The sequence below is a fragment of the Microbacterium trichothecenolyticum genome (assembly GCF_000956465.1).
GTDB classification, from domain to species: domain Bacteria; phylum Actinomycetota; class Actinomycetes; order Actinomycetales; family Microbacteriaceae; genus Microbacterium; species Microbacterium trichothecenolyticum.
Genome location: NZ_JYJA01000030.1, coordinates 1 through 114917, shown reverse-complemented (window position 1 = coordinate 114917; position 114917 = coordinate 1). Strand labels below are relative to the sequence as shown.

Annotated in this window: 105 protein-coding genes, 1 tRNA gene and 2 pseudogenes (1 of these 108 running past the window's edge); 63 read left to right on the top strand and 45 right to left on the bottom strand. The window is 69.8% G+C overall.

Annotated elements, in window-relative coordinates:
• Positions 1-737, top strand: the final stretch of a protein-coding gene (locus RS82_RS06710; protein ID WP_084695496.1) for a family 43 glycosylhydrolase. Its footprint begins 2602 nt before the window's first position; only the last 737 of its 3339 coding nucleotides appear in the window; its start codon lies off the left edge, out of view; its stop codon occupies positions 735-737.
• Positions 738-840: 103 nt separating this feature from the next.
• On the opposite strand, the gene RS82_RS06705 is transcribed toward RS82_RS06710, so the two are convergent.
• Both RS82_RS06705 and RS82_RS06700 read right to left on the bottom strand, forming a co-directional pair.
• Positions 841-1473, bottom strand: a complete 633-nt coding sequence (locus RS82_RS06705; protein ID WP_045297816.1) for a DnaJ family domain-containing protein — start codon at positions 1471-1473, stop codon at positions 841-843.
• 65 nt (positions 1474-1538) lie between these two features.
• Positions 1539-2387 (bottom strand): NAD-dependent epimerase/dehydratase family protein, encoded by an 849-nt coding sequence (locus RS82_RS06700; protein WP_045297815.1) that lies wholly within the window; start codon positions 2385-2387, stop codon positions 1539-1541.
• Between the two features lie 324 nt (positions 2388-2711).
• Here RS82_RS06700 and RS82_RS06695 point away from each other — a divergent pair, with 324 nt between their 5' ends.
• Positions 2712-7355, top strand: a complete 4644-nt coding sequence (locus RS82_RS06695) for a galactose-binding domain-containing protein (RefSeq protein WP_245619534.1) — start codon at positions 2712-2714, stop codon at positions 7353-7355.
• A gap of 384 nt (positions 7356-7739) precedes the next feature.
• On the opposite strand, the gene RS82_RS06690 is transcribed toward RS82_RS06695, so the two are convergent.
• Both RS82_RS06690 and RS82_RS06685 read right to left on the bottom strand, forming a co-directional pair.
• Complete coding sequence (locus RS82_RS06690) at positions 7740-8123, bottom strand: twin-arginine translocase TatA/TatE family subunit (protein WP_052676731.1); 384 nt, start codon at positions 8121-8123, stop codon at positions 7740-7742.
• Positions 8124-8133: 10 nt separating this feature from the next.
• On the bottom strand, positions 8134-8364 hold the full coding sequence (locus tag RS82_RS06685; protein ID WP_045297813.1) for a twin-arginine translocase TatA/TatE family subunit: 231 nt from the start codon (positions 8362-8364) through the stop codon (positions 8134-8136).
• A 217-nt stretch (positions 8365-8581) separates the two neighbouring features.
• Here RS82_RS06685 and RS82_RS06680 point away from each other — a divergent pair, with 217 nt between their 5' ends.
• Together RS82_RS06680 and RS82_RS06675 are read left to right on the top strand one after the other, a co-directional pair.
• Complete coding sequence (locus RS82_RS06680) at positions 8582-10882, top strand: glycoside hydrolase family 127 protein (RefSeq protein ID WP_045297812.1); 2301 nt, start codon at positions 8582-8584, stop codon at positions 10880-10882.
• A gap of 25 nt (positions 10883-10907) precedes the next feature.
• Positions 10908-12884, top strand: coding sequence for an Ig-like domain-containing protein (locus RS82_RS06675; RefSeq protein ID WP_169748681.1), 1977 nt, complete (start codon positions 10908-10910; stop codon positions 12882-12884).
• A gap of 387 nt (positions 12885-13271) precedes the next feature.
• On the opposite strand, the gene RS82_RS06670 is transcribed toward RS82_RS06675, so the two are convergent.
• Positions 13272-16148, bottom strand: a complete 2877-nt coding sequence (locus RS82_RS06670) for an immunoglobulin-like domain-containing protein (protein WP_052676730.1) — start codon at positions 16146-16148, stop codon at positions 13272-13274.
• A 356-nt stretch (positions 16149-16504) separates the two neighbouring features.
• On the opposite strand from RS82_RS06670, the gene RS82_RS20650 reads away from it, so the two are divergent.
• Positions 16505-20020, top strand: coding sequence for a family 43 glycosylhydrolase (locus tag RS82_RS20650; RefSeq protein WP_052676729.1), 3516 nt, complete (start codon positions 16505-16507; stop codon positions 20018-20020).
• Between the two features lie 426 nt (positions 20021-20446).
• Here RS82_RS20650 and RS82_RS21005 read toward each other — a convergent pair whose 3' ends face one another.
• On the bottom strand, positions 20447-23152 hold the full coding sequence (locus RS82_RS21005) for a LamG-like jellyroll fold domain-containing protein (RefSeq protein ID WP_169748680.1): 2706 nt from the start codon (positions 23150-23152) through the stop codon (positions 20447-20449).
• 218 nt (positions 23153-23370) lie between these two features.
• Between RS82_RS21005 and RS82_RS06650 the strand changes: the two genes are divergently transcribed.
• From RS82_RS06650 to RS82_RS06585, 14 genes are all read left to right on the top strand, one after another.
• The gene (locus RS82_RS06650) at positions 23371-27561 is read left to right on the top strand and encodes a beta-L-arabinofuranosidase domain-containing protein (protein WP_052676728.1); all 4191 of its coding nucleotides are present in this window, start codon (positions 23371-23373) and stop codon (positions 27559-27561) included.
• Between the two features lie 434 nt (positions 27562-27995).
• Positions 27996-28610: a hypothetical protein gene (locus RS82_RS06645; protein WP_045297809.1), complete on the top strand. Its 615-nt coding sequence runs from the start codon at positions 27996-27998 to the stop codon at positions 28608-28610.
• 132 nt (positions 28611-28742) lie between these two features.
• Positions 28743-29795 (top strand): hypothetical protein, encoded by a 1053-nt coding sequence (locus tag RS82_RS06640; protein WP_211255876.1) that lies wholly within the window; start codon positions 28743-28745, stop codon positions 29793-29795.
• Entirely contained in the window at positions 29792-30217 is a 426-nt protein-coding gene (locus tag RS82_RS06635; RefSeq protein WP_157005441.1) for a hypothetical protein, read from the top strand. The genes RS82_RS06640 and RS82_RS06635 overlap by 4 nt, the downstream gene beginning before the upstream one ends.
• Positions 30214-31230: a LacI family DNA-binding transcriptional regulator gene (locus RS82_RS06630; RefSeq protein WP_045297806.1), complete on the top strand. Its 1017-nt coding sequence runs from the start codon at positions 30214-30216 to the stop codon at positions 31228-31230. The genes RS82_RS06635 and RS82_RS06630 overlap by 4 nt, the downstream gene beginning before the upstream one ends.
• Before the next feature lie 246 nt (positions 31231-31476).
• On the top strand, positions 31477-32484 hold the full coding sequence (locus tag RS82_RS06625; RefSeq protein ID WP_045297805.1) for a substrate-binding domain-containing protein: 1008 nt from the start codon (positions 31477-31479) through the stop codon (positions 32482-32484).
• Positions 32485-32607: 123 nt separating this feature from the next.
• The gene (locus tag RS82_RS06620; protein WP_045297804.1) at positions 32608-34215 is read left to right on the top strand and encodes a sugar ABC transporter ATP-binding protein; all 1608 of its coding nucleotides are present in this window, start codon (positions 32608-32610) and stop codon (positions 34213-34215) included.
• On the top strand, positions 34212-35294 hold the full coding sequence (locus RS82_RS06615) for an ABC transporter permease (RefSeq protein ID WP_045297803.1): 1083 nt from the start codon (positions 34212-34214) through the stop codon (positions 35292-35294). The genes RS82_RS06620 and RS82_RS06615 overlap by 4 nt, the downstream gene beginning before the upstream one ends.
• Positions 35291-36361, top strand: coding sequence for an ABC transporter permease (locus RS82_RS06610; RefSeq protein WP_084695491.1), 1071 nt, complete (start codon positions 35291-35293; stop codon positions 36359-36361). Before RS82_RS06615 ends, RS82_RS06610 begins: the two co-directional genes overlap by 4 nt.
• Positions 36361-37080, top strand: coding sequence for an L-ribulose-5-phosphate 4-epimerase (locus tag RS82_RS06605; RefSeq protein ID WP_045297802.1), 720 nt, complete (start codon positions 36361-36363; stop codon positions 37078-37080). Before RS82_RS06610 ends, RS82_RS06605 begins: the two co-directional genes overlap by 1 nt.
• Positions 37080-38678, top strand: a complete 1599-nt coding sequence (locus RS82_RS06600) for a xylulokinase (RefSeq protein ID WP_045297801.1) — start codon at positions 37080-37082, stop codon at positions 38676-38678. The genes RS82_RS06605 and RS82_RS06600 overlap by 1 nt, the downstream gene beginning before the upstream one ends.
• A 37-nt stretch (positions 38679-38715) precedes the next feature.
• On the top strand, positions 38716-40227 hold the full coding sequence (gene araA, locus RS82_RS06595; protein WP_045297800.1) for an L-arabinose isomerase: 1512 nt from the start codon (positions 38716-38718) through the stop codon (positions 40225-40227).
• A 138-nt stretch (positions 40228-40365) separates the two neighbouring features.
• Complete coding sequence (locus tag RS82_RS06590) at positions 40366-43344, top strand: immunoglobulin-like domain-containing protein (protein ID WP_084695490.1); 2979 nt, start codon at positions 40366-40368, stop codon at positions 43342-43344.
• 133 nt (positions 43345-43477) lie between these two features.
• A complete protein-coding gene (locus RS82_RS06585; RefSeq protein WP_045297799.1) occupies positions 43478-44422 on the top strand; it encodes an aldose 1-epimerase family protein in 945 nt (314 codons plus the stop codon).
• Between the two features lie 71 nt (positions 44423-44493).
• On the opposite strand, the gene RS82_RS06580 is transcribed toward RS82_RS06585, so the two are convergent.
• Complete coding sequence (locus RS82_RS06580) at positions 44494-44694, bottom strand: hypothetical protein (protein WP_045297798.1); 201 nt, start codon at positions 44692-44694, stop codon at positions 44494-44496.
• Between the two features lie 181 nt (positions 44695-44875).
• A complete protein-coding gene (locus tag RS82_RS06575; RefSeq protein ID WP_045297797.1) occupies positions 44876-45724 on the bottom strand; it encodes an SDR family NAD(P)-dependent oxidoreductase in 849 nt (282 codons plus the stop codon).
• Positions 45725-45825: 101 nt separating this feature from the next.
• Here RS82_RS06575 and RS82_RS06570 point away from each other — a divergent pair, with 101 nt between their 5' ends.
• The 5 genes and pseudogenes from RS82_RS06570 to RS82_RS21770 all read left to right on the top strand — a co-directional run bounded on the left by RS82_RS06570 (position 45826) and on the right by RS82_RS21770 (position 48510).
• Positions 45826-46455 (top strand): hypothetical protein, encoded by a 630-nt coding sequence (locus RS82_RS06570; protein ID WP_045297796.1) that lies wholly within the window; start codon positions 45826-45828, stop codon positions 46453-46455.
• 31 nt (positions 46456-46486) lie between these two features.
• Entirely contained in the window at positions 46487-46879 is a 393-nt protein-coding gene (locus RS82_RS06565; protein WP_245619533.1) for an MmcQ/YjbR family DNA-binding protein, read from the top strand.
• 113 nt (positions 46880-46992) lie between these two features.
• Positions 46993-47065: transfer RNA gene (locus RS82_RS06560), tRNA-Arg, on the top strand.
• 945 nt (positions 47066-48010) lie between these two features.
• Complete coding sequence (locus tag RS82_RS06555) at positions 48011-48274, top strand: ribbon-helix-helix domain-containing protein (RefSeq protein WP_045297794.1); 264 nt, start codon at positions 48011-48013, stop codon at positions 48272-48274.
• A pseudogene (locus RS82_RS21770) lies at positions 48271-48510 on the top strand (toxin). The gene RS82_RS06555 and the pseudogene RS82_RS21770 overlap by 4 nt, the downstream one beginning before the upstream one ends.
• 267 nt (positions 48511-48777) lie before the next feature.
• Here the strand turns inward: RS82_RS21770 and RS82_RS06545 are convergent.
• The 3 genes from RS82_RS06545 to RS82_RS06535 all read right to left on the bottom strand — a co-directional run bounded on the left by RS82_RS06545 (position 48778) and on the right by RS82_RS06535 (position 51362).
• Complete coding sequence (locus RS82_RS06545) at positions 48778-49110, bottom strand: GNAT family N-acetyltransferase (protein WP_245619532.1); 333 nt, start codon at positions 49108-49110, stop codon at positions 48778-48780.
• A 198-nt stretch (positions 49111-49308) separates the two neighbouring features.
• Positions 49309-49950, bottom strand: a complete 642-nt coding sequence (locus RS82_RS06540; protein ID WP_045297793.1) for a nitroreductase family protein — start codon at positions 49948-49950, stop codon at positions 49309-49311.
• Positions 49951-50309: 359 nt separating this feature from the next.
• A complete protein-coding gene (locus tag RS82_RS06535; protein WP_045297792.1) occupies positions 50310-51362 on the bottom strand; it encodes a hypothetical protein in 1053 nt (350 codons plus the stop codon).
• Positions 51363-51832: 470 nt separating this feature from the next.
• Between RS82_RS06535 and RS82_RS06530 the strand changes: the two genes are divergently transcribed.
• Positions 51833-52207 (top strand): hypothetical protein, encoded by a 375-nt coding sequence (locus RS82_RS06530; protein ID WP_045297791.1) that lies wholly within the window; start codon positions 51833-51835, stop codon positions 52205-52207.
• Positions 52208-52301: 94 nt separating this feature from the next.
• Here RS82_RS06530 and RS82_RS06525 read toward each other — a convergent pair whose 3' ends face one another.
• Complete coding sequence (locus RS82_RS06525) at positions 52302-52652, bottom strand: metallopeptidase family protein (protein ID WP_045297790.1); 351 nt, start codon at positions 52650-52652, stop codon at positions 52302-52304.
• Between the two features lie 63 nt (positions 52653-52715).
• Complete coding sequence (locus RS82_RS06520; RefSeq protein WP_045297789.1) at positions 52716-52955, bottom strand: hypothetical protein; 240 nt, start codon at positions 52953-52955, stop codon at positions 52716-52718.
• Between the two features lie 154 nt (positions 52956-53109).
• On the opposite strand from RS82_RS06520, the gene RS82_RS06515 reads away from it, so the two are divergent.
• The 4 genes from RS82_RS06515 to RS82_RS06500 all read left to right on the top strand — a co-directional run bounded on the left by RS82_RS06515 (position 53110) and on the right by RS82_RS06500 (position 57384).
• Complete coding sequence (locus tag RS82_RS06515) at positions 53110-53511, top strand: hypothetical protein (protein ID WP_157005437.1); 402 nt, start codon at positions 53110-53112, stop codon at positions 53509-53511.
• Between the two features lie 70 nt (positions 53512-53581).
• On the top strand, positions 53582-54334 hold the full coding sequence (locus RS82_RS06510; protein WP_045297787.1) for an SDR family NAD(P)-dependent oxidoreductase: 753 nt from the start codon (positions 53582-53584) through the stop codon (positions 54332-54334).
• A 199-nt stretch (positions 54335-54533) separates the two neighbouring features.
• On the top strand, positions 54534-55259 hold the full coding sequence (locus RS82_RS06505) for a Type 1 glutamine amidotransferase-like domain-containing protein (protein WP_045297786.1): 726 nt from the start codon (positions 54534-54536) through the stop codon (positions 55257-55259).
• Between the two features lie 118 nt (positions 55260-55377).
• Positions 55378-57384 (top strand): ATP-dependent helicase, encoded by a 2007-nt coding sequence (locus tag RS82_RS06500; protein ID WP_169748679.1) that lies wholly within the window; start codon positions 55378-55380, stop codon positions 57382-57384.
• Between the two features lie 150 nt (positions 57385-57534).
• Here RS82_RS06500 and RS82_RS06495 read toward each other — a convergent pair whose 3' ends face one another.
• Entirely contained in the window at positions 57535-58176 is a 642-nt protein-coding gene (locus tag RS82_RS06495; RefSeq protein WP_045297784.1) for an LON peptidase substrate-binding domain-containing protein, read from the bottom strand.
• Between the two features lie 175 nt (positions 58177-58351).
• Between RS82_RS06495 and RS82_RS06490 the strand changes: the two genes are divergently transcribed.
• From RS82_RS06490 to RS82_RS06470, 5 genes are all read left to right on the top strand, one after another.
• Complete coding sequence (locus RS82_RS06490; protein ID WP_045297783.1) at positions 58352-58567, top strand: hypothetical protein; 216 nt, start codon at positions 58352-58354, stop codon at positions 58565-58567.
• A gap of 77 nt (positions 58568-58644) precedes the next feature.
• Positions 58645-58872: a hypothetical protein gene (locus RS82_RS06485; protein ID WP_045297782.1), complete on the top strand. Its 228-nt coding sequence runs from the start codon at positions 58645-58647 to the stop codon at positions 58870-58872.
• 34 nt (positions 58873-58906) lie between these two features.
• On the top strand, positions 58907-59275 hold the full coding sequence (locus RS82_RS06480; RefSeq protein WP_052676726.1) for an SdpI family protein: 369 nt from the start codon (positions 58907-58909) through the stop codon (positions 59273-59275).
• Positions 59272-59871: an NYN domain-containing protein gene (locus RS82_RS06475; RefSeq protein ID WP_045297780.1), complete on the top strand. Its 600-nt coding sequence runs from the start codon at positions 59272-59274 to the stop codon at positions 59869-59871. Before RS82_RS06480 ends, RS82_RS06475 begins: the two co-directional genes overlap by 4 nt.
• A gap of 92 nt (positions 59872-59963) precedes the next feature.
• Complete coding sequence (locus tag RS82_RS06470; protein WP_045297779.1) at positions 59964-60233, top strand: hypothetical protein; 270 nt, start codon at positions 59964-59966, stop codon at positions 60231-60233.
• 45 nt (positions 60234-60278) lie between these two features.
• Here the strand turns inward: RS82_RS06470 and RS82_RS06465 are convergent, their stop codons facing one another.
• From RS82_RS06465 to RS82_RS06455, 3 genes are read right to left on the bottom strand one after another with little or no spacing between them, the layout of a single operon-like run.
• Positions 60279-60740, bottom strand: coding sequence for an SRPBCC domain-containing protein (locus RS82_RS06465; protein ID WP_045297777.1), 462 nt, complete (start codon positions 60738-60740; stop codon positions 60279-60281).
• A gap of 10 nt (positions 60741-60750) precedes the next feature.
• Positions 60751-61398: a dihydrofolate reductase family protein gene (locus tag RS82_RS06460; protein ID WP_045297776.1), complete on the bottom strand. Its 648-nt coding sequence runs from the start codon at positions 61396-61398 to the stop codon at positions 60751-60753.
• 1 nt (position 61399) lies between these two features.
• Complete coding sequence (locus RS82_RS06455) at positions 61400-61738, bottom strand: ArsR/SmtB family transcription factor (protein ID WP_045297775.1); 339 nt, start codon at positions 61736-61738, stop codon at positions 61400-61402.
• Positions 61739-61951: 213 nt separating this feature from the next.
• On the opposite strand from RS82_RS06455, the gene RS82_RS06450 reads away from it, so the two are divergent.
• Complete coding sequence (locus RS82_RS06450) at positions 61952-62479, top strand: DUF1269 domain-containing protein (protein ID WP_045297774.1); 528 nt, start codon at positions 61952-61954, stop codon at positions 62477-62479.
• A gap of 74 nt (positions 62480-62553) precedes the next feature.
• Here RS82_RS06450 and RS82_RS06445 read toward each other — a convergent pair whose 3' ends face one another.
• Positions 62554-64245 carry a vWA domain-containing protein gene (locus tag RS82_RS06445; protein WP_045297773.1) on the bottom strand — a complete coding sequence of 564 codons (1692 nt, stop codon included), beginning with the start codon at positions 64243-64245 and terminating at the stop codon, positions 62554-62556.
• 215 nt (positions 64246-64460) lie between these two features.
• On the opposite strand from RS82_RS06445, the gene RS82_RS06440 reads away from it, so the two are divergent.
• From RS82_RS06440 to RS82_RS06430, 3 genes are all read left to right on the top strand, one after another.
• Positions 64461-65528, top strand: coding sequence for a winged helix DNA-binding domain-containing protein (locus tag RS82_RS06440; RefSeq protein WP_045297772.1), 1068 nt, complete (start codon positions 64461-64463; stop codon positions 65526-65528).
• 72 nt (positions 65529-65600) lie between these two features.
• Positions 65601-66632 (top strand): alpha/beta fold hydrolase, encoded by a 1032-nt coding sequence (locus RS82_RS06435; RefSeq protein ID WP_045297771.1) that lies wholly within the window; start codon positions 65601-65603, stop codon positions 66630-66632.
• Between the two features lie 75 nt (positions 66633-66707).
• Positions 66708-67379, top strand: a complete 672-nt coding sequence (locus RS82_RS06430; RefSeq protein WP_045297769.1) for a class I SAM-dependent methyltransferase — start codon at positions 66708-66710, stop codon at positions 67377-67379.
• A gap of 37 nt (positions 67380-67416) precedes the next feature.
• Here the strand turns inward: RS82_RS06430 and RS82_RS06425 are convergent, their stop codons facing one another.
• Positions 67417-68148, bottom strand: coding sequence for an alpha/beta fold hydrolase (locus RS82_RS06425; RefSeq protein ID WP_045297768.1), 732 nt, complete (start codon positions 68146-68148; stop codon positions 67417-67419).
• 225 nt (positions 68149-68373) lie between these two features.
• Here RS82_RS06425 and RS82_RS06420 point away from each other — a divergent pair, with 225 nt between their 5' ends.
• Both RS82_RS06420 and RS82_RS06415 read left to right on the top strand, forming a co-directional pair.
• Positions 68374-69099, top strand: coding sequence for a histidine phosphatase family protein (locus tag RS82_RS06420; RefSeq protein WP_045297767.1), 726 nt, complete (start codon positions 68374-68376; stop codon positions 69097-69099).
• A gap of 4 nt (positions 69100-69103) precedes the next feature.
• Entirely contained in the window at positions 69104-69922 is an 819-nt protein-coding gene (locus RS82_RS06415) for an ADP-dependent NAD(P)H-hydrate dehydratase (RefSeq protein WP_396653138.1), read from the top strand.
• Between the two features lie 51 nt (positions 69923-69973).
• Here RS82_RS06415 and RS82_RS06410 read toward each other — a convergent pair whose 3' ends face one another.
• Both RS82_RS06410 and RS82_RS21330 read right to left on the bottom strand, forming a co-directional pair.
• Positions 69974-70384 (bottom strand): GreA/GreB family elongation factor, encoded by a 411-nt coding sequence (locus tag RS82_RS06410; protein ID WP_045297764.1) that lies wholly within the window; start codon positions 70382-70384, stop codon positions 69974-69976.
• Between the two features lie 97 nt (positions 70385-70481).
• Entirely contained in the window at positions 70482-70652 is a 171-nt protein-coding gene (locus RS82_RS21330) for a hypothetical protein (RefSeq protein ID WP_157005434.1), read from the bottom strand.
• A 104-nt stretch (positions 70653-70756) separates the two neighbouring features.
• Here RS82_RS21330 and RS82_RS06405 point away from each other — a divergent pair, with 104 nt between their 5' ends.
• The 3 genes from RS82_RS06405 to RS82_RS06395 all read left to right on the top strand — a co-directional run bounded on the left by RS82_RS06405 (position 70757) and on the right by RS82_RS06395 (position 73433).
• Complete coding sequence (locus RS82_RS06405; RefSeq protein ID WP_045297763.1) at positions 70757-71128, top strand: VOC family protein; 372 nt, start codon at positions 70757-70759, stop codon at positions 71126-71128.
• A 107-nt stretch (positions 71129-71235) separates the two neighbouring features.
• Positions 71236-72837, top strand: coding sequence for an L-serine ammonia-lyase, iron-sulfur-dependent, subunit alpha (locus RS82_RS06400; RefSeq protein WP_045297762.1), 1602 nt, complete (start codon positions 71236-71238; stop codon positions 72835-72837).
• Between the two features lie 143 nt (positions 72838-72980).
• The gene (locus RS82_RS06395; RefSeq protein ID WP_045297761.1) at positions 72981-73433 is read left to right on the top strand and encodes an Hsp20/alpha crystallin family protein; all 453 of its coding nucleotides are present in this window, start codon (positions 72981-72983) and stop codon (positions 73431-73433) included.
• A 59-nt stretch (positions 73434-73492) separates the two neighbouring features.
• On the opposite strand, the gene RS82_RS06390 is transcribed toward RS82_RS06395, so the two are convergent.
• Both RS82_RS06390 and RS82_RS21325 read right to left on the bottom strand, forming a co-directional pair.
• The gene (locus RS82_RS06390; protein ID WP_045297760.1) at positions 73493-74077 is read right to left on the bottom strand and encodes a thymidine kinase; all 585 of its coding nucleotides are present in this window, start codon (positions 74075-74077) and stop codon (positions 73493-73495) included.
• Positions 74078-74167: 90 nt separating this feature from the next.
• The gene (locus tag RS82_RS21325; protein WP_169748678.1) at positions 74168-75292 is read right to left on the bottom strand and encodes a low temperature requirement protein A; all 1125 of its coding nucleotides are present in this window, start codon (positions 75290-75292) and stop codon (positions 74168-74170) included.
• Between RS82_RS21325 and RS82_RS21500 the strand changes: the two genes are divergently transcribed.
• Genes RS82_RS21500 through RS82_RS06375 form a run of 3 tightly spaced genes read left to right on the top strand, consistent with a single transcriptional unit; the run spans position 75282 to position 77037 of the window.
• Positions 75282-75440, top strand: a complete 159-nt coding sequence (locus RS82_RS21500; RefSeq protein WP_169748677.1) for a hypothetical protein — start codon at positions 75282-75284, stop codon at positions 75438-75440. The two genes, RS82_RS21325 and RS82_RS21500, sit on opposite strands and share 11 nt — an antisense overlap.
• On the top strand, positions 75437-76306 hold the full coding sequence (locus tag RS82_RS21320; RefSeq protein WP_211255875.1) for an ABC transporter ATP-binding protein: 870 nt from the start codon (positions 75437-75439) through the stop codon (positions 76304-76306). Before RS82_RS21500 ends, RS82_RS21320 begins: the two co-directional genes overlap by 4 nt.
• Positions 76303-77037 carry an ABC transporter permease gene (locus RS82_RS06375; protein ID WP_045297759.1) on the top strand — a complete coding sequence of 245 codons (735 nt, stop codon included), beginning with the start codon at positions 76303-76305 and terminating at the stop codon, positions 77035-77037. The genes RS82_RS21320 and RS82_RS06375 overlap by 4 nt, the downstream gene beginning before the upstream one ends.
• A gap of 9 nt (positions 77038-77046) precedes the next feature.
• Here RS82_RS06375 and RS82_RS06370 read toward each other — a convergent pair whose 3' ends face one another.
• A complete protein-coding gene (locus tag RS82_RS06370; protein ID WP_045297758.1) occupies positions 77047-77487 on the bottom strand; it encodes a MarR family winged helix-turn-helix transcriptional regulator in 441 nt (146 codons plus the stop codon).
• 42 nt (positions 77488-77529) lie between these two features.
• On the opposite strand from RS82_RS06370, the gene RS82_RS06365 reads away from it, so the two are divergent.
• Positions 77530-79329, top strand: a complete 1800-nt coding sequence (locus RS82_RS06365; RefSeq protein WP_045297757.1) for a DUF2207 domain-containing protein — start codon at positions 77530-77532, stop codon at positions 79327-79329.
• A gap of 34 nt (positions 79330-79363) precedes the next feature.
• Here the strand turns inward: RS82_RS06365 and RS82_RS06360 are convergent, their stop codons facing one another.
• The 4 genes from RS82_RS06360 to RS82_RS06345 are packed head-to-tail and all read right to left on the bottom strand — an operon-like array spanning position 79364 to position 83230.
• Positions 79364-80845 carry a sodium/solute symporter gene (locus tag RS82_RS06360; protein WP_045297755.1) on the bottom strand — a complete coding sequence of 494 codons (1482 nt, stop codon included), beginning with the start codon at positions 80843-80845 and terminating at the stop codon, positions 79364-79366.
• Positions 80842-81255 (bottom strand): DUF485 domain-containing protein, encoded by a 414-nt coding sequence (locus tag RS82_RS06355; protein WP_045297754.1) that lies wholly within the window; start codon positions 81253-81255, stop codon positions 80842-80844. The genes RS82_RS06360 and RS82_RS06355 overlap by 4 nt, the downstream gene beginning before the upstream one ends.
• Positions 81252-81995 carry a LytR/AlgR family response regulator transcription factor gene (locus RS82_RS06350; RefSeq protein WP_045297753.1) on the bottom strand — a complete coding sequence of 248 codons (744 nt, stop codon included), beginning with the start codon at positions 81993-81995 and terminating at the stop codon, positions 81252-81254. Before RS82_RS06350 ends, RS82_RS06355 begins: the two co-directional genes overlap by 4 nt.
• A complete protein-coding gene (locus tag RS82_RS06345) occupies positions 81992-83230 on the bottom strand; it encodes a sensor histidine kinase (protein WP_045297751.1) in 1239 nt (412 codons plus the stop codon). Before RS82_RS06345 ends, RS82_RS06350 begins: the two co-directional genes overlap by 4 nt.
• 181 nt (positions 83231-83411) lie before the next feature.
• Here RS82_RS06345 and RS82_RS06340 point away from each other — a divergent pair, with 181 nt between their 5' ends.
• The 3 genes from RS82_RS06340 (at position 83412) to RS82_RS06330 (ending at position 86638) form a co-directional block, all read left to right on the top strand.
• On the top strand, positions 83412-83780 hold the full coding sequence (locus RS82_RS06340) for a DUF485 domain-containing protein (RefSeq protein WP_045297750.1): 369 nt from the start codon (positions 83412-83414) through the stop codon (positions 83778-83780).
• Positions 83780-85396 (top strand): solute symporter family protein, encoded by a 1617-nt coding sequence (locus RS82_RS06335; RefSeq protein WP_045297749.1) that lies wholly within the window; start codon positions 83780-83782, stop codon positions 85394-85396. Before RS82_RS06340 ends, RS82_RS06335 begins: the two co-directional genes overlap by 1 nt.
• A 534-nt stretch (positions 85397-85930) precedes the next feature.
• Positions 85931-86638, top strand: coding sequence for a DUF899 domain-containing protein (locus tag RS82_RS06330; protein ID WP_045297748.1), 708 nt, complete (start codon positions 85931-85933; stop codon positions 86636-86638).
• A 63-nt stretch (positions 86639-86701) separates the two neighbouring features.
• Here RS82_RS06330 and RS82_RS06325 read toward each other — a convergent pair whose 3' ends face one another.
• Positions 86702-87595 (bottom strand): aggregation-promoting factor C-terminal-like domain-containing protein, encoded by an 894-nt coding sequence (locus RS82_RS06325; RefSeq protein ID WP_045297747.1) that lies wholly within the window; start codon positions 87593-87595, stop codon positions 86702-86704.
• Positions 87596-87899: 304 nt separating this feature from the next.
• Here RS82_RS06325 and RS82_RS06320 point away from each other — a divergent pair, with 304 nt between their 5' ends.
• Both RS82_RS06320 and RS82_RS20995 read left to right on the top strand, forming a co-directional pair.
• Complete coding sequence (locus tag RS82_RS06320) at positions 87900-89855, top strand: GMC family oxidoreductase N-terminal domain-containing protein (protein ID WP_045297845.1); 1956 nt, start codon at positions 87900-87902, stop codon at positions 89853-89855.
• Between the two features lie 53 nt (positions 89856-89908).
• Positions 89909-90235 (top strand): annotated as a pseudogene (locus RS82_RS20995) (PTS transporter subunit EIIC); the annotation flags it as partial.
• Between the two features lie 152 nt (positions 90236-90387).
• Here RS82_RS20995 and pgi read toward each other — a convergent pair.
• A complete protein-coding gene (gene pgi, locus RS82_RS06310; RefSeq protein ID WP_045297744.1) occupies positions 90388-92067 on the bottom strand; it encodes a glucose-6-phosphate isomerase in 1680 nt (559 codons plus the stop codon).
• A gap of 122 nt (positions 92068-92189) precedes the next feature.
• Here pgi and RS82_RS06305 point away from each other — a divergent pair, with 122 nt between their 5' ends.
• Genes RS82_RS06305 through RS82_RS06295 form a run of 3 tightly spaced genes read left to right on the top strand, consistent with a single transcriptional unit; the run spans position 92190 to position 93880 of the window.
• Positions 92190-93020, top strand: a complete 831-nt coding sequence (locus tag RS82_RS06305) for a Cof-type HAD-IIB family hydrolase (RefSeq protein ID WP_045297743.1) — start codon at positions 92190-92192, stop codon at positions 93018-93020.
• 21 nt (positions 93021-93041) lie between these two features.
• Positions 93042-93410, top strand: coding sequence for an HNH endonuclease (locus RS82_RS06300; protein ID WP_045297742.1), 369 nt, complete (start codon positions 93042-93044; stop codon positions 93408-93410).
• Positions 93407-93880, top strand: a complete 474-nt coding sequence (locus RS82_RS06295; protein WP_045297740.1) for a GNAT family N-acetyltransferase — start codon at positions 93407-93409, stop codon at positions 93878-93880. Before RS82_RS06300 ends, RS82_RS06295 begins: the two co-directional genes overlap by 4 nt.
• A gap of 72 nt (positions 93881-93952) precedes the next feature.
• On the opposite strand, the gene RS82_RS06290 is transcribed toward RS82_RS06295, so the two are convergent.
• Positions 93953-94708: an SDR family NAD(P)-dependent oxidoreductase gene (locus RS82_RS06290; RefSeq protein ID WP_045297739.1), complete on the bottom strand. Its 756-nt coding sequence runs from the start codon at positions 94706-94708 to the stop codon at positions 93953-93955.
• A gap of 107 nt (positions 94709-94815) precedes the next feature.
• Here RS82_RS06290 and RS82_RS06285 point away from each other — a divergent pair, with 107 nt between their 5' ends.
• The gene (locus RS82_RS06285) at positions 94816-95397 is read left to right on the top strand and encodes a TetR/AcrR family transcriptional regulator (RefSeq protein ID WP_045297738.1); all 582 of its coding nucleotides are present in this window, start codon (positions 94816-94818) and stop codon (positions 95395-95397) included.
• Between the two features lie 5 nt (positions 95398-95402).
• Here RS82_RS06285 and RS82_RS06280 read toward each other — a convergent pair whose 3' ends face one another.
• From RS82_RS06280 to RS82_RS06270, 3 genes are all read right to left on the bottom strand, one after another.
• Positions 95403-96245: an esterase/lipase family protein gene (locus tag RS82_RS06280; protein ID WP_045297737.1), complete on the bottom strand. Its 843-nt coding sequence runs from the start codon at positions 96243-96245 to the stop codon at positions 95403-95405.
• Positions 96246-96298: 53 nt separating this feature from the next.
• Entirely contained in the window at positions 96299-96703 is a 405-nt protein-coding gene (locus RS82_RS06275; protein WP_045297844.1) for a DUF6855 family protein, read from the bottom strand.
• A gap of 61 nt (positions 96704-96764) precedes the next feature.
• Positions 96765-97418 (bottom strand): TetR/AcrR family transcriptional regulator, encoded by a 654-nt coding sequence (locus RS82_RS06270; protein WP_045297735.1) that lies wholly within the window; start codon positions 97416-97418, stop codon positions 96765-96767.
• A gap of 115 nt (positions 97419-97533) precedes the next feature.
• Between RS82_RS06270 and RS82_RS06265 the strand changes: the two genes are divergently transcribed.
• Positions 97534-99009 carry an MFS transporter gene (locus RS82_RS06265; protein WP_045297734.1) on the top strand — a complete coding sequence of 492 codons (1476 nt, stop codon included), beginning with the start codon at positions 97534-97536 and terminating at the stop codon, positions 99007-99009.
• Between the two features lie 9 nt (positions 99010-99018).
• Here RS82_RS06265 and RS82_RS06260 read toward each other — a convergent pair whose 3' ends face one another.
• The 3 genes from RS82_RS06260 to RS82_RS06250 form a co-directional block, all read right to left on the bottom strand.
• Positions 99019-100092, bottom strand: coding sequence for a C45 family autoproteolytic acyltransferase/hydrolase (locus tag RS82_RS06260; RefSeq protein WP_045297733.1), 1074 nt, complete (start codon positions 100090-100092; stop codon positions 99019-99021).
• A gap of 6 nt (positions 100093-100098) precedes the next feature.
• Complete coding sequence (locus RS82_RS06255; protein ID WP_045297731.1) at positions 100099-101820, bottom strand: amidase; 1722 nt, start codon at positions 101818-101820, stop codon at positions 100099-100101.
• Positions 101821-101932: 112 nt separating this feature from the next.
• Entirely contained in the window at positions 101933-102970 is a 1038-nt protein-coding gene (locus tag RS82_RS06250) for an agmatine deiminase family protein (RefSeq protein ID WP_045297730.1), read from the bottom strand.
• Positions 102971-103071: 101 nt separating this feature from the next.
• Here RS82_RS06250 and RS82_RS06245 point away from each other — a divergent pair, with 101 nt between their 5' ends.
• From RS82_RS06245 to RS82_RS06235, 3 genes are all read left to right on the top strand, one after another.
• On the top strand, positions 103072-103701 hold the full coding sequence (locus RS82_RS06245; protein ID WP_045297728.1) for a TetR/AcrR family transcriptional regulator: 630 nt from the start codon (positions 103072-103074) through the stop codon (positions 103699-103701).
• Positions 103698-104633, top strand: coding sequence for an aminoglycoside phosphotransferase family protein (locus RS82_RS06240; RefSeq protein WP_045297727.1), 936 nt, complete (start codon positions 103698-103700; stop codon positions 104631-104633). Before RS82_RS06245 ends, RS82_RS06240 begins: the two co-directional genes overlap by 4 nt.
• Positions 104634-104707: 74 nt before the next feature.
• Positions 104708-105541: an aldo/keto reductase gene (locus RS82_RS06235; RefSeq protein ID WP_045297725.1), complete on the top strand. Its 834-nt coding sequence runs from the start codon at positions 104708-104710 to the stop codon at positions 105539-105541.
• Between the two features lie 55 nt (positions 105542-105596).
• On the opposite strand, the gene RS82_RS06230 is transcribed toward RS82_RS06235, so the two are convergent.
• Entirely contained in the window at positions 105597-106343 is a 747-nt protein-coding gene (locus RS82_RS06230; RefSeq protein WP_045297724.1) for an SDR family oxidoreductase, read from the bottom strand.
• 183 nt (positions 106344-106526) lie between these two features.
• Entirely contained in the window at positions 106527-107270 is a 744-nt protein-coding gene (locus tag RS82_RS06225) for an SDR family oxidoreductase (RefSeq protein ID WP_045297723.1), read from the bottom strand.
• Between the two features lie 124 nt (positions 107271-107394).
• Between RS82_RS06225 and sigJ the strand changes: the two genes are divergently transcribed.
• Positions 107395-108276 carry an RNA polymerase sigma factor SigJ gene (gene sigJ / locus RS82_RS06220; RefSeq protein ID WP_045297843.1) on the top strand — a complete coding sequence of 294 codons (882 nt, stop codon included), beginning with the start codon at positions 107395-107397 and terminating at the stop codon, positions 108274-108276.
• A gap of 47 nt (positions 108277-108323) precedes the next feature.
• Positions 108324-110468: a S9 family peptidase gene (locus RS82_RS06215; RefSeq protein ID WP_045297842.1), complete on the top strand. Its 2145-nt coding sequence runs from the start codon at positions 108324-108326 to the stop codon at positions 110466-110468.
• A gap of 103 nt (positions 110469-110571) precedes the next feature.
• Here the strand turns inward: RS82_RS06215 and RS82_RS06210 are convergent, their stop codons facing one another.
• Positions 110572-110757 carry a DUF1918 domain-containing protein gene (locus tag RS82_RS06210; protein ID WP_045297722.1) on the bottom strand — a complete coding sequence of 62 codons (186 nt, stop codon included), beginning with the start codon at positions 110755-110757 and terminating at the stop codon, positions 110572-110574.
• Between the two features lie 71 nt (positions 110758-110828).
• Positions 110829-111053: a hypothetical protein gene (locus tag RS82_RS06205; RefSeq protein WP_045297720.1), complete on the bottom strand. Its 225-nt coding sequence runs from the start codon at positions 111051-111053 to the stop codon at positions 110829-110831.
• A gap of 96 nt (positions 111054-111149) precedes the next feature.
• On the opposite strand from RS82_RS06205, the gene RS82_RS06200 reads away from it, so the two are divergent.
• Positions 111150-112067, top strand: coding sequence for an aldo/keto reductase (locus tag RS82_RS06200; RefSeq protein WP_045297719.1), 918 nt, complete (start codon positions 111150-111152; stop codon positions 112065-112067).
• Between the two features lie 63 nt (positions 112068-112130).
• Here RS82_RS06200 and RS82_RS06195 read toward each other — a convergent pair whose 3' ends face one another.
• From RS82_RS06195 to RS82_RS06180, 4 genes are all read right to left on the bottom strand, one after another.
• Complete coding sequence (locus RS82_RS06195; RefSeq protein WP_045297718.1) at positions 112131-112547, bottom strand: VOC family protein; 417 nt, start codon at positions 112545-112547, stop codon at positions 112131-112133.
• Positions 112548-112641: 94 nt separating this feature from the next.
• On the bottom strand, positions 112642-113019 hold the full coding sequence (locus tag RS82_RS06190; protein WP_045297717.1) for a SpoIIAA family protein: 378 nt from the start codon (positions 113017-113019) through the stop codon (positions 112642-112644).
• Positions 113020-113070: 51 nt separating this feature from the next.
• Entirely contained in the window at positions 113071-114078 is a 1008-nt protein-coding gene (locus tag RS82_RS06185) for a DNA-3-methyladenine glycosylase family protein (RefSeq protein WP_045297716.1), read from the bottom strand.
• A 99-nt stretch (positions 114079-114177) separates the two neighbouring features.
• Entirely contained in the window at positions 114178-114861 is a 684-nt protein-coding gene (locus RS82_RS06180; protein ID WP_045297715.1) for a winged helix-turn-helix domain-containing protein, read from the bottom strand.
• Positions 114862-114917: the final 56 nt, after the last annotated feature.

Below are 114917 nucleotides of genomic sequence, written 5' to 3'. Positions count from 1 at the left end.
ACGGCACGACGTGGCGCGACGTCGCTCTGGACGCCGGGCAGTCGTACGGTCGCACCGGCACCGGATTCGACCGCGTCGACTTCGCCCCGGTGAAGACGACGTCGCTGCGGATCGTCTCGCAGTCCTGGGGTGCCGCGGAGGGCGGCGGATCGACCGGCATCCGCGAGTGGCAGGTCATCGCCGCGGCCCCGGCCGCGACGCCCGCGATCGAGGTGCCGGCCACCGCCGTCACGGCGGGCTCGCAGTTCCCGGTGTCCCTGACCGGTGGCGCGGCCGACGCCGACTACGCGGTCACGCTCGAGCCGGGGACGGCAGCCCTCGGCACGATCCACACCGATGGCAGCGGTGCGGGCTCCCTCACGGCCACGGCAGGCGCCGGCCTCGCCGCGGGCGAGTACACGGTGCGCGTCGTCCGCGGCGACGTCGTGCTCGAGAAGAAGATCACGGTCGCGCTGCCTGCGCTGCAGCTCGAGGCCACCGCGACCTCTCGCTGTGTCGCCGGCAAGGTGCAGCTGGTGACCGTGGTGAAGAACGTCAGCGGCACGGCACTCGAAGTGGACGTGTCTTCGGCCTATGGATCGAAGTCGCTCGCCGTGCAGCCGGGCAAGTCGGCTTCGGTCGCCTTCGCCACGCGTTCCGCGTCGGTCGTCGGCGGCACGATCGCCGTCGCCGCCGCTGCGGAAGATGGACGCACGGCGCAGGCGGAGGCGGCCTTCTCGGCCACCGCTTGTCAGTGAGGGCTCGCGCTGAGCGCGTGAGCTCGTGAAGGGTGTGGCGTCCCAGACTCGGAGGATCCGGGTCTGGGACGCCACGTCCGGTGTTCGAGAGGGGATCCGCCCATCAGAGGACCGTCTCGCGAGGCTCGTCCTCGTCCGTCGTGATCTCCTCCGATCCAGCGCGGCGGGGGCGCCGCCACCAGGGGTGGCGGCGCGGGGGCGCGACATCCGTCTGCGCTACGGCGGCGGGTGCCGCGCGGCGGGCGCGCCATGCGACGATCTCGGCGTCGACGTCGCGGGTCGGCGTCACGACCGGCGGCCCGCCGAGCAACTGCCGCCGCGCTTCGATGACTCGCCGGTTGAAGTCCTCGAGTGCCTCGCGCACGTCGGCCTCGCGCGAGAGCTCGTCGAGCCTCGCGTCGAGCTCGGCGTTCTCGACGCGCAGCGTGAGCGCCGGCGGGCCTAGGCCGGTGAGCTGCTCGGTCTCGATCTTGCGGCGGATCCACCAGTCCGGATCGTGCGTCTCGCCGAGGCCCGGGATCGGCTTGCCCGCGCCGGGCAGGTCGTCGAATTCGCCCCTGCGGATCGCCTGCTGGATCGCCATCTCGACGACCGCCGCGCGATCGGCCGCCGAGTACGCCTGAGCTGCCCGCGATGGCGGCGAGGCAGCATCCGCCCGCTCAGCGTCGTCGTGGCGCTCGCCGTCGTCGTGCTCGGCGCGATAGCGCGCGGCGGCGAGGCGTGGGTCTTCGGACATCGGCGACCTCCTCGCGTACCGGGGTCCGCGTCGAGCTTACGTCGCCATGGTGCGCGTCGCCCTGCTCAGCGCACCTCGTCGCGCCAGGAGTGCTGCGGGTCGTAGCCCAAGAGGCGCCGGGCCTTGTCGATCGACAGCAGCGTCTCGTGCTCGCCGAACTCGCGAGCCAGCGGCACGCCGGGGAACACCTCGGCGACGAGCTCCGCGTTCGGGCGCGACATCACGGTGTCGGCGGCGGCGATGATGTAGGTCTCGAAGCCCGGGGGAGCGACCTCGAGCGCGCGCTCGACAGCATGCGCGCCGTCCCGCGCGTCGATGTACCCCCACAGGTTCCACTTGCGCTGCAGCGCGTCGGCGTCGTACGACGGGAACGCCTCGTAGTCCTCCGGCACCATCACGTTCGAGAACCGCAGGCCCGTGATCGACAGGTCGGGGTGCCAGCGCACGAGTTCGACGGCCATGCGCTCCTCGAGCGTCTTCACGAGCGAGTACACGGACTCGGGCCGCGGCGGGTACTCCTCGTCGACCGGGATGTACGGCGGCGGCACGTCGAACGGCAGCCCCAGCACGGTCTCGCTCGACGCGTAGACGATGCGACGGATGCCGAGCCTCACGGCCGCCCAGAACACATTGAACGTCGCCGTCATGTTGTTGTGGAACGTCGCGACATCGGATCGGATGCCGGGGGCCGGGATCGCACCGAGGTGCACGACGGCGTCGAACCCGTCGTGCCGGTCGTTCACAGCGGCGAGGGCGTCGACGACCTGACCGTAGTCGGTGAGGTCGACCTGGACGAAGTCCGGGCCGCGGGTGCCGACGACGTCGATGCCGATGACATCGTGACCGGCCGCGCGAAGTTCGCGGGCGGCGACGGTGCCGAGTTTGCCGGACGAACCGGTGAGGGCGATGCGCATGGGTCCAGCTTGCCAGTCCTGGCCGGCACCGGGGCCGCTCGCGCAGCTCCTGGCCGCTCGGACGAGCCCTCCACGAGCCGCAAGGCTTTTCGCCTTGAAGCAGGGTGAATAGATACCGGTAACACGAAAACTCCGAAAAGCATTGCGCTCCGGCTTTCGTCACTGCTTTACTGGCGCGGACCCGGTTCGCCCCGACCGTCCACGCGCGGCGTCGCCGAGTCATCCGTTCCCCGATGGAGAGGATGGGCGATGTCGCCTACAACCAGGAGAAGAACGGCTGCCGCAGCGACGATCTGCGCGCTGACGGCAGCCACACTCGCGTTCGTGCCGACGAACGCATTCGGAGCCCCTGTGCCGGGCAACGAATCCGATGTCGGCGTCTACACGGACGGCCAGACCGACACGATGGACATCGGCGACCCGACGTACACCAACCTCGCGGAGGTCGAGCAGAAGCTCGTTCCCGGCGTGGACTGGACGGCGGAGAGCATGCATGGCGCGATCTTCGAGAAGGATCTCGCCGCAGGAGGCACCGACTACTACCTCGACCGCATCCTCGGAGTGACGGGCACGGCGAACAACGCCGTGCTCCAGACCCGCGGTCGCTCGCTGTACCTGCGCGGCGGCAGCACGTGGGGCGTCATGGGCTTCGCGGGCTCGACCTACGTCGGCGGACCGAACAACCTCGGATCCTTCTACTCGGTCATCGTGCCCGGGCAGACCATCACCGAGGTGGGCGCCCAGCGATTCAACGCGCCCAGCCACGCGAAGTCGCGGTACAACATCGGCACCACGGGCGTGGTGGCCGACATGAAGAAGTTCATCACGTACGACAACGTCGCCGTCACCACGATCGCGTTCCAGAACCCGGGCGGCGCCGCACAGACCTTCACCGTTCGCGCCGCATCGCCGCTGGCGACCGGTGCCGGTGACGCAGGCGACGAACTCGTCGGCACGCGCACCATCACCAGCGGTTCCAACAACGGCCTCAACGACACGGCGTGGTCGCAGGTCGACATCGCGCTCAAGGCGCCCGGCTTCACGCGGTCAGGCTCGAACCTCGACCGCGAGATCACGGTTCCGGCCGGCGGCACGGTCGAGATCTCCGTCGTCGGAGCGCTCTCCAGCGACGGCATGCCCGCCGGAGCGGAGCAGCTGCAGACGTACGCCGGTCTCGCCCCGGCGGAAGCGTTCCGCACGGGCGTCACCGAGTTCAACAAGCGCTGGGCCGAGGACATCCCCTACATCGATGTGCCCGACGCGGCGATCGAGAAGGCGATCGTCTACCGGTGGTGGGGTGAGCGCTACAACGCGCTCGACACGAACGAGTCGGGCTACGTCTACCAGTACCCGACGACGGTCGAGGGCTCGAACCTCTACCAGAACGCGGTCGTGCTGACGCAGCCGATGCACCTGCAGGACACCAAGTGGATCCGCAACCCGTACCTCGCGTACGGCCAGATCCTCAACGTGGGAGAGCTGTCGGGATCGTCGGCGTTCCTGGACAGCCCCGGACACACGAGCTGGAACAACCACTACTCCCAGTACATCGGCACCGCGGGCCTCGAGGCGTACAACGTCTACGGCGGCGGCCCGGCGATCGCGGAGAAGTTCGCGTCGTACTTCGAGGGCGACGGCGTCGGTCAGCTCGAGCACTACGACGGCAACGACGACATGCTCATCGCGTACGACACCAACTACATGCCCGGCAACGACTCCGACGCCATCACCTTCGGCTACCCGAAGACGAACGCCTCGGCGGCGGGGGCTCGCACGATCGAGCGCCCGGAATCCGCGTATGTGTGGGGCGCCTTCGACGCGGCCGCACAGCTCTACGAGCAGGCAGGCGCGGATCCGGCGAAGGTCGCCGAGATGCGCACCGCCGCCGACGGGATCCAGAGCGAGGTCCTTGACCGGCTGTGGAGCGAAGAGATGCGGATGTTCCTCGCGGGCACCTCGCACGGAGCCCAGGCGGCCGCATCCTCCAACGGCGGGGCCAACCCGCTGAGCGCCGCGGAGCGGGATCTGATCCCGGCCAAGGAGTCGAACCTCTACGACATCTACTCGGAGGGGCTCATTCCGAAGGAGGACGCCGAGAAGTACGTCGACGGCTACCGGTTCCTCCGGTACGGCGACAACTTCCCGATCTTCCCCTTCTACACGGCCAACCAGTACGACCGGGCGAAGTTTGGGATCGGCGGGTCGAACAACTTCTCGAACATCAACTTCACCGTGCAGTACCGCGCGGTGCGGGCGGCGCTGCGCGACTACGACCCGGAGCAGAAGTACATCACCCCGGAGTACGCCGAGCGCCTGCTGCAGTGGATGGCGTGGAGCATCTACCCCAACGGTGATGCCCGCGTGGCCAACCAGTCCGAGTACTACTCGAACTGGAACCCCGCCACGAAGACGTACAACCGAAACAACCCGAACCACGTGATGCTCGGCAACATGAACTACATCTACGTGGAGGACATGGGCGGCATCCGTCCCCGCGCGGACGACAAGATCGAGCTCTGGCCGATCGACCTCGGCTATGGGAACTTCATGGTGAACAACCTGAACTACCACGGCAAGGACCTGACGATCGTCTGGGATGAGGACGGCTCGAAGTACGGCCTGGGTGCCGGCTACAGCCTGTTCGTCGACGGCGAGCGCAAGGCGACCGCCGACGATCTCGGCCGGTTCGTCTACGACCCGGCGACGAACGAGATCGCCGAGGCGGACGCCGGACTGGATGTGGAGGTGGTCGCCGAGGACGGTGCCGACGTGCCGACGGCCGTCGACACCCCGATCCAGGACGAGCGTGTCGTGTCGTACCTCAAGACCGCGGGCATCGACCTCGAGGAGGACGCGGCCAACCTGGCCGCCGGAGCCACGCTGTCGTCGTCGGCGACCCAGCAGGGTGCGCGTCCCGCCGCGTGGCGCAACTTCCACACGCCGGGCTTCTCGACGGGGTCGATGAACTACACGCCGGGCGCCATCAAGGAGACCGAGCGGCCGGTGTCGCTGAACGCCGTCACCGACGGCATCACCGCGAACGAGCCCTACTGGGGCAACTACGGCACCGGTGAGGCCGGCGGCTACGTCGACCTCGACTTCGGCGCGCCGAAGACGTTCGACAACGTCAAGGTGTGGTTCGTCAGCGACCGTCAGTCCGGGGGCTACCACGAGCCGCAGGGCTACGCGATCCAGGTGCAGAACGGGGCGGGCGAGTGGGTCACCGTGCCCGACGCCTTCAAGGCTCCGAAGATCCCGGGGCCGAAGTTCAACGAGGCGCTGTTCGAGACCGTCACCGCGAGCAAGGTGCGCGTCGCGTTCACGAACACCCCGTCGTTCTCCACCGCGATCTCGGAGATCCAGGTCTTCGACTCGGGCCGCGAGGTCCCGGCGGTCGTCAACGACGCACCGGTGGTCACCGCGACCGCCGACCGCTCCCGCGACGGCAACCTCTCGACGACGCTCGTCGGGACAGCGACGGACGACGGCATCCCGGAGTCGGGCACGCTGACATACAGCTGGTCGACAGTGTCGGCCCCTGCCGGTGCCGGCGTCATCTTCTCGGACCAGAACGCACTGCGCACCACGGTGACGGGCACCGTCGCCGGCGCGTACGTGTTCCGCCTCCAGGCGAGCGACGGCGCGCTCACGACGCAGCGAGAGGTGTCGCTCAACCTCACCGAGAAGGCCACGTCGGCCGAGTACGGCGCGGTCGCGACGATCACCTCGAGCGGGGTGGCGTCCTGGGAGAACCAGAACCGCGTCAACGAGGCGACCACGCCGGCCAGCTCGAACCCCGGAGCGGGCAACGGCTGGGGCACCTGGGGTCAGACGGCCAACGGCACTTCGGCGGCCAACGCCGCCTGGCTGCGGTACACGTGGCAGTCGCCGGTGCGGATCAGCTCCACGGAGCTCTACTGGTACGACGACAACGGCGGAACGCGGGCACCGCGGGCCGACACGTACGTCATCGAGTCCTCCAACGACGGCACAAACTGGACCCCGGTGACGCTCACCAACGGCTCCACCTACGCGGCGGGTCTCAAGCTGGACGCCTTCAACCGCTTCGAGTTCGAGGCGATCGAGGCGAGCCAGCTGCGCGTCCGCATCACGGGCGTGCAGACCGGCGGCGCGGGCACCGGCGTGCTGCGCTGGCGGGTCAACGGCGAGACTGTCGCGTCTGTGGATGCGCCCGTCGTGGTCCGCACGGTCGTGGGTGAGATCCCGCAGCTGCCGGGTGAGCTGGATGTGGTCTTCGCCAGCGGCGCGCGTGGCTCGGTGCCCTTCACCTGGCAGCCGATCACCGCGGAGCAGGTCGCCGAGACCAACGTCGAGCCGTTCACGGTCTTCGGCACCAACACGGCGTACGGGCTCATCGCCCAGGCGCAGGTGTACGTGCGACCGGAGAACTCGCAGGGCGGCATCTCGATCCAGGGAGCGCAGCAGTTCGAGCAGACCGTCGAGGTCGGCGAGCTGCCGTGGCTGCCGGAGCGGGTCGCGGTGTCGTACAACGACGGCTCACGTGACAACCGGGCGATCGGCGTCGAGTGGGACTTCGACGAGTCGATCGTGCAGACGCCTGGCGTCTACGAGGTCCGCGGTCAGCTGATCCTGCCGTCGTACGTCAGCACCGCCGGCACCACGTCGACGACGCTGACTCTGACGGTGGGCGACGGCGTCGCACCCGGACCGAAGGTGTCGGCGACCGTCGACACCCGCTGCGTGGCGGGCAAGATCCAGCTGGTCGTGAAGGCGACCAACGAGCACGACGAACCCGTCACGCTCGCGCTGGCATCCGACTACGGCACCAAGCAGGTCACGGGTGTCGGGGCCGGCAAGGCGGTCAGCAACGCCTTCGCGGTGCGCGCCGCGTCGGTGACCGCCGGCGAGGTGTCGGTGACCGCCACCGCAGCCGACGGCTCCACCACCACGGTGAAGGCGCCGTATACGGCGAAGTCCTGCGGCTGATCCACAGTCCGGAGGCGGCGACGGTCATCCGTCGCCGCCTCCGCAAAACCGACGCACCGCTGCCGGGTCCCGAAGGGGGCCCGGCAGCGGTGTTCCATGTGCCGCCGCACGCGATGGTGGATGTCATCTCGCGTGTCGCGCGGCAAGGGCTCGTGTGGGGCAGCACGCGGGCTCGCAGGTGTCACTCGGGTGTCGTCCGACCGGAACGGGCTGCACCGCGCCGGGGGATGGCGAGCGGAGTGAGCAGAGCGGATGCTGCCACCCCGGCGGGTGCGGCGCTCAGCGCGGTCGGCTCCGGACTCCGGAGGGTCGTCGGGGCGTCGGTCGGGCGGCCGACGCCCGGGCGATCGACGGGCGGGTGGCCGACGGTCGGGCGGTCGACGGTCAGACGGCCGACGGCGCGGAAGGCGCGCCCCGTGACGCGGAGGCGGGCTCGGAGGGCACCGCATCGAGGGCCGCGGCTGCGTCCTCGGCCGCGGGCAGCGGGGGCGGCAGCGGCTGGAATGATGAGACCGGCTCGAGCAGAGCCTCGCGGACGATCCGGCGAGGGTCGTACTGCCGAGGATCCAGCTTCTGCCAGTCGACCTCGTCGAACTCCGGCCCCATCTCGTCGCGCACGCGCGCGGTCGTGCGCGCCAGTGCGGCCTTCGCCGCCCGCACACCGTGGGCGAGCCTGCGCGACAGTTCCGGTAAGCGTTCGGGCCCGAGCAGGACTGCCCCGACCACACCGATCAAGAAAACCTTTTCGACGGTGAGGCCGAAGAACACCGCGCGCGCCTCAACTCGATGAGCGGGTGTCCGCTGTACGTGCCGCCGGCGCATCGTCGGCGATCGCGGGGGAGTCCGCTTCATCGCCTGCGGTCTTGGGGGCGTGGCGCATCTCGCCCTTCAGGATCCGCGCCGATTGCCCGACGCTCCTGGCCAAAGCAGGGAGACGGGCCGCCCCGAACAGGAGCAGGATCACCGCCAGCACGATCAGCAGATGCCAGCCGTTGAGGTTCGCGAGCACGTCGTGGTCTCCTTTGATCGACGGGCGCCGTGAGCACTGACACCACGCGGGAGTGCTCAGTATGGCCCGTCCCCCGACGCACGGTCAAGCGGACTTCCGAAAACTTTCGAAAGGCTTGTTAGCGCTCACTGGTACCGCTAACGTGCAAAGCGGGCCAGCCGTGATCTTCCGTGCTCGGGTGCGCCCAAGGTCCGAAGAAGAACCGAAAGGATCAGTGATGATCGGAGAGAACCCGTCAGGGCTCACTCGGCGCAGGGTGCTCGGCGGCGGACTCGCCATCGCGGGTGCCGTCGCGGCGACCAGCCTCCTCGACGCGGGCGGCGCGCAGGCTGCGGCGCCGGCACCCGGGGCGGCGTTGCGCACCGCGGGGGCGGCGTACCCCACGCGCATGGTGCGCGCCGCGCAGACACTCGTGTACCCCCAGTCGTGGAGCGTCCGGCCGTTCCCGCTCACCTCTGTCACGCTCGGGCAGAGTGTCTTCACCCGTGCGCTCAACCAGCACCTCGTGCTGTACCGCGCCTACTCGGTCGACAAGGTGCTCGCGGTCTTCCGCCGCAACGCCGGACTCCCGACGAACGGCGCCACACCTCCCGGCGGCTGGGAGGAGTTCGGCCCGAACCCCGACCTCCAGCGCTGGGGGCCACGCGAGTACGTGCGCGGCCAGAACACGGCGGGCGCGGGCGGATGCCTGCGCGGCCACTATGGCGGCCACTTCCTGAGCGGCATCTCGATGGCCTACGCCTCCACCGGCGAGGTGGCCCTTCTCAACAAGGTCAACGCGATCGTCGACGGCCTCGAGGAGTGCCGCGCGGCACTCGCGGCCCAGGAGTATCAGGGCGCTCCGCGCTACTCGCACCCCGGCTTCCTCTCGGCCTACGGCGAGTGGCAGTTCTCGGCGCTGGAGGAGTTCGCACCCTACGGCGAGATCTGGGCGCCGTACTACACGCTGCACAAGATCCTCGCGGGCCTCCTCGACGCGCACGCCCTGGCAGGCAGCACGAAGGCCCTCGCACTCGCCGAGGGCATCGGCCACTGGGTGTACAGCCGGCTGTCGAAGTGCACGTCCGCACAGCTCGCCCGCATGTGGGGCTCGTACATCGCGGGTGAGTACGGCGGCATGAACGAGGTGCTGGTCGAGCTCTACTGGCGTTCGAACGATGCGGCAAAGAGCGAGTTCCTCGATGCCGCGCACCTGTTCACGCTGCACACGCTCGTCGACGCGTGCGCCGCGGGCACCGACACGCTCAACGGCAAGCACGCCAATCAGCACATCCCGCAGTTCCCCGGCTACATCAAGCTCGCCGCGCAGACCGGCGACGACCACTTTCTGGATGCTTCGAAGGGCTTCTACGACATGGTGGTGCCCGGGCGCTCGTACGCGCACGGCGGCACGGGCGAAGGCGAGCTGTGGGGACCGGCGAACACCGTCGCGGGCGACATCGGTCCCCGCAACGCCGAATCGTGCGCCGCCTACAACATGCTCAAGGTCGCCAGCTACCTGTTCTTCAACGAGCAGGACCCGAAGTACATGGACTACTTCGAGCGCACCGTGCTGAACCACATCCTGGGCGGTCGACGCAACCAGGAGTCGACCTCCGGCCCCGAGAACCTCTACATGTTCCCGGTGCAGCCTGGGGCCCGCAAGGAATACGGCAACGGCAACATCGGCACGTGCTGCGGTGGGACCGGGCTCGAGAGTCACGTGAAGTACCAGGAGGGCATCTACTTCCGCTCCGCCGATCAGAGCGAGCTCTACGTCAACCTCTACATCGCGTCGACCCTGGAGTGGGAGGAGACCGGGCTGGTGCTCGAGCAGGTGTCGTCGTACCCCGAGGGCGAGACATCCACTCTCACGGTCAAGACCGCCCCGTCGGGCCCGCTGACGGTGCACCTGCGCATCCCTGGCTGGTCGTCGGGCGCCGAGGTCCAGGTCAACGGCGCGCCGGCGGGAGTCGACGCCGTGCCCGGCACCTACGCGCGCATCTCCCGCGCATGGGCGGCCGGCGACACGATCACTGTGCGCATCCCGCTCACGGTGCGGGTGGAGGCCGCGATCGACCGGCCCGACATCCAGGCGCTCATGTACGGACCCGTGGTGCTGACGGCGACGAGCTCGTCGACCAGCTACCTGAAGGTGTCGCTCGCCGACCGGCTGGACCTGTCGGGTGACGTCACCCGCGGCATCTCGAAGACCGCGGCGAACGTCTTCACGATCGGGTCGCAGTCGTACGAGCCCGCCTACAACGGGCGCGACGTTGCCTACCACATGTACTTCCAGCGCAATGAGCCGTCGGTCACGTTCGCCGGTCAGGACGCGGGAGTCGCCAACCCGAAGCGGTCGAACAAGACCCTGCTCGACGAGGTGTGGGAGCGGGCGCCGTTCGCCGACCGGTCCGCATTCCTGGGCGCTGTCGGCGAGGTCTCGGCGGCGTACGTCGCGGCCGGGCTGCTCACCGCCCGCAACCGCCAGAGGATCCTCCTCGCCGCAGGCCGTGCGCCGATCGACGGGGGCAACTGACATGTCGATCACAGAGAGGACACCGATGCACACGCGTGCCCGCAGAGCCGGAGTGAAGAGGGCCGCGATCGCGCTGGTCGCGGCCGTGGCGCTCATCGCCGGGGGAGCAGCGGTGGCTGTGCCGGCGGGTGCCGTCGACGAGCCGATCAACCTCGCCCTGGCCTCGGGTGAGAACGCGCCGGTCACCGAGGTCAGCTACGTCCCCAGCTGGAACTCCGCCGCCGCGCTCAACAACGGCGTCGTCGGCCCCACGAACACGCTCTCCGCCATGTGGGGAACGTGGGGTGCGCCCGGCAGCCCGACCCAGGACACCGCCACATACACGTGGGAGCGTCCCGTCACGGTGAGCTCGTCGAAGCTGTACCTGTGGCAGAACCACCTCACCTCGGGCGGCGATTCGGGCGTGATGATCCCGGCATCGTGGAAGGTCGAGTACCGCACCAGCGCAGGGGAGTGGGCCCCGGTCACCGGCTCGGGCCTCACCTACCCGGTACCGGTCCTGAACACGGCCGCCCCTGTCGCGTCCCAGCCGGTCGTGCAGGCGGACTTCGACGCCGTCACCACCACCGCGGTGCGGCTCGTTCTCGACCGGCAGCTGTTCCAGAGCCAGCGCAAGGCGACGAGCGTGATCGAGTGGGAGGTCTGGGGCGTCAATGCGCCGGTCGTCGAGCCGGAGCCCGAGAACCCCGACGCCTTCATCGACGCGCAGTCCGTGGCGGTTCGCACCGTCACCGGCACGGCGCCGACGCTGCCCGACACCGTCTGGGTGATCGGCGAGAACGGTCCGCTGCGCTACGTGGACGTCGAGTGGGCAGGCGTCGCGGCGTCGAGCTATGCCTCGCCGGGGCAGTTCGAGGTGGTGGGCGACCCCGCCGGGTACGACGGGCAGACGGTGAGCGGCACGGTGTACGTGGCGAACAGCCTGTCCGACGAGATCGAGAGCGTCGACTATTCGGCGACCATCACGACCGCCGGCGTCGAGCCGGTGCTGCCGGCGACGGTGCGCGCGACCTACGAGGACGGCACCGCCTCCAGCGGAGTCGACGTCGAGTGGGACTCGATCGAGCCCGCTGCGTACGCCGAAGTCGACGCGATCTTCGACGTCGAGGGCGCGGTGGACGGCTACGCTCCCGGCGCGATCGCGACGGTGTTCGTGGTCGAGCCGGTCGACCAGAACGAGCCGATCGTGGCGCTGTCGTTCGACGCGGCACCGCAGGGCAGCGGCTGGTACACCACCGCTCCGACCGTGACGATCACGGCCGAGGAGACCGCGAGCCCCGTGGAGAGCATCGAGTACAGCCTCGACGGCGAGACGTGGACCGCCTACACGGCGCCCTTCGCGGTCTCGGCGCAGGGCGAGGTCACGGTGAGCGCACGCGCGACAAGTGAGGACGGCGCCGTGGGCGAGGCATCCGAGACGGTCAAGGTCGACACGGTCGCCCCCGTCACCGGAGTCGATTGGATCGTCGTCGACGGCACGTCGGCCACCTTCACCCTGGTGCCGAGTGACGCCGCGCCCGGCTCGGGCGTGACGCGCACGGTGTGGTCCGACGGGCCCGACTCGTCGCCGACCGGCGAGCTGAACAACATGTACGCGACGTACGAAGAGCCCTTCTCGGTGCAGCTCACCGAGGAGCCCCGCTACGTGCACGTGCAGGCTCAGGACGCGGCGGGCAACATCGAGGACTACGTCACGATCGAGCTGCCCACGCTCGCGGCGAACGCGCTCGATCTGCAGCCGACGGTCACCCAGCGGTGCGTGGCCGGAAAGGCGTACCTCGCGGTGTCGGTGAAGAACGCCGACGATGTCGCGGCGGACGTCCAGATCGCCACCGCGTACGGCTCGAAGACCCTCACCGGTCTCAAGGCCGGCGCGACGGTGACGAGCACGTTCAACTCGCGACTGACGGCCGCGCCCGACGGTGAGATCGAGGTGACCGGCACGGCCGGCGACCTCACCTTCACCGGCACGGTGGAGTACTCCGCGCACAGCTGCGGCTGACGCGGCACGCACGAGGGAACGGCCCGCGGTCTTCGGACCGCGGGCCGTTCGTTCTCCCCTCCCCGCACTCGAGTCGCCACAACACGCCGGGCGCGACACTGGCCGTCAGGCGTGTCTTGGCGACTCGCGCGCGACTTCCGCCCGCGGTCCTGGCCCGGGCGCCTGGGCGCGTGCGGCGCGTCGTCGAGTCCGCCCCGGAGGTGCTCGCGGGCCGGGTTTCTGGTGGGCTCGACACGCTGATGGGGGACGGATGCCGTGTGCCACAACCCGTCAGCCGGGACATGGTCCGATCGGTCACCGTACGCGACACGACGAAGGCCCCGGCGGAACGGATCCGCCGGGGCCTCGGGTCGGCCGCGGGACTCAGGCCCGCGGCATCCGTTCATCTCAGCCGCACGAACGCGCGGTGTAGGCCGCCGCGACGGTGCCGGTCGCACCTGCCTGGGTCACCTCGACGGCGACCTCTCCCTGTGCGACCGACGCGGCGCGCGTGGTGAACGAGTAGGACGCGGACTTGCCGGCGGCGATCGTCGCCGACTTCGTGCCGTAGCCTGTCTCGATCTCGACGGTCGCGGCGGCGTCACCCGTGTTCGCGACCTTCGCCGTCAGCACGACCTTGCCGGCGACGCAGCGCGTCTCGGCGGTCACCTCGACGTCGATGGCCGCCTCGACGGTCACCGTCGCCTCGACGGGCATGCGCGAGGCATCCTGCGCGATGCCCGACACTGTGAACGTGCCAGGCGTGGCATAGTCGGCGGCGTCCACTGCGGCCCACTGCACCGCGACGGTCTCGCTCGAGCCGTCGGCCTTGGTGAGCTGCGCCTGCGGGAGAACGGGCGCGACACCGGTCAGGGTGTTCACATCGACCGCGCCGACCGAGGCCACCGCGAGGTTCGGCTGGTACGCCTCGAGCACCTTCTGGTACTCGGCGCGCGTGACCGGGATCACGGTGCCGTGACGCGGCTTGCCGCCGTCGGAGTTCTGCGGCAGGTTGGCGCGCAGCTTTGCGCCGAGCGGCTGCCACGAGTCGCCGTTGGTGATGTCGTTCGAGCCGAACGGGATGTAATAGTTCGGGCCGCCGTGGTAATTCGGCTGGTCGATGAACAGGAACCAGTCGAGGTTGTTCACATCGCCCTCGTTAGCGGGGAAGATGCTCGGACCCTCGCCGCTCGAGTACGTGCCGCCCGGCTCGCCGTTCGGCAGGCCCGAGGCGACGCGCTCCTTGATCAGCGTCCACTGGTTCGCCGAGCCCGTGGTTCCGGGGAGCGCACCCGAGATGGTCGCGAGCAGGTCGGTCGACTTCTCCTGACGGATGGTCATGGATGCCTCGTCCTTGGTGAACCGGTAGTAGGTGTCGTCCACCTTGGCGACGGTCGAGTCGATGAGCCCCAGGCCGGTGCCACGACGCACGTCGCTCCACACCTTCGCCTCGGAGAACGTCACGAAGTCGTCCGTGGTCGCATACATCATCCGGTTGTAGGTGACGGCGGTGCGGTCGGCCGCGTTCGTGGTCGGGTAGATGTTCGAGGCCCAGAAGACGACGAACGTGTCGAGCTCCTCGTCCCAGTACGCCTCCGGCGCCCAGGTGTTGCCCGCGTAGTCCGACGACACCTTGACGTGACGCTGGTTCGACCAGTTGACGAGGTCGTCCGACTCCCACACCTCGATGTAGCGCGAACCCGAGATCTGCGCGGTGGTGAAGCCGCCGGCGAGCCCGTCGATCTTGAGGTCGGTCGCGAGCATGTAGAACCGGTCGCCCTCCGGCGCGCGGATGATGAACGGGTCGCGGAGCCCGGCAGTGCCCTGGGTGGACGTGAACAGCGGCTGGCCGTTGTTCAGGGTGTTCCACGCGAGCGCGTCGTTGCCCTTCGAGGCCGCGAGGCTGACCTTCTCGGCGCCCGCGCCCTCACCGGTGAAGAAGGCCCACACGTAGGCCTCGGTCTTGCTGTCTCCGCCGGGCATAGGCTGCACCTTCACGCGGTACTCGCGGGTGCGTTCGGCCGAGCCGTTGCGGGCCGTCGCCGTGAGCACGACCTCGGCGGCAGCGCTTCCGGCGGCGGGGCGCTGGACCACCACGGTGCGCGAGCCGGCGGTGACGCCGTCGCGCAGCGACGCGTTCCCGCCGCCCGAGGCGACCGCCCACTCGACGGTCGACCCCTGGGGGCCGGAAGCCGGCACCGAGAAGTTGGTGCGGATGTTGTCGGCGCCGCGGATGGCGATCGCGTCGAGGTCGGCGTCGGCCTTCACGTCGTCGGCGAGGTCCTCGGGCACGACCACGTCGTACGTCTGGGTGCGCGACTCTGCGCCGACGGTGAAGGTCGCGGTGAGGGTCACTGTGGCGTCGCCGGAGCCCGCGGCGGGACGGGTCACACTGGCGGTGCCGCCGGTCACGGCGATCGCGGCGTCGTCGGACGTCCACGACACCGTTGCGCCGTAGCTGGTGGTGGGGACGGTGAAGTTCGCCGTCGCGCTGCCGGGCACCGAGACGGAGGCGACGGCGCGGTCGAGCGCCTCACCGGCGAACAGTGCCTGCACGTCGCCGTCGCCGAGCGCCTGGCCGTAGACGGCGAAGTCGTCGACCTGTCCGTTCCAGTTGGCGTCGTTGTAGGTGGAGCGGCCGATGTACGACACGAGCGACGAACCGAACGACGACACGTTGCGCGCGATCGCGGTCTGCGAGATGCGGGAGCCGTTGACGTAGACGCGCAGCTGGCCGGTGGTGCCGTCGATGACGGTCGTGTAGAGCGACATCCCCGACGGAGTGCGCGCACCGGTGGTCGCGGCGTTGGTCGCGCCGGCGCCGACCTCGGTGCCCCACGGAGCGCTCGCGCTGACGGTGTTGGTGACCACGGACTTCACGTAGCCGCTCGGGTTGGTCGGGTTGAGCAGCCAGTATGCCGACGAGTACGACGCGCCCGAAGCGACGGGCGCGCCGATGAAGGCGGCCGCGACGTTGGCGGGACCGGTGCGGTTGGACATCCACGTGGAGATCGTCAGGTTCGTCTTGCCGACGAGGGCCGTCGTCGGGACCTCGACGTAGGCGGTCGTCGCGCGGGCGCCGCCGGGGAGATCCAGGATGCCGTTGCTGACGGAGCCGCCCGATTGGCGCAGCGTCGCGTTGTGGCCGTTGCCTGAGACGTCGGGGATCGTCGCGCCCGAGGTGGAGTCGAACGTGTAGTGGATGATCGGCTGGGCGTCGATCGCCGCCTGCGCGGCGGTGGGCGCGAGAGCGCCGGTGAGCGCGAGGGCAACCGCCGTCGTCACCGCCGCGCTTCTGGATAGGACTCGGGACCTCGTGCGCGTTCTCATGCGCGGTTTCCTCGCTCTCGTCGATCGCGGCGAGGCGTCCCTCCGCTCCGACGTTCGGTCGGGCGGACAGCTGTGCGTCATCGCGCAATCTTCTGACCGCTCGGGGGCGGCCCACGGACATGGTGTTACCGGGAACATTCCGGGTTCGGATCACGCTAGGGCCCCGCGCGCGGCTCTGTCAAGAAGGGGTGCGGCCCAAAGCGTTATCGGTAACAGGATGTCGGTCCGAAAAGTTGCGCATCCCGCGCGAGACGCTAATGTGAGCGATAACAGCCTGTTCGACGAAGTTCAGTCACTTGATGGAGAGTGGAATGCGACTGTCCCTGCACCACCGCCGAGCCGCTATCGGGATCGCCGCCGTCGGCGCCATGATCCTCGGCCTCGGCGCCGCCACGACCGCGGCCGCCGCCGTCCCTGAGGACGGCTTGGTGGCGTCCTACGAGTTCGACCTCGCGAGCGGATCGTCGGTGCCCAACGAGGTCGCCGGCTCCGCGTTCGGAGACGCCACGGTCCGCAATGTCCAGGCCGCCGACTGGACCGGCTCGGCGCTCACCCTCCGCGGCGGCGCCAAGACGTCCACCGGTAACTGGGTGGAGCTGCCCGACAGCCTCCTCGCCGGCAAGGCCTCGGCCACCGTCGTGGCCGAGGTGAAGGCCTCGCAGGCGATGCTCAACGGCTTCCACTTCCTGTGGAACATCGGCAACGAGTCCTCGGCGACAGAGTACTTCTTCGCCTCGCTCAACTGCGCCTCCGGCCGCGCGCCTCTCGTGGGCATCAAGTCCGCCGGCGTCGAGCGGCTCGTGCAGTCGAACTCGTGCGGCGTGACTGCGAACCAGTGGGTGAACGTGACGTCGGTCGTCGACGGCGCATCGGGCACGGCGTCCCTCTACATCGACGGCGTCCGCGTCGCGAACGGCGGCGTCGATCGCACGCCGGCGAACATCGTCGACCAGTCGCTCAACACCATCGGCCGCGCCCCGTGGCCCGACCCGCTCTTCCAGGGCGCGATCTCGTCGTTCCGCGTGTACGACCGCGCGCTCTCAGCCGTCGAGGTCGCCGCGGGATCGGACGCCGACGCCCAGGCTCACGCGACCGAGCTGCAGGCGCAGGCCCAGGCGATCCTCACCGCGCTCGCGCTCGCCGACCGGGAGACCTCGAGCGACATCGACCTGCCGACGTCGGGCGGCAAGGTCACCTGGAGCTCGAGCAATCCCGCGGTCGTCGCGGCGGACGGCTCGGTCGCCGCACCGCTCGCCGGCCAGCCGGCCGTCGACGTGGAGCTCACCGCGACCGCGGCCATCCGCGGCATCACCGCCACGCAGTCCATCACGGTCACGGTGCTGCCGTCGTCCGAGACCGCCGAGCAGCGCGCGACCCGGCTGGCCGAGCTCTTCGTCATCCCCGCCGTCGTCGAGTCCGGCACGGCGCTGCCCGCAGCCCCCGCGGGCACCGAGGTCGACGTCACCTCGACGAGCGAGGGCATCACGGTCGATGAGACGATCGTGGCCGCAGGTGATGACGCCGTCGAGGGGCAGGTCGCGGTCGAGGTGACTGATGCCGCGACCGGGGTTGCGGCATCCCGCATCTTCGATGTCACCGTGCTCCCCGCCGACACCACCACGCGGCTGCTCGCCTACAGCCGCGTGCCCACGACAGTGGCGCAGGCGAACAACGCAGACGTCGCGCTCAGCATGCACCTCGCCCTCGAAGACGGCGACGGGTGGGGTCCGCTCAACGAGAACTACGGCATCTTCTTCGCGAAGACCTCGGTCGCGGTTCCCGCGAACGGCACGAGCGACAGCATCATCCGGAGTCTCCGCGACCCGCACCTGTTCACACTCGAAGACGGCGGCTACGGCCTGGTCGCGACCCGAACCGCTCGCGGTGGCGGTGCCGACGGCACGCAGAGCTCCAGCGTGCTCTTCGCCCGCAGCAGCGATCTGCGCAGCTACGACGAGGTCGGCATGGTGAACCTCGGCGTGACGAGCGGCGTCAACGAGCCGGCGGCCGTGTACGACTCTGCCTCCGACCGCTACGTCGTGACGTGGACATCGGATGCCGGGGCCTCGATGTACACCACGTTCACCGATCTCGCCGACCCGGCCACCCGGGGGGAGGTGCGCCGCGGGGCGGTGTCGGCGACCGCCGGCGCGGCCGGTGACGGCGTCCCGAACTACGACTCCGGCAACACGCTTCCCATCGACGCGCAGACCGTCGAGGCGCTCGAGGGGCGGTTCGGCCGCATCGCGAACACCGGCGTCGGCGAACTCGACGGCGTCGAGATCGAGCAGGGCGAGGAGCTGGATGCCGCGGCTCTGCCGAAGCGCGCGGAGCTGTCTTACGACGACGGCTCGAGCTCTTCGCGCGTGATCGCATGGGATGCGGACTCCCTCGCCGCGGTCGACACGGCGACCCCCGGTACCTACGAGGTCACAGGCTCGCTCAAGACCACCGAGTACGCGACGCCGTTCGCGGATGAGCGCGCCGACCCGTCGGTGTTCCGCTACGACTGGAACGGCCAGGAGAAGTTCCTGATGATCGCGACCGAGGACATCTACGGCGGCAACATCAACCCGCAGGGCGGCGCGCACATGCCGATCCGCATCGCGGACAGCATCGAGGACCTCTCCGATGAGGCCGTCGACGCCGGGCGCAACGTCGAGATCGACCTGCTGCGCAGGGGCGACACCGACGCCGACGGCGGCGTCATGACCGGCTGCTTCTGGGCACCGGAGTATCACGTGATCGGCGGGAAGCTGTCGATCCTGTTCATGCCCTGCTACAACGGCACGAACGGCCAGCCCGACATGTGGACGGGCCGCGCGAGCATCATCCAGCTGAAGCAGGACGCCCAGGGCAACGACCTCGACCCGGCGGTGCCCGCGAACTGGACGAAGGCGCAGAAGGTGCTGCGCTCCGATGGCGGCATCCTCAATCCGTCGCAGAACATCTCGCTCGACATGACGTACCTCGAGGACTCGGGCCAGTCGTACTACATCTGGCAGCAGCTCGGGGCCCTCTTCATCGCGAAGATGGACCCGGCGAACCCGACCCGCCTGACCTCCGAACCGGTGCGCATCCTCGTGCCGGAGTACGCGTGGGACAACACGATCGCCGAGGGCCCGAACGTGTACGCCCGTGACGGCGTGCTGTACCTGATCTATTCGGGTTCGACGGTCGGCGACACGTACACCACCGGTCTCGCGACCGCGACGGCGGGGGAGGGCGTGGACCTCACCTCGCCCGCCGCGTGGAGCAAGCTCAACTACCCGATCCAGAAGTCCGGCGTCTTCAACGGCGACTGGCAGCTCGGCACCGGTCACGGTATGTGGTCGCACGACGAGGACGACAACCTGCTCTACGTCTTCCACGCGCGCACCGACAACAACGGCCTGAGCGGCCGCGACATGTTCGTCCGCCGCGTGCACTGGGCGGCTGACGGCCTGCCGGTCTTCGACATGGAGGCGGATGAGGAGGTCACGCCCGACAACCGCACGGTGTCGACCACGGTCACTGTCACGGCCGTCGCCGCCCCCGAGCTCGATGTGACCGGCAAGATCACTGTGCGCTGCGTGGCCGGCAAGGTCGTCCAGGTCCTCACGGTGACCAACGGTGAGGGCGTCCCGGTGACGGTCTCGGCGTCCGGCGCCTACGGGTCGAAATCGTTCGGCGCCGTGGCCGCCGGCAAGAGCACGTCGACGTCGTTCACGACCCGGCAGATCTCGATCGCGGACGGATCCGTGACTCTCACCGCCGCCGCGACGGTCGGCGGCACACCGGTCACGGTGACGACCGCGGTGACGTATCCCGCGGCGAACTGCGGCTGAAAGACCCGGAACCGGGCGGCGCGAGCGCCGCCCGGTTCCGTACCACGTCCGCGCGCCACGACGGCAGCCTCATCCTCGACATGACGGATGCCGAGTGGCTCGCCGCCGCGAACCGCACGGTGACCGCGAAGGTCACGGTCGCTGAGTCCGCGGATCTCGACGTGACGGCCGCCATGGCCTCGCGATGCGTGGCGGGCAAGGTCGTACAGGTGGTCACCGTGACCAACGGCGAAGACGTGCCGTTGCCGCCGCCCTTCGTCGTGCCCACGCCGCGCGTCCGCTGCCGGTTCAGATGGGCGACGCGCCGCTTCGCGCGACGGATGCCGCGTGCTGCGCCCCCCGAATCCCATAGGGGCCGCGGTCCCCAGTGCAGTCGAGCGCCCCGCCGGCCGAAGCCGACGGGGCGCTCGAGGGACGCGGAGGCGGTCAGCCGCAGGAGGCCGCGGCGAAGGGCGCCGACTCCTCGGCGGAGTCGCCGCCGGCCGAGACGGCGACAGCCGCCGACCCGGACGGGATCGCCGCGAGCCGCGTCGTGAACGCGGCCGACGTGGTCTTGCCCGGCTGCACGGCCGCCACCGTCTTGGAGCCGTGCGCCGTCGTGATCGCGAGGGCGACGGGCGCATCGCCGTCGTTCGCGGTCGTCACCGTCAGCACGACCTTTCCGGCGACGCAGCGCGTGGCGGTGGTCACCGTCACCGGGAGCGGTGCCGCAGCGACGACGACCTCGGCCGTCACCGTGATCGCGGTGGAGCTGAACAGCTTCCGGTCAGGGGCGTTGTACGCCGTCGAGCCGCCCGCACCGACCCACTGGTTGAGGTTCGCGCCGATCGTCTGCACGACGCCGGTGACCTCGTAGGTGCCCGCGACGTCGGTGTCGACATCCGCCACGTCCCAGGCGACCGGCTGCGACGCGGTGCCGCGGCCGTACGCAAGCGTGACCTCGGCTTCGCCCGGCAGCGCCGTGCGTACTGCATCGGCCGTCGCGCCGGACTCGACGTCGACGCTGCCCAGATCGGACGCGACGGCACCCGTGGCGTCGGCCTCGCGGATCGTCTCGTACTGGCCGGACGTCAGCGGCACGATCCCGCCGTGCTTGGTGCTCGGCGCCATCGAGAAGCTGCTCGAGACGAGCTGCGCCCAACCGGCATCCAGATCCGTCGCCTGCATGGGCCGGTAGCCGGTCGAGGGGATGACGTCGACGTAGAGGTACCACTTGTCCTCGCCGTGCCGCTGGAACACCGCCGGTCCTTCGACGCCCCCGGCGTTTCCGCCCGACCACACCGCGCCGATGCGGGTCTGGATCTGCGTCCAGGTCGCGGTGGGCGCCCACCAATCCGCCGCGGGAGTGGATTCCATGTAGATGCCCTTGCCGGCGGAGTTGTCCTTGGTGATCCGGTACGTCTTGCCGTCGTCCTGGATGATCGTGGTGTCGATCGTGTTGCCGCCCGCGTCGATGAAGACCCCGCCGTACTCGTAGGTGTCCTGCGTGAAATCGGTCGTCGCGCCCCAGAGGATGCGCGAGTACGTCGAGCCCGTGTGGCCGGCGTTCGCGTACACGTTCGACGACCAGTAGACGACGAACGCGCCGCTGCCGTCCTCGTTGTACCCGGGGACCCATGTGGCCTCGGGCGCCCATGCCATGCCGAGCTCGGCGACCTCGGTGCCCGCGGGGGACTGGGCGACGTCGAACTGACGCAGGTCGCTCCACGTGACGAGGTCCTTCGACTCCCACACGTTGAGCTTCGTGCTGCCCTGCGACGACCAGTAGCACCACTCGGTGCAGCCGGTCACCCCGCGGTCGCCGCCGAAGACGCGCAGGTCGGTCGCGATGATGTAGTACGTCCCGTTCTCGGGGTTGTACGTCAGGTAAGGATCGCGGATGCCGGTGGTCCCCAGCTGCGACGCCAGGATCGGCTTCCCGCCGTTCAGGGGGTCCCAATGCTCGGGGTTGTCGCCCCGCGACACGTCGAGGTAGATCTTCTCGGCGTAGCCGGCGGAGTCCTCGATGAAGTGCACCATCGCGTAGCCGAACGCGTCGTCTTCGCCCGGGAGGGGCTTGATCGTCACCGGCAGGGACTTCGACACGCTCGCACCGCGCACCGTGGCGGTCGCGGTGAGGGCGGTGGTCACGGGGGCGGAGCCCGTGGCGGGCTGGGTCGCCGAGACGGTCACGCCATCCGCCGCCACCTCGAGTGCGGGGTCGGCGGAGGTCCACGCCACGCGCCCGCCGTAGTCGGGCAGCGTCGTCCGCTGCTCGTCGATCGTCACCGGCGTGACGCCGTCGAGCACGGTCTGCGCGGCCTGCTCAAACGAGGAGGCATGGACGGAGGCATCCGCATCGGACACCTGGTCGACCTCGGCCGCGGTGAGTGCGCGGTCGTACACGCGGAACGTCGACACCTCGCCCTTGTACATCGGGTCGGGGTACGGGGCGCGGCCGATCGCGTTGAGCGTCTGGTCGGTGATGGATGCCGGTGTCAACGCCGTCGCGGTACGCGCGACCTGTTCGCCGTCGACGTAGAAGGTGATCGTGCCGGCCGCGCCGTCGATGACCGACGTCAGGCTGTACCAGCGGTCAGCCGACAGTGCGGTTCCGGAGCGGGCGTTGACCTCGCCGCCGCCCCCGCCCGTCGTGATCGTCGTGCGCGGGTTGTCGCGCACCGAGGCGAAGTAGTACTGCGTGGTGGAGTCGCTGCCGATGTTCCACAGGAAGTTCCAGTTGTTCTTCATCGAGGCGTCGAGCTTCGTCTCGATGGTGACCGTGGCCGAGGTCTTGCCGGCCAGCAGGTTGTCGGGCAGGCGCACCCAGCTCGCGGTGGGACTGGTCTTGGCGCCGCCGGTGAAGACCAGGGACGAACCGGTCCACAGGCTGTCGCTGCCGTTCATCACGGTGGCGGCGCCGATCGGTCCGACCGCGGAGTTCGGCACCGAGGAGCCGGCCGTCTCGTCGAAGACGTACTCGGCGAGGAGTCCACTGGTGGGCGCGGTGACCTGCCCTACGGCCGGAGCGGCCGCCAGCGGTGCCAGGGCGCCGAGGATCAGTCCGGCGCCTGCTGCCGACGCGATCAGCGCGCGGACGCGCCGTGGGGGAGAGATGGGCTTCGTGCGTGTCGAGGATCGTGCCGGGTTCACTCCAGCTCCTTTGCTCAGTCGAGTCTGTTCGTGCACGAGACGGGACGGCGAAGCGCGCGACTGAATGTTAGCGCTCACGTCACCGACGGGCAACGGTGCGAAAGAGGCCTTCATCTCCTCTTGACATCCCGGGAGTTCGCGCTAACATCGGACCCACAGCATCTGATAGCGCTAACAAGTGCGCATATCGCTCGACAGGACAAGGGAGCCCTGCAGCCTTGGCGAAGACGACTGACAGCATCCGCGGCACGAGGCAGCCGCATCCGCTCATCCGCCGCGCGCTCGCGCTCGGCACGACCGTCGCCCTCGGCGTCGGCGCGCTGGCGTTCGGGCTGCCGTCGGCCGCCGTCGCCGCAGACTCGATCTCGATCGCCTCAGCGAAGGTGCTCGACCTCAGGTTCGACGGCGACCTCGCCGACGCCAGCGCCAACGCCGCGGCGGTGACGATGCAGAAGGGCACCGCCGCGTACGGCGCGGGCGTCCGCGGGCAGGCTTTCAACCTCGACGGCTCCAACGCCATCCGCCTCGGTACCGCCGCCTACCTGCAGCCCGCGGACCTCACGGTGTCGTTCTGGTACAAGCCGAACGCCGCGATGTCGGGCGAGCAGGTGTTCGCCTGGAGCAAGTCGGTGTACAACTCCGACGGCTGGTACCTGACGTCGGAGGGCAACGGCACGCCGCTCGCCCTCTCGATCGGCCCGTCCTCGGGCCAGCCCTACAAGGTCGCCGTCGACGGCGCCCGCGCCGACTTCTTCCCCACCGGTCAGTGGACCCACGTCGTCGCGACGTACGACAAGGCGACCAAGAGCGTCGCGTTCTACCGCAACGGCGTGCGCCAGATCTCGACCGTGAAGTACGCCGCCACAGGTGCGGCCACCGGCGTCCTGGGCTCCGAGAGCACGACGGTGAAGACCCTCGGCTACAACGGGCCCTCTTACAACGGAGCCCACGCCAACGGCCTCCTCGATGATTACACCCTGTACAACGGCGTCGCCACGATCGCGGATGTCGTCGCGCTGACGAAGGAGAACAACCCGGCGTTCGATCCCGCCGCGGTGGCGCAGTCGGCGCTGGACGCCCTGAGCGTGCCGGCAACCGCGTCTGTGGACTTCGGCCTGCCCGTGACCACCACGAGCGGCGCCGAGGTGTCGTGGTCGTCCTCCGACGACGACGTGATCTCGATCGACGGCGCCGCAGCATCCGTCACCCGCCCGGCCGGCTCCGACGCGACGGTCACGCTCACGGCCACGGCGGTCTACGGCGGCAGCGCGCCCGTGACGAGGACCTTCACCGTGACCGTGCCGAAGGACGGGGCATCCACGTCCATCTATGTCGAGGAGACCGACTTGAGCGAGGTGCTGCTCGAGGACCCGTACCTGGTCAACGGCAACCAGAAGATGGTCCAGTACCTGCTGAGCCTCGACCCGGAGCGCTTCCTGTACTCCTTCTATACGCAGGCGGGCCTGCCCACGACCGTCCAGCCCTACGGGGGCTGGGAACGCGCCACCGGCACGAGGTTCCAGGGGCACTTCTTCGGCCACTACGTCTCGGCGCTGTCGCAGGCGTACGCGACGGAGAGCGACCCCACCACCAAGGCTGCGCTCCTCGCCAAGCTCACGACGGCCGTCGACGGTCTCGACCGCGCTCAGCGGGCGTACGCCGTCGTCGACCCGAGCAACGCCGGCTACGTCTCGCCGTTCTCCACCTCGGTGCTGCCGAGCGGCGGCGGCGGGCTGCTCGTTCCCTTCTACAACCTGCACAAGGTACTCGCGGGCCTCCTCGACGCGCACCAGTACGCACCCGAAGCGGTCTCGGACAAGGCGCTCACCGTCGCGAGCGGGTTCGGCACCTGGGTGCGCACCTGGGCCGCGCGCCAGGCGAACCCGGCGTCGATCCTCAACACCGAGTACGGCGGCATGAACGAGGCCCTGTACGAGCTGTTCAGCATCACGGCCGACCCGGCGCACAAGCGCGCGGCGGAGTACTTCGACGAGGTCACCCTGTTCCAGCAGCTGGCCGCCGGCCAGGACGTGCTCGACGGCAAGCACGCCAACACGACCATCCCGAAGCTGATCGGCGCGCTCAAGCGCTACACGGTGTTCACCGACAACCCGCACCTCTACGAGATGCTGACCCCCGCCGAGAAGAGCAGCCTCGGCATGTACCGCACCGCAGCCGAGAACTTCTGGCAGATCGTGGTCGACGACCACACCTATGCGAACGGCGGCAACAGCCAGTCCGAGCACTTCCACGGTGCGGGCGAGCTCTACGAGCACGCGACCAACGGCACCACATCGGGCTACGGCGAGAACTCGACATCCGAGATCTGCAACGAGTACAACATGCTCAAGCTGACCAAGGCGCTGTTCCAGGTGAGCCCGGAGGTCAAGTACCCCGACTTCTACGAGCACACCTACATCAACGCGATCCTCGCGCAGCAGAACCCCGAGACGGGCATGATGACGTACTTTCAGCCGATGCAGGCCGGGTACGCGAAGGTGTTCGGCAACCCGGTGGACGAGTTCTGGTGCGACCACGGAACGGCGACCGAGAGCTTCACCAAGCTGGGCGACTCGATCTACTTCCGCAAGGGATCGTCGGTCTACGTGAACATGTTCCGCTCGTCGGTGTACACCGACGAGGCGCGCAACCTGCGGCTGACGCAGACAGCCGACGTGCCGGCCGACGAGACGGTGACCTACTCCGTCGACGCCATCGACGGCGGCGAGCTCGCCGAGGGCACCACGCTGCGCCTGCGCATCCCGAGCTGGGTGGCGCAGGCGCCGACCCTGACGCTCAACGGTGCGGTCCAGGATGTCGCCGCCCTCACGCAGGACGGCTACGTCGTGCTCGAGGTCGAGGCCGGCGACGAGCTCACGTATGTGCTGCCCGCCGAGGTGCGCGTGGACGACAGCACCGAGAACCCCGACTGGGTCGCGTTCACCTACGGTCCGGTGCTGCTGGCGACCGAGCTCAACCGCACGAACGTCGGCGCGACGTACGTCGCCGGTGTGCTGGTGCGCATGAGCGTCGCCGACAAGTCGGTCAGCAACGACGTCGTCGTCGACGACGCCGCGGCGTTCAAGGCGGGCATCGCCGACAACCTCGTGCGCATCGAGGATGGGGAGAATCTCAACGGCATCGACACCATGCGCTTCAAGCTGCGCAATGCGGATGCCGCCTCCGAGGCGCTGACCTTCGAGCCCTGGTACAGCCTGTACAACGCCCGCTACGCGATCTACATGGATCTGATCGAGCCCGACTCCCCGCAGGCTCAGGCGCTGATCCTCAAGAACAAGCAGCAGCTGCGCATCGCGGAGACGACGATCGACTCGCTCACGTCGTTCGATGACAACAACAGCGAGGCCGACAAGAACTACAAGTACAACAAGTCGGGAGTCGGGGTGTGGCTCGGCGAGGGCTACCGCGACGGCCAGATGGCGACGGATGCGTACTTCCAGTACGACATGATCGTCGACCCGACGCTGCCCAAGAACTACCTGGGCGTGCGATACTTCGGCGGCGACAACGGGCGCACGTTCAACGTGTACGTCAACGACGTGCTGCTGAAGAACGAGCGCATCACCAACGCCGCGGGCGCGAACACCTGGTACGTCCAGTACGACGAGATCCCGGCATCCGTGCTCGCGGGCATCCAGGCGAAGGACAGCTACAAGCGCAACCAGGCGGGGCAGTACGTGCTCGATGCCGACGGCCACAAGATCCCGATCGTGACCGTGCGCTTCCAGGGCAACGGCACCAGCTACGTGGGCGGCGTCTACGGCGTCTACACCGCTTCGAAGACGACCTTCGGGAAGGATGCCGATCTCTCGGGCCTCTCGTTCGACGACGGTGGGCTCTCCCCGGCGCTGAAGAACGGCGTGTACTCCTATACGGCCACCGTCCCGGCGGATGCGACGACGGCGACCTTCGACGCGGACCCGGCAGTGCCGAGCGGGCTGGTATACGCCGGCGACGTGCTGATCGACGACACGCAGCCGCGGACGGTGGCGCTCGCGGCGGAGGGACCCACGGTCCTCACGCTGCGCACGACCGCGCAAGACCACACCGCATCGGCCACGTACACGATCTCGATCGTGCGGGCCGAACCCGAACCCGCGCTGCAGGTGACCGCGACGACCACCGCGCGCTGCGTGGCGGGCAAGGTCGTGTTCACCGTGCAGGCCGTGAACGGCTCCGAGGTGCCGGTAGCGCTCTCGATCGCCACGCCGTTCGGCTCCAAGCAGGTGGTGAGCCTCGCCCCGGGCAAGGCGACGACAGCCGCGTTCACGACGCGCCTCACGCAGATCGAGGCGGGCTCCGCCACGGTCACTGCGACGGGGTCTGCGGGCGGCGAACAGGCCACGCAGACGGTGCCGGTGGCATTCCCGGCCTTCGTCTGCGGCTGACACTTCCCGGGGGGATGCCTGGACGGAGGCATCCTCTCGGGGGACCAACCCGAAAACCGCGAAAAGGTTATCGAAAAGGTTGTTCTCGCTAACCGTTATCGCTAACATCAATTCGAGCCCGAAGATCCACAGCCGGATCCAGAGCAAAGGTGCATGATGCTCACTCTCACGAACCGCCCCCGCCGGGCAGCGACGACGCCTTCGCGGGCGCGACTCGCCACGGCGCCGGCGGTCGAGCAGCACGCAGTTCGCCCAGGAGCCTGTGTTTCGCAGGCCGGGGGAGCGGATCCGGCGTCGGCGACGGGCGCAAACGACGTGCACTGGGGGACTCGCGGCGAACGCCGGGATTCCCGCGAGACCCGACGATCGGACGGACCGATCGCTCGCGAGTTCGGCGCGGCAGAGATGCCGGCCGGGAATGGAGACAGAGGCAAATGAACAAGAAGAGCTTCATCGCTCGCGCCGCAGTCGGCGTGGTCGGCGGCGCGCTGCTCCTCGGCGGCGCCGGCGCGGCGATCGCCGACGAGATCGACAACGGCGAGGTCGACGTCAACGTGAACATCGAGGCGCTGCCTCCGGTGGGCGCGCTGACGCTGAGCGTTGCGTCCGGATCCGCCACCCTGGCCGAGGTCGACTCGGGCGACGATGACGTCCGTCAGTTCAACGGCACGCTGCCGACGGTCACGGTGTCCGATGACCGCGAAGAGGTTCCGGTCGGGCAGTTCTGGTACGTCGTCGGTCAGTCCAGCGCGCTGACCTCGGGTGCGAACTCGATCGCCGCCGGCAACCTCGGCTGGACGCCGCGCCTGCTCACCGCCGAGGGCGACGGAGAGGTCGCCGAGGGCGGCCAGGTCGGCACTGTGCTCGACGGCGACATCGGTCTGAGCACCGGTGAGGACGTGCTCGCGTTGGCGCTCGACTCGGGTGACGCGGCGACCGTCGGCACCTGGTCGGCCAACGCCGATCTGTTCCTCAAGACGCCCAAGACCGTCGCACCCGGCGCGTACTCGGGCACGATCACCCTCTCGCTGTGGGAAGACGCGTACTGAACTTGATCGCGTTCTACGCCCACTCGTGTTGAAATCGGGTCGGGGTCGTCGACGGCGACCCCGACCCTGACATATCTGGATCCCACCGTGCATCATCTCCTCCGCGGTCCCGTCCCGACCGTCCGAACCGTCGTGGCACTCCTCGCCGCGCTGACGATCCTCGCCATGTCTGCCCTCTGGCCGACGGCCGCACGTGCGGCCACCGACGAGGACTCCGAAGTGCGGTGGTCGGTCGTGCCGGCCGATGCGTCCGGGCCCGACGGCAGAAGGGCGGTCGAGATCGAGATGGACCCCGGCGAGACGATCGAGGATCGCTTCGCCGTCCGCAACATCGGCGACGCAGAGGTGGTCTTCGCCCTCACCGCCGCCGACGGCTTCTACACGCGCAGCGGCCGGTTCGACATCCTCGCCGCCGACAAGGAATCGGTCGGCGCCGGCACGTGGATCTCGCTTCCCGAGACCGTGACGGTACCCGGCGGCGGAACGGTCATCGTGCCGTTCTCGATCTCCGTGCCCGACCGGGCCGAGCCGGGCGACCATGCCGCCGGAATCACCGCGTCGATTCTGTCGGTGAAACAGGCCGACGACGGCACGAGTGTCGGCGTCGAGAGCCGCGTCGGATTCCGCGTCCTCACGCGCGTGTCCGGCGAGATCACCCCCGCTGCCTCGCTCGCCTCGCTGGCCGGCGGATACACCACGTCGTGGAACCCCCTGCGCCCTGGGGAGGCGACGGTCACCTTCGACGTCGTCAACGAGGGCAACACCCGTCTGCTCGCCGAGGGCTCGGTCTCGGCGGGCGGGCGCACCGTCTTCTTCCCTGGCGTCGGCGAGTCGCCCCAGGAGCTCCTGCCGGGTGACACCCGCACGATCACGGTCGTCGTGGACGACGTGTGGCCGCTGTTCGTCGTGCCGGCGACGGTCACCCTGGCGCCGACCGTCGTGACCATGTCGGACTCGTCAGATACTCTCGACCCCGTCACCGCCGGTGCCGTCATCTGGGCCATGCCCTGGCCGCAGCTGCTGCTCCTCGCCGGTATCGCGCTCATCGTTTGGGCGATCCTGTGGGGGCGCCTGCGCTCCCGCCGGCGGCTCGCCGCCATGCTCGACGGAGCACGGGCGCAGGCTCTCGAAGAGGGACGCGAACAGGGCCGCAGTGAAGCGAAGACCCCGGCGGGCATCGCGTGAGGCACAGGTACGGCCACCTGGCCTCCGGCGTGCTCGCCGTGATCTCGGCATCCGTTCTCCTCGCGACGCCCGCGAGCGCCGACGAGGTCGGCATCGAGGGCGGCACGGTCTCGGTCACGGTGCAGATCGACCCCCTCGAATGCGTGACCGGCTGCGGCGGAGGTTCCCTGCCCGGCACCGATCTTCCCGCCACCGGCATGGTGGGCATCGAGCCTCTGCTTTGGATCGCCATCGCGCTGCTCGTCGCCGGAGCGGTGTTCGCGCTCAAGGCGAGGACGGCGCGTCAGGGCCGGGCCCTCGCACCGTCGGCGTCGTCGACCGCCTACGCTGTGGACAGTGGCGAACGCGCTCCCATGGGGGAGGATCCGTCGGCCGACGAGCCGTCCGTGCGCCGCCGGAGCGAACGAGGTGACCGAGCATGACCGAAGCGACGCGGGGCTGGCAGCGTCCCAGCATCTACGACGTCGCCAAGCATGCCGGCGTCTCGCACATGACCGTGTCGCGCGTCCTCAACGGTCACCCGAACATCCGCGAGTCCACGCGCGAGCGGGTGCTCAAGGCGATCGACGAGATGAACTACACGCGCAGCTCGATCGCGCGGGCGCTCGCCACGCGCCGCGCCATGCGCATCGGCGTGCTGGTCGACAGCCCTGTGCAGTACGGCCCCAACAGCACGCTGCGGGCGCTCGAGAGCGCCGCGCGCGATGTGGGCTATGCGATCAGCGCCTTCTCCATCTCGGAAGACGACGAGCTGCAGATCGACACGGGCGTGGTCGAGCTGGTCACACAGGGCGTCGATGCGCTGTGCGTCATCGCGCCACGGGCGTCGTCGCTCGACCTGCTGCGCCAGCAGAGCACGGGTCTGCCCACCATCGTCATCAGGGCTGAACCGGATGCCACGTGGCACACGGCCGCGGTCGATCAGCGCTTCGGGGCGACGCTGGCCGTCAAACATCTGATCGACCTCGGGCATCGGTCGATCGCTCATCTCGCCGGACCCCTCGACTGGTACGACGCACGCGAGCGGGAACAGGGCTGGCTGGATGCCCTCGCTGACGCGGGTCTGCCCGCGGTGCCCGCGATCAACGGCGACTGGACATCGGACTACGGCTACGAGTTCGGCCGCACTTTCGAGTTCGGCGACATCACGGCCGTCTTCGCCTCGAACGATCAGATGGCGCTCGGACTCGTTCACGGGCTCGCCGAACGTGGAATCCGTGTGCCCGACGACATCAGCGTCGTGGGTTTCGACGACCTGCCCGACTCGCGTCACTTCCTGCCCCCGCTCACGACCATCCGGCAGGATTTCGCCGCACTCGGGTCGCTGGCCCTCCAGCTGGTCATCGACGCGATCGAGGGGGAGGACGGCGCTCAGCACGACATGATCGCGCCGACCCTGATCGTGCGATCGTCGACGTCGGCACCGCGCGTCTGAACGCCGGTCGGGCCTTTTCCGGCGTCTCCGGACGGCCTGCCGCGCGCGGTGCGTCCGAGCTTCGTCACGCCCTGATGTTCTGCGGAATGTTCGCGGTAACGGAAAAGTAACGAAATCCCGGAACGGAGTTGCGCCAGAGGATTGTTAGCGCGCACAATGGGGTCACACACCTAAGGGTGTCCCGCTGGGGGACACATGGATTTCTCTCGGACGAAGAGCGTCGGGGAGTCTCAAGGAGGAGAAGAGATGGCAACCAAGAAGCGCATGCTGAGCGTTCTGGGCTTCGTGGGCGCGGGCGTGCTCGCGCTCGGCCTCGCCGGCTGCTCGGGCGGCGACGCCGGCGACGGCGGCGACAGCGGCGACAGCGGCAGCGACCTCACCACCGTCGGCTTCGTGGCGGTCGGCCCCGAGGGCGGCTGGCGCAACGCGAACGAGCAGGCCATCAAGGACGCGTTCACGGAGGAGGCCGGCTTCGACCTGAAGTACGCCCCCGCCGCGAGCCCGACCGACCAGAAGTCGCAGCTCGACGCGTTCGCGACGTTCGTGAACGACGAGGTCGACGTGATCCTGCTCACCGCCACCGAGGCGTCGGGCTGGGAGGACTCGCTCGAGCTGGCCCAGGAGGCCGAGATCCCCGTGATCCTGCTCGACCGCGGTGTCGACGCCAGCGACGACCTCTACGTCACCCGCATCGCCCCCGACAACGTGAAGGTCGCCGGCACCGTCGGCGACTGGGCCGTCGAGACCTTCCCGGAGGGCGCGAACTACTACGTGCTCGAGGGCGTCCCCGGCCTGTCGGTCGTGAACGAGCGCAACGAGGGCTTCGACGCGGCGATCGAGGGCCAGGACGGCTGGAACAAGATCGGCGCGCAGACCGCCAACTGGACCGCTGACGAGGGCAAGTCGGTCATCGAGACCGTGCTGAAGGAGAACCCCGACCTGCAGTTCGTGTTCGCGCAGAACGACGAGATGGGCATCGGCGCCGCCGCGGCCGTGACCGCTGCCGGTCTGGTTCCGGGCACCGACGTCAAGATCGCCACGATCGACGGCACCACCCCGGCGCTGGAGGCCCTCGCTGCCGGCGACCTGAGCTTCGTCGCCCAGTACAACCCGTTCTTCGGCGACCTGGCTGTGGACGCGGTCAACGACGCGCTCGCGGGCAAGACCGTCGAGAAGACGATCGTCGTCTCGGGCGAGACCTTCGACTCGCCCGAGGCCGCTCAGGCCGCGATCGACGCGGGCAAGGGCTTCTGATCCGACACTGCGTCGGCTAGGAGTAGAGCAGTGCGAGCGGGGGTTGCCGTTCTCGGCGGCCCCCGCTCGTCTTCGCCTGTCGTCCCGTAAGTCTGCACTGCAGCAATAAGGAGTCACCCAGCGATGATTGAACCGATCGCGATCGTCGAGGTACGCAACGCCTCGATCACCTTCCCCGGGGTCAAGGCGCTCGACGACGTCAGCTTCCGGCTGCTTCCCGGCGAGGTCCACACCCTGATGGGTGAGAACGGTGCCGGCAAGTCCACGCTCATCAAGGCGCTGACCGGGGTCTATCAGATCGACTCGGGCGAGATCGTCGTCGCCGGCCAGGTGCGCCACTTCACCGGCACCGCCTCGGCGCAGGCCGCGGGGATCTCCACGGTCTACCAGGAAGTCAACCTCTGCACGAACCTCACCATCGGTGAGAACGTCATGCTCGGCCACGAGGTGCGAGGCATCGCCGGCGTCAACTGGCGCAAGACGCACGCGCTCGCCCGCGAGGCCCTCGCTCGCATGGGCCTCGGCGACCTCGACCCGCGCGCGCCCCTCTCGTCCCTCTCGATCGCGATGCAGCAGCTGGTGGCCATCAGCCGCGCGATGGTCACCGACTCGAAGGTGCTCATCCTCGACGAGCCGACCTCGAGCCTCGACGCGAACGAGGTCGAGGTGCTGTTCGGCGTCATCCGGCGCCTGCGCGACCAGGGCGTCGCCATCCTCTTCGTCTCGCACTTCCTCGACCAGGTGTACGCGATCAGCGACCGCATCACGGTGCTGCGCAACGGCCAGTTCGTCGGCGAATACCTCAAGCGCGACCTGGACCGCACTCAGCTCATCTCGAAGATGATCGGCAAGGACTTCGAGTCCCTGCGCGCGCTGGGCTCCAATCGGCAGACCGAGGTGCGCGACCGCACCCAGACCCCGCTCTTCGCCGCCGAGGCGCTCGGGCGCAAGGGCGCCATCGAGCCCACCGACGTCGAGATCCACGCCGGCGAGGTCGTCGGCTTCGCCGGGCTCCTCGGTGCCGGACGCACCGAGCTCGCCCGGCTCATCGCCGGCGCCGACAAGGCCGACTCGGGCGCGGTGCGCATCCGTGGCAAGAAGGTCTCGCTGAATTCTCCGGTCGCCGGCCTCTCGCAGGGCATCGCCTACTCGACGGAGAGTCGTCGCGACGACGGCATCGTGGGCGACCTCAGCGTCCGCGAGAACATCATGCTCGCCGTCCAGGCTCGCCGCGGCTGGTTCCGCCGTGTGCCCGCCCGCGAGGTCGACCAGCTGGTCACCACGTACATGGAGCGCTTCAGCGTGCGCCCCAACGACCCCGACCGGCCTATCCGGCTGCTCTCCGGCGGCAACCAGCAGAAGGTGCTCCTCGGCCGCTGGCTCGCGACGAACCCCGACCTGCTGCTGCTGGACGAGCCGACCCGAGGCATCGATGTCGGCGCCAAGGCCGACATCCAGGAGACCGTGGCCGAGCTCGCCGAAGGCGGGATGGGTGTGGTGTTCATCTCGTCCGAACTGGAAGAGGTCGTCCGCCTCTCCGAGCGGATCGTCATTCTCAAGGACCACCAGAAGGTGGGCGAGGTCGTGAACGGTCCCGAGGTGACCGCGGAGAGCATCGTGTCGGTCATCGCGACCGAGACGGGGGACGAGGCCGAAGAGCAGGCCGATGCCCTCGCCGAAGAGGTCGCCGCCGGCGACGAGCCCACTGGAGTTGAAGGGAGCGCGTCATGAGCCGCGTGAAGTCCGCGTTCCGCACGCCCTGGTTCTGGGCGATCATCGGGATCGCCCTGCTGTTGCTGGTCAACACGATCAAGAACCCCGCCTACCTGGCGGTGAGCGTCAACCCGACGACGGGCCTGCTCACCGGCAACGTGCTCGACATCCTGCGCATCTCGGCGCCGATCATCATGATCGCGCTGGGCATGACGTTCGTCATCGCGACGGAAGGCATCGACCTCTCCGTGGGGTCGATGATGGCCGTCGGCGGCGCCGTCGCCATGCAGACGCTGTCCACGCTCGACTCGAACTCGGTGGGCGCGATGTTCACCGCGATCGGTCTCGCGCTGCTGCTGGCGATCGTGCTGGGTGCGATCAACGGCATCCTGGTGGCGGTGGTGGGCCTGCAACCCTTCATCAGCACCCTGATCATGATGCTCGCCGCGCGTGGCATCGCCCGCGTGATCACCGACGGCCAGAACACGAACGCGACCAACGAACCGTTCCGCCAGCTCGCGAACGGCCAGATCCTCGGGCTGCCGACCAGCTTCGTGCTCGCCATCGCGATCGTCGTCCTCATCGCGCTGACCATGCGACGCACCGCGCTCGGTCTCATGATCGAGTCGATCGGCATCAACCCGAAGGCGAGCCGTCTCGCCGGCATCCGTCCTCGTCCGATCCTGATCGGCGTCTACGTCCTGTCCGCGGCGCTCGCTGCGGTCGGCGGCCTCTTCAGCGTCTCCGAGGTGATGACGGTGAGCGTGGGGGGCACCGGAAACCTGATGGAGCTCGACGCCATCCTCGCCGTCGTCATCGGAGGCACCTCCCTGGCGGGAGGCAAGTTCTCGATCCTGGGCTCCACCATCGGCGCCCTGCTCATCGCGACCTTGAACAAGACCGTGCTGTTCCTCGGCATCCCCGCCGCGGCGACGCCGGCGTTCAAGGCGCTCGTCATCATCGCCCTGGTGCTGCTGCAGTCGGAGCGCGTCCGCTCGTTCGCGTTCTCACGCACGAAATCCTCCGGCACCCCGACCGGACCGGCGACGCCGGCCGCCACGGAGAGCACCCCCGTTTCGAAGGAGGTCGTGGCATGAGCACTTCACGCACGCTCGCTGAAGCCGTCCCGCCCGTCGCCGATCTGCCCGAGAGCAAGAATGCGGAGAACGTCACGCGCCTGTCGCGGCTGTGGGAGCGCAGTCAGACGCTCATCCCCACGCTGACGGCGCTGGTGCTGCTGTTCGGCATGCTCATCTACGCGGAGATCGCGTACGGCCGCGTGTTCCACGCGGGAACGATGTCGAGCCTGCTGGTCAGCTTCGCGCCGACCATCATCCTCGCGGTCGGCATGACCATCGTGATCGTCTCGGGAGGCATCGACCTCTCGGTCGGCGCCGTCGTCGCGTTCAGTTCGGTCGCCGGCGTGATGCTGATGAACATCGGCGTCAACGGCTGGCTGTCGATGCTGCTGATGATCGTGTTCGGCGCGGTCTTCGGGCTCATCGCCGGCGTCATGATCCAGTACTTCAACGTGCAGCCGTTCATCGCGACACTCGCGATGATGTTCCTCGCGCGCGGACTCGCGTCGATCCTCTCGACCACCCCGGTGATCGCGCCCGAGGACTCGCCCATCCTGCTCCTCGCCACCGACTGGAAGCTCATCGACGGTCCGAAGGTCAACGACTTCACGATCACTCCGGGTCTGCTCATCGCGGTCCTGGTGGTGCTCGGCGGACTGTTCTTCATGCACCGCACCCGCATGGGCCGCACCGTCTATGCGATCGGCGGCAACGAGTCTTCAGCCCAGCTGATGGGCCTTCCCGTCTCGCGGACCCGCGTCTGGATCTACATCGTCTCGGGTGCCCTGTCGGGGCTCGCGGCGATCGTGTACACCGCCGAGGTCGGCGGCAAGGCGCAGAACGTCACCGGCATCGGATGGGAGCTCGACGCCATCGCGGCCGTCGTCATCGGCGGCACCCTGCTGACCGGCGGCTACGGCTACATCCTCGGGTCGATCGTCGGCGTGTTCGTGATCGCGGCGCTGCGTCTCATCATCACCAAGGACGGCACCATCAACCCCGAATACCTGACGATCATCACCGGAGCCGTGCTGCTCGCCTTCGTGCTGCTGCAGCGGGTGCTGACGCGAAGGAGGTCGAGCTGATGTCGAACGAGAACCTTCAGGCGTCGATCGATGCCGTCCGCGCCGATGTCGCGAAGCTGCACGCGGAGCTGGTGCGCTACAACCTGATCGTGTGGACGGGTGGGAACGTGTCCGGTCGTGTGCCGGGTGCCGACCTGTTCGTGATCAAGCCGTCGGGCGTCTCGTACGACGACCTGACGCCCGAGAACATGATCCTGTGCGACCTGGACGGCAATGTGGTGCCCGGCACGCCGGGCAGCGACCGCAGCCCGTCGAGCGACACCGCGGCGCACGCGTACGTGTACCGCAACATACCGGAGGTCGGGGGAGTGGTGCACACCCACTCGACGTTCGCGGTGGCGTGGGCGGCGCGCGGCGAGGAGATCCCGTGTGTGATCACGGCGATGGCCGACGAGTTCGGCGGTCCGATCCCGGTCGGTCCGTTCGCGATCATCGGCGACGACTCGATCGGCCGGGGCATCGTCGAGACGTTGACCGGGCACCGCTCGCGTGCGGTGCTGATGCAGAACCACGGGCCGTTCACGATCGGCACGTCGGCCAAGGATGCGGTCAAGGCCGCGGTCATGGTCGAGGACGTCGCCCGCACCGTGCACTATGCGCGTGAGGCCGGCCCCCTCATCCCCATCCCGCAGGATGCGATCGACCGCCTGTACGACCGCTACCAGAACGTGTACGGCCAGTCCTCGGACGAGCGCCGGGACGCGGAGGGCGAGCGATGATGACGGATGCCGCGGCTCAGGCGATCCGCGCGGGTCGCACAGCGCTCGGCGTCGAGTTCGGCTCGACGCGCATCAAGGCGTGCCTGATCGACCTCGACGACCCGTCTCGCGTCTACGCGACCGGATCGCACGCGTGGGAGAACCGCCTGCAGGACCGCAACTGGACGTACGCGCTCGACGACGTCTGGTCGGGGCTGCAGGCCGCGTACGCCGCGCTCGTGGATGAGGTCCGCGGCACCTACGGTGTGGTGCCTGAGACGTTCGGGGCGATAGGTGTCTCGGCGATGATGCACGGGTACCTCGCGTTCGACGCCGAGGGTGAGCTGCTCACGCCGTTCCGCACCTGGCGCAACACCTCGACCGAGCGCGCCGCGGCGGTGCTGTCCGAGCTGTTCGGCACCAATATCCCGCTGCGCTGGTCGATCGCGCACCTGTACCAGGCCGTCCTGAACGAAGAGGACCATGTCGCCGACATCCGGTTCCTCAACACCCTGGCCGGCTACGTGCACTGGAAGCTCACCGGCCGTGCGGTGCTGGGCATCGGCGACGCGTCGGGCATGTTCCCGATCGACGCGGCGACCCGCGGGTACGACGCGGGCATGCTCCAGAAGTTCGACCGGCTCGTCTCGGACCGCGCGCCCGGTCTCGACGTCTCCGCCCTCCTGCCCGAGGTGCTCGTCGCGGGCCGGCCCGCGGGCGAGCTGAGCGCCGAGGGTGCGCGACTTCTGGATCCGTCGGGCGCGCTGCGCCCCGGCATCCCTTTCTGCCCGCCCGAAGGCGATGCCGGCACCGGGATGGTCGCGACCAATTCGGTCGCCCCGCGCACGGGCAATGTCAGTGCGGGCACGAGCATCTTCGCGATGGTGGTGCTGGAGCGCCCGCTGCGCGAAGCGCACGACGAGCTCGACCTCGTGATGACGCCCGCCGGCGACCCGGTCGCGATGGTGCACTGCAACAACGGCGCGAGCGAGCTCGCGGCCTGGGTCGGATTGTTCGAGCAGTTCGCCACGATCGCCGGCGGTGGCCTGGACGCGGACGAGGTCTTCGAGGTGCTGTTCCGCGAGGCGCTCGACGGCGACCCCGACGCCGGGGGACTGCTGGCATACAACCACCTCTCCGGTGAACCGATCGCCGGGCTGCCGGAGGGCCGCCCGCTGTTCGTCCGCACGCCCGACAGCCGTTTCACCCTTGCGAACTTCATGCGCGCGCAGCTGTACGGCGTGTTCGGCACGCTCGCACTGGGCATGCGCGTGCTCGAAGCGGAGGGAGTCGCTCTGGACCGGATGTACGCCCATGGCGGCGTCTTCCGCACGGCAGGAGTCGCCCAGCGATTCCTCGCCGGCGCGCTCGGCGCGCCGGTCGCGGTGGCCGACACCGCTTCCGAGGGCGGTGCCTGGGGCATCGCCGTCCTCGCCGCGTTCGCCGTCGACACGGCGGACTCGGACCTCGATGTGTTCCTCACGGAGCGCGTCTTCGCGCACGCCGGGTTCGATTCCCTCGAGCCCGATGCGGAGGATGTGCCCGGCTTCGCCGCGTACCTCTCCCGCTACCGTGCAGGCCTGTCGATCGAGCGCGCCGCGATCGCGGCGAAGCTGTGACGCCGGTCACCACCCCTGCCAGATCTGAAGGAAGACCATGACCCGCTCGCCCCTCTCCACCACGCTCGATTCGTATGAGGTGTGGTTCGTCACCGGCAGTCAGAACCTGTACGGCGAGGAGACGCTCCGCCAGGTCGCGGAGCAGTCCCAGGCCGTCGTCGACGGCCTCGGCGGTCTGCCGGTGAAGGTGGTGTGGAAGCCGGTCCTGAAGGATTCGGATTCGATCCGCCGTCTCGCCCTCGAGGTCAACGGCCGTGACGATGTGATCGGTGTGATCTCGTGGATGCACACCTTCAGCCCGGCGAAGATGTGGATCTCGGGGCTGGACGCGCTGGCGAAGCCGCTGCTGCACCTGCACACGCAGGCGAACGTCGAGCTGCCGTGGGCCGACATCGACTTCGACTTCATGAACCTGAACCAGGCTGCGCACGGCGACCGCGAGTTCGGCTACATCCAGACCCGTCTCGGGGTGGCCCGCAAGACCGTCGTCGGTCACGTGTCCAACCCGGCGGTCCGGCAGCAGATCGAGGACTGGCAGCGCGCCGCCGCCGGCTGGGCCGCCGCGCGCACCCTGAAGCTCGCCCGCTTCGGTGACAACATGCGCTACGTCGCCGTCACCGAGGGCGACAAGACCGAGGCCGAGCTGCGGTTCGGGGTGCAGGTGAACACGTGGGGTGTGAACGAGCTGGTGGAGGCCGTCGATGCCGCGTCCGACGCCGACATCGATGCGCTGGTGCAGGTGTACCTCGACGAGTACGACGTCGCCGACGAGCTCAAGCCGGGCGCGGAGCGGCACCAGTCGCTGCGTGACGGCGCGGCGATCGAGCTCGGGCTGCGCTCGTTCCTGGAGGAGGGCGGGTTCGGTGCCTTCACCACGAGCTTCGAGGACCTCGGCGGTCTGAAGCAGCTTCCCGGTCTCGGGGTGCAGCGCCTCATGGCCGACGGGTACGGGTTCGGCGCCGAGGGCGACTGGAAGACCGCGATCTTGGTGCGTGTCGCCAATGTGATGGGCGCGGGCCTTCCCGGCGGCGCGTCGCTGATGGAGGACTACACGTACGACCTGGTCGCGGGGGATGAGAAGATCCTCGGCGCCCACATGCTCGAGGTCTCTCCGACGCTGAGCTCCGCGAAGGCGCGTCTGGAGATCCACGCGCTCGGCATCGGCGGCAAGGACGACCCGGTGCGGCTGGTGTTCACCGCCGACCCCGGCCCCGCCGTGGTGGTGGCGATGAGCGACATGCGCGACCGGTTCCGGCTCGTCGCGAACGTGGTCACCAACGTCGAGGCCCCCGACCTGCCGAACCTTCCCGTGGGGCGCGCCGTGTGGAAGCCGCAGCCCGACTTCGCAACCAGTGCCGCGTGCTGGCTGGAGGCCGGCGCCGCGCACCACACCGTGATGTCGACCGCGGTCGGCATCGAGGTGTTCCGCGACTTCGCCGAGATCGCGAAGACCGAGCTCGTCGTCATCGACGAGGACACCACCGTCCGCGGCTTCCGGCGCGAGCTGCGCTGGAACCAGGCCTACTACCGCCTCGCCCAAGGCCTCTGATCCACCTGCCGCGGGGCGTCCGGATCCGGTCCGAGCGCCCCGCGGCATCCCCGTTCCACCACCGCACAACCGAACACCGCACCCGAACTGACGCGCCCCGTCCGGCGACGTCGCCACCCGAACGAACAGGAAAGCTCGATGAAGAGACATCGCTCCACCCTCCCTCGGAACGGAACACGGCGGCCCACCGCACGGCGCACCATCGCGGCATCCGTGGTCGGCGCGCTGGCCGTGACGACGATCGGCCTCTCGGCTCCGGTCGCGGCGTACGCGGCCGACGTGCCGGCGCCCTCCGCCCACTACGACATGACGCACTCCGGCACGAGCCTGATCGACGTGTCGGGCAACGGCCGCAACGCGACGCTCACCAACCTCACCGACGCGTCGTTCGTCGACGCCGGCGGCGACGACGTGCTGCGCTTCAAGGCCGACGGCTACGCGTCGCTGCCGAAGGGTCTCGTGACGGGCACCGACAACAACTTCACCGTCGAGTACACGGTCTCGACCCAGACATCGGCGAACCACTTCGGCTGGGTCATCGGCGACGGCGTCGGACCGTGGAACACGACCCAACTCGGCAACCACATCTTCCTCAGCCCCCGCTCGTCGCAGGGTGGTTACACCAACCAGGTGCTGTCGGCCATCCGCGTGAAGTCGGGCACCGACAACGGCGAGAGCCGGCTTCCGGCGGGCGGCGGCCTCAACCCCGGCTTCACCACGCTCACCATGGTGGGCTCGGGCAACACGCTGACGCTGTACCGCGACGGTGCGGTCATCTCGACGCTCGCCCACACCCGTGCGATGAGCTCGATCATCCCGAGCGGCGACGTGCTGGGCTACCTGGGCCGGTCGCTCTACCAGGGCGACCCGCTGCTGCGCGCCGACGTCTCCGACGTCAAGTTCTGGGATGTGGCGCTCACGGCCGAGGAGGTGTCGTCGAGCATGCCGACTGCTGCGGAGAAGACCGCTGCGACCTCGGCCCTGCTGCGCGGAGACGTGCTCGCGACGATGCTCGGGGCGAACTCATCGCTCGACGGCGTCTCGAGCAACCTGATTCTGCCGTCGACGGTCAACGGCGTGGCGCTCTCGTGGGCGTCGTCTGCGCCGTCGATCGTCTCGACGGCCGGAGTCGTCTCGCGCTCGATCATCGAGAACACCCCCGTCACACTCACCGCGACGACGTCGCTGGGGGCCCTGACGTTCGATGTCATCGTGCTGGCGCCGTCGGTGTCGGCAGACCTCGATGCCATCTCGCTCGCGACGCGCACGACCGAGAACCTGCCGCTGGCGACGAAGGGCGCGATCAACGGCGCCGCGATCACCTGGACGTCGTCCGACGACGCCCTCGTGACCGAGACGGATGCCGCGTACGCGGCGCCCGCCGTCGGTGCAGCAGACCCGTACGCGGGTGGCGGCATCGTAACGCGTCCCGCGTACGGCGAGGGCGACCGCGAGGTCACCCTCACCGCTCGCGCGACGCTCAACGGCCAGACGGCGGAGCGCACCTTCGGGGTGACCGTGGCGGAGAAGGGCCGCTGGGCTCCCGACGCCGGCTACGCGGCGGCCTACTTCAAGTCGGACGGCGACGAGAAGATCTACCAGGCGGCGACGTCGGGCAACGACTTCTTCACGTTCTCGCCGGTCAACGGCGGCAACGCCGTGATCACGTCGACGGCCGACACGAAGGGGCTCCGCGACCCCTACATCCTGCGTTCCAAGGACGGCGACAAGTACTACATGGTCGCCACCGACCTCTGCATCAGCTGCGGAACAGGCTGGGGTCCGGCCCAGTCTGAGGGCAGCCTCAAGATCGAGGTGTGGGAGTCCACCGACCTGGTGGACTGGAAGCGCACCAACGGCGAGAACACGGGCATCACGATCAACCAGCCCGCGGCCGGCATGACCTGGGCGCCTGAGGCGTACTGGGACGACGAGCTGCAGTCCTATGTGGTGTTCTTCGCCTCGCGCCTGTACTCGGACGCGACCCACACGAACTCCGACAAGCTGTACGCCCGCATGTTCTACGTCCTGACGCGCGACTTCAAGACGTACACGTACCCGCCGGCGAGCTGGCAGGACACCGGTTACGCCCGGATCGACTCGACCGTCACGAAGATCGGCGACTACTACTACCGGTTCACCAAGAACGAGGAGGGTGGTGCCGCAGGCCCTCTCGAGGCAGGCAAGGACATCTTCCTCGAGCGCTCGAAGGTGCTCACCGCGCCGACGACGCAGTCCAGCTGGACGGCCGACCCGAACTCGACGTGGCAGCTCACCGACACCCGCATGACGAGCCTCGAGACCGGCCAGGCCGGTGAAGGTCCCGAGATCATCAAGCTCAACGAGGGCGACCCGAACAACGCCGGCGACGGGTACGTGTTCCTCGTCGACAACTACAGCGCGGGTGGATACCGGGCGTTCCTGACGACCGGCGCGGCGATCGCGTCGAGCCAGCAGTCCGATCGGCTCTCCCAGCGTGCCGCATGGAACGTCCGCCCCGTCGGCGGACTGCCCGCCAGCCCTCGCCACGGAGCGTTCGTCAGCGTCACGCAGTCGGTGCTCACCGCGATGCACGAGTGGTCCGGCGTGAAGGCCGTCGCCTCGACGACCTCGCTCTCGGCTTCGGGCAGCACGCTGACGGCCGAGGTCGAGGCGGCGGACGGCGGCGACGTCGTCGGCACCGTGACCTTCTCGGGTGGTTCGTGGAGCAAGACGGTCGACCTGGAGGATGCCTCGGCGTCCGTCACGGCTCCCGCAGGAGTCGGCAGCGTCACCGCGCACTACGACGGCTACGCAGACGGGCTCGTGAAGACCTCGACGTCGGCGGCGGTGTCGATCGCCCTCGACATCACAGCGACCGGCACCACGCGGTGCGTCGCCGGAAAGGTGACCGAGGTCCTGACCGTCACCAACCGCGACGATGTCGCAGCCACGATCGTGATCGCAGGCGCCTACGGCTCGAAGACGGTCACCGTCGCCGCGGGCAAGAGCGCCTCCGCCACGTTCACCACGCGCCTGGCCTCGATCGCCGCAGACACCGTGTCGATCACCGCCCAGTCCGCGGACGGCCGGAGCCACGCGTCCACCGTCACGGTCGCCGCAGCCGGCTGCAACTAGCGCACTCGTGAGGGGTTCGCGTCTTCGGACGCGAGCCCCTCACCACGCGTGGCGCCTCGGCCGATTGGCCCGCCACGTGCCGCGCGAACTACTGTGACAACGTCCCCGCTCCCGTGAAGAGGATCGAAAACCCATGGCACGTCCCCCCGCATCCGGAACCCAGCACGCCCTGCGCGCCGGCGACTACGAAGCCGTCGTGGCGAGCGTCGGAGCGACGCTCCGCTCGCTCACGTATCGCGGCCGCGACCTCGTCGTGCCGTTCGAGGCCGACGAGGTGCGTCCCGCGCACCGCGGCGCGACCCTCGCCCCCTGGCCGAACCGCGTGGTCGACGGACGCTACTCGTTCGGCGGCCGCGACTTCCAGCTTCCGCTCACCGAGCCCGCGCGTTCGCACGCGCTGCACGGCCTCGCCACCTGGCTCGACTTCGAGGCGATCGACAAGGGCCCCGACCACGTGACGCTGACGGCCGTCATCCAGCCGCAGACGTTCTTCCCGTGGCGCCTCGTGGTCACCACGACGTTCTCGCTCGGCCCCGACGGCCTCACGCAGTCGGTGACGGCGCACAACGAGAGCGACGAGTCCGCCCCGTGGGGCACCGGCCCGCACCCGTACCTCGTCGCCGGTGACGGCCGCGTCGACGGCTGGACGCTCGAGCTGCCCGCCGCTCAGGTGCTCGCGGTCACGCCTGATCGCCTCATCCCGACCGACCTCGTCGCCGTCGACGCCGACGACCCGCAGCGCTTCGACTTCCGCTCCGCCCGCGAGATCGGCGCGGCCGAGATCGACCACGCGTACTCGGGACTCATCCGCGACTCCGATGGCACCGCCACGGTGCGCGTGACGGATGCCGCGGGCTCGGGTGTCGAGATGTCATGGGATGCGGCGTGCCCGTGGGTCCAGATCCACACGGCCGACAAGCCCGACCCCGCACAGAGTCGCCTCGGTCTCGCCGTCGAGCCCATGACGTGCGCGCCCGACGCGTTCAACGCCGGGTCGTACGACTACGACGCGGGGCTGATCGTCATAGAGCCCGAGGCATCCGTCACCGCTTCGTGGCGCATCGCCGCGATCGACTGAGTCTCCCGCACGCGCGACACAGCGAAAGCGGAGCCGGCCCCCCGGTCGGCTCCGCTTTCATCGTCTGCGGATCAGGTGCTGTCCCGCAGGTCTTCCTTGATGTCGTTGCGCGTTTTCACCGAGTCGCGCTCCGCTTCGGCCTTCTTGACGTTGGCATCAGCCTTCATCTCGTCGACCTTGTCCCCGACTCGATCGGTGGTGTCTTCCCACGCGTCTTTGATCTTCTCGCCGACGGCCTCGGCCGTCTCCTTCGCGTCTTCCATGAATCCCATCGATCTCTCCTCTCATGAGGGATGACACCGACGCTACGCGTGAGGCGCAGGGCGGGGCAGGGGCTTGATTCGGCGCCTGGCGCTTGATACACGGATGGATGCTGCCGCCCTGGGTGGCGCCGCACGGCCGCGGTGGCCGGCGCGCTCTGCCGGCGGGGTGCTTGCGCGGGCGGGTGAGGCGTCAGCCGATCGGCGTCGTGGTGTCGATCGCGTCGCGCAGCGGCCGGCGCATCGGCGCCCAGTAGTGGGTCGGCGTGACGCGTGCCAGCACGTCGACCAGTCGAGCCTCGCGGCCGATCATCGTGCGCGGGCGCCGGCGGATCGTGGCGTCGACGATGCGCGCCGCCGCGTCTGCGGGCTCGGTGTGGTACATCGCGGCCTGCGCGGCCGCCGCGCGCTGGGCGACCGCGGGGTCGATCGCCGCGGCGTACCGGCCGTGCAGGATGATGCCCGTCTTCACGCCCGCAGGGTAGACCGCGCCGACCGTGATCGTGGAGCGCTCGAGTTCGTGCCGCAACGACTCGGTGAACCCGCGCACCGCGAACTTGCTCATCGCATAGGGGATGCGCCCCGCCGGAGCCGCGAGCCCGTAGATCGAGACCAGGTGCGTGATGTGGGCGGCCGGCTCGCGCCGCAGCGCGGGCAGCAGCGCCTGCGTGACGTTGACGGTGCCCCACAGATTCACGTCCATGAGCCAGCGCATCTCGGCCATCGCCAGTTGGTCGATGTCGCCGAGCATCGACGATCCGGCGCACGTCACGAGCGCCTGGATCCGCGGATGGGATGCCTCGACCTCCGCCACGACGGCGGTGACCTCGGCGTCGTCGGTGAGGTCGATCGCGTGCGTGGTGTGCCCGGTTCCGTCGAGGCTCGCGGCGACCGCGGCGAGGCCGTCGACGTTGCGGTCGAGCAGGGCGAGGCGCGCTCCGCGCGCGGCCAGCTGCCGTGCGACGTCGGCGCCCATGCCAGCGGCCGCGCCGGTGATGACGGTGGTGCGCCCGCGCACGTCCAGGGGTCGCTGCTTCGCCATGTGATGCCTCTCGGTCCGGTCGTCGCCGTCGACGACCCGCGCCTACGATTCTCGCTGACTCGGGATGGCCCCGCGGACGCTAGCCTTTGAGGGGAGGTGCGATGGGCAAGACCGCAGAGGCGATCGCCGAAGGGGTGTCCATCGCGTCCGCCGCCGCGCGGCTCGCGATCCGCAACCGCATCCTCGTCGAGACGATCGCGCACGATGAGCAGTTCGACGTGGTCGCGTTCACGCCGTTCGCACGCGAGACCCTGCTGGGCCTCGCGGCGGAGCAGGACGAAGCGGCCGCTCTCGTCAGACGCCAGCGCAAGAAGGCGTGGGGCAAGTTCACCGACCCCGACGGAACCCACGACTACCGCGACCGTGACACGCGCAACCTCCGTAAGCGTGGCCGGCAGTACGCGGGTGTCGCGAAGGCCCTGCGCGCGATGGCCGACGACCCGCACGTCGTGCGCACCTTCATCGAGCAGTCGCGCGACGCCGCGTGGGGGGATGTCGAGGCCAACCTCCAACGGCGATTGCGCGTCGAGGGCATGCGCCCCGAGCTCGACCCCGACTACGACCGCATGCGCGCCGCCCGCATGCAGTCGATCCGCCTCGTCGACCTCCCGCGCCTCGCGGCTCACAAGCGCCATCAGGACGATCCCGAGACGGATGCTGCGCCACCGGCCGAGCCCGCGGCACACTCGCCCCGCATCTCCGGCATCGATGTCAGCGAGCTCGAGTCCTGACGTCACCGGACGCGGCGCGTAACCTCGACCCGTGATCGACGACGCGCCACCACCTCCGATGCGCTTCCCGATGGATCATCCGCTGACCCGGCGGGTGCGTGAGATCTGCCTGCCGTTCCCGGAAGCCACCGAGGTCCTCGCGCACGGGCGTTCCACGTTCCGCGCCGGCAAGCGCCAGTTCGCGATCGTCGGTGCCGCCCACGACGACGTCGGCGCGGTCGAGTTCATCCCCGACGAACTGGAGCGTCCCGCGCTTCTCGAGCGCGACGACGTTTTCGTGCCGCCGTACGAGGGGGCGTACGGCTGGCTCGCGCTGCGTGTGGAACCGGATGCCGGTGACTGGGTGCTCCTCGCCGAGCTCATCGACACGTCCTACCGGCAGGTCGCGCTGCAACGACAGCTGCGTGCTCTCGACGGTGGCTAGGGGAGCGCTGGTGTGCGCGGACACGCCCGGGCGACCAGCATCCGACCGCCGATTCGCGCGCCGCGCATCCGTCAGGTATTGTTGACGACGTTGTGCGCGAGAGCGAGCAACATGCGCCCGTAGCTCAATGGATAGAGCATCTGACTACGGATCAGAAGGTTAGGGGTTCGAGTCCCTTCGGGCGCGCACTGTGTTGAGACAGTAAGCATTGAAAACCCGCGGACTGCCGCGGGTTTTCGTGTTTCGTGGGTGGCTCACTTCCTTCTGATTCCGCGGGCGTGCCGTCGGACCGCGAATCAGCATGGTCGGACGGACGAGCCCTGATTTTCCCCGGATGCCGTGAGCGACATCGTTGGAATCAGACGGGGTGCCGTTCGCATGTGTGCACCTGTGTGTGCACTAGAAGGTGGCCGCTGTGCAGTGGTCGTGGTCGATGCTTCGAGGGAGTGCTCGGGACCCTCTGGGGCGCGGCACGTGCCGTCGGTACGGAACCGCGCGTCGGCCAGCGTTCGGATGCCGGTCGACGCGAGGGCGGTGCGCGCTTGAGGCGCGTGGCGTGCCGGTCGGACTGCATTCGGTTGGGGCTCCGGCAGCGAGCGGCGCCCAAGGTGTGGCCGGGTTTCCTGGCTCTACGCCAGATTGCGCCCCTGGTTGATCGCGTGCGTGAATCGCACGGCAACCTCATCGGATCGGTCCTGCATGCTGACGAGCGCGGTTTCGAGTCCTGATCCATTCGGGACGTCGAAGAATCTGAAGGGGACGTCGAGGAGTAGCCGCCCTCGTCTTTATGGGTGCGACCTGGATCTGGTTTCGCGCGCTTCGCCGACGGGATGCGCGAGCGTCTCACGCCAATCGGAGCGAGTAGGCCTCCGTCCCGACCGCGCCCCCGGCCACCGCAACGGAACCACTGCTCGCATGAGGGTCCATCGGCGGGCCTCGGGGTGAGCCGCAGGGGAGTCTCGCTCCACGTGATGGTGGATGAGGTCGCCGCTAACGGTCATGCACCCATGACCGGGACGCTGAGATGTCCGATCACGGACGGCCTTGCGAACGCTCACTGCCCGGCGTCCGGGCGCGCGATTTCGCCGTTCGCGTCTGGCCTGTTCCTGATTTTCGTATTACGCTTCTTGCATGAGCGCGGGCGAAACGATCAATGGCGTGCCGGTCACCGAGCAGCAGGTCTCGGAGTGGGCGGCGGAGGCCGAAGCCGGCTACGACGTTGACGCGCTGAAGAAGCGCGGACGAGGCCGCCCCGGGCGCGGCGCAGAGCCGTCGCAGGTCGTCGCACTGCGGCTGACGAGCGAGGAGCTTGCCGAGCTGGACGCACGTGCAGCGCGAGCGCACAAGACGCGATCCGAGCTGATCCGAGACGCGCTCGCCGCCTACGCCGCGTGAACATCCACGGCTCAGCGCTCAAACACGGCATCTCGGAAGACGACGCGAGGCAGGCGGCATCCTGGCCTCTCTGGATTGAGGACCTCGACGAGGATTAACCGTCCCGCCAGCTGAGGCTCGGGTTCGACACCCAGGGGCGGCTGCTCGAGACCGTCGTGCTTGTCTTCGACAGTGGCAACGAGCTCGTCATCCACGCCATGAAGGCGCGTCCGCGGATGCTCGACCTGCTCCCCTGAGGCCGATAGCGATGTGTGCACGCATGTGTGCACAAGGGCTCGAAATTCGCGGAATCACGCGGAGGTTCGCCGCGTCCCGCTTGACTACGGATCAGAAGGTTAGGGTTCGAGTCCCTTCGGGCGCGCACTGTGTTGAGACAGTAGCTATCGAAAGCCCGCGGATCTCCGCGGGTTTTCGTGTTTCCTGGGGTGGGTTGAGTCCCTTGTGATCAGCAAGCTGTCGGCGGATCGCCGCCATGAACCGACGGCATGAACAGTGACCAACGGTCAGCTCGGTCGGTCGTCTGGTGCAAGCTCCCGTCGCATGACCCAGCGCTGTGCGCCGCCGGAGTGGGCGTCCGTCGCCTGTATCCGGACGAAGCCGTGGGCCTCGAACAGGTGAACTGTTCCGACGTAGCCGCTGATCTGATCGACCCGTTCGCCGGTATCTACCGGATACCCCTCGACGATCGTCGCGCCGCCCGTCCGCGCATCTTCTATCGCACCGGCCAGCAGGTCGTGCCTGAGCCCGCGCTTGCGAAACCCGCCCCGGACAACGAAACAGACGATCGACCAGGGTTCGCGTTCCTCATCCAAGTAGGGGATCGTGCGCGAGTTCATGAGTCGCCGGTACGTGGATTTCGGAGCCACCGAACACCAGCCCGCGACGTGGTGGAATGGGACGGGACGGCAGTGTGGACATGGGAAGCTCCTTCGTTCGTCTGCTCACGTTGCCCGACAATCAGCACAGCGCCGGTCCTCGGTTCCCACCAGGAGGACCGGCATCGGTCGGCGCGTTCGGGGATGACGTCCCGACCGTCACCAGGCGTTGATGTGCAGGACGTCGTCGAGCGGCGCGCGATGCGCGGCTCGGAAGTCGGTTCCCACGGTGTACGCGACGGGAAGCAGCACGCCTTGGCGCACGGTCGACGGGATGCCGAGCAGCTCTGCGATCTCGCGCTCGTACGCGAGGTGCAACGTCGTCCAGGCGCTGCCGAGGCCGCGAGCCCGCAGCGCGAGCTGCAGACTCCAGGCGGCAGGGAGGAGCGACCCCCACAGACCGGCCTGGCTTCCCGGCTCGAACTCCTCGGCCCCCGTGAAGATGGCACCGATCACGAGGACCGGGACTTCCCCCATGTGCTCAGCCAGGTAGTCGGCGCTCGATGACACCCGCTGCTGAACCGCTTGGCGCGTCGGGTCGGCGTAAGTCCGGGAACCGGATGCGCGATAGCGGGCAAACGAGCGCGCGTACAATCTGGCGATGGCCTGGCGCTTCTCCACGTCGGTGACGATGATCCAGTGCCATGTCTGGGCGTTGCTCCCTGTCGGCGCCTGCAGCGCCACCTCGAGTGCTTCCCTCACGATCTCGACAGGGACGGGACGTCGAAGGTCGAGCCGTCGTCGCACGGATCGGGTCGTCGTCAGTAGCTCGTCGGGGCTCAACGGAAGGCGGTCGCTCATAGCCCGACGGTAGCTGCCGCCGGAATTCGTCGACCCTCTGCTCTGCCTCGAGATGTCATCCGGCGTCGCAGAGAGGGACCCGGCTTCGATCCGTAAGCCGAAGCGTCGCGTCCGGTGGGCCTGCGGCCTGTCGCGCTGACTCGCAGATCGCACACACAAAGAAGAAGCCCCGACCGTTACCACACGGCCGGGGCGAGACGAATGAGAAGTTCGCCTATCCCCATCACCGTACCTTGCGCACCTGGGAGGTCGCTCGGCGCCGGACCGGTCTGGCTGGGACCGCAATCGAACTCAGTTGGCGTGCGCTCGACGACTGGTCTGAGTGCGCCCGATCGCCGTGCCGAGGGTGGTGAACGTCGCTACGCAGCGGTCGCCAGGTCCTGGCGAAGTTGCGCTGCGGCAGCAGTCCCCGGTTCCGGAAGCGTGGTGATGCGCTCGTTCCATCGCTGTCGCGTCTGCATGGCCCAGAAGACGGCGAACAGGGTCAGCCCCACCGCCTCGCCGAACAGCACCTCCGGGAAGCCAGGGATCGCGTCTTCGATGCCGAACTGCGCCACAACGGCCAGCCCGACAAGGAAGAGGATGTCGGCGGCCATCGCTATCGCCAGGATCTTGTACCAGAGCTTCTGGGTGTCAGTCGCCGGGGTGCGGTCCTCCGGGTCGTTGTCGCGGATGCCGCGGATCCAGACCACCGTGGCGAACGCGGCGAAGAACAGGAACGTGGCGATGTAGTGGATGCTGAAGCTCCACGGGCCGATTCGGAAGTACGGGAACGCGCCGTTCGCCACGAAGGTGAAGAGGAAGAGGGCGACGGCGGTGACGGCGGCGGTCACGGGGACAACGAGTGCGAACCGCTTCCGCTTCTCCTTGCGCTGCACGATCAGCATCACCACGACGACCACCACGAGGGTGAGGATGTAGGTGAGGACCGCGTTCTGCACCTCGGGAAATGCGGCCTTCGGCAGGCAGCTCTGCTCCTCGCCCTCGCAGGTGAACGTGGTCAGACCCTGCTCAGTGGCCTTCACGTCAGTGGGCACGATCGCGATGAGCGGTCCGAAGATCGCAGCGAAATCGAGCAGCGTCGAGGGGCTGGGGAGTGTGAGGGTCCGCCTTCCCAGCGGGATCTTCGCCGCACCTCCTCGGCCGTTGAGGGCGAGCATCGCGAGGGATGCCGCGATCAGGACGCCGACGAACACGTTCCGTGCCGGGGTCCAGTAGTAGTAGCTGATCGACCCCTTCACGTAGCCGCCGGCCACCGAGGCGATGATCACGCCGATGAAGAGGGCTGCGACGGCGAAGACGAACGATAGTCGCAGATAGCGGTGGGTCTTCAAGGCCGCCGTGATGAAGTCCGGCTGCTCATCCTGGGCTTGCCGTTGGTGGGCGAGCTTTCCATTCGTCGTGTCCGTCATCACTGCTCCAAATGCAGAGAAAATGACTCGCCGCGACGCGTTGTGAGTCTGATTGCCGCTGTCGCGACTTGCGCTCTCCCCCAGCGGAGCGCCTGCGCGTCATGGTACCGCTCCCGGTATGGCGACGGCAGTCCCGGCAAACTGTGATTCCTCCTTTCGAGGAGTTGGGACCGGAGTGCTGGATCCTGGTGTGGACGAACCAGCGTGTGCCGGACAGGTACGGAGTAGAACCACTTCCCGTCTGGAGGCGCCATGACCCCCGATCCCCTGGACGCTCGGCTCGAGCGGTCCGCGCCCGCCGTCCGCGCGGCTGATCCTATCGACCTGCAGGCGATGATCGCCTCCGCGGCGCAGGAGGCGAAACACCCGCGGCGCCGGCGCATCGGCATCGCCGCGGCGCTCCTCTCGCTCCTGCTCGTGGGCGGCGCGGGGATCGCGACCGCGTCCTCGCCGTGGCTGTGGGCGCGGGGATGGAGTCGAACCGCAGCTACACGTACACCTCGCCGACCTGGGGCCAGTGCGAACTGCGGCAGGGCAACTTCGTCGCCGCAAACCCCTTCCGACAATTCGAACTCGATCGGGTCATCGACGAATGGTTCGCGAAGGCCGACCTGTCGGCAGAGGTCGAGCCGCTGATGGGGAAGTACCTCGACGTGATCGAAGACTCACAGGCGAAGGAACCGGAACCCATCACAGATCCGCGCTTGCCCGATCTCAACTACTGGAGTGCCGTCGACCTGGCCGTGAGCGAGGCGCTGTACGTGGAGCTCCGCGCGCGCGGGTTCGGCCAAGGAAGCGTCACGAACAGCAGCAGCCAGGTGCACTGCGAGGGCGAGCAGTGGTGACGCGTGCCCTCGAGACCGCCTTGGCCGCGGCATCCCCGTGCCTCCTCCCTCAGCTGCAGACCGGAGCGCGCCAGACGGCGGGCGCGTCCGCGTTCTAGGCCCACCCGAGTTCGCGCAGGCGTGCGTCATCCAGCCCGAAGTAGTGTCCGATCTCGTGCACGAGGGTGATCCGAACACGCGCCCGAAGGGCATCGAGATCCGGACTGTGCTCCTGCATGTTGTTCTTGAAAAGGGTGATCCGGTCGGGGAGCTCCCCGTAGCCGTACACGCCACGTGTCTTCAGCGGGCGCCCGCTGTAGAGCCCGAACAGCCGCGGCCGCTCGCCCGCGGGCTGGTTCGCGATGAGGATCGCCACGTTCTCGAGACCTCTCACCATGTCTTCGGGCAGAGCGTCGTACTCTTCGGCGACCATCGCCTGGAAGTCCGCGTCGGAGATCTCGACCATGGGACCTATTGTGCGCGGCTTGCCGCAGGTGCACGTGCGAGGCCCGTCTCAGCACCCGCCAGCTCACGATCTGGTGTCGTGCCAGACGCCGAACTCCCGTTTCACGTCGGCGAAGTCCTGGACCTCTTCCTCAAGGCGACGGGCGAGCCACTCTCCGTCGCGCAACCACTTCTGCAGGTTCGCGTCGCTGTCCCACCCGTCGAACGGGTCGGCGTGCTGCTCGAAGAAGGCCTGCCATCCGGCGAGGTCCTGACCGAGCTCGTGACTGAGTCCATAGGTCGCGGGCGTGGTGGCGTAGCCCACGTCCGAACAACGAGTCGACGAACCTCACCGCTCGAAGATAGCCGCGCTTCCCTCGGATTGCGGCGGCGTGCTCGCTCGCAGAGCGACCGCGCAAGGGGCCCGGGACGCAGCGGTCCGCCTCGCCGGTGCCGATGAGCCGCTGTATGGTGCGGAGATGCGATCGCGAGCAACGGCCGTGCTGGCCCTTTTCTCCACCTTGGTTCTCGCGGGTTGCTCGCCTACGACGCTTCCCGAGTTCGAAGCGGTGCAGACAGATCGCGACCTCCTGGTCGGCGCTGCCTCGCAGGATGTCGACGCCGATAGCACCCGCTACGTCGGCGAGGTCGAAGGCGCGGATATCTACCTTGCTCGCGGCACTGACGACACCCTGTGCCTGATCCACATCCGCGATGGAGAGTGGGAGCACACGGGATGTGGGGCGGGCTTGGGTATCGGAAGCACACTTGAGACAGGCACTCGCATCGAAGCAGGGACGTTCACGTTCCCCGATGACGAGGTCGCAGGCGGGAAGCGCACGCGGCTCAGCGACAGTGTGACGGTGATCTCTTACCGCTGACGACCACGCCATCACCGGTGCGCGTCGCGCACTCGAGGACAGGCTTCGGAGGGAATGACTGAGGAGCGACATGGAGTACTTCGGACTGACCGGCCGGCGAGCGCTGGTCACCGGCGGCAACCGCGGTCTGGGTCTTGCGATCGCGCACGCGCTCGCGGCCGCAGGCGCCCACGTGGTGCTGGGGGTCCGCAATCCGGAAAGCGCGGATCAGCCGCTCCGGGCGATTCGGGCTGAGGGCGGTTCCGCATCCTCGATCGCCCTCGATGTCACGCGGCTCGATGAGGCCCGAGCAGCGGTCGACGCCGCATCGGAGGGTGGCGCGTTCGACATCCTGGTGAACAACGCCGGCGGCGGGATCAACGCGCCGGCGATCGACGTCACGGAGGCGGACTTCGATGCGGTGTGGTCGCTGAACGTCCGTTCGGCGCTGTTCCTCTCGCAGCACGTCGCGCGCTCGATGCCGTCCGGGGGCGCGATCGTGAATGTCGCATCGCAAGCAGGCATCGTGGCGCTGCCCGGCGAGTCGTCGTACTGCGTGGCAAAGGCAGCGATGCTGCATATGACTCGCTGCCATGCGCTCGAGTGGGGTGACCGGGGCATCCGCGTCAATGCGGTCGCCCCCACGTTCATCGAAACCGACGGCACGGCCGACGCACTGTCTGACCCCGCGTTCCGCGCCGACGTCATCGACCGGATCGCGGCGCTGCATCGGATCGGCAAGCCCACAGAGGTGGCAGGAGCGGTCTTGTTCCTCTGCTCTCCCGCGGCGTCGCTCGTCACCGGCCAGACACTGGTCGTCGACGGCGGGTGGACCATCCGCTGAGGGACCGGCCGCTTCCGATCGGTGATCGGCGTGCATGCACGTGTTCGCGGGTCCCCGGGCTCGACCCCCGGCCCGCGTAGGCTCTCCGGATGACCTTCGATGCGAACGACGCGGGCACCGGCGTCGACGGAATCCTCAGTCGGGACCAGCTCGGCGATGCGGCACCATCGCTTGCCACCGCAGCTGGGAGTGGTGTCGCGTGAGCGTGCACCTCATCGGCGGCGGCGCGACCACGGCTGCGGATGCCCCGCTCTATGCGCCGTTCGTCGCTGAAGCGGTGGCGCGAGCGGCCGACGCGGGCCGCTCGCTGCCGCGCATCGCGGTGATCTCCCTGCACCCCGAGGCAGCGGAGAAGGCGGTGGCACTCGGCGAGCTTCTGGCCGAGGCCGCAACGGGATCCGCGATCGACGTGCACCTGACCGCGGGGCGCCACGGCGAGCCGATCGGGCCCGGCGCGATCGCCGACGTCGACGGCATTGCGGTGGGTGGCGGCGTCGTCGAGGACGTGCGCGCCGGGCTCGAGCCGGTGTTCAGCGAGTTGCGTCGGCTGGTTGCCGGCGGTGTGCCGTACCTCGGTGTCTCGGCCGGTGCGATGATCGTGGCGGAGGGCTCGCTCGGAGGCGGTTCGCGCATCGGCGGCGTGGTCGTCTCACCGGAGGACCCCGACGAAGCGGGGGACGAGCTGGAGATCGAGGCCGGCATCGGCCTCGTCGACGTGGCCATCGAGGTGCACGTCGCCCAGCGCGGCATGCTGTCCCGTTTGGTCGCCGCCGTCGAGTCGGGGATGGTCGCGGGTGGGCTCGGCATCGACGAGCGCACAGCCCTGATCGTGGGTGACAGCACGCTCCGGGTCGAAGGAGAAGGCAGCGTTTGGCGGGTGCTGCCGACCGACGGCGGCGTGCTGGTCTCCACCATCGGTACCTGAGGGCGTTCCGGCGTCCCTCGCCTCTGCGAGATCTCCCACTCTTCGCGGACTTCGACAGGCCACGCCGGGCTGGCGGCCGCTGGCTGAAATGTCCGGGGTTCTCGTTACCGTCACCTGCGTGGCAGTAAGCGATGCGCTTGCCGGGCTGGATCCGGCACAGCTTCAGGCAGTCGAGCACGGTGAGGGGCCGCTGGTGGTCGCCGCAGGGGCGGGCACCGGGAAGACACGCGTGCTCACCGCTCGGGTGGCGCGGCTGCTCGAGGCCGGGGTCGTGCCGGAACGCGTCCTCCTGTTGACGTTCACCCGGCGCGCGGCGGCCGCGATGCTCTCTCGCGCTGCGGTGATGTGCGGCGACGCGCAGGCTGCGCAGCGTATCGCCGGTGGCACGTTCCATGCCGTCGCGCACCGCATGGTCGCCGAGCACGCACAGCACCTGGGGCCGGAGGACATGACGGTGATCGATCCCGACGACGTCATCGACCTCATCGACCTGCTGCGCGCCGAGCACGGGCTCGACGGCACCGAGGTTCGCCTGCCCACGACCCGCACCATCGCAGACATCGCCTCTCGCACGATCAACACTGCGACCCCGGCCCGCACCGTCATCGAAGACCAGTTCCCGTGGGCGCTCGAGCAGGCCGACGCGATCGCCGGCCTGCTGCGTCACTACCGCGCCCGCAAACGCGAGCGCGGCTTGCTCGACCTGGATGATCTGCTCATCGCCTGGCGGGCGCTGGTCGCCGATCCCGACGTCGGGGCACGGCTGCGCGCGCGGTGGGACTGGGTGCTGGTCGACGAGTACCAGGACGTCAATCAGCTTCAGGTCGACATCGTGCGCGGGCTGAGTCCCGACGGCCGCGGGCTCACGGTCGTCGGCGACGACGCACAGGCGATCTACGCCTTCCGGGGCGCGAGCGCCGGGCACCTGCTCGAGCTCGTCGATGCCTACCCCGACGCCACGCTGGTGCGCCTCGAACGCAACTTCCGTTCCACGCAACCGATCCTCGACCTCGCGAACCAGGTGCGGCCGGGCGAGCTGAGGTTGCAGCTGGTCGCCGACCGTGCGCAGCCGGGCGGCCGGCCGACGCTGGTCACGTGCCGCAACGCCGACGACGAGGCCCGCACGATCGCTGACCGCATCCTCGCCGCTCACGTCGATGGCACGCCCCTGCGTTCGCAGGCCGTGCTGATGCGCACCGGCTCCCACAGCGCGCAGCTCGAGGTCGAGCTCAAGGTGCGGGGGATCCCGTTTCACAAGTTCGGCGGGATCGGCTACCTCGAGACGTCGCACGTGCGCGACCTGCTGGCGAGTTTCCGAGTGGTGCTCAATCCGGCGGACGAGGTGTCCTGGTATCGCCTGCTCACCCGGCACCGCGCGATCGGCAAGGCGAGTGCGCGGGGACTGGCGAAGATCCTTGCGGACGGGGGCGTCGACCGCGCGGCGGACGCAGTCGCGGCGGCACCGGCGAAGGCGCGCACAGGGCTCGCGTCGACCCTGTCGCTGCTTGGCTCGGTCGACTCCACGACCGCCGTGCCGGAGCTGGTCGAGGCGTGCCGAGGCGCGGTGGACCCGTTGCTGCGCGCGCACTACCCAGACTGGCACCGTCGGGTGACCGAAGCCGACGGCATCGCGCAGGCCGCCGCCAGGCAGAGCGATCTCCGCATGTTCGTGAGCGAGCAGGCGATCGACCCGGTGAACGTCGCGGGCGACTGGGCGAAGCAGCCACACCTCGACGAGGACTGGCTGACCCTGTCGACGATCCACTCCGCCAAGGGCCTGGAATGGGACACGGTGCACCTCATGCGGGCGAACGATGGCGCGATGCCCTCGGACATGGCACTCACCTCGCGCGCCGGCCTCGCCGAGGAGCAGCGGCTCTTCTACGTTGCGCTCACCCGCGCACGGGACACCCTCGACGTGTACGTGCCCTCGCAGCTGCCCACGCACCCCACTGCGTTCCTGGCCAAGCATGTCGCCGCCAAGCCCAGCAGATTCCTGACCGAGACCGCACGCGCTCTCATGGAGCCGGTCAGCACCGCCGCCGTCACCCCCGAGCCGGCGCTCAGGCGGGCCGTCGCGGCTCCGCGTGTGCGTACGGACGCGTTCGACGAACTGTTCGCCTGATCTCCGTCGGCAGTCGCGCACCGAGCGTGTGGACCGGCTCCGCCGGAAGCCGCCGCGGCGTCTCTGTCGGCCGCCGTGGGCTCCTCCGCATCCGGAGCAAGGATGCGGGCGACACGTGCAGTTTCGTGTCGCTCTCCTGCGCCGCCTTGGTCAGGGGTTGCCGGCACCCGAGTCGCGCGCATCGGCGACGCGCGCGATGAGCGCTGGCTCCTCCTCGAGGCACAGGTCGAGGATGCCGCGCAGCAGGCCGCCGAGGCTGGTCGAGTTCAGCAGTCGGAACCGGTCGTACTCGCCCAGCGGAGCGATCGCGGCGAGCTGCCAGGACGACTCCACCGGGTCTTCCGAAAGGTCCGTCCCGGGATCCCATCGAGCCTCATCGAGGACGGAGGCGAGCGTCGCGAGGCGGCGCACGACCTGCTCGGCCTCGCGGTGGAGTGGTGTGAGCGCCTCGTCCCACACGAGCGGGGCCATCGTCGACACGTCGGCCACCGGGTGCGGGTCTTCTTCACCCCATCGGTCGACGATGATCCGCTCCCCGCCGACGGCGACCACATACAGGTCCGCGGCGCCCGCCTCGATCTGCAGGATCCGCGCCATAGTGCCGACGGAGGAGCGCTGATCCCCCCCGCCTGCCTCGAGACCCCGCTCGATGAGGACAACCCCGAACTCCGGATCCTCCACGTCGAGCAGGCGCCCGATCATGGTGAGGTATCGCGGTTCGAACACCCTCAGCACCAGCGGTGTGTACGGCAACAGGACACTGCCCAGCGGGAACATCGCGATGGCGTCCATAGGCACCAGTCAATCAGGCGGACGCGTTGTCGGAGCGGGCGCCGTGTGCGATCGCAGTTCGCTGTGAGGCAAATCGGCGCACGAGGAGGCTCGCGTGAACGTCGTCTCCGACCGTCGCCTCATCGGCAGACGCGTTCCATCCACGATGGCGCGTGACGTCGATAGAGTCCGTTGCATGGCATCGGACGTGACGCTGTACATCGGGCCGGAGACGGCTTACAGGAAGTTCCGCTTCACGGACGTGAGCGAGTGGGAGACGGTTCGTTCCCAAATCGTCGCGGCGATGGAGGCGGGCAGGGGGTTGATCGAAATCCCTTGGAAGGGCGACACCGTCGTGTTCGTCTACAGTCCGTATCTCATGGTGACCTGGGTGGAGAAGCGTCCCGAATAGGCACTGTGCGTGAGGGCGGCCACCCTTGGACAGGGGCTCCTCTTATGCTGGCAGCCGTGAAGTGAAACCCTACCGTCGTGGAGGGTATCGAGTGGTGGAAGTCCCTGGACGCGGGGACGAGAGACTGGCTGATCGCGCATAATGGCGAGGCGCTGCCTGCCGATGTCGTTGCCAAGGTGGTTGCGGCCGGCGGGAACGTGGCGTCCGACGCATGGTGGGTCGGTGAGGAAGGTCCCGACGGCTTGTACTTGTCGGACGAAGCGGTGGACTGGATCGAAGCAGTGGGGAACGCCGAAGCGACGTAGGGCGGCTGATCGGGCGCGGGATAGCGTCGAAGCTGTGGAGAACGAGTGGGTGGCGAGGCTGGTCTTGTTCGTCGTCATGGTGGGCGCCGGCGTCCTCTTGATCCGGATGGCGAATGCGGCGGCGTCCGGGCGTCTCAAACGGAATCGACTCGCCGGGATCCGGATTCCCAGCACGATGGCGAGCGAGGAAGCCTGGCTGGCCGCGCATGTACGAGCGCGACGCGCGACGGTCTGCTCGGGAGTTGTGAGTGTCCTCGGTGGCGTATTCGCTCTGATCCCCGTTCCCATGCCCGTGGTGAGTCTCGGGGTGCTGGTCGCCGCTGTCGGCATGCTCGGATTCGTCGCCTACGCGGCTCGAGTCGGCAGCGTGGCCGCGAAGGCCGCGTCCTTGCGCCACATATGATTCGCTCTGAACTGCTCACGAAGGAGACGGATTTGTCAGCGGCAGACTCTCGAACAACATGGGTGCTCGTGGACGGCGAGAACATCGACGCGACTCTCGGAACTTCGATTCTCAACCGGCGGCCGCAGCCGGACGAGCGGCCGCGATGGGATCGACTCCTCGCATTCGCAGGGAGAGAGTGGGCCCAGTCGGCGCGGGGCGTCTTCTTCCTCAACGCGTCATCGGGTATCCCGATGGCGTTCGTCCAGGCGCTCAAGGCGATGGACTACATCGTCGTCCCGCTGTCCGGCGAGCCAGACGAGAAGGTCGTCGACATCGCCATCCAGCGCACACTGCGCGCACTCGACAGTCGTTCTGCCGACGTGATGCTCGTCAGCCACGACGGCGACTTCATCGAAGACATCGCGGGCCTGATCGGTCCACCACGGCGGGTCGGCGTCGTCTCATTCGCAGAGTTCCGAAACGTCGGCTTCAACTCGCTCGCCGGTCTGGAGAAGTTCGACCTCGAGTATGACGCGCGGGTCTTCGACGCTCCGCTGTCCCGGATCCGGGTGATCCCGATCGGCGAATTCGACCCGACCACGTTCCTGGATTGAGAACCGCCCCGGCGGCTCGCTGGGCGACCGGCACGCGCATTCGCGGTGAGCCGCGTGCCTCCGGTGGTTCCCCTGCACGCGATGATGGAACCATGTCTTCCTCCGTCGAACGCCGTTCCAACCCGACGGCCTGGGCCGCGTTCTGGTTCGCGCTGGCCGGCCTCGTGCTCATGCCCATCCCGCTGTTCATCGGGCTGATACTGGGCGGCGGCCTTTCCATCGTCGCTGCCGTCCTCGCGGTGATCGGCCTTCTCAAGGGCCTCGCACGCGGCGGTACGGGTATTGCGCCGGTCGTGTTCGCGGCCATCTTCATCGCACTCACGTGGGGCGGGATCTCGATCGGCGGCGGCACCGTCTGGTAGGTCTGGTCCGAAGACGCGAGGGCGCGGCATCCCGCCGCCCGGACGCTAGTCGAGGTGACGGGCGAGGGCTTCGAGCAGGCCTCGGGTGCCTTCTTCGCGGTTCAGGCCGTCCGCCCAGAACCTGTCGAAGAAGACGCCGTGTTCGACATGCGTGAGCCTGGTGCCCTCGTCCGTCTGCTCGAATTCGAACGACGCCACCGACGTGGACATGTGCGTGCCGTCGAGCCACATGTCGTAGGTCGTGACGATGCGGACGTGGTCGACGATGTCGGTGTAGACGGCCTCGTACCGTGAGAGCGGTCCGCCGTGGAACCTCGCCTCGTCGATGTCGCGTCCGCCGACGCGGAAGTCGAACGTCCATTCGCCAGGCTCGAACGCGTCCCCGTCGCTGAGCCAGCGACGCTTCTGCTCCCCGTCGGCGAACGCCTGCCAGACCCTGCTGACAGGTACGGGGTAGTCGCGGGTGAGAGTGAAACCGGAGTGGGCGAGGCGTCGGTCGGTCGTCATCGGGGTTGTCCTAGCGAGTGAAGGTGACGTGGATCGTGCCGCTCTCGGCGACCTGGGTCTGCACCCTGTGGGTCGATTCGAGGCCTCGGAGGTCGTCCCATACGGGGGCTCCCCGGCCGAGCACGATCGGCGCGATCGCGACGTGGAGGTCGTCGACGAGTCCCGCGCGGAGGAATTCGCGCGCCGTCCGCACCCCGCCCCCGACACGAACGTCGAGACCGCCCGCGGCGATGGTCGCCTCGGCGAGCACGTCCTCGATCGCGCCGGTGCGGAATTCGAACGTCGTCCCGCCGGCCATCGGGATCGACGGCCGCGGCGCGGAGTGCGTGAGCACGTAGACGGGGTACCCGAACGGCGGCTGGTCGCCCCACCAGCCCTTCCAGTCGGGGTCATCGGGATACGCGTGCAGACCGAACATGGCCGCGCCCATGATCTCGGCGCCCACGCCCGTGAAGAACGAGGCGGCGAACGACTCATCGAGCCCCGTCGTCCCCGCGCCGCTCGTGTCGCCGAAGACCTTCTGTCGGAAGGTGCGCGTGGCCGCGTAGGCCGCGGTGAGTGGCCCCCAGTCCTCGCCCATGGGGTTGTCGGCCTCGGGATCAGGCGCAGCGGTGTAGCCGTCGAGTGACGAGAACAGGTCGACGCGAACGCGGGTCATTTCAGATCTCCTTCGGGGTGGTGCGGGCCAGGTGGATGCCGAGGCGGTCCGCCTGGCGTTCCGCAGAGGTTCGTTGCTCGCCGAGCCAGAGATGCAGGACGTCGAGCGCGCCCGGTCTCAGGCTCACCGTCCGGACGCGTCCTTGCTTGCTCGAGGTGACGACTCTGGCGTCCTCGAGGATCCGCAGGTGCTGAAGCAGCGACGGGAGCGCCATCGAGAACGGGGCCATCAGGTCGGATACGACGGCCGGGGATTTCGCCAGACGTTCCACGACGGCGCGGCGTGTGGGGTCCGCGAGAGCTCGGAGCACAGCATCCAGCTCTCCCGAATAGTTAGGCATATGCCTAACTATTCCTCACGGGTCGGTGCCCGTCAACCTCCCGCCGATCGAGCGTGCAGGTCGTGGAACGGAATCGACGCACAAGACGGCGAGAATTCACCCGCCTGAGCCTCGCCGGCGCGCACTGCCCGCAATAGGATCGCAGCACCCTGATGACCCAGAGTCCGGAAGTGGCCGGCCGGTCGCCTCCGAGTGCAACCGAAGGAGAGATCGATGGGTACGGAGAACCTCGCACTGGTGGTCGGTTCGTACGACGACACCGCGGCCGCGTCGGACGACTACAAGGCCCTCCGAAACGGCCAGGACGCCGGCGGCTACGAGATCATCGGCGCGGTCGTCCTTGTCCGCGACAAGGACGGCAAGGTCCAGGTCAAGGAGCACGGCGACAGATCTGTCGGCAAGGGCGCCGCGTGGGGTGCCGGTGCCGGCGTTGTCGTCGGCCTGTTCGCACCGCCGCTGCTGGCGGCCACCGCGGTCGGCGCCGGCATCGGCGCGATCCTCGGGAAGATCAAGAAGAACCGCGAGGAGAAGCAGTTCGGCGTCGACGTCGACGAGTACCTGGCACCGGGAACCTCGGCGGTCGTGGCCGTCGTCGATGATCGCTGGGCCGACAATGTCGAGAAGGCGCTCCAGCGGTCGGACAAGCGCATCAGCAAGGCGATCGACGCGGACGACTACGAGAAGCTGCGCAAGGCCATCGAGGATTCGGCGGACGACGTCGTCGAGCAGATCAACTCCTAGACGAAACCCACTTCACCGCCGCGGCGCTCCGCCCGGCACAGCGCTAGCGACTGCCGCCGCCCGGAATGCGGACCTCAGCCGCAGTTCGGGCGGCAGCCGCGCTGGGTGACCGCATCGATCAGCACGGTGCCGATGTCGGTCGGCTGGAAGGCTTGATACGCCGCGCCGTCGGTGGCGGCCGCGATCTGCTCCAGAGCGGCCTGGTCGGTGTCGGGTCCGTAGCCGATCGCGATGACGGCGACGGGTTTGGCCGGATCCCGCAGAGTCTCGAGCTGCGCAAGCAGTCCCGGCAGGTCCAGGCCCTCATCATCCTCGTTGACCCCGTCGGTGTTGAGGAGCACCAGATGCACCTGCCCGGGGACATAGGTGTCGCGCATGTACTGCACCGCGGCGAGCACGCTGTCGTACAGGCCCGTGCCGCCGCCCACGAGGCTGTCGAGCCCGTAGGCCGTGTCGATCGTGCGCTGCTTGTGCGCCGGATCGCCGAGCGGGCCGAACGGGACGATCTCCTGCCAGTCCTGTCCGCCGATCCGTCGGCTCGAGAACACCCAGGTGGCGAGAGACGAGTCGTCCGACAGCGAGTTGACGGCGCGCACGGCGGCCTGCTCGAACAGGTCGATCCGCCGCATGTCGGCGGTCGCCGGCTGGAGCATGGAACCCGAGACGTCGTTGAGGGAGAGCATCCTCGACGGCGCGGTCAGCATCTGCCAGGTACGCAGCGCTTCGGCTTGGTTGGCGCTGTCGGTGGGCTCGGCGACGACGGCGGCGTCGTCAGAGTCCGCAAGCGAGTCGGGCGCATTCCCCGCCGCGTCGCGCAGTCCGTGCTCGGCGAGGTGGTCGCTTCCGCTCGCGACGGCGGCGGCGAACATCTCGACGGCGTCGAGAGTGTCGGCCGAAGTGTCTGCGAGAGTCACGAGGGGCACGCCGAGCACAGGCTTCACGTCGGCCGGATAGATCGGCACGAGCGCGGTCTGCGCTTCGCGGCCGTACTCCAGCAGCGCCTGCTCCGTGGTCACGGCGATCGTCGGCGTCGCCGCTGCAGATACTGCCGCGAGCGCATCGGCGGCGGTCGGGACGACGCCGGTGTCGAGGCCGAGCACGAGCGCCGTGAATGCACGAGCATCCCCGCCGACGGCCGTCTGCAGCGCGAGCAGCGCGGCGGAGCTCGCCGCGACCGCCGCCGGATCCGGCAGCACGGCCGCTACCGCGCGCCCCGCGATGCTCGAGAACCCCGCGCCCGCGGACTCGAGCGCAGCCGCCGTGGGCTCCGTCGCCGCGAACACGACCGGGGTGCTGGCCACGGGGGCACTGACCGCCAGCTCCGCCGCGTCGACGCCGGTGAGCTCGGCCTGGCGGGTCGCTCGCTCGGGCCACATCGCGGAGTCTGGCACCCAGACGTCGAAGTCCGGCGCGGACCCGGCAGCCAGCGCCGCCGCTGTGGCGGAGCTGTCTTCGGCGACGATGGTCACATCGAGGCAGTCGGCGCGGGTGTCGGGCAGATCGGCGACGATCGCCTCGAGCGCTTCCGCGAGCGCCGGATCCGCGGTGACGCGCAAGCTCGAAGGCACGCACCCGCCCGTCGAGGCCGGTTCGTCGTCGGGCTCGGTGCCGGTCCCGCCCGTGAGGAAGATGCCGAGGACGACCGCGATCGCCACGACGAGGACGAGGATGACACCGAGAAGCAGCAGCGAGCGCCGCCGCCGCTGTGCGGCCCGGACTGCCGCGCGCGTGGGGGCATCACTGCTGACGGGCGTGTTCGGCTGCATTCGAACCACATGCACTCCGATGGACGGCGGGTGGGGCCCGCTTCGGGGATACGTCGACGTATCTGAGGAATACGGCGTCGTATTTGGGGGGATACTTCAGTGGAGTATAGGGGACGGGCAGTCTCGATGCCCCGGTCACGTGGGCTGCCCCCGCATCGCCCTGGGCTCGCCGAGGCGCCGTCGACCGGGGCGCGTCCGCCGCCTACGCTCGTCGTGTGCTCACCGATCGCGACATCGCACGCTGGCGATTGCAGTCTCAGCATCTGGCGGCAACCGTCGACGGTGCGGAGGACGTCGTGCGGTCGCTCCTCGCCGTGCAGGCGGAGAATCCGTCGCAGTCGGCGTGGGCCGTTGCCACCCGCACGCGTGACCCGCAACAGTCGGACCTCTCCGGGCTCCTGGAGAGCGGGCGGGTGCTCAGGACGCACGTCCTGCGTCCGACCTGGCACTACGTCCATGCCGATGACGTGCGGTGGCTCCTCGAGCTGACGCGCGATCGGGTGCTGCCCACGGTGGATCAGCAACTCGTCCCGCTCGGCGATCGTGTGCGGGTCGTCGCCGACGCGGTGCTCGAGACCCTCGCCGAATCGCCCGATCGCACCCGCGCCGACCTCGCCGACGCCTTGGCGCAGCGCGGACACGAGCTGACGGGCATGCAGCTCATGCTCCTGGCGGCCCACCTGGAGCTGCACGCCGTGATCTGCAGCGGCGTTCCGCGCGACGGCGAGCACACCTACGCGCTGTTCTCCGACCGGGTCGACGCACCTCGGCAGCTGGATCGCGAGGAGGCGCTCGTCGAGCTCGCGCTGCGCTACTTCACCTCTCATGGCCCCGCCACCGCGCGCGATCTCGCCTACTGGGCGACACTCACCCTCTCCGATGCCCGCCGCGGGCTCGCGGGTGCCGCCGACCGACTCGAGTCGTTCGATCACGACGACCGGACCTACTGGCACGCCCCCGGCCGGCCCGCAGCATCCGTATCGCCGAAAGGCCACCTGCTGCAGGTGCTCGACGAGATGTACCGCGGCTATCAGGACTCTCGCTGGGTGCTCGATGCCGACGGGCTGCTGTCGCGGGGTCGCGAGACGGCGATCGGCATGGCGCTCGTCGACGGGCAGGTGGTCGCCGGGATGAAGCGCACGCTCACGAGGCGGGCGGTGACCTTCGAGATCCGCAGGCTGCGGCGCCTCGCTTGCGACGAGGAGGACGCGATCCAGGATGCTGCGGCCCGCTGCGCCCGCTACCTCGGACTCGAGCCTCGCCTGGCGTGGCAGGAACCGTAGAGCCTCGATCCGCGGTGGTGCGGCGCGCTCGGTGCCGGTGCGGCGGCGAGGGCTCGTCGCCATAATGGGCGTGTGCAGCAACGCATCGGTCGGGTGTCGACGGCTGATGGCACCGAGATCGCGTACGCCTCGGTCGGGGAGGGGCGCCCGCTCGTGTATGTCGGCGGGTGGCTCAGCCATCTGCAGCTGAGCTGGGAGATGCCGCAGGAGCGAGCCTTCTACGAGAGCCTCGCCGAAGGCGGCCGGCTCGTGCGTTACGACCGCGCCGGGTGCGGCCTGTCCGCGTCTTCCGATCGCCCGCCCTCGCTGGCCTACGAGCTGGAGCAGTTGGCTGCGGTGGCGGATCTCATCGGCCCGGAGCCTTTCGACGTCGTCGGGACATCGATGGGCGCGCTCGTCGCGGTCGCGTGGGCAGCGGCCCACCCGGAGACCGTGCGGCGGCTCGTGCTGTACGGCGGATGGGTCTCGGGCGCGAACATCTCGCCGCCCGACGCGCGCGATCACGTGCTGGGCCTGGTGGAGTCGCACTGGGGCCTCGGCGCCGACGTGCTCACCGACATCTTCGCGCCGGACGCGACGTCGGCGATGCGACAGGGTTTCGGCCGGTATCAGCGCGCCTCGTCCTCCGCTGCGACCGCGCGTTCCCTCCTCGCGCTGAGCTACGACCTCGATATCAGCGACCTCCTCTCGCAGGTCCGCGCCCCGACGCTGGTCGTCCATCGGGCCGAGGACCGCGCCGCCCCCGTGGCGGAGGCCGCGGCATTGGCCGACGGCATCCCCGGCGCGACACTGGTGGTGCTGCCCGGTCGTTCGCACCTGCCCTACATCGGGGATGCGAACGCCGTCGTGGCGCCGATCCGCAGGTTCCTCGGAAAGCGCGGCCTGCGGCGCTCGCCGCGGGATCTGACTCCGCGCCAGGCGCAGGTCGCGGGCTTGATCAGCGAGGGGCGCACCAACCGCGAGATCGCGCAGACGCTGGGCATCGACGAACGGTCCGCCGAGGGGCACGTCGAAAGGATTCGGTTGCGCCTCGGCTTCACCTCGCGAGCGCAGATCGCCGCCTGGTTCGTCGCACGGCGTGAAGGCCCCGAGCCGTCGAAGTGAGGTAGTTCCACGCCTGCCGGCGCGGGCGTGGCCGCGCAGGCTGGTCTCATGCGAAGCCAGACCCCAGGAGGAGACATGGCCGACACCACGACCGCTGACGACCGCACGACCGCTTTCGAGTTCTCGCAGCACACCGCGCGCGGCGCGTTCAACGCGACGTTCTTCCGCGTGATGGATCCCTACATCGAGCACAACCTGCGCCGGCACAAGCAGCGCGTCTTCGCGGACCTTCCCGCCGAGGTGGTCGAGATCGGTCCTGGCGTGGGCGCCAACCTGCGATACCTCGCGGCCGGCAGCACCCTCGTGGCCGTCGAGCCCAATCGATCCATGCACGGCCCGCTGCGAGACGCGGCTCAGCGGTATGGGGTGGGCCTCGATCTGCGCGAACGCATGGCCGAAGCGACGGGGCTCCCTGACCGCAGCGCCGACAGCGTGATCTCCTCGCTGGTGCTGTGCTCGGTGCAGGATCCCGCCGTCGTGCTCGCCGAGATCCGGCGCATCCTCCGCCCGGGAGGAACGTTCCGCTTCCTCGAACACGTCGCGGCCCCGGAGGGCACGACGACCCGCGCCGCGCAGCGGATTCTGCGCCGCCCGTGGGCGTGGACGTTCGAGGGCTGCTCGTGCGAACGGGATCTGGAGCAGGCCGTCCGAACCGCCGGGTTCGAGAGCCTGACGATCGAGCGCTACCGGATCCGGACCCCGTTCCTCCCGTTCAACACCCACATCGCCGGTGTCGCACGGGCGTAACCGCGTGCGGCACCGGCGATGCGCGTGGCGAGGAGGATCAGCTGATCGAGGCCGCCGCCGCGCGGATCGCGTCGAGCGTCGCCTGCGGCTGCGACACCATCGAGACGTGCGACGCATCCACCTCGGTGATCGTGGCGCCGGCCCGTTGCGCCATGCGGCGCTGCGTGTCGATCGGGATGACGCGGTCGTCGGTGCCGAGGACGGCCCAGCTGGGGATCGACTTCCATGCGGGTGCGGCCGACGGCGTCACGTTCGCGACGAACGACGCCGGACGCTGAGTCGCGACGATCGTCCATCGGTCGGCCTCGGGGAGGTCCTGTGCGAACGCGTCATGCACGGTCTGCGGCTTGAGGAATGCCTCGGCCGCGCCCTCCGGAGCACCCGGGTAGCCCGCGACGTCGAGGACCGTGGTCGGATCCGCGACCGCGAGCGCGGAGCCCGATCCCTCGAGGATGCCGACGACGGTCTCGCCCTCGTCGGGGATGAACGCGTCGACGTACACCAGCGCCTTCACGTCTCCGCCGTGTGCGCCGGCGTTCGTGATGACCGCGCCCCCGTACGAGTGGCCGACGAGCACGACCGGCCCGGTCGTCCGCTGCGCGAGGAACGACGCGATGTACGCCGCGTCGGACGTCAGCCCGCGCAGCTCGTTCGGCGGGGCGAGGACGGTGTACCCCTCCGCCTGGAGCGGAACGCTCACGGCGTTCCAGCTGGATGCGTCGGCCCACGCGCCGTGCACGAGGACGATCGTCGGCTTGCTCTCTGACATTCGACTTCCCATCTGTTGCGCCGCCCCAGGCGGCTGCGGATGATCAAAGTCGCGTCGTGTGCTGTCCTGGACGCGCTGTCCGACACCTTAGGGCCGCACGCCGCGTCGGCGCCAGCGTCGCCGGCTGATGCGCCGTGAACGATTGCCGAAGCCCTTGTGCGACACCGCCCGTCGCCGGCTGTCAATGGGGATCCGCGACCTGGCCGACGTCCCTAGCCTGGGGCGATGGCAGTGAGAGAGCTGTGGCTGATCCGGCACGGTGAGAGCATCGGCAACGTCGCGGCCACCCGCGCCGAGATCGAGGGCCTCGACGCCATCCCGCTCGACGTGCGGGACGCCGATGTCCCGCTGTCGCCCACCGGGCAGGAGCAGGCCGCCGCGCTCGGCGGATGGCTCTCCCACCACCTCGACGACATCGACCTGTACGGGGTGTCGCCCTATGTCCGGGCCAGGGAGACGCTCGCGATCGCCCTGGGGGAGGGCTCGGCGGGCCGGACGATCTTCGTCGACGAGCGGCTGCGCGACCGCGAGCTCGGGATCCTGGATCTGCTCACGAGGCAGGGCGTCGCCCGGTTGCACCCCGAAGAGTTCTCCCGGCGTCGCCACCTCGGCAAGTTCTACCATCGGCCGCCGGGCGGAGAGTCGTGGGCGGACGTCGCGCTGCGGCTCCGGTCGTTCCTCCGTGAGACGCTCGAGGGCGGTCCCGAGACGGCAATGCTCGTCGTGCACGACGCGGTGGTGATGCTGTTGCTCTACATCCTGCTGCCGCTGGGGGAGGGTGAGCTGCTGGGCTTCGCCGACGACCACACCGTCCTGAACGCCTCGATCACCCACCTGATCAGGACTGAGGCCGGCTGGGAGCTCGCGGCCTTCTCGGATGTCGCCCACCTCGAGCGCGAGGGTGCCGACGTCACGGCTCATCCCGGGGATCCCGATGTCCAGCCACGTTGAGGCGGTGACCGAATCGCTCCTTCGGGAGTGGGGCCTGCCCGACCCGGGCGAGTCGAAGAAGTCCCGCGGCGATGTGGTGGTCGTCGGCGGCTCGCGCAGCTCACCGGGTGCCGTGCTCCTCGCGGGCGAGTCGGCGCTGCGCGTCGGCGCGGGGCGCGTCGCGCTCGCGGTGCCGCAGTCGATCGACGCCCAGGTCGGCATCGCCCTTCCGGAAGCGGGCATCCTCGCGCTCCCCGACGATGCCGAGGCGCCGCTGAGCGCAGAGCTGGGAGAGAAGGTCGCGGCCGCCGACGCCGTGCTGGTCGGACCCGGCTTCAGCGACGCCGACGAGACGCGGGCGACGCTGCTCGCCGTCGCTGCGACGGGTCCGCGCCTGATCGTGCTCGATGCGTTCGCCCTCGGGGTGCTTCCCGAGATCGATCGGGGCGGCCTCCCCGATGAGGTCATCCTCAACCCGAACAGGGACGAGGCGAGGATCCTGCTCGGCCGCGAGCTCGCCGACGACGTCGCCGACGTCTGCGAGATCGCCCGGAGGTTCGATGCCGTCGTCAACTGCTACGGCGTGGTGGCGCGCGCCGACGGGCGCACGTGGCGGATCGACGAGGGCGACGGCGGATTGGGAACGTCGGGGAGCGGCGATGTGCTCGCCGGCGCGATCGCGGGAATCGCCGCGCGCGGCGTGGACCCTGCCCGAGCGGCCGTGTGGGGTTCGTGGGCGCACGCCCGGGCGGGCGTCAGGCTCGGCGAGCGCATCGGTCTCGGCTACCTGGCGCGTGATCTCGCGAGCGAGTTGACCCTGGCCGTGCACAGCCTCAGCCGGTGACGAGGGCAGCCAGACCGCCCCTGCGATCGCCGGGACTGTGTGCAGCGATGCTCAGCTGTGCGGGACCGCGTCCACCACTGCGCCCGCGATCGTCGCACCGCTCGGCGCGGCGTACGAGAAGCGGTCGCCGGGGAGCAGGCCCGCGATCGCCTGGCCGAGCGGCGAATCGGGGGAGTAGACGGCGAAGTCGGAATCCGCGCCGAGGAGGGTGCGCGAGCCGAGCAGGAACGTCTCCCGCGATCGGTCCGCGTCGAAGTCGACTGTCACGCGCATGCCGGGCTCGACGATGCCGTCGTCCGGGCGCTCGCCGACCTGGGCGCGGCGGATGATGCCGCGCAGCTCCAGCGCGCGGACCTGGGTCTGCTCGTCCTCGGCGCCCTCGCGCACGAGCAGTTCGAGCTCCTCCTGCAGCTGACGCAGAGCGTCCTGCGTGAGCCAGATCGGCTCCTCCACAACAGACACGGCAAACCTCCACAGCCGGGACAGATGAAGTTCCCGAGCCTAGCGGTTCGCGTCGTGGGGTGCACGGCGAGCAGGCGAGCCGCCCACTCGCGCTCGCCTACCTGCGTTGTTCGAAGGCTCCCGCGGTGACGGGAATCGCGACGGCCGCCACGATGCAGAGCAGGCCCACGACGAACACCAGCGCGGGCAGGACCGGTGACGCGAACGACAGCCCCAGGATCACCATCCCGCCGACCATGAGGATCAGATAGAGCACGAAGAGCAGCATCGCCAACCTCCAGGATCGCCTTCCTCATTGATACTCCTCACCGGCCCGTCGCGGGAGGGGCGCCGTCCCTGGCATCGGACTCGGGTGGGCGCGAGAATGACGCCATGAGACTTGTGCAGGTTGCTCAGCACGCCGATGACCTCGATCGCGCCGCAGGCTTCTACAGCTCTCTCCTCGGCGCCGACGCGACGGCGGTGTTCGATCCGCCGGGCCTGCTGTTCTTCGACCTCGACGGCGTGCGGCTGCTGCTGGACCGCAACGCCCCGACCGCGCTGCTGTACCTGCACGTCGACGACGTGGCCGCCGCCCTGGAGCGGATCGGCGATCGGGCCGAGGTCGTCTCGGCGCCGCACGTGATCTTCACCCACGAGGACGACACCCTCGGACCGGCAGGTCACGACGAGTGGCAGGCATTCGTCGAGGACTCCGAAGGCAACACCGTCGGCCTCATCTCGTTCCGGCCCGTCGCCTCCTGAGGGGCGCCATGGTGCACGACGGATGGCCGTGAGATGAGGCATCCTGCTCGTATCGAGTCGGTAACGGGAGTCAGAGTGCACGCTCCTGTCGCGTTAGCCTGGTCGCGATGAGCGCCTACGTCTCGGCGTTCGAGCTGTTCTCCATCGGCGTAGGACCCTCGAGCTCCCACACGGTCGGTCCCATGCGGGCCGCCCACGATTTCGTCGTCCGCCTGCGCGAAGGAGGGGTTCTGCCGCAGGTCGGCCGCGTCACCTGCACGCTGCACGGCTCACTCGGAGCCACGGGCATCGGCCACGGCACGCCCGACGCCGTCGTCGCGGGGTTGCAGGGTCTCGAACCCGAGACGGTGGATCCGGATGCTGTGCGCTCCGCGTGGAGCGCCTGGCCCGACGATCGCGCGCTCGAGCTCGCCGGCACGCACGCGGTCCCGTTCCGGCGCGGCGACGTCGTGTTCGCGCCGCGCACCAGGCTGCCCGGCCACCCCAACGCCATGACCCTCCAAGCGTGGACCTCGCCCGGCGACGGACCTGCGCGTGCGCTCTCCGCGCCCGGAGTGCGCGAGACGGGCTCGTCTGCGGCTCTCGAACCCGCGGCGGCGACGGATGCCGGACTCCTCGTCCGCGAGACCTACTACTCCGTCGGCGGCGGCTTCATCCGCCGCGAAGGTGACGCTGCGCCCGGCTCAGCGGCCGCAGGGGAGCCCGCACACGCGTTCCCCCTGGACTTCTCCAGCGCCAAGGAGCTGCTCGCCGTGTGCGACGAGCGGGGCATCACGATCGCCGAGGCCGCGCGCATCAACGAGGAATCGCTGCGCCCCGACGAGGACATCGCCGAGGGGCTGGACGCGATCTGGGACGCGATGGCCGCGTGCGTCGAGGCGGGTCTGCGGGCCGGGGGCCTCCTCCCCGGGATGCTGGGCGTCAAGCGCCGCGCCGCGTCGATCCGCGCGCAGCTCGAGGCGGCCGAGGCCGACGGCCGCCGGGAACTCCCAGGCGAGTGGCTCGGCGCCTTCGCGCTCGCGGTGAACGAGGAGAACGCGGCCGGCGGCCGTGTCGTGACGGCGCCGACGAACGGCGCCGCCGGCATCGTCCCCGCCGTCGCGATGTACTGGTGGCGCTTCCTGGCGGACTCCGGTCTCGGCGCCGGCAATGCGGTGACACCGTACGGCGAGCTGGTCGGCAGCGCCCTGCTCGGGTATCACGGGCACGCTGCGACCGCCGAGGAGGCCGCAGGCTGGGACGACGAGCAGGTGGCGGAGGCGAACCGTCGCCGAGGCATCCGTCGATTCCTCCTCACCGCCACCGCGCTGGGCTCTCTGTTCAAGGCCAACGCGTCGATCTCGGGCGCCGAGGGCGGGTGTCAGGCCGAGGTGGGATCGGCGTGCGCGATGGCCGCGGGCGGCCTCACCGCCGTGATGGGCGGCACGAACCGGCAGATCGAGAACGCCGCCGAGATCGCCATGGAGCACCACCTCGGCCTCACCTGCGACCCGGTGGGCGGACTCGTGCAGATCCCGTGCATCGAGCGCAACGCGATCGCCGCGTCGACAGCCGTCACAGCCGCGCGCCTCGCCCTGCGCGGCGACGGCTCGCACTACGTCTCGCTCGACGCGGTGGTCGAGACCATGCGCCAGACCGGCATCGACATGTCGCACAAGTACAAGGAGACGAGCGAAGGCGGTCTCGCGGTCAACGTCATCGAGTGCTGAAGCCGAGTGCTGGCCTCCGAAGGCCGGCGGTGGTCTCGTTCGTTCACGGCGAACGCTCCACGGCTTAGCACTCGCATGTCGAGAGTGCTAATCTGGTCCCAGTTGAGCCGGTACGGCTCAACTTTCGACGAGAGGAGATAATCATGGCCACCAACGACCCGTTCCGGGACCTCGACCGCCTTGCTGCCGGTCTCTTCGACACGCGCCGCGGCCCCCGCCGCATGCCGATGGACCTGTACCGCGACGGCGACCACTACATCCTGACGGCCGACCTTCCGGGCATCGACCCGGGTTCGGTCGACATCGACGTCGACGGACAGCTGCTGACCATCCGCGCGGAGCGCACGCTGACGAGCGGCGACGACGTCAAGTGGATCACGCGCGAACGAGAGGCGGCGAGCTTCCTGCGCCAGCTCAACCTGGGCCAGGGCATCGACACCGAGCGCATCTCCGCGAGCTACAACAACGGCGTGCTGAGCGTGACGATCCCGGTCAGCGAGAAGGCGAAGCCGCGCAAGATCGAGGTGATGTCCGAGGGCGGCGCGCCGACGATCACGGCGCATGAGTCCGACGCGCCCCAGCCGATCGAGCAGTAGGACCATCCCAGAACGGATGCCTCCCCGCCGACGCGGCGGCGAGGCATCCGTTCTGTCGTCTACGCTCGTGCGGTTCCGGTGAAGTGCCTGCGGCACCGGGCCTGGTAGGACTCGATCCCTCCGACGTGCGCCGGCGCCGGCACGCCGGCATCGCCGGTGGGAGCCTCGGCGATTCGCTGGTGGAACGCGGCGTCTTCGCCGCAGACCGCGCACACGGCGGTGAGCTTTACGACGTCCTCGGCGATCGCCATCAGCGCCGGCAGCGGCTCGAACGGCCGGCCGTCGAACATGACGCACAGCCCTGACACCACCACGGTCACGCCATCGGCGACCAGCCCGTCGACGGCGGGGACGAGGTCGGACCCGAAGAACTGCGCCTCGTCGATGGCGACGAGGTCGAGCCCGCGGCCTTCGACGCCAGCGACGAGCGAGGCTACGTCGGGCACCGAGCGCGAGGGCACGCTCAGCCCGGAGTGGGAGCTCACCAGTCCCGCGCCCCGCCGATCGTCCAGTGCGTGGCTCACCACCTCGACCTCGAGCCCCGCGATGCGCGCGCGGCGGACGCGGCGCAGCAGCTCCTCCGACTTTCCGGCGAACATCGGACCGCACACCACCTGTAGCCGGGACTGCCTGGTCGCACGCATGCCGCCACCCTATGTCCGGTTCTGCGCGAGGCGCATGAGACGACGCGCGAACGACGGTCGCCATGGGCGCCGGGGAGCGAGGACGGCGGATCAGCCCCCCGCGCGGCGTCCTCGCCGCACACGGCCGACCGTCTCCCCGGCGGCGACGCCGGTCAGCACGAGGCCCGCGGCGATCGAGAGGGTGAGCGTGTCGAGCACGCTCGCGGCGGTCGCGAGAAGCGCGAGCGCGAGCACCCCCGCGAGCTGTGCGCGCGCCCAGCGCCGCTCGAGCAGGTGGCGGAAGAGCACCGTGCCCGCGAGGAACAGCATCGGCCCGCCGATGACCGCGATCGCCGCGGCGACGTCGTGGTCGTGCGGGTGCGCGAGGGCGTCCTTGTCGCCCACGCTGATCACGACGATCCCCGCCACGATCGGGAGGTGCATCCACGTGTAGGCGGTGCGTGCCAGGCGACCCGGCGTGTCGGACGCCTCGATGGTCTCGGCGCCGACCCGCTCGCCGTGGTCGAAGTAGATCCACCACGCCGCCGCCGCGGTCGCGAACGCGGTGACGAGCGCGGCCACGGATGCCGGCGACGACTCGGTCTCGGCGAAGACGAAGCCGGTGACGAGCATGCCCTCGCCGAGCGCGATCAGCACGAAGAGCGCGGTCCGTTCGGCGATGTGGGGGCCCGACAGGTCCCAGCGGTCGAGGCGCACCTTGCCGAGGCCGGGGACGGGGAACGCGAGGAGCGTCCCTGCGAGCTCGATCCCGAGCGCGAGCGCCCACAGCGGCAGCTGCCACGGCAGCGGCAGCAGCGCGCCGACCACCCACAACACGGCGCTCGCGACAGTCCAGGCGAGCACCGCGGTGAAGTCCCTCGACACGGCCAGGTCATGGCGCGCGGTCGCCCATACGATGAACGCCGTTCGCCCCACCTGGAGGATGACGTAGGCGATCGCGAAGGCCCAGGCGCGCTCGCCGAAGGCTTCGGCGATCGAGACGCTCATGACCAGCGACACGAACGCGAGCCCGATGACGGCGCCGCGAACCGGCAGCGTCACCGGGTCGAGCCAGTTCGTGACCCAGGTCGTCGACACCCACGCCCACCACAGCGCGCACACCATGATCACGCCCTCGAGTACTCCGAGAGGGCTTTGATTCTCGTAGAGATAGGCCGACAGCTGCGTCAGCGCGAACACGAACACGAGGTCGAAGAAGAGCTCGATGTACGTCACCCGATCGGCGCGCGGAGTGTCCGTCGGCCTCATCACGTTCCGCGTCATCCCGAAGGGCATGCCCCACATCCTGTCATCGCGCGCCGGCGCGACGGCGATCTCGCCCCTGGACGGCGTGCCAGCCGCAGGGGCACTATTCATCTCGTGACGAACAATGCGGAGACGGATGCTGTGAGCGTGCGTGGTCTGCACGTCAGGCGCGGCAAGACGGAGGTCTTCACCGGGCTCGATCTCGACATCCCGCGGGGGCAGATCACCGGACTGCTCGGACCGTCGGGGTGCGGCAAGACCACGCTGATGCGATCGATCGTGGGTGTGCAGAAGGTGGCGGGCGGCGAGGTGACGGTTCTCGGCGAACCCGCCGGTTCGCGCGCGCTGCGCAAGCAGGTCGCGTACGACACGCAGGCGGCCTCGGTCTACGGCGACCTCACCATCCAGCAGAACCTGCGCTATTTCGCGCGTCTGGTCGACGCGCCCCGCACCGACGTCGATCGCGTCATCGAGCAGGTCGGTCTCGCCGACCAGCGTGACCAGACCATCGACTCGCTCTCGGGAGGACAGGAGAGCCGCGTCTCGCTCGCGGTCGCCATGCTCGGGGCGCCCGAGCTGCTCGTGCTCGACGAACCCACTGTGGGCCTGGATCCGCTGCTGCGCGCCGAGCTGTGGGGAGTCTTCCGCGGCCTCGCCGACGCCGGCGCGACGCTCATCGTCTCGAGCCACGTCATGGACGAAGCCCTCCGGTGCGACCGCCTCGTGCTCATGCGCGCGGGCCGGATCATCGCCGACACGACCCCCGACGGGCTCTTCGCCGACACCGGGACGACGGACCCGGATGCCGCGTTCCTCACGCTCATCGAGCGCGACGCCGTTCGCCCAGCCCAGGGACCGGAAGAAGCGGCTCAGGGACCGGCGCCATCGGCCGGTGAGCCTGCCGAACCCCACCCGCTCACGCGTCGTGAGGCGCGCGAGCAGGCCGAGCATGCGCACCACGCGGACGAGGGGAGCACCTCATGAACGGTGTGCTGACGCTCGCGACCGCCGGGCGCGTGTTGCGGCAGCTCAGCCACGACCCGCGCTCGATCGCGCTGATGCTCGTGGCGCCGAGTCTGCTCGTCGGCCTGTTCGCGTGGCTGTTCAGCGATCAGGAAGGTGTCTTCGACCAGTTCGGCGGTCCGATCCTGGCGCTGTTCCCCTTCATCGTGATGTTCCTGATCACCTCGATCACGACGCTCCGCGAGCGACGGTCGGGAACCCTCGAGCGCCTCATGACCACGCCCATCGCGAAAGCCGACTTCATCGTCGGCTACGGGCTGGCCTTCGGGCTCATGGCCACGCTGCAGGCGGTCATCACCGTCACCTTCGCGGTGTGGGTGTGCGGGCTCCAGGTCGACGGGCCGCTGTGGCAGCTCGGCCTCGTCGCGGTTGTCGACGCGATCCTCGGCACCGCGCTGGGGCTCCTGGCGAGCGCGTTCGCGCGGACCGAGTTCCAGGCGGTGCAGTTCATGCCGCTCATCGTGTTCCCGCAGATCATCCTGGGCGGCCTGTTCATGCCCCGCGAGGACATGCCCGAGGCGCTGTACCAGATCTCGAAGATCCTGCCGCTGAGCTACGCGATCGACACGATCAACGCGGTCACCGACGGCGACGAGGGGTGGGACGTCTTCGGTCCACTGCTCATCGTGGTCGCGTTCGCCGTGGGCGCGCTGATCCTCGCGTCGCTGACCCTTCGGAGGCGGACTCCGTAGCCCGACGGCTCAGCAGCTGGGCCGCTTCTTGCGCAGCTTCGCGGTCAGGTCGCGCAGCTGGGAGAGCTCGTCGTCCGAGAGCAGCGACATCCGCTCCGCGATGGCCTTGCCGTGGGCACTGGCGATGCGGCGGAACAAGGAGGCCCCGGCATCCGTCGCGTGCACGAGCGCTCCGCGCCCGTCGTCGGGGTCGGCGCACTTGGTGATCAGTCCGCGCGCGACCATGCGGTCGACGAGCCGTGAGACGCTCGGCTGGCTGATGAGCATGTTCGCAGTCACGTCGCGCAGGCGCGCGGTGAGGTCGTCGGCGCGGGTGACCGTCAGGAGCACGTCGTACTCGGCCTGACTCAGCGTCTCGTCGTCGAAATCGTCGTTGATGTCGCCGAACACCTCGTGCTGCGCGCGGAAGAGACTCTCCCACGCGTCGATGGCGAGACGGCGATCGGTCATAGCGTCAAGATTAGAGCCTCGCACCGACCCTAGGCTGGCCCCATGGCGTCTTCTGCAGTCGGGTCGTGGCGCACGCATCGTCTCGGAGCCGTGGGGCTCGTGCTCGCCCTGCTCGCCGGAGTGCTGCTCGCCGGCCTGAACCCGAGCCCGGCGCACGCGGGCGTCGACGACTTCTCGTTCGAGAGCCTCGACGTGCAGTACCAGCTGGGCCGTGCCGAGGACGGCACCAGCACCCTGACGGTCGTCGAGACGTTCGTGGCGCTGTTCCCCGAGTTCGACCAGAACCGGGGCATGCGCCGCGCCATTCCCGACAGCTACCTGGGCGCACCCCTGCACCCCGAGCTCGTCTCGATCACCGACGAGACCGGCGCGCCCCGCGCGGAGGAGACGGAATCGGAGGACGGCTACTACTCGATGACGTCGCGAGCCGACGACTTCGTCCACGGCCGTCAGACGTACGTCTTCACCTACACGCTCCAGAACGTCACGCACCACTTCGCCGACACCGGGGCCGACGAGTTCTACTGGAACGTCAACGGCGTCGAGTGGCCGCAGCCCTTCGGCCGCATCACCGCGCGCGTGACGATGCCGGCCGACCTCGAGGCCGCGCGAACCGGCGCGCAGGCCTGCTATGTCGGCTACCAAGGCTCGACGCAGACCTGCCCGATCGACGATGCCGACGGGACGACCGTTGCCTCGTCCCTGAACGTGCAGCCGTACCAGACGCTGACGATCGCGATCGGGTTCGAGCCCGACACGTTCACCGAATTCGACCCGGGCTACTTCGTGTCGCCGTGGGGCTGGCTGCAGAGCGGGGTGGCCGTGCTCGGACTCGGCACCGCGGTCGCGCTGGCTGCCGTCACCCGCCGTCGTCATCTGCGCGACGAGCCCGGACGCTCCGTCATCATCGCGGAGTACACGCCGCCGCGCGGCATAGACGCCCTCGAGAGCGCCGTGCTGCTCGGCCGCACCACGAAAGCGATCCCGGCCGAGGTGCTCGAGCAGGCGGTGGTGGGCAGCATCCGTATCGAAGAGGGCCCGCCCAAGTGGTTCGGCGGCACGAAGCTGAAGGCCGTGCTGGTGGACCCGTCCCTCGCCGACGGAGACGGACGGATGCTGCTGCCCGGCCTGTTCCCGACGGGCATGCCGGGCGAGGAGTTCGAATTCGGCCGCTCCGACACGAGGTTCTCGACGACCGCGCAGAAGGTGCTGAAGGCGGCCGCGTCGGAGCTGTCGGCGCGGGGCCTTCGGCGCAAGGTGCCGATCAGCGCGCGGGTGTGGCCGGTCGTGATCGCCATCGTGTCCGCGGTGCTCGTGCTGCTCTTCGGCATCGGTGCGCTGGCGGGCTACGTGACCGCGTGGATGCCGATCCTGCTGATCATCGGATCGGTGCTCGTCGTGCTGCTGGTGGCGGGGATGGTGTCGCGCAAGCCGCTCACCGCCGCCGGCGCCGAGACGCGCGACCACCTGCTCGGGCTGAAGCAGTTCATCGAGTGGGCCGAGGCCGACCGCATCCGCATGCTGCAGTCTCCGCAGGGGGCTGAGCGCGTTCGCGTCGACGTCTCGGACCCGCGCATGAAGCTGAAGCTGTACGAGACCCTGCTGCCGTACGCCGTGGTGTTCGGTCAGGAGAAGAAGTGGGCCGAGGAGCTCGCTGTGCTGTACGGCTCGGGCAACTCCCCGGGCTGGTACTCGGGATCGACCGGATTCAACGCGGCGGCGTTCTCGGCCGGGATCTCGAACCTGTCGACGTCGGCCTCGTCGTCGTCCACGTCCGGCGGGTCGTCGGGCGGCGGCTCGGCGGGCGGCGGCGGTGGCGGAGGCGGTGGCGGGGGCGTCTGATCCGGGATGCTGCTCCTCGGAGACGACGCTCGGCTCAGCCGTCGCGCGGGTGAGAGGGCATCGGTTCCGGCACATGCAGCCGGGTGAGGAACCGGTCCGTCCCGCGCGGGATGCCGCGGCGATCGCCGAGCGAGACGACCACGGTCACGGTCACCGCGACGGGGACGGTCCACGCGGCGGGCTGCTCGAGGAACGGGCGCAGAACGGGGAACCCCGCCGTCACGAGGCCGCCGCCCAGGATCGCGACGCCGGAGAGGATCGCGCCCGTGAGCATGCCCGCGATCGCGCCGCGGGCCGTCAGGCCCCGCCACCAGATGCCGAGCAGCAGCACGGGGCACAGCGTGGACGCGGTGAACGCGAAGACCAGGCCGACGCTGCCGGCGAGCCCGGCCGGCTCGGTGGCCAGCGCGACGACCAGGGGGACGAACGACGAGAGCACGGCCGCGATGCGGAAGCCGCGCACGCTGCCGCCGAGCAGGTCCTGGCTGATGACGCCGGCGAGCGACACGACGAGGCCTGACGACGTGGAGAGGAACGCCGCGAACGCCCCCGCGATAACGAGGGCCGTCAGCACATCGCCGAGCGGCCCGGCGACGAGCCGGCCGGGCAGCAGCAGGATGAGCGCGTCGGCATCGCCCGACTGCGCGAGATCGGGCGCGAACGCGCGGCCGAGGAACCCGAACGCGGTGGGGAACAGATAGAACACCGACAGCAGCACGAGCACGATGACGGTCGTGCGACGTGCCGCGACGCCGTCGGGGTTCGTGTAGAAGCGCACGAGCACGTGGGGGAGTCCGAGGGTGCCGAGCAGCAGCGCCACCATGAGCGACACCGTGCGGTAGACCTCGAGGTCGCCCGGTCCGGCACTCGGCGGGAACGCCTCGACCGGAGGCAGTGCGGGCTCGACGCCGCCGGCGAGGAGGAGAATCGCGACCACCGGGATGGCGAGCGCCGTGAGCTTCAGCCAGAACTGGAACGCCTGCACGAAGGTGATCGAGCGCATGCCGCCCGCCGCGACCACGACCGCGACGATGACCGCGACGGCGAGCGACCCCACCCAGGAGGGCAGACCGGTCGTGATCCGCACCGTGAGGGCCGCGCCCTGCAGCTGGGGCACGATGTAGAACCACCCGATGACGATCACGAGCGTGCTCGTCACGCGCCGAGCCCACAGGGAGTCCAGCCGCGCCTCGGTGAAGTCGGGGATCGTGTACGCCCCCGAGCGGCGCAGGGGTGCGGCCACGAACAGCAGCAGCATGAGGTATCCCGCCGCGTACCCGATCGGGAACCACAGCGCCGACGAGCCGGTGAGAAGGATGAGGCCGCCGATGCCCAGGAACGACGCGGCCGACAGGTATTCGCCGCCGATCGCCGACGCGTTCCACCAGGGACGCACGGTGCGGCTCGCGACGTAGAAGTCGCTCGTCGTGCGCGACACCCGCAGGCCGTAGAAGCCGATCAGCGCCGACGCGACGGCAACGGCCGCGATGGCGACGTAGCCGATCGCGGCGTTCACTCGTCCTCCGCGAGCGCCCGGTACCGGGCCTCGTTGCGCGTCGCCGTGCGCACGTACAGTCCGCCGACGGTGATGGCGAGCGGGTACACGCCGGCCCCCAGCAGCAGCCACGACAGCGGCACGCCGAGGACGAACGTCGTGTCGAGCTGGGGCACGAGCGCGATGGCGAGCACGAACAGGGCGGTGGCGACGACGAACCCCAGTGCGAACACGATCCCGAGCCGCAGCTGCGAGCGGATCAGCGAGCGCACGTACACGCCGGCGATGTCGCTCGTGGGTCCTCCATCCGCCTCCCGCGACGCGGAACCGACGGATGCGGTGGGGGAGCCCGCGTGCGGAGCTGTGACGCGTACCCGGCCCGGGGCGGGCGGCTGCCGGTCGGAGGGTGTGTCGGCGTGGCTCGTGGTCATGAGCGGGGCCGGATCGTCGTCGACTCCAGCCTCTCGCGGAGCGCCGGCAGGCACCGCCTGCTCACCGGCAGCTCGGCGCCGCCCACCGTGACGCTCGGGTGGTCGCCCCCGAGCCGGAGGCGCGCGAGGTGGGGGATCGCGACGAGGTAGGAGCGATGGATCCGCACGAACGCGTCGGACCACTGCCGCTCGAGATCCGACATCGGCACGCGCACGAGGTAGCTCGCCTCCTCGGTGTGCAGCCGCGCGTAGTCGCCCTGAGCCTGCACGTAGCGCACCTCGTCGCGCCGGATCATGCGCGTCGTGCCGCCGAGCGTGACGGCGATGAGCTCCGGCTGGGCGGCGGCCGCGGCATCCGTCGCCGGCGCAGCCTGCGCTTTCATCGCCTCGATGACGCGCGTGACCGAGCGGTGAAGCCGTTCGGTGCGCACAGGCTTGAGCAGATAGTCCACCGCCGCGAGGTCGAAGGCCTCGAGGGCGCTCTCCTCGTCGGCCGTCACGAAGACGAGGGCCGGCCGACGCTCGAACCGCTGCAGGGCGCGCGCGAGGTCGAAGCCGCTCAGACCGGGCATGTGGATGTCGAGGAATGCGGCGTCGACGCTCTCCCGCGTGAGCAGCCGGATCGCTTCGGCCCCCGAGGGCGCCTGGTGGATGACGCCGATGCGCGGGTCCTGACCGAGCAGGAACGCGAGCTCCTCGATCGCGGGCTGCTCGTCGTCGGCGATGAGGACGGAGATCACGGTTCGCGCCTTCCCTCGGGCCGCTCGAGGGTCGCCGTCGCACGCACGGGACCGGTGGATGCCGCGACCCGGCCGGGCTGCGACTTCGGCACCCGCATCCGCACCAGCGTTCCCGCACCCACGTTCGTGTCCACGACCAGCCCGTGTTCGTCGCCGTACACCTGCCGGAGCCGTGCGTCGACGTTGCGCAGACCCACGTGCTCGCCCGGCGCACCGCCGGCGAGTGCGCGCTCGAGCACGACCGGGTCGATGCCGACGCCGTCGTCCTCGACGCTGATCTCGGCGAACGCTCCCAGATCCGAGGCCTCGATCGTGATGCGTCCGCCGCCCTCCTTGCCCTCGAGCCCGTGGCGGACCGCGTTCTCGACGAGGGGCTGGATCGACAGGAACGGCACCACCGTCGACAGCACCTCGGGCGCGATCTGCAGGGTGACCCTCAGGCGGTCGCCGAAGCGCGCGCGCTCGAGCTTCAGGTAGCTGTCGATAGAGCGGAGCTCCTCGGCGACGGTCGTGAAGTCGCCGTGCCGGCGGAACGAGTACCGCGTGAAGTCGGCGAACTCGAGGACGAGCTCGCGCGCCTTCGCGGGGTCGGTGTTGATGAAGGAGGCGATCGCGTTGAGCGAGTTGTAGATGAAGTGCGGGCTGATCTGCGCGCGGAGCGCGCGGACCTCGGCCTCGGCGAGCGCGGTCCTCGACGCGTCGAGCTCGCCGAGCTCCACCTGGGCGGCCACCCAGTCCGCCACCTCGCCGGTCGCGCGCACGAGCCCGGCCCGCACGCGCGGCGCGAACGCGACGATGGCCCCCGCGGGCACGCCGCCGGCGAGGATCGGTGCGGCGACGGCATCCGTCTCCCGTTCGCCGATCCGCGCCCGTCGTTGCATCTGTGTGCGGCCCGACGCGCGGGCTTCGGCGGCCAGCCGCTCGGCGATCTCGCGCACGGCGTCGTCGCCCTCGACGGTCACCTGCCCCGACGGGTCGACGAGCGCGAGCGTGTCGCACCCGAGGAGGGCCCTGAGGTGGCGACCGGCGCGGGTCGCGTCGCCCTCGGCGATGCCCCCGCGCAGGTGCTTGGCGGCCCGGCTCGCCAGGTGGAGGGTCTGGTACGTCGCCTGCTCGACGTCGGTGCCGAGCTCCTTCGATGCCACCACGATGCGCCGGAGCAGGATCACGACGCCGACCGCGAGAGCCCCGGCGACGACGCCGGCGGCAGCGGCGAGCAGCATCGACTCGGGCATGCGGCCAGCGTAGCCGTCGTTCGTCGTCCGTCGGCCGCCGTTCGTCGCACCATGGGCGCCGCTCACCGACGACGAACGGCGACGGCCCCCGGCCCCACCGGCCGAAGACGAGCATGGTCGCACTGTCAACGCAGCGGCGCGGCCGACGGGCGCGCCGATCCCGCTCGAAGGAGAGACGCCCATGGGCAACGAAGCCCCCAGCGCCGCGACGGACCTCGCAGAGGTCGACTACAGCGCGGTCCAAGCATCACCCGAATTCCAACGGCTCCGGCGCACACACCGCAGCTTCGTCTTCCCGGTGCTGGGCGCGTGCCTGGCCTGGTACTTCGCGTACGTCCTCCTCGCCAGCTACGCCCACGACTTCATGTCGATCCGGGTGTTCGGCAGCGTCAACATCGCGATGGTCCTCGGCATGGCGCAGGTCGTCACGACCTTCGCCGTCACGACCTGGTACGTCCACTACGCCAACAAGCGCCTCGACCCGCTCGCGGAGGAGATCCGCGACGAGATCGAGACCGGCGAGTTCGAGAAGGCAGGGGAGGCGCGCTGATGCGGCACTTCGGAGAGGCGGCGACCACGTCGCCCGGTGAGCCCTGGCTCAACATCGCGATCTTCGGCGCGTTCGTCGCGGTCACGATGGTGATCGTGTTCCGCGCCAGCCGGAACAACAAGACCGCGGCGGACTACTACGCCGCCGGTCGCTCGTTCACGGGCGGCCAGAACGGCTCCGCGATCGCGGGCGACTACTTGTCGGCGGCGTCGTTCCTCGGCATCGTCGGCGCGATCGCGATGACCGGCTACGACGGGTTCCTCTACTCGATCGGCTTCCTCGTCGCCTGGCTCGTCGCGCTCCTGCTCGTCGCGGAGCTGCTGCGCAACACCGGCAAGTTCACGATGGCCGACGTGTTGTCGTTCCGCCTCAAGCAGCGCCCGGTGCGCATCGCCGCGGCGACGACGACGCTCGTCGTCTGCTTCTTCTACCTGCTCGCGCAGATGGCGGGCGCCGGTGGCCTGGTGTCGCTGCTGCTCGGCATCGGCGACCAGCTCGGCCAGGCCGTCGTCATCACGGTGGTGGGCGCGCTGATGATCCTCTACGTGCTCATCGGCGGCATGAAGGGCACCACCTGGGTGCAGATCATCAAGGCCGTACTCCTCATCGCGGGCGCCGGTGTGATGACGGTCTGGGTGCTCGCGCTCAACGGCTTCGACTTCTCGGCGCTGCTCGACAAGGCCGTGGCCGTCGCCGAGAACCCGGCGATCCTCGACCCGGGCCTCAAGTACGGCGTCTCGGACACCTCGAAGATCGACTTCCTGTCGCTGGGTCTCGCCCTCGTGCTCGGCACCGCGGCCCTGCCGCACGTGCTGATGCGCTTCTACACCGTGCCCACGGCGAAGGAGGCGCGCAAGTCCGTCGTCTGGGCCATCTGGCTCATCGGCATCTTCTACGTCTTCACGCTGGTCCTCGGCTATGGCGCCGCCGCTCTCGTCGGGCCGGCGGTCATCGCCGCGGCACCCGGCGGCCCGAACTCGGCCGCTCCTCTGCTCGCGTTCTCGCTGGGCGGACCGCTGCTGCTCGGCCTCATCTCGGCGATCGCCTTCGCGACGATCCTCGCGGTCGTCGCGGGCCTCACGATCACCGCCGCCGCGTCGTTCGCGCACGACATCTACGCGTCGGTCGTCAAGAAGGGCAAGCCCGAACCCGGCGCCGAGGTGAAGGTCGCGCGGCGCACGGTGGTCATCATGGGCATCGTCGCGATCATCGGCGGCATCGGAGCGAACGGTCAGAACGTCGCGTTCCTCGTGGCCCTCGCCTTCGCCGTCGCGGCCTCCGCGAACCTCCCGACGATCGTGTACTCGCTGTTCTGGAAGCGGTTCACGACCAAGGGCGCTCTGTGGAGCATGTACGGCGGTCTCGCCTCGGCGATCCTGCTCATCGTGTTCTCGCCGGTGGTCTCGGGCTCCGAGACGTCGATGCTGAAGACCGACGCGATCGACTTCGCGTGGTTCCCGTTGTCGAACCCCGGCATCATCTCGATCCCGCTCGCCTTCTTCCTGGGCTGGATCGTGAGCGTGCTCGACAAGACGCAGGAGGACCCGAAGAAGCAGTCCGAGATGGAGGTCCGCTCGCTCACCGGCATCGGCGCCGAGAAGGCGGTCAGCCACTAGAGCAAAGGGCAAGAGTAAGGGCCGGTCGGAGAGGCTACCGACCGGCCCTTTTTCCCTTGCACCAAGAGTGTCCTGCAATCACATGCCGGTAGCTGCCACAGCAAAACAACTACCGTGCGAGCACTCTATAACGGCCAGATAACGCTGACAAGCGTTTTCTGTGATCTTTTCGTGATCTTCCCAGGTGCGCCCGGATCCTGGATGCACGGGTGCCGACGGTCATCGCCAGTGGTCGACCGGGCGTGGCAGATGTCCTGGCCAGCGGACAAAAGTGAAGGGCCGGTCGGAGAGGCTACCGACCGGCCCTTGTCCCTTGCACCAAGAGTGTCCTGCAATCACATGCCGGTAGCTGCCACAGCAAAACAACTACCGTGCAAGCACTCTATAACGGCCAGATAACGCTGGCAAGAGGTCGTTGTTATGTTTCCGTGATCGATTTCCTGAGTGCCCTCGCCTGGTGGCGACGAGGGCCCTTGACCGGGGCGTTCAGATGTGTACAGTGTCAACATACGCACTCGACACTCGGAGGTTCCGATGCAGAGCTCGACCCAGAACGCCCTTCCGCCCGTCGTCGATGCCGAGCAATGGCGACGCGAGCTCGATGAGCTCCGCGTGCGCGAGAAGGCGGCGACGCGCGAGCTCGACGCCATCGCGGCGCAGCGCAGGAGGCTGCCGATGGTGGAGATGCCGGACTACACGCTGATGGGCGAGTACGGCCCGGTGCGCCTCGTCGACGTGTTCGAGGGAAAGTCGCAGCTCATCGTGTACAACCACATGTGGTTCGAGGGGAAGCAGTGGCACTGCCCGGGCTGCACCGGCTACACCTCGCAGTTCACGCGGCTCGACTTCCTCGACGCGTACGACGCCCGCTTCGTCATCGTGACGCAGGGGCCGATCGACGAAGCGCTCGAGTACAAGGAGCGCACGGGCAACCGCATGGACTGGTACTCCACCGCCGGGAGTCCGTTCGGCGCCGACGTCGACGCGCCCGCCGGCGGAGGTTTCGCGGTGAACGTCTTCCTCCGCGACGGCGACACCGTGTACCGCACGTGGCACACGAACGGCCGGGGCACCGAGCAGTTGAGCCACACGTTCCCGCTGATCGATGTGCTCCCGTACGGCCGTCAGGAGGAATGGCAGGACTCGCCCGAGGGCTGGCCGAAGACCGACGCATACGACGGATGGTTCACGTCGCAGAAGGTCGCGGAGCTGTACGGGCCGGGCGCGCACGCGCACGCCTGAATGCCGGATGCCGCACCCCGCGACTGCGGCCGGGGTGCGGCATCCGTTGTTCAGAGTGGCTGATCAGTACCAGTCGGTGGCCTGCGAGTGGCCCCACGCGGCGCACGGCGTGCCGTAGGAGCCCGCGATGTAGCCGAGGCCCCACGCGATCTGGGTGGCGGCGTTGGTCTGCCAGTCGGCTCCGGCGCTGGCCATCTTGTTGCCGGGAAGCGACTGCGGGATGCCCGTCGCGCCGCTTCCGGCGTTGTAGGCCTGGTAGTTCCAGCTCGATTCCTTGTTCCAGAGCGACTCGAGGCACGAGAACTGGCCGTCGCCCCACCCGTACTGCGAGGCGGCCATCTGGCGCGCGGTCGCTTTGGCGCCCTCGGGGGTGTTCGCGGCGGCGAGCGCGGCGGCGGCCTCTTCCGCCTGGCGCTGCGCCTCTGCGGCAGCGGCTGCGGCTGCGGCTGCCGCCTCCTCTGCGGCCTTCTTCTCCTTGGCAGCGGCGAGGTGCTCGCGGAGCTCTGTCACGCGGGCCTTCACCGTCTCGGTGGCGCCGCTCGCTTCGGCGGTGAGCCCCGGAACGAGGAGCATCGGAACGAGGTCGAGCTTCGCGAGCCGGTCGGCCGCCTGCTCGAGGCCGGCGGTGGCGACGGAGGTGTCGTCGATGCCCAGGTCGAGGCCTGCGGCGGCGATGTCGGCGGTGACCGAGGCGGCGTCGCTCAGCGCGACGCGAGCCGACAGGAGGGTGCTCTGCGCATCGGAGCGGATATCGCGGAACGAATCAGCGGTCGCTTCGGGCGCGGTGGCGGACGCGATCGCCGAGGCGGCCAGCGGCGCGGCGGCGGCGAGTGCCGGAGAAGCGAGCGTGAGGCCCGTCGTGAGGAGCACGCCGAGCGCGGCTCCGGTGGCGACGGCGGGCACGAAGAAGCGGCGGCGTGAACGGCGGGCAGGCGTGAGTGACTGGTCTGAATGCATGACGAACGTACGATCCTTCGGGTTTCGCGCCGCGGGTATCGGCGCCTGCGCGCCTTCGGGTCGGACGCACAAGTCCCCGAGTCTGCCTCATGGTGTCTGGACGGTTCCCGGTGTTTTCCTGGACGGAACGTGAGAGCGCTTTTGCGGGAAAGGCCTGATCGGAGGATGAGAATGTTCTCACGCGGAAGCCTCGGTGAGCCTTGAATGCGTGCTGGAGGCTGTGAATCGCGATTCACTTAAAGCTTGCCTGGAGCCGGCAGGATGGTGCATGCTGGCGGCAGCAACGGCGCACCTGGAGGCACCCATGACGTTGACCGCAGCGCAGCGGGCGACATTCGAGTCCATCTTCGACACCTTCGCTCCCGGCGACGGCAACGGAATCCCCTCGGCCAGCCGGCTGGGTGCGGTTGCGATCGCCGAGGGCATGCTCGAGGCGAATCCCCGCAAGGGGGAGGCGGAACTCCTCGCCCGCGTGCTCTCGCTGTGGGACACGCCCCTCGGCGGCGTGCTCCTCGGCATCGGCCCGCGCCGGTTCTCGACGCTGCCGGCCGCGAAGCGCGAGGCGGCGCTCATCGCCCTGTCGGACTCGCGCGTGCCCCTCAAGCGCGTGCTGTTTCAGAACCTGAAGTCCGCGGCGATGCTGTCGTACTACGTCGCCCCCGGAGCTGACGGCGCCTCACCCCTCTGGGCGTCCATGGGCTACCCAGGTCCTCCCGGCCCCCGCGCCGACGCGGCGACGCCGCCGCTGCACCCGCAGACACCGGAGTCCGACCTCGCGCTCGCGTGCGACGTGGTCGTCGTGGGCTCTGGCGCGGGCGGCGGGACGGCGGCTGCGGTGCTCGCGGCGCAGGGGCTCGACGTGATCGTGCTCGAAAAGGGCGCCTACTTTGACGATCGCGACTTCGACGGAAGCGAGCTCGGCGGCCTCGCCCGCCTCTACGCGCCCGGGCCTTCCGCCACCGCCGAGGGGCAGCTCAGCATCCTGTCGGCGCAATGCCTCGGCGGCGGCACCGTCGTGAACTTCTCGACCTCGTTCCGCACGCCCGACCACGTGCGCGAGGAGTGGGCCGCGCACGGGGTGCCGCAGTTCACGACGCCCGAGTACGACGTCGCACTCGATCAGGTGTGGGCACGGCTCGGCGTCAACGGCGCCTACAGCGAGCCCTCTGCACGCGACCGCATCATGGAGCGAGGGCTCACCGACCTCGGTTGGCACGTCGGCGTGCTCGAGCGCAACGTCGTCGGCTGCGACACGGGCCCCGAGTGCGGCCGCTGCGGCTACGGGTGCCGCATCGGCGCGAAGCAGTCGGTGACCAAGACGTGGCTGACGGATGCCGAGACCGCCGGTGCGCGGCTCTACACCGGCGTCGACGTGCGAAAGGTCGACACCGCGGCGGGGCGGGCGACCGGCGTGTCGGGCCGCACCGCCGCCGGCCACAACGTCACGGTGCGTGCCCGCGCGGTCGTGGCCGCCGGCGGAGCCGTCCAGACGCCGGCGCTGCTGCGTCGCTCCGGATTGACGAACCCGAACATCGGCACGCATCTGCGTCTGCACCCGGCGACGGCGGTGTGGGCGGAGTTCGACGAGGAGGTGCGCCCCTGGGAGGGCGCCATGCAGGCGCGCTACTCCGCCGAGCACGCCGACCTCGACGGCTCGGGCTACGGCGCCGTGTACGAGACCGCGGCGGCCAACCCCGGGCTGTCGGTCGCGTTCCAGTCGTGGCGGGGAGCGCGGCCCCACCTCGACGTGATGAAGCGCCTCGCGCACTACTCGAGCGTCGGCGTGATCACGCGGGACCAGGACGCGGGCGAGGTGCGTGTCGACAAGTCCGGAGAGCCGACGATGCACTACCTGCTGTCGGACCGCGACGCCGCACGCGTTCAGGCAGGGGTGGCGGGTGCCGCCCGAATCCTCGAGGCGGCCGGCGCGCTGCGCATGTTCTCGGGGCACCAGGCAGGCATCGAGTGGACCCGCGCCGGCGGCGAGCCCCTCGACGCCTTCATCGCGCGCTGCGCTGCGGCGGGTTACGGTCCGGGCCGGTGCTCCATGGCGGCGCTGCACATCATGGGGTCCGCGCGCATGGGCGGCTCCGCCTCCACGAGCGCGGTCGACCCCGACGGCGCCACGTGGGAGGTGCCGAACCTCGTCGTCGCGGACGCCTCGACGTTCCCCACGGCCTCCGGCGTCAACCCGATGATCTCGATCGAGGCCATCGCGTACATGACGGCGACCCGCCTCGCCGGTCGCCTGCAGGCGTAGCTGCGGGAGCATCCGCCACGAAAAGTCCTGGCCCGGGGGCATACCGGGCCGCCGCCTACCCTTTCATGGTGCCCCTCGGCCTGCACTGGCCGATCAACGCGATCATGCTCCTGAACATCCAGACGCTCGGGTACGACTTCATCCAAGGCCCGATGGGTGCGTGGAACTTCGCATGCTTCGGTGCGACCGCCGGTGTGCTCGTGCTCTCGCTCCGCCACCGTGACACCCAGATGCGGCAGACGGCGACCGGCGCGCTCGCCGCAGGCCTGCTGGGCGGCATCTCGGAGCCGTCGCTCTACCGCATCCATCTGCGGTTCAAGCGGATCTATCCGCGCATGCTCGTAGGCTGCTTCGTCGGCGGTCTCACGATCGGCATCGGCAGCCTGATCATGGGTCTTCCCGACGGGGTCACCGGGCCCGGGCGCGGCCATCGAGCCGGTCGGCGACACCGTGTTCTCGCCGGGAGCGGGGGTGATCGCCGCGGCCCAGCCGACCGGGCACGCGTTCGGCATCGTCCTCGACGGCGTGCGGCCTACTCGCGATGCGCGGCGTAGTAGGCGAGGAGCGCGCGGGTCGAGGCATCCTGCGCGGCGATCGCCGCCTCGTCGCCCTCGATGGCCGGCGCGATCTGCAGAGCCAGCTGCTTGCCGAGCTCGACTCCCCACTGGTCGAACGAGTTGACGCCCCAGATCACGCCCTGCGTGAACGTGATGTGCTCGTACAGCGCGACGAGCTGGCCGAGCACGGCGGGCGTGAGCGCCGGAGCGAAGATCGACGTCGTCGGCTTGTTGCCCGCGAACGTGCGCGCGGCGACGAGGGCCCCGGTGGTGCCTTCGGCCCCGACCTCTTCGGCCGTCTTGCCGAAGGCGAGCGCCTTGGTCTGCGCGAGGAAGTTCGACAGGAACAGGCCGTGCACGTCGCGGCCGCCGTCCTCGAGCGCGTAGGCGGGGTTGGCGAAGGCGATGAAGTCGGCCGGGATGAGGCGCGTGCCCTGGTGGATCAGCTGGTAGAACGCGTGCTGACCGTTGGTGCCGGGCTCGCCCCAGAACACCTCGCCGGTGTCGGTGGTGACAGGGGAGCCGTCCCAGCGGACGGACTTGCCGTTGGACTCCATGGTCAGCTGCTGCAGGTACGCGGCGAAGCGCGAGAGCTGCTGGGCGTAGGGGAGCACCGCGTGCGACTGGGCGCCGAGGAAGTTCGAGTACCAGATGTTGAGGAGGCCCATCAGCACCGGCACGTTGCGCTCGAGCGGCGCGCTCGCCACGTGCTCGTCGACCGCGTGGAATCCGGCGAGCAGCTCGCGGAACACGTCGGGGCCGAGCTCGATCATGAGCGAGAGACCGATGGCCGAGTCCACGGAGTAGCGGCCGCCGACCCAGTCCCAGAAGCCGAACGCGTTGTCGGTGTCGATGCCGAACGCGGCGACCTTGTCGAGAGCGGTCGAGACGGCGACGAAGTGGTGGGCCACAGCATCCGTCCTCGCCTCATACGAGCCGTCGATCGCACCCGACGCCGCGAGGCCGGCCCACAGCCAGTCGCGCGCGAGGCGGGCGTTGGTCAGCGTCTCGAGCGTGGTGAAGGTCTTCGACGCGACGATGAACAGCGTCGTCTCGGGGTCGAGGTCCTTCGTCTTGTTCGCGAGGTCGAACGGGTCGATGTTCGACACGAAGCGGGCCTGGATGCCGGCGGTGGCATACGGCTCGAGGGCCGCCGAGATCATGACCGGACCGAGGTCCGAGCCGCCGATGCCGATGTTGACGATGTGCGTGACCTTCTTGCCGGTCACGCCCTGCCACTCGCCCGAGCGCACGCGATCGGCGAAGGCAGTCATGGCGGTGAGCACCGATTGCACATCCGCGTCGACGTCCTGGCCGTCCACGACGAGCGCGGGCGCGGCGCCCGCGGGCCGCCGCAGCGCGGTGTGGAGCACCGCTCGGTCCTCAGTGGTGTTGATGTGCTCGCCGGCGAGCATCGCGGCGTAGCGCTCGGCGACCCCGGTCTCTTCGGCGAGCTTCACGAGCGCCGCGAGGATCTCGTCGGTCACGAGGTTCTTCGACAGGTCGACGTGCAGGTCGGCGAGCTCGAAGCTCAGACGCTCGGCGCGACGCGGATCGATGGCGAACCAGTCGCGCAGATCGGGGGCGAACGAGTCGCGGATCGAGCTGAGCTCGGCCCAGGCGGAGGTGGTGGTGGCATCGATGGGAGCTGTCACGCACCCCAAGGTACCCGCGCGGGTGCGCGCGTTGGTTACGCGTTACTCACCGACGGCCCGCCGCTGTTGTGAGGCGGGCGTCCGCCCGGCGTTCAGGAAGCCGACCGTAGGGTGGAAGCACCATGCCCTTCCCCTCGCCCGACCTCCGCCTGATCGCCGTCGACATGGACGGCACGCTGCTCGACGGCCACGGCCGCATCCCCGAGGCCCTCTGGCCGCTGCTGGACCGCCTGCACGCGGACGGCATCCGCTTCGCGCCGGCGAGCGGACGCCAGCTCGCGACGCTGCAGCACGCGTTCGCCGAGCACCTCGACGACATGGTGTTCATCGCCGAGAACGGCGCGTACGTCGTCGAGGGCGACGCCGAGATCAGCTCGGACGCGATGGACGCTGCGTTCACGGCGTCGCTCGTCACGCGCCTGCGCGCGCTCGCCGCCGAGGGGCGTGACCTCGGCGTCGTCGTGTGCGGCAAGCGGTCCGCCTACATCGAGCGCGCCGACGACGCCTTCCTCCCCGAGGCCGAGAAGTACTACGCCCGGCTCGAGGCCGTGCCCGATCTGCTCGCCGTCGACGACCAGATCCTCAAGGTCGCGATCTTCGACTTCGCGGAGGCCGCGGCCACCGCCCCGGCGCTCGACGATCTGCGAGCGACCCACCAGGTGGTCGTGTCGGGCGAGCACTGGATCGACGTCATGAACCAGGGCGTCAACAAGGGCGTCGCGCTCAGGCGACTGCAGGCGGCGACGGGCATCGCGCCCGAGCAGACGGCGGTCTTCGGCGACTACCTCAACGACCTCGAGATGATGGATGCCGCGTCCCTGTCGTTCGCGATGGCCAACGCGCATCCGCTCGTCGCGGCGCGGGCGCGCTTCCGCGCCCCGTCGAACCTCGACCACGGCGTCATCACCACGATCGAGAAGCTCCTCGACGGCGTGCCCGACCCCGTCGCCTGACGGAGTCGGTAGCCTTCGGGCATGGCGGTGAGTCAGACCAGGCGTGCGCGCGCCGCGCGACGCCGCGCTCGCCGGGTGGCCGCTGCCGACAACGACCTCACACTCGACGAGTGGGAGGACCTCGTCGAGGCGTGGGGCGCGTGCGCCTACTGCGGCGTGACGGTGGGTCCGTTCCAGAAGGACTGCGTGCTGCCCATCTCCCGCGGCGGCCGCTACACGTTCGAGAACGTCGTCCCCGCGTGCCGGTCGTGCAACGCGAGCAAGTGCAACGACGAGGTGACCGGGTGGCTGCGTCGCAAGCGCCTCGACGAGCGCGCGTTCCTGCTGCGCCATGTCGAGGTCCTCGCCGCGTGGCGCGGCGCGGCCGCGGTGCCCGGTGAGACACCATGACCGTCCTCATCCGTCCGTACGACAGCGCCGACTGGGACGACATCCAGCGCATCCACGACGCCGCCCGGCTCGACGAGCTCCGCGCCGCCGGGCTCCTCGATGCGTACCTCGACCTCGCCGCCACGTATGAGAACGAGGGCCTCTTCGATGACGAGGTGTGGGTCGCCGAGACCGAGGGTGCGGTCGCAGGCTTCATCGCCGGCAGCGTCGGCCCCGGCGGCGGCGAGATCACCTGGATCTACGTCGATCCCGGCCAGTACCGCCGCGGCGTCGGCCGGGCACTCGTCGAGCACTTCGTCGCGCGCTCCGGCGGGCGGGTCGAACTCGAGGTCCTCGACGGCAACGCCGCGCGCGACTTCTACGAGGCGCTGGGTTTCGTGCTCGAGTCGACCACGACCGGCAAACTCGCCGGTAACGAGATGTTCACCGCGACCGGCCACACTCTCGTGTGGACCCCGCCGCAGCTGTAGACATCGCGCGGAATGGGAGGCGGCCCGCGTGCTTCGGGTGCACGCGGGCCGCCGGTTCCGGACAGGCGGATGCTACTGCGCGGCGTAACCGCCGTCGACGAGGTGGTAGCTGCCGCTGACGAAGGTGGCGGCATCCGAGGCGAGGAACGCCACGAGGTTCGCCACCTCCTGCGGGTCGCCGAGGCGGCCCAGCGCGTGCTTGGCGGCGAGCGCGGCCTGCGCGTCGGCGTCGAGGTTCGCGTCGACGAGGGGAGTGTGGATGAAGCCGGGGCCGACCGCGTTCACGCGCACGCCCTGCGTGCCGTACTCGAGAGCGGCGTTCTTGGTGAGGCCGACGACGCCGTGCTTGGCGGTGACGTAGGCCGACGACATGGGGATGCCGACGGAGCCGAGCACCGACGAGATGTTGACGATCGAGCCGCCGCCGTTCTTCGCGATCGCGGGCGCCTGCGCGCGCGTGCCGTAGAACACCGCGTTCAGGTTGATCTCGATGACCTTCTGCCACGAGTCGATCGGGTACTCGCCGATCGGTGCCGCCGCGCCGCCGATACCGGCGTTGTTGACCGCGATCCGCAGGGGAGCGAGGGCCTCTGCGGCCTCGACGGCCGCCTGCCCGACCGCAGGGTCCGCCACGTCGCCGACGAACGCCGCTGCCGTGCCGCCCGCGCCCGTGATCTCTGCGACGACCGCGTCCGCGGCCTCCTGTCGCACATCCGCGACGAGGACCGCCGCGCCGTTGGCGGCGAGGGTGAGGGCGACCGCCCGGCCGATGCCGGATCCTGCGCCGGTGACGATGGCGGAACGCTCCGCGACATCGTACGTAGCCATGATTACCTCCGTTGGTGGCGTCATCGCGTGGCGCCGATCACTTCTCCGACATCTGTCGGCTATACATGACTTAACCTACACCTGTCGAAAAGATTCCCGGAGGCGCCATGGACCCTCGCAAGCAGCGCAGTCGTGATCGTCTGTACGCCGCGGCACTCCGTCTCGCCGAGGATCGGCCGATCGCGAGCTTGACGGTCACCCAGCTCGCCGATGCGGCGGGCGTACATCGCTCGACCTTCTACGAGCACGCGGAATCGCCCGAGGCGCTGGTCGAGGCGGCGCTCACCGCCGAGCTCGACGTGCTGCGCGACGAGCTCATGAAGGACCGATCGGATGCCGCCACCGCCGTCGCGACCGTGACCGAAGGTGTGCTGCACCACATCCTGCGGCACGTCGACATCTACCGCCGCGAGCTCGCGGACGGCGGCGGAGCGCTGCACGCGATGCTGAGCAGGCACTTCCGCGGCACCACCGAGACACTGCTGGACCGCGGGCGCGTCGAGATCGCGGTGCCGGTCGCGGGCGCGACCCCCGCGAGCGTCTCGGACGCCGCCGCGCGCTTCCTCGCGGACGGCACGGTGGGGATCATCGACGGGTGGCTGCGGCATCCGTCCCCGCGGGTCGAGGACTTCCTCCGGGTGTATCTCGCGCTGCTGCCGGACTGGTGGCCGCACCGCCCCGAGGCCTGACCGGGCTAGTCGGCCGCGGGTACCGTTCCCGTGAGCACGGCGATGCCATCGAGCACGGCGCGCGCGGTCGAGCGGGCTCCGAGCACCCGGAAGTGGCCCGACGTCGGGACGGCGATGTTCGTCGCGCCATCGAGTGCGCTCCCCTCGGGGATGTGGGGATCCCACGGCCCGAACACCGACACGATGCGGCCGTTGACCGACGTCTCGCGGCCGAGGGTGAGGATGGTCTCGTCCTTGGGGCTGAAGGCGCGGATGCTCGGGACGACGAAGAGGCGGGCGAGCCGCGAGCCGCCGAACGGCGTCGCCACGGCGACGAGCCCGACCAGGCCGAGCGGGCGACCGCCGTCGGTCGTTGCCGCGGCGCCCTCGGCAGGGTCGCCGCCGGCGGCCGCCGCTGCGGCGGCCCGCGCGGCGGCCCCGGACGAGACCAGCAGGTGCTTGCCGATGAGGCCGCCCTTGCTGTGGGCGACGAGCACGCGCCCGGCGTCGGGCGCCGGCGTGCGGGCGAGCAGGCCGGCGAGGCGCTCCGACGTCGAAGCGATCGTGCGCCGGTTCACACCCAGACCGTGCACCACGCGCACCCTATGGCCCGCCGAAGCGAGCGCGTCGCCCAGGGGGCGCAGGAACGTCCAGTGCTCGTACACACCGGGGATGAGATACACCTCGGGCAGCCCGGGCTCGCCACGCTGCCACGCCGGCGGAGCGGGGCGAGGTCGCCCGATCGCCCATGGGAACGAGAGCACGGCGAGCTGCCGGCGCCCGGCGTAGACGTAGTCGGCGACCCATGACAACCCGCGGCCCACCATCGACGGGCGCGCGAACGTGGTCGCTTCCGGCGGGCGCGGCATGGGCGAAAGTCTAGAAGCCCCGCCGCCCGCGGTGCCGCTCGTGTCGATGCCGGTCACACGGCGCGGACGCTGTTGCTGCGCTTGTCGTGCGTCAGCTCGGCGAGCCCGAGCTCCTCCAGCAGCGGCGGGAGATACATCCCGAACCGTCCGCGGTACCCCTTGCGGAGTCCATACCAGCCGCCGACGGGGTTGCCCTCGTCACGGCCCCACGCTTCGACCGTGCCGTCGGCCGCCGGCTTCTGCTCGTCGGCGGCCCCGAGCGGCACCCAGTCGCCCTGCTCGCGCAGCCACGCCGCGAGGTCGTCGATCGCGCTCAGGTGGTACTTGAGAGTCGTCGAGCCCACCTGGCAGACGAGTGCCGGCGGGTCCGCTGCCTCGTCGCGGTACATCGTGTACTCGCTGGTGCCCGGCGCCGTGGTGAGCTGCCACGGGTCCTCAGCGGTCCCTGAACCGGCCATCTCCATCCCCTCCGTCGGTGCGAGTCTTGCCGGTTCGCGGGGTGACGGCAAGGGGCGCAGCTCAGTCGGCGGCCGAGGCCTCGGTCGTGCCGCGGACACCCGTGATGGCCGACTCCACGACGGAGGCCGCGAGGGCGTCGATGACGGATGCCGGCTGCCAGCGCACCGGGCCGTGCACGGCGATGTCTGCGAAGCCGTGCACCGCCGACCAGCACGCCCACTCGGCGTATGGGCGGCGATCGGGGGAGAGGGCGCCCGCGTGCACCATCGCGTCGAGGGTCTCCATGAGGAGCCGGAACGGGGCGACGATCTCGTCGTCGAGGGTGACGATGCCCTCGTTCGCTTGGGTGTCCTGCGTGAAGAACGCGGTCTCGAACCACCCGCGCTCGGCGCGCGCGAAGTCGATGTAGGCGAGGCCCACGCGGCGCAGCCGCTCGATCGCGGCCTCCGCGGGGGAGAGGTCGCGCGGCGTGGCCGCGACGCGCGAAGTGATCGCGTCGGCCAGTGCCAGCTGCGCCTCGCGGGCGACGGCGCGCACCAGGGCGTCGCGATCGGCGAAATGCCGGTAGGCGGCATTGGGTGAAACCCCGACGGCGCGGGTCGCCTCGCGCAGCGTGACCGCGCCCGGGCCGCCGGTGCGCGCGAGCAGCAGGCCTTTGCTGATCAGCGCGTGTCGGAGGTCACCGTGATGATAGGCGCGCACGGGCGAAGTCATTGCGTCCTCCCGGCCGGGTGTGTACGTTATGAAAACCGAATGTGAACAGTGTCCACATTCACCTTAGGCCCTCGCCCTCGCCGCTCGTTCCACGAACACGCCGAAGGAATCCGTCATGAGCCAGCCGAGCCCTGCCGGGCCCGCAGCATCCGAAGATCCCGTCCAGCACCGCCCCGATGCGCGCACGCTCCGCGCGTTCTACCAGGTGCTCGTCAACACCGCGCTCGCCAACGTGACCTCGAGCTACCTCTGGTTCGCGCTGACGTTCTGGGTGTACCTCGAGACCAAGTCGGTGCTCGCGACGGCGATCATCGGCGGGTCGTACATGCTGCTCGTGGCCGTCTTCGGCGTCGTGTTCGGCGTGATCGTCGATCACATGAAGAAGAAGTCGGTCATGCTGCTCTCGAGCATCGTGACAGTGTCGGCCTACGTCGTCGCCGGCGCCATGTTCGTGGCGTTCCCCGAGAGTGCGCTGCTCGACTGGACCGGTCCGTGGTTCTGGGCGTTCGCGGGCGTCATCCTCCTCGGCGGGGTCGTCGAGAACCTCCGCAACATCGCGCTCTCGACGACGGTGACCCTGCTCGTCCCAGGGGACCGGCGCGACAAGGCGAACGGTCTCGTCGGTGCGGTGCAGGGCATCGCGTTCATGGTGACGAGCGTGTTCTCCGGCCTGTCGATCGGGCTGCTCGGCATGGGCTGGACGGTCGCCATCGCGATCGCTGCCACCGGTGTCGCGCTGATCCACCTCATCTTCGTCCCGATCCCCGAGCGCGGCGTCGCCCACGTCGAGGGGGAGGCGCCGAAGGGCTTCGGCTTCAAGGGCGTGATCCCTGCGGTCATGGCGGTGCCGGGGCTTCTCGCCCTCATCCTCTTCTCCACGTTCAACAACCTCGTGGGCGGGGTCTTCATGGCCCTCATGGACCCGTACGGACTGACGCTCTTCTCGGTCGAGATGTGGGGCATCGTCCTCGGCGTGACGAGCTTCGGATTCATCATCGGCGGCGCACTCGTGGCGAGGTTCGGCCTCGGCAAGAACCCGGTGCGCACGATGCTGCTCGTCAACATCGGCATCGCGCTGCTCGGCATGACCTTCGCGATCCGCGAGTGGTGGTGGCTGTACGGGCTCGGCATCCTGATCTTCATGGCGCTCATGCCCATCGCCGAAGCCTCCGAGCAGACGATCGTGCAGCGCGTCGTGCCGTTCGAGAAGCAGGGGCGCGTCTTCGGCTTCGCCGCGAGCGTGGAGTCCGCCGCGGCACCCGTCTCCGCCTTCCTCATCGGACCCATCGCGCAGTTCTGGCTCATCCCCTACATGAATTCGCCCGAGGGCCAGCAGGCGTGGGGCTGGCTGCTCGGCGAGGGCGAGGCTCGCGGCATCGCGCTCGCGTTCGCCGGCGCGAGCCTGGTGCTCCTGCTGGTCGTGCTGCTCGCCTTCGTGTCCAAGCCCTATCGTGAGCTGTCCGACGCGTACTCCGCGGCCCCGCCGTCGCTCCACACCGACGAGGAGGGGGCGGATGCTGCCACCCCGGCGACATCCGGGACCGACGTGACCGGCGGGGCCGCTGAAGACCTGCGCTCGGGCCTGCGCTGACACGGCGGGTCAGAAGCGGGCGAGGCCTCCGGCAGCCGCTTCGTCAGGACGGCCGGGGAAGACCTCGAGCGCGAAGCACTGGGTGTCGACGGCGACCGTGAGCAGGGTCGCCCACTGATCGATGCGGGGGAGGGTCGGGTCGGGGGTCATGCAGATCTCGGCCGCGGCTCCCTGTCCGCCGCACGCCGCGAGCGCCCGGGCGGTGGGATCCAGGCCGGCGAGGCCGTCCCGCACGTCCTCGAGATGCGCGAGGCGCTCCATGGTCGTGGAGTCGGCGGGCATGGTGTCGCCCGCGAAGAGCGCCGAGTCGAGGAAGTGGTTCGTGTGGAAGAGCCAGCCGTCCGCGGCGGGCTCGACGGCGCCGAGACCTGCGGGAGAAAGCTCGAGCGACGCGGCCCGCGACCCGGCACCGTCGGTCTCGAAGACCGTCAGCACTGTCGAGGCGCTCACCGTCGCGCTCGCTGCGATGTCCCGCGCGTCCCCGATGGACCGGGCCTCTTCGAGCACGCGGCGCGCGATCGCGTGGACGGGGACGCCGCCGGCGTCCGAGTCCGTCTGGTGCGACAGGATGTTGAAGTGCAGGCCGAGCCCGGCGCTGTTGACGCCGATCTTCGCCGCGGTGCCGAACTCGGTGAACATCTTCACGCGCATCCCGCCGGCGGTGGCGAACTCCACCAGGAGTCCCTCCGGCACCAAGAAGTCGTGCCAGTCCCACGTCTGCAGCGTCTCGGCAGCGAGCCGCGGGCCGACATGGACCGCGGTCGAGCACTCGCCCTCCCTCGGCGGCGGTGCCACCGCGAGGATCTCGGTGCGTCCGCCGACGGCGGCGAGCCGCCACGGCTCGAGGCCGGCCGCAGCGGCGATGGCGTCGGCCTCCGCGCCGAGGCCAGGTGCCCAGGTGGCGAGCGAGGCGTGCGTGCGGTCGGCGATCGCCCTCACCGCATCGGAAGGGATGCCGAGCTCGGCGAAGTGCGCGAGGTACAGCTGCGCCGTGCGCCGGTACTGGGTTGCGAAAGCCGCACCCAGTTCGGCGCCGCGCGTGGCGGGATCCGGAGTCGTCGACGTGAAGGTGCGGAGTTCCATGGGTTCTCAGTCGAGCTCGGGCGTGCGCGGGGGAGCGGTGCGGCGCGGCCGCAGGGCCTCGAACGCCGCGGCCCAGGCGAGCAGGTCGGGGTCGCTGTAGGCGCGCCCCGCGATCGTCAGCCCCACCGGCATCCCGATGTCGTCCATCGTGCCCATCGGCACGGTCACCGTCGGGATGCCGAGGTGCCGGATCGCGAGGTTGCCGTTGGCGACCCATACGCCGTTGCGCCAGCCGAGATCGGCGGATGCCGCGTTCACGTCCATGTCGGCGGGGCCGACGTCGGCGACCGCGGGGAAGAGCACGGCGTCGAGGCCGAGGATCGACATCCAGTCCTCGAGGTCGATGCGCCGCGTCTCCTCGAGGCCGCGGACGCCGTCGGCGATCTCGGGGATGTCGGCGAACGACGCGTACGGGTGCTCGCGCACCTGCGCCGGATAGGTCGCGATGTCGTCGTCGAAGCCGGTGTACCGGTCGGGCAGCGCACCGTCGGGGTGCGGGAAGATCGTCGCGCCGTCCACGCCGTCGAGTCGATCGAGCGCCGGGTCGCCGTTCGCTCGCAGGAAGTCGTCCCACGCCCACGCCGAGAGGTCGACGATCTCGCGCTGGAGGAAGGCCTCGGTCACGAGCCCGCGCGTCTTGATCGTCGGGGCGCCCGGGCGATCGCCCTCGTAGTTCGTGACCGCCGGGAAGTCGACTTCCACGACCTCGGCGCCGGCCGCCTCCAGGTCGAGCCGCGCCTTCTCCCACAGCGCGAGCACCGAGGGCCGGGTCTCGACACGGGTGCCCGTCGGTCCGCCGATCCCGCCGTCAGCGGCGGTGCCGGCCTCCGGATCGGCGTTGATGTACATGCGCGGCACACCGAATCGACGCCCCGCGAGGGTCGCGGCGGCGGCGTCGGCATCGCCCGACGCGAGCGCCGGGTACGACGCCGGGCGCAGGGCGGAGGCATCCGGGATCCGGATCCAGGGCTGCGCGCGCCAGAAATCGCCGCGCGTCTCGGGGTCGTCGGCGACCATCACGTCGAGGATCTCGAGCAGGTCCGCCATCGTGCGGGTGTGCGGCACGACGACGTCCATCGTGGGCACGAGCGGCCAGTTGCCGCGCACCGAGATGACGCCGCGCGACGGGGTGTAGGCGCACAGTGCGTTGTTCGAGGCCGGCGCGCGGCCGCTCGACCACGTCTCCTCGCCGAGCCCGAACGCCGCGAAGCTCGCCGCGGTCGCCGTGCCTGAGCCGTTCGACGAGCCCGACCCGAACGCCGAAGTCAGGTACTCGGCGTTGTAGGGGCTCTCGGCGCGGCCGTAGAGACCCCGCTGCATCCCGCCGTTGGCCATCGGGGGCATGTTGGTGAGACCGATCAGCACGGCCCCGGCACCGCGCAGACGCTCGATCGAGAACGCGTCGCGCTGCGCGACGAGGTCGGCGAACGCGGGCGAGCCCGCCGCGACGGTGAGGCCCTTCGCCATGAACGAGTCCTTGGCGGTGTATGGGATGCCGTCGAGCGGCCCGAGCGCGCGCCCTCCGGCGCGACGGAGATCGGATGCCGCGGCCTCGGCCCGCGCGTCGGGATTGCGCACGACCACCGCGGTGAGCGCCGTCGCCGTGCCGGGCGCATCGTACGCGTCGATGCGAGCCAGATACGCGTCCACGAGCTCGACGCTCGTCACGGCGCCGGACTCGAGGGCCTCGCGCAGCTCGGTGATCGTCTTCTCGACCACGGGGTACATCAGGCCATCTCCCGTCGGACACGGAGTCGGAGGTCTTCGGCGACTCGCCGGTTCGCGGCATCCGCTCCTCGGCGCGTCGCCGCGACGCTCCGATTCTGTGCGCGCCCAAGGCTCATCGCGCCACCACCGTCGGCTGCTGCTGCGTGATGCAGTGGATGCCGCCGCCGCCCGCGAAGATCTGGCGGGCGTCGACCGTCAGCGCGCGGCGCCCCGGGTACGCGGCCTCGAGGATCTCGCGCGCCTGCGCGTCGGCGCGGTCCTCGCCGAACCCGCACGCGATGATCCCGCCGTTGACGACGAGGTGGTTGACGTAGCTGTAGTCGACGAATCCCTCATGGTCGCGGAGACTCTCAGGGGCGGGGAGGTCGATGATCTCGAAGGTTCGGCCCGCGGCATCCGTCTGCTCCGAGAAGAAGGCGCGCAGATCGCGCGACACCTCGAAGTCGGGATGCTCGGGATTCTGCTGCGCGTGCAGCAGGATGCGGCCGGGGGTCGGGATGGTGGCGACGATGTCGACGTGGCCGTTCGTGCCGAACTCGTCGTAGTCGCGGGTGAGGCCGCGGGGGAGCCACACGACCTTCGTCGCGCCGATCGTGCGGTGCAGTTCCGCCTCGACGCGTGCCCGGTCGGCGAAGCGGTTGCGGCGCGGGTCGAGCTGCACGGTCTCGGTGACCAGCACCGTGCCTTCGCCGTCGACGTGGATGCCGCCGCCCTCGTTGACGAGCAGCGAGCTCACCAGCTCGGCGCCGACGAGGTCCGCGGTGAAGCGGGCGTGCTGCGCGGCCTTCTCCCACGAGGCCCATTCGGGCGCGCCCCAGCCGTTGAAGATCCAGTCGACGGCGCCGAGCGCGCCGGGACGCTGGTCGTCCACGACGAACGTCGGACCGTGGTCGCGGAACCAGAACTCGTCGACCGGCGTCTCGACGATGTCGATGGCGGAGTCGAGCATGCGCTGGGCGCGCTCGGCCTTCGACGGATCGACGAGCATCGTGACCGGCTCGAAGCCGGCGACGGCGTTGGCGACCGCGCTCCACGCCGCGTAGAAGCGCTCCTGCTCGGCTGGGTCGTCGCCGAGCGTCGGCCCCTCGTTCGGGAACGCCATCCACGTGCGCTCGTGCGGATCGCCCTCGTGCGGCATCCTCCAGGCCATCGGCGCCCCTTCGTTCGGTGTTTGTCGCGGTGGCGGTCGATGCGCCTTGCGAAGTAATTGATCTAGCGATCAATAGGAAAGATACCTATGCTGGCGAGACCATGTCAAGCACATCGTCACGGCCGCGGACCCGCAAGGCTCCCGCCGAACGGGCTGCCGAGATCGTCGCGGCGGCGACCGCGATCGCGCGGGAACAGGGACCGAGCGCCCTCACGCTGCGCGCAGTCGCCGAGCGTGCAGGAGTCGCCTCCGGCCTCGTGGCGCACTACCAGCCCTCGATGGACGACCTCGTCGCGCGCGTCTACGCCGACCTCGTCGATGAGGAGGTGCGCGACGTCGAGGGGGTCGTCGGTGCGGTCGCCGATCCGGGTGCACGGCTCGGGGCCCTCATCGACACCCTGATGGACGGCGAGCGCGAAGAGCTCACCGTCGTGTGGGTCGAGGGGTGGGCGATGGCCCGCCGCAACGACGCCCTCGCGCGTGCCGTGCGGGCGCAGATGGAGCGCTGGCAGACGCTCGTGGAGTCGATCATCGAGGACGGATGCCGCGCCGGCGCCTTCTCGACGACCGAGCCCGGCGAGGTGGCGTGGCAGCTCATCGGCATGATCGACGGACTCAACGCGCAGTCCCTCTCGCGCGGCACCGACACGACCCGGTTCGCCGCCCGCACGGCCCGCGCGGCGGAGGCCCTCGTCGGCGCCGCGCCCGGATCGGTGCCGATCCCGACATGACGCGCCTCCCGTGGAACGAGATCCCGCCGCCGCTGCGCGCGCGGGTGGAAGAGGTGCTCGGCGAGCCCGTGGTCGAGGCGCTGTCGCAGACGGGCGGGTTCTCGCCCGGGTCCGCCGACCGCGTGATCACGGCATCCGGCCGCCGCGCGTTCGTCAAGAGCGCCGGGCTGTCGCTGAACGCCGACACCCCGGGAATCCACCGCGCAGAGGCGGCGATCACGGCAGCACTTCCGCCCCACGTCCCGGCGCCGGCACTCCTCGGCTTCGTCGAGCACGACGACTGGGTCGCCCTCGTGCTCGAGGACGTCGAGGCGCGGCATCCGTCCACTCCGTGGGAGCCTGGCGAACTCGAGGCCGTCCTCGAAGCGCTGCACGCGATGACGGCGACGCCGCTGCCCGCGGACGCCGCCGTGACGACGCTCGCCGACGCGATCGCGGGCGACGCCGCCGAATGGCAGCGCATCGACCCTGTGACCCTGCCCCCGTTGCCACGCGGACTCGACACGTGGGTGCGGGCGCACCATGACGGTTTGACGGATGCCGCGGCCCGCGCCGTCGCGGACGTGCGCGGCGACCGGCTCGTGCACTTCGACACCCGCGCCGACAACATCCTGCTGCGTGAAGACGGGTCGGTGGTGCTGATCGACTGGCCGTGGGCGGCGAGGGGCGTGGCGTGGTTCGACGCGCTGTCGCTCCTCATCAACGTGCGCTACTACGACCCCGATGCCGACATCGAGCGCCTGATCGGGCGGTACGCGATCTTCGACGGCATGCCTCGCGATGCCGCGACCCGTGTGCTCGCCGGCTTCGCGGGCATGTTCCTCGGGTCATCGCTGCGGCCGGTGCCGCCGAGGATGCCGACGCTGCGCACCTTCCAGAGGGACCAGGCGATCGTGACGCTGGACTGGTTGCGCGAGCGCTGGGAGAGGTGAGACCCGACGTCCGTCCGTGACAGCCCCGCGCGCGACACGCGGCGCGCGCGGGGCAGCAGGGCCAGGATGGAGCCATGAGCGCGATCCCCACCGTGACCTTGAACGACGGCGCCTGGTTCCCCGAGCTGGGCCTGGGCACCTACGGCCTTCGGGGCGAGGAGGGGATCGCGGCCATGGTCGGCGCGATCGGCTCCGGCTACCGGCTGCTCGACACCGCGGTCAACTACGAGAACGAGCGCGAGGTCGGCGAGGCCGTGCGGCGCAGCGACGTCGACCGCGGCACACTGCTGGTCGCGTCGAAGATCCCCGGTCGCCACCACGGCCGGCAGGAGGCGGTCGACAGCGTCAAGGGCTCGCTGGATCGGCTGGGCCTCGACCGCATCGACCTGCAGCTGATCCACTGGCCGAACCCCAGCGTCGGCAAGTACGTCGACACCTGGCGCGGCCTCATCGAGGCGCGTGAACTCGGACTCGTCCGCTCCATCGGCGTCTCCAACTTCACCGAGGACCAGCTGACCGAGCTCATCGAGGAGACGGGCGTCGTGCCCGCGGTGAACCAGGTCGAGCTGCACCCGTACTTCCCGCAGGCGAAGCTTCGCGCGTTCCACGCGACGCACGGCATCCGCACCGAGAGCTGGAGCCCGCTCGCCAAGCGCAGCGAGCTGCTGACGGAGCAGATCCTCACCGAGCTCGCGACGGTCCACGACGTGACGCCGACGCAGGTGGTGCTGCGCTGGCACACGCAGCTCGGCAGCACGCCGATCCCCAAGTCGGCCGACGCCGACCGACAGCGTGAGAACGCAGACGTCTTCGGCTTCACGCTCACTCACGATCAGCTCGCGGCGATCAGCGCGCTCGAGCGCGGCCGTCTGTGGGACGGCGACCCGAACACCCACGAGGAGATGTGACCGAACGGATGCTGCGACCCGGCGCGTCGCGCAGGGTCGCAGCATCCGCTCCGGTTCAGGCGTCGGGGAGGGCGTCGAGCCACTCGGCGAACGTCTGGGTGCCGCGCAGCGCATCGGGGCCGGGAAGCAGCGCTCCGGAGCGGAGGGCGCGGCCGAGGCCGCCGGGGGTGTTCACGACGGGGATCGGGCCGCGATGGCCGATCGCGCGGGCGTAGCGGTGCACCATGTCGGCGAGGCTCTCCTCCTGCGGTCCGGCGAGGTCGGTCGCGCGGCCGGCGGGACCCTGCTCGGCCAGGTCGACGAGGTGCGCGGCGACCTCGTGCACGGCGACGGGCTGCACGCGACCGGACGGAGTGACATGGGCCCCGGCGTGGCCTCGGTGGTACATCATCGCCGCGTACTCGTGGAACTGTGTCGTGCGCAGGATCGTCCACGGCACGTCGCTGCCGGCGACCAGCCGCTCCTGCACCAGCTTTCCGGCGTAGTAGCCGTCGGGGGCCGCCTCGGCGCCGACGATGGTCAGCACCAGGTGGTGGGCGACCCCCGCTGCGCGCTCGGCCATGAGGAGGCTCTTCGTGGCCCCGGCGAAGAACATCACCGACACGTCGGGCTTCGCGGTCGTCACATTGGTCACGTCGATCAGCGCGTCGACCCCGTCCAGCGAGCCCGCGAGCCCTGCGCCGCTCAGGAGTTCGACCCCCGTGCGGCGGGACAGGGTGCTGACATCGTGGCCGCGCCCGCGCGCGATCTCTGCGATGTGCCCGCCCGTCATGCCGGTGCCGCCGGCGATGGCGAGTCTCACGAATCCTCCTGGTGCGTGTGACCCCGACCCCCGCTCAGCGTAGACCTGCTCGGTCCTGCTGCACGATACGAGCGGCTCGGGCTCGCTCGGGGGAGAGTGCGCACCCGAGCCGCTCACGGAGCGGCCCGACGGGCGCACCGCCTCGATCGGAGGGAGGCGCGCTGCCGCCGGTCGGATACGGGCTCAGCCGATTTCGGCGAGCCACTGCGCGAACGTCTGGACGCCCAGCACCGCGCCGTCGCCCGGGAGCGCGAGACCCGCCCGCATGCCCTTCATCTGCGCGCCCGGCAGGCTCACCGAGGGGATCCAGCCGTCGTGGCCGGTGCGCCGGGCATACGCCTTGACCATCCCGTCGAGCCGCTCCTCGCGCGGTCCGGCGAGGTCCGCGGCGCGGCCCTGGGGTGCGCCGGCGGCGAGTCGGGCCAGGTGGGCGCCGACCTCGCGCGCGGCGACCGGCTGCACGCGCGCCCTCGGCGCGACATGCAGCGGCCCGACCTTCGCCCGGTCGAACAGTTGGCCGGCGAACTCGTGGAACTGCGTCGCGCGCAGGATGGTCCACGGCACGGGCGCTGCCTCGACCACGCGCTCCTGCGCGAGCTTTCCTGCGTAGTAGTCGTACGGCATCCGGTCGATCCCCACGATCGACAGCAGCACCACGTGCGGAACGCGCGCCCGAGCGGCCGCGGCGACGAGATTGCCGGTCGCGGTCTCGAAGAACCGCGTGGCGGCATCCGCCGACAGCGTCGAGACGTTCGCGGTGTCGATGACCGCGTCGACGCGGTCGAGCGCGGCGTCCAGACCCGCCCCGGTGGTCAGATCGACGCCGGTGCCGCGACTGAGCACGACCGGGTCGTGTCCGTCCGCCCGCACCGCCTCCACGACATGGCTTCCGACGACACCCGTGCCTCCGGCGACCGCGATCCTCATGACATCACTCCTCTCGTCCCCGAACGGGGATCTCGACAGTCCGACGATGCGGCACGCGAGAATGTGAGGAATCGGCTCACATTCTCCGGGCATGCGTCGCCGGAACATCGAGAAGGGATCACGGATGCCTCCCACCGACGAGGTCGAGAGCGAACGCCGGGCCCTCCTCGGCCTCTGCTACCGCATGCTCGGCACGGTGGCCGACGCCGAGGATGCGGTGCAGGAGACGTACGTCCGCTGGCTCCGCCTGTCGGACGAGGAGCGGACCGCGATCCGCAACCCCGCCGCCTGGCTGACCCGGGTCGCCGGACGCGTGTGCCTCGACATGCTGGGCTCGGCGCGCGCCCGGCGCGAGCACTACGTGGGGGAGTGGCTGCCGGAGCCCGTGCCGCAGGGCTCACCGCTCGCAGCATCCGTCCCTCTCGACCCGATCGAGCAGGTCACGCTCGACGACTCCGTCTCGATGGCACTGCTCGTGCTGCTCGAGTCGCTCACCCCTGCGGAGCGCGTCGCGTTCGTGCTGCACGATGTCTTCGGCGTGCCGTTCGCCGAGATCGCCGAGACGGTGGGGCGCAGCGCGGATGCCGTGCGGCAGCTGGCGTCGCAGGCGCGGCGGCGCGTGCGCGAGCATCGCACGGGCGCAGCCTCGCGGGAACAGCATGACGCGGTCGCCCGCGCCTTCGCGGCGGCGACCGCCACCGGCGAGCTCGACGCCCTCGTCGCGGTGCTCGATCCCGGTGTCGTGCTGCGCTCGGACGGCGGAGGACGCGTCTCGGCTGCGCTGCGTCCGGTGCGCGGCGCCGACCGCGTCGGGAGGTTCCTCCTCGGTCTGCCGCGGCTGGAGCCCGACGCGGTGCTCGTCGCGATCGAGACGCCTGACGGGCTGGGATTCCTCGCGACGATCGACGACGAGCCCAGCGCACTGGTGTCGCTGGAGGTGCGCGACGGGCGGGTCACCGACGTCTACATCATGCGCAACCCCGACAAGCTCACGCAGTGGAGCTGACGGATCCACATTCCGCGGGCCGAGGAGCGTCGGTTAGCGTGGAGCGCATGGCGTCCCCCTCGAACTCCACCGCTTTCGATTCGCTCACCGACTACATCGCCCTTCCGCGGGTGGAGGCGCTCGCCCTCTCACCCGACGGGAAGACCGCCGTGCTCACCGTCGCTGCGCTGAAGAAGGACGGCACCGGCTACGACCGGTCATTGTGGGCGGTGCCGGCGACGGGCGGCGGCACGCCGCGACGGCTGACGCGGTCGGCGAAGGGCGAGGCGGGCGCCGCGTTCACGGCCGGCGGCGACATCCTGTTCGTCTCCGCCCGGCCCGATGCCGACGGCGACGCCGACGACGAGTCCGGCCAGCTGTGGCTGCTGCCCGCCACCGGCGGTGAAGCGCGGCCCGTGACGCGACTGGCGGGCGGGGTCGACGGCATCGCCGCGACCGCCGACGCTTCCGCACGGCTGGTGATCTCGGCCTCCCTGCTGCCGGGCGCCGACACACTCGAGGGCGAGGCGGCGCTGCGCGCGAAGCGCAAGGAGAAGAAGGTGTCGGCGATCCTGCACGACACCTACCCCGTCCGCTACTGGGACCACGACCTCGGCCCCGCCGAGCCGCACCTGCTCGCGATCGACATCGACGCCCTCGAGGACACCATCGCCGCGGCGGTGGCGGACACGGCGGCAGCAGACGCGTCGGAAGCGGATGCCTCGACCCCCGCGGACGCCGGGGCCCCGGCGTCCGGGACCGAGGCGAACCCGTACCCGGCGACCCTGCCGCGTCCGCGGGACCTCACGCCGAAGCCGGTGCGGTCGCTCGACCACGCGGAGGCCGCGCTCACGCCGGACGGGGCGACGCTCGTGGTGTCGCTCGAGCACCGTGAGCAGCGCGCCGGGCGCCGCGTGATCGTCGCGATCGATACGGCGACCGGCGAGCGCACGACGCTGTTCGATGAGGTCGGCGTGGACTACGAGATGCCTGCGATCAGCCACGACGGCGCGCGCATCGCCTACCTCCGCACGGTCCAGAGCAGCCCGGCCGCTCCCACGGACTACGAGATCTGGGTCGCCGGGATCGACGGCAGCGGCGCACAGCGCGTCGCGGCCGAGTGGGACCACTGGGCGTCGTCGCTGGAGTTCGCGGCCGACGACACGGCGCTCATCGCGACCGCCGACCACGACGGCCGCGCACCGGTGTTCCGCATCCCCGTCGACGGCGGCGCGCCCGAGAAGCTCACCGACGACGACTTCGCGTACGCGAACGTCGTGGTCGACCGCCGTACGGGGGATGTCGTGGCGCTCCGTTCGTCGTGGGTCGTGCCGCCGCACCCCGTCCGCATCGCACGCGACGGCGCGGTGACCCCGCTCGCGACGCCGGCGCCGACGCCGGCCGCCCCGGGCTCGATCACCGAGGTCGAGACCACCGCTGAGGACGGCGCCCGCGTGCGCGGCTGGCTGCTGCTGCCCGAAGGGGCATCGGAGGATTCGCCGGCGCCGCTGCTGCTGTGGATCCACGGTGGTCCCCTCAACAGCTGGAACGCGTGGAGCTGGCGCTGGGCACCGCTGCTCGCGGTTGCTCGCGGGTATGCCGTGCTGCTGCCCGACCCCGCCCTGTCGACCGGCTACGGCCTGGACTTCATCGCTCGCGGCTGGAACAGCTGGGGTGGCAAGCCGTACACGGACCTGCTGTCGATCACCGACGCCGTCGAGGCCCGCGACGACATCGACCAGACGCGCACCGCCGCGATGGGCGGATCCTTCGGCGGTTACATGGCCAACTGGGTCGCCGGTCACACCGACCGCTTCCAGGCGATCGTGACCCACGCGAGCCTCTGGGCGCTCGACCAGTTCTCGGGCACGACCGACAGCTCGGAGTACTGGCAGCGGATCTTCACCCCCGAGGCGATGACCGAGCACTCGCCGCATCACTTCGTGCGGGACATCCGCACGCCGCTGCTGGTCGTCCACGGCGACAAGGACTACCGCGTGCCGATCGGCGAGGGTCTGCGGCTGTGGTCGGAACTCGCCGAGCACCATGCCGACGAGGACGGGCGCATGCCGCACCGCTTCCTGTACTTCCCCGACGAGAACCACTGGGTACTCAAGCCCCAGCACGCCGTCGTCTGGTACGAGACGGTGTTCGCGTTCCTCGGCGAGCACGTGCTCGGCGAGGAGCCGTCGCGCTACGAACTCCTGGGGTAGCACGCGGCGCCGAGCACACCGTCGGAGGTCTTCCTCGACACGCCGGAAGACGGATGCCACGTCCCGGCGTGGCGGGCGGATCCTCCGATTCTGTGCACGCGGTTCAGGACGCGTGCCGGACTTCGCAGTCGCTTCCCGGCGACAGGATCGCCTCGTGCCCGTCGTCGTAACGGACCACGAGCAGCGGGTTGTCCCCGGTGCCGCGGACCTCGATGACCTCACCCGCGCGCTCCACGGCACCGACGACACGGCCGTGGATGATCACGCGATCGCCGACGCTCGCTTGCATGGCGGACCACCTCCTGGCGCTCACCATACGACGCGGCGGCGGCCAGGGGTAGGGGTGAGCGGGTGCGACGCCTACAGCTGGGCGCCGTCGTCGTCGCGATCTTCGAGCCCGACACTGCGCCCGCGCCAGGACTCGTAGGCCATGAGCCACCCGATCGACACCGCGGCGGCGAGCACGACGCCCAGCAGCACGTTGCCCCAGATGAGTCCGAAGACGATCCCCAGCGTGAACATGAGGGCCGTGCCGAGCGCCCAGCCCGAGTGCCCGCGCGTCCAGCCTCTCCGCGTCGTGGTCATGGCGAAAGCCTAGGGGTGCGGCGGAGCCCGTGGGCCGCCTGTGGCCCGGAGGCTCTCGGTAGGTTGGAAGGACCCACCTCATACGGAACGGATGCCATGACCCTCAACGTCAGCCCGCTCACCCTCGGCACCTCCCCTCTCGGACGAGGCACCGAGCCCGGTTCCCCCGAAGAGGACGCCGCCGTCCGATTCGCAGAGCAGCTGTTCGACAGCAGCCACGCCTTCATCGACACCTCCAACAACTACTCCGGGGGGCGGTCCGAGGCGGTGCTGGGCCTCGCGATCGCACGGAAGGGAACGGATGCCGCGACCCGCGTCATCTCGAAGGTCGATTGCGACCCCGAGACCGGCGCGTTCGACCGCGACCGCGTCATGCGCTCGTTCGAAGAGACGACGGCGCGCCTCGGCGTCGAGCGTCTGCCGCTGCTGCACCTGCACGATCCCTACACCGTCACCTTCGACGAGGCCATGGGCCGCGGCGGCGCGGTCGAGGGACTCATCGAGTTGCGCGAATCGGGTCGAGTCGACGCGATCGGCGTGGCCGCGGGACCGGTCGGGATGATGGCCGGCTACGTCGAGACCGGCGTCTTCGACGCCGTGCTCATCCACAACCGCTTCACGGTCGTCGACCACTCCGCCGCGACGGTGTTCGCCGACGCGCGCGAGCGCGGCATGACGGTGTTCAACGCGGCGCCGTTCGGCGCCGGCATCCTCGCCACCGGGGCGCGCGAGGGTGCGATGTACGGTTACCGTCCGGCGACCCCTGAGCTGCAGGAGTGGGTGTCGCGCCTCGAGCGTGTCGCCGCCTCGTTCGGGGTCAGCCTTCCGGCGGTGGCTCTGCACTTCTCGCTGCGGTCGCCGCTGGTCGACTCGACCGTGGTCGGCATCTCGTCGGCGCGGCGTCTCGCGCAGCTCGACGAGCTCGCCGCGACGCCGATCCCCGACGAGGTGTGGACCCAGCTCGAAGCACTCGGGCCCGCGCCGTCGCCCGTAGACGACAGCGCCTACGCCTGATCGCTGGCACCCTGCGTCGAGCGAGCGCGGACCCCGGCTCCTGCGGGGGTCCGCGCCGTGGGCTCACGCCTGCTGGGCGTTGACCGCGACCATCCAGTCGATGCCGAAGCGGTCGGTGAGCATGCCGAACTTTCCGCCCCACGGCGGGGTGTCGTACGGCATCGTGATGGTGCCGCCGTCGGCGAGCTTGTCCCAGAAGCCCTGCAGCGAGGCCTCGTCGTCACCGCTGACCGAGACCGAGATGCCGGCCGGCCTCTCGTAGTTCATTCCGGTGGGCGTGTCGGCGCCCATGAGGATGAACCCGTCGGGGCTGGTGAGCTGCGCGTGCATCACGAGGTCGTTCTCGGAGGGGTCCTGCACCATCCCCTCGAACTGGCCGAACGTCGAGATGTCGAGGTCGCCCCCGAACACGCTCTGATAGAACGTCATCGCCTCGCGGGCTTCGTTCTTGAAGGAGAGATACGGGTTGAGGCTGGGCATGTCGAACTCCTGAAGTGGGTGGTGGATGCCGCGCCCGGCCGCGTGGCGCGTCCCAGTGTCGTCGTGACCTCCGACATCCACAAGGAGGTCCGCGTCAGGTGTCCTTGGGCCCCTCCGCCGCCCACGCGATCGCGTCGTCGAGCGCCGACACCGCGAAGATCCGCAGCTCGCAGGGGAACAGGAACGAGATGCCGTGGATCACCTCGCCGATCAGGCTGTGGTCGGTGACGAGCGCGATGCGCCCCCACACGTCGGCCGGCTTCCCCTCGAGCTTGGCGTCCTGCCAGAGAGCGCCGAGCGAGTAGCGCTCGAACTCGTCGCCGAGGACGTAGACCAGGTTGACCTTGCGGCCGGCGTCCACCGCCGCGTCGATCGCCGGGTCGAGAGACCCGACGTAGTCCGATGCGTCGACGGCGCCGATGGCGCGGAACCCGATGACGCCGTCGGGCAGGCCGTGCAGAGACTCGATCATGCGTCCATCGTGTCGGCGGACGCCGCGACCGCGGCGCGGACGCGCGGAGAGTCAGCGGTCGCGGTGGTCTTCGGGGTGCAGGCGCGCGCCGCGCCGGGGCTCGCGCACACCGCTCGCCCCGATGAGACGGATCACGCGCTGGCGCTGACCCGGCCACGCGGCCAGGAGCCGCAGCATCCCATCGTCGTCCGTGCGATGGCCGGTCAGCGCGTAGCCGACCTCGTGAGCCAGGTGGTAGTCGTCGACGCTCACGGCGTCGGCGTCGCCGAGTGCCCTGATGCGAGTCTCCGCGGAGGTCCATGGACCGATGCCGGGCTGGCTCACGAGCACGCGGTCGACGGCCTCGCCGTCGTCGGCGGCGAGCACGGCCCGCACGATCGCGTCGCCGCGGCGGGCGGCGCGCACGACGGTCTTCGACTGCGGCGGTTCGAGCCCCGCGCGGTGCCACACCCACGAGGGGACGCGCTGCCATCCGTCGATCGTCGGCGGGGCGAACATCGGCGCCGGCGTCGGGCCGGGAGCACGCTCGCCGCACCACGTCACGACGCGCCGCCACGCTCCGAACGCCTGCATGCCGGTGACCTTCTGCTCGAAGACCGCGCTCGCCAGGGCGTCGAACACGAGATCGGTGCGCGAGAGGCGCAGCCCGGGATTGCGGTGATGAGCGTCGGCGACGAGCGGATGCCGCGACGCATCGAAGTCGCCGGGCTCGTCGTCCGCACCGCACAGCGCGGGAAGCTGCGCGAGCGCCCACTCGCGGCCCGGACCCCAGGCGGCGCCGCGGATCACGCCCGGGTGCGTCTCCCGGATCGCGAGCGTCGCGATGCCGGCCGGCGTACGGCTCACCCGCCAGATGACCGCGCCCGAGACCGCCATCGTCGGGTCCCCGGCTCCGCGTCGCTGATACAGCACAGTGCGGCGGAGGTCGAGCGGATGCCGCGGCCGGTACTCCGTCTCGAGCGGTCGGCCATAGTCGGGCCGGGGATCGCGGGTCGCCGCCCGTGGACCGAAGCGCTCGGCATCCCTCGCTCGAGGGATGCGCGAGAGCGAGGTGGTCATGCCGCCCACCCTACGCCCCGCCCTCCGACATCGAATCCTGCTCGCCTGTCGCGAAGGGTCGGCGCGGGTGACCCGATGCGACAGGTGGACAGAATGCGATCAGAAGCGGTCGGGCGACGGGGTGCCGTGGCCGTAGCGGATGACGACGTCGGCGTGACGGTCGAAGCGGTAGCCGACGCCGCGCACGGTGCGGACGATGTCCTCGTACCGGCCGAGCTTGGCGCGAAGACGACGCACGTGCACGTCGATCGTCCGCTCGCCCGGGGCGTCCTCGTCGGTCGCGCCCTGCCACAGCGACGTCACCAGCTCGGTGCGCTCGATGGTGCGGCCCTCGCGCAGGACGAGGTACTGCAGCAGCTCGAACTCCTTGAAGGTGAAGGCGGCCGACTCGCCGTCGATGAGCACGCGCTTGCGCGAGATGTCGACGACCACGCCGCCCGAGGCGGGCTCTTCGTCCTCGGGCTCCTCCTGCTTGGTGCGGGCGACGGCCGACGGCTCGTGCAGCGCGAGGCGCACGACGTCGACGTCGCGGCCGCCCGAGCCCACCGGCGCGAGGGCGACGGTGGCGTAGGTCTCGGCGGACGGGGCCAGCTCGGCGAGGGTGCGGCGCAGGGCGTCGACGAGCACGCCGAGGTTCACGCCGGAGGCGGCGGCCTTGGCTTCGTCGATGCCGACGTAGAGGGCGAAGCCGCGCGGGGACGTGCCGGCGGGGAGGGCGCGCCCGGCCGGCTGCGCGGGCTCGGGGGCCGGGGCCGCAGGCGCCTCGACCGCTTCTGATCGCATTCTGTCCACCTGTCGCATCGGGTCACCCGCGCCGACCCTTCGCGACAGGCGAGCAG

Coding starts and splice junctions, on each gene's coding strand:
- RS82_RS06305 (WP_045297743.1), top strand. CDS start 92,190: ATGCCCTTCCCCTCGCCCGACCTCCGCCTGATCGCCGTCGACATGGAC.
- RS82_RS06450 (WP_045297774.1), top strand. CDS start 61,952: ATGGGTACGGAGAACCTCGCACTGGTGGTCGGTTCGTACGACGACACC.
- RS82_RS06205 (WP_045297720.1), bottom strand. CDS start 111,053: ATGACCACGACGCGGAGAGGCTGGACGCGCGGGCACTCGGGCTGGGCG.
- RS82_RS06215 (WP_045297842.1), top strand. CDS start 108,324: ATGGCGTCCCCCTCGAACTCCACCGCTTTCGATTCGCTCACCGACTAC.
- RS82_RS06330 (WP_045297748.1), top strand. CDS start 85,931: ATGCAGAGCTCGACCCAGAACGCCCTTCCGCCCGTCGTCGATGCCGAG.
- RS82_RS06250 (WP_045297730.1), bottom strand. CDS start 102,970: ATGGCCTGGAGGATGCCGCACGAGGGCGATCCGCACGAGCGCACGTGG.
- RS82_RS06515 (WP_157005437.1), top strand. CDS start 53,110: ATGCGATCGCGAGCAACGGCCGTGCTGGCCCTTTTCTCCACCTTGGTT.
- RS82_RS06275 (WP_045297844.1), bottom strand. CDS start 96,703: ATGGCCGGTTCAGGGACCGCTGAGGACCCGTGGCAGCTCACCACGGCG.
- RS82_RS06260 (WP_045297733.1), bottom strand. CDS start 100,092: ATGGAACTCCGCACCTTCACGTCGACGACTCCGGATCCCGCCACGCGC.
- RS82_RS06645 (WP_045297809.1), top strand. CDS start 27,996: ATGAACAAGAAGAGCTTCATCGCTCGCGCCGCAGTCGGCGTGGTCGGC.
- RS82_RS06195 (WP_045297718.1), bottom strand. CDS start 112,547: ATGCCCAGCCTCAACCCGTATCTCTCCTTCAAGAACGAAGCCCGCGAG.
- RS82_RS21500 (WP_169748677.1), top strand. CDS start 75,282: ATGTACGTCACCCGATCGGCGCGCGGAGTGTCCGTCGGCCTCATCACG.
- RS82_RS06285 (WP_045297738.1), top strand. CDS start 94,816: ATGGACCCTCGCAAGCAGCGCAGTCGTGATCGTCTGTACGCCGCGGCA.
- RS82_RS06475 (WP_045297780.1), top strand. CDS start 59,272: ATGATTCGCTCTGAACTGCTCACGAAGGAGACGGATTTGTCAGCGGCA.
- RS82_RS06185 (WP_045297716.1), bottom strand. CDS start 114,078: ATGACCACCTCGCTCTCGCGCATCCCTCGAGCGAGGGATGCCGAGCGC.
- RS82_RS06370 (WP_045297758.1), bottom strand. CDS start 77,487: ATGACCGATCGCCGTCTCGCCATCGACGCGTGGGAGAGTCTCTTCCGC.
- araA (WP_045297800.1), top strand. CDS start 38,716: ATGACCCGCTCGCCCCTCTCCACCACGCTCGATTCGTATGAGGTGTGG.
- sigJ (WP_045297843.1), top strand. CDS start 107,395: ATGCCTCCCACCGACGAGGTCGAGAGCGAACGCCGGGCCCTCCTCGGC.
- RS82_RS06445 (WP_045297773.1), bottom strand. CDS start 64,245: ATGCAGCCGAACACGCCCGTCAGCAGTGATGCCCCCACGCGCGCGGCA.
- RS82_RS06460 (WP_045297776.1), bottom strand. CDS start 61,398: ATGACCCGCGTTCGCGTCGACCTGTTCTCGTCACTCGACGGCTACACC.
- RS82_RS06590 (WP_084695490.1), top strand. CDS start 40,366: ATGAAGAGACATCGCTCCACCCTCCCTCGGAACGGAACACGGCGGCCC.
- RS82_RS06455 (WP_045297775.1), bottom strand. CDS start 61,738: ATGCCTAACTATTCGGGAGAGCTGGATGCTGTGCTCCGAGCTCTCGCG.
- RS82_RS06180 (WP_045297715.1), bottom strand. CDS start 114,861: ATGCGATCAGAAGCGGTCGAGGCGCCTGCGGCCCCGGCCCCCGAGCCC.
- RS82_RS21330 (WP_157005434.1), bottom strand. CDS start 70,652: ATGCTGCTCTTCGTGCTCTATCTGATCCTCATGGTCGGCGGGATGGTG.
- RS82_RS06620 (WP_045297804.1), top strand. CDS start 32,608: ATGATTGAACCGATCGCGATCGTCGAGGTACGCAACGCCTCGATCACC.
- RS82_RS06420 (WP_045297767.1), top strand. CDS start 68,374: ATGGCAGTGAGAGAGCTGTGGCTGATCCGGCACGGTGAGAGCATCGGC.
- RS82_RS06375 (WP_045297759.1), top strand. CDS start 76,303: ATGAACGGTGTGCTGACGCTCGCGACCGCCGGGCGCGTGTTGCGGCAG.
- RS82_RS06610 (WP_084695491.1), top strand. CDS start 35,291: ATGAGCACTTCACGCACGCTCGCTGAAGCCGTCCCGCCCGTCGCCGAT.
- RS82_RS06345 (WP_045297751.1), bottom strand. CDS start 83,230: ATGCCCGAGTCGATGCTGCTCGCCGCTGCCGCCGGCGTCGTCGCCGGG.
- RS82_RS06365 (WP_045297757.1), top strand. CDS start 77,530: ATGGCGTCTTCTGCAGTCGGGTCGTGGCGCACGCATCGTCTCGGAGCC.
- RS82_RS06270 (WP_045297735.1), bottom strand. CDS start 97,418: ATGACTTCGCCCGTGCGCGCCTATCATCACGGTGACCTCCGACACGCG.
- RS82_RS20650 (WP_052676729.1), top strand. CDS start 16,505: ATGCGACTGTCCCTGCACCACCGCCGAGCCGCTATCGGGATCGCCGCC.
- RS82_RS06570 (WP_045297796.1), top strand. CDS start 45,826: ATGGGCAAGACCGCAGAGGCGATCGCCGAAGGGGTGTCCATCGCGTCC.
- RS82_RS06245 (WP_045297728.1), top strand. CDS start 103,072: ATGTCAAGCACATCGTCACGGCCGCGGACCCGCAAGGCTCCCGCCGAA.
- RS82_RS06585 (WP_045297799.1), top strand. CDS start 43,478: ATGGCACGTCCCCCCGCATCCGGAACCCAGCACGCCCTGCGCGCCGGC.
- RS82_RS06530 (WP_045297791.1), top strand. CDS start 51,833: ATGGAGTCGAACCGCAGCTACACGTACACCTCGCCGACCTGGGGCCAG.
- RS82_RS06605 (WP_045297802.1), top strand. CDS start 36,361: ATGTCGAACGAGAACCTTCAGGCGTCGATCGATGCCGTCCGCGCCGAT.
- RS82_RS06290 (WP_045297739.1), bottom strand. CDS start 94,708: ATGGCTACGTACGATGTCGCGGAGCGTTCCGCCATCGTCACCGGCGCA.
- RS82_RS06235 (WP_045297725.1), top strand. CDS start 104,708: ATGAGCGCGATCCCCACCGTGACCTTGAACGACGGCGCCTGGTTCCCC.
- RS82_RS06335 (WP_045297749.1), top strand. CDS start 83,780: ATGCGGCACTTCGGAGAGGCGGCGACCACGTCGCCCGGTGAGCCCTGG.
- RS82_RS06615 (WP_045297803.1), top strand. CDS start 34,212: ATGAGCCGCGTGAAGTCCGCGTTCCGCACGCCCTGGTTCTGGGCGATC.
- RS82_RS06540 (WP_045297793.1), bottom strand. CDS start 49,950: ATGAGCGACCGCCTTCCGTTGAGCCCCGACGAGCTACTGACGACGACC.
- RS82_RS06255 (WP_045297731.1), bottom strand. CDS start 101,820: ATGTACCCCGTGGTCGAGAAGACGATCACCGAGCTGCGCGAGGCCCTC.
- RS82_RS06240 (WP_045297727.1), top strand. CDS start 103,698: ATGACGCGCCTCCCGTGGAACGAGATCCCGCCGCCGCTGCGCGCGCGG.
- RS82_RS06600 (WP_045297801.1), top strand. CDS start 37,080: ATGACGGATGCCGCGGCTCAGGCGATCCGCGCGGGTCGCACAGCGCTC.
- RS82_RS06630 (WP_045297806.1), top strand. CDS start 30,214: ATGACCGAAGCGACGCGGGGCTGGCAGCGTCCCAGCATCTACGACGTC.
- RS82_RS06705 (WP_045297816.1), bottom strand. CDS start 1,473: ATGTCCGAAGACCCACGCCTCGCCGCCGCGCGCTATCGCGCCGAGCAC.
- RS82_RS06400 (WP_045297762.1), top strand. CDS start 71,236: ATGAGCGCCTACGTCTCGGCGTTCGAGCTGTTCTCCATCGGCGTAGGA.
- RS82_RS06525 (WP_045297790.1), bottom strand. CDS start 52,652: ATGGTCGAGATCTCCGACGCGGACTTCCAGGCGATGGTCGCCGAAGAG.
- RS82_RS06575 (WP_045297797.1), bottom strand. CDS start 45,724: ATGGCGAAGCAGCGACCCCTGGACGTGCGCGGGCGCACCACCGTCATC.
- RS82_RS06225 (WP_045297723.1), bottom strand. CDS start 107,270: ATGAGGATCGCGGTCGCCGGAGGCACGGGTGTCGTCGGAAGCCATGTC.
- RS82_RS06320 (WP_045297845.1), top strand. CDS start 87,900: ATGACGTTGACCGCAGCGCAGCGGGCGACATTCGAGTCCATCTTCGAC.
- RS82_RS06280 (WP_045297737.1), bottom strand. CDS start 96,245: ATGCCGCGCCCGCCGGAAGCGACCACGTTCGCGCGCCCGTCGATGGTG.
- RS82_RS06325 (WP_045297747.1), bottom strand. CDS start 87,595: ATGCATTCAGACCAGTCACTCACGCCTGCCCGCCGTTCACGCCGCCGC.
- RS82_RS06425 (WP_045297768.1), bottom strand. CDS start 68,148: ATGTCAGAGAGCAAGCCGACGATCGTCCTCGTGCACGGCGCGTGGGCC.
- RS82_RS06395 (WP_045297761.1), top strand. CDS start 72,981: ATGGCCACCAACGACCCGTTCCGGGACCTCGACCGCCTTGCTGCCGGT.
- RS82_RS06555 (WP_045297794.1), top strand. CDS start 48,011: ATGAGCGCGGGCGAAACGATCAATGGCGTGCCGGTCACCGAGCAGCAG.
- RS82_RS06210 (WP_045297722.1), bottom strand. CDS start 110,757: ATGCAAGCGAGCGTCGGCGATCGCGTGATCATCCACGGCCGTGTCGTC.
- RS82_RS06700 (WP_045297815.1), bottom strand. CDS start 2,387: ATGCGCATCGCCCTCACCGGTTCGTCCGGCAAACTCGGCACCGTCGCC.
- RS82_RS06190 (WP_045297717.1), bottom strand. CDS start 113,019: ATGATCGAGTCTCTGCACGGCCTGCCCGACGGCGTCATCGGGTTCCGC.
- RS82_RS06545 (WP_245619532.1), bottom strand. CDS start 49,110: ATGAACTCGCGCACGATCCCCTACTTGGATGAGGAACGCGAACCCTGG.
- RS82_RS06675 (WP_169748681.1), top strand. CDS start 10,908: ATGCACACGCGTGCCCGCAGAGCCGGAGTGAAGAGGGCCGCGATCGCG.
- RS82_RS06470 (WP_045297779.1), top strand. CDS start 59,964: ATGTCTTCCTCCGTCGAACGCCGTTCCAACCCGACGGCCTGGGCCGCG.
- RS82_RS06510 (WP_045297787.1), top strand. CDS start 53,582: ATGGAGTACTTCGGACTGACCGGCCGGCGAGCGCTGGTCACCGGCGGC.
- RS82_RS06465 (WP_045297777.1), bottom strand. CDS start 60,740: ATGACGACCGACCGACGCCTCGCCCACTCCGGTTTCACTCTCACCCGC.
- RS82_RS06355 (WP_045297754.1), bottom strand. CDS start 81,255: ATGACCACGAGCCACGCCGACACACCCTCCGACCGGCAGCCGCCCGCC.
- RS82_RS06295 (WP_045297740.1), top strand. CDS start 93,407: ATGACCGTCCTCATCCGTCCGTACGACAGCGCCGACTGGGACGACATC.
- RS82_RS06490 (WP_045297783.1), top strand. CDS start 58,352: ATGGCATCGGACGTGACGCTGTACATCGGGCCGGAGACGGCTTACAGG.
- RS82_RS06405 (WP_045297763.1), top strand. CDS start 70,757: ATGAGACTTGTGCAGGTTGCTCAGCACGCCGATGACCTCGATCGCGCC.
- RS82_RS06265 (WP_045297734.1), top strand. CDS start 97,534: ATGAGCCAGCCGAGCCCTGCCGGGCCCGCAGCATCCGAAGATCCCGTC.
- RS82_RS06430 (WP_045297769.1), top strand. CDS start 66,708: ATGGCCGACACCACGACCGCTGACGACCGCACGACCGCTTTCGAGTTC.
- RS82_RS06625 (WP_045297805.1), top strand. CDS start 31,477: ATGGCAACCAAGAAGCGCATGCTGAGCGTTCTGGGCTTCGTGGGCGCG.
- RS82_RS06300 (WP_045297742.1), top strand. CDS start 93,042: ATGGCGGTGAGTCAGACCAGGCGTGCGCGCGCCGCGCGACGCCGCGCT.
- RS82_RS06390 (WP_045297760.1), bottom strand. CDS start 74,077: ATGCGTGCGACCAGGCAGTCCCGGCTACAGGTGGTGTGCGGTCCGATG.
- RS82_RS06535 (WP_045297792.1), bottom strand. CDS start 51,362: ATGACGGACACGACGAATGGAAAGCTCGCCCACCAACGGCAAGCCCAG.
- RS82_RS06580 (WP_045297798.1), bottom strand. CDS start 44,694: ATGGGATTCATGGAAGACGCGAAGGAGACGGCCGAGGCCGTCGGCGAG.
- RS82_RS06340 (WP_045297750.1), top strand. CDS start 83,412: ATGGGCAACGAAGCCCCCAGCGCCGCGACGGACCTCGCAGAGGTCGAC.
- RS82_RS06200 (WP_045297719.1), top strand. CDS start 111,150: ATGACCCTCAACGTCAGCCCGCTCACCCTCGGCACCTCCCCTCTCGGA.
- RS82_RS06680 (WP_045297812.1), top strand. CDS start 8,582: ATGATCGGAGAGAACCCGTCAGGGCTCACTCGGCGCAGGGTGCTCGGC.
- RS82_RS06495 (WP_045297784.1), bottom strand. CDS start 58,176: ATGGACGCCATCGCGATGTTCCCGCTGGGCAGTGTCCTGTTGCCGTAC.